Origin of the sequence: Caballeronia sp. DA-9, assembly GCF_051615025.1 — a bacterium.
GTDB lineage: Bacteria > Pseudomonadota > Gammaproteobacteria > Burkholderiales > Burkholderiaceae > Caballeronia > Caballeronia sordidicola.
Window position 1 is genome coordinate 456,411 of record NZ_CP195132.1, and the last position, 112,453, is coordinate 568,863.

Below are 112,453 nucleotides of genomic sequence, written 5' to 3' on the forward strand. Positions count from 1 at the left end.
TTTTTCAGTGTCCCGTCCGCGCTTCGTGCGCGGCCGCCGGCAACCTGATGACCCTGCGAACAAGGACCCCTGACCGACCAAAAATCCAACTCTCGCACCGGTGACTGGTGGAACGTGCGCGAAGACGCATGCAACCCGATGACACCGTTGAGCCGCAGTCGATTACGCGCCGCAACGAGCGCCGATACATAACGGAGACAGACATGGCAAACGCAGATACGCTCACGGCACCCGCCGGAGGCAGCCCCAAACGCGGGGCGCATAACAATCGATGGGCGCAGCTGGCCATCGGCATCATTTGCATGGGCCTCGTCGCGAACCTGCAATACGCGTGGACCCTTTTTGTTGTCCCCATGGACGCAAAACATCATTGGGGCCAGGCGGCGATTCAAACGGCGTTCACGGTTTTCATCGTTACGGAAACGTGGCTCGTGCCGCTCGAAGGCTGGCTCGTCGACAAGTTCGGGCCGCGTCCCGTCGTGATCGGCGGCTCGATCTGCGCGGCGATTGGCTGGATTATCGACGCCAACGCCACAAGCCTTTATCACCTGTACATTGCGGCTGTCATTGCCGGGATTGGCGCGGGTTGCGTGTACGGCACCTGCGTGGGCACGGCGCTCAAGTGGTTCCCGGACAAGCGCGGTCTTGCAGCAGGCCTCACGGCAGCCGGTTTCGGCGCGGGCGCGGCCGTCACGGTGATCCCCATCTCGAACATGATCCAGAGCTCGGGCTATGAACATGCGTTCATGTTCTTCGGCATCTTCCAGGGCGCCTGCATTTTCCTGCTCGCCTTGATGCTGGTCCGTCCGCGTCCGCCCGCACACGCTGTTCCGGCGAAGCGCGTGGTGGCGTCGAAGATCGATTACACGACGGGACAAATGGTCCGCTCGCCGCTCTTCTGGGTGCTGTACCTGATGTTCGTGTTCGTGGCCGCTGGCGGCGTGATCGCGACTGCGCAACTCGGTCCTATCGCGAAGGAATATGGCTTCGCCAAGATGCCGGTGAGTTTCCTCGGCGTGACCTTGCCGTTGCTCACGATGGCGCTTTCCATCGACAACCTCTGCAACGGTTTCACGCGTCCGCTGTGCGGGTGGATCTCGGACAAGATCGGCCGTGAGAACACGATGTTCTTCATCTTCATTGGCGAGGGAATTGCGTTGCTCGGGTTGATGGAGTTCGGCCACAACCCGTATCTCTTCATGTTCTTCGCTGCAATCACGTTCCTCTGCTGGGGCGAAATCTTCTCGATCTTCCCCGCGACCTGCGCGGACACCTTCGGCAGCAAGTACGCGGCCGCGAACGCCGGCACGCTGTACACGGCGAAAGGCACGGCTTCCATGCTGGTGCCGCTCGCGTCGGTGCTCTCGGCGATCGGTTCGTGGGATGCGGTGTTTATCACGACGGCGACCATTTCGATTGCAGCCGGCCTGTGCGCCAAGTTCGTCCTCGCGCCCATGAGGAAGCGCTGGATCGAAAACACGGTCGCTGAATCAAGCCGTCTCGATGCCGCTTCGTTTCAGACCGCCTGGTCCGAAACACCGCGTAATTCGTCGGCGCAATGAGCATGAGCAGGAATCCCGTCGCTGAGGTGGGGTTGAAGGGATCGGGCGTGTCGCTGCAGCAGTTGCGCCTGTTCGTCACCCTGGCCCAGCACCGGAGTTTTACGCAGGCGGGCAACGCGCTCGGCGTCACGCAGTCGGCGGCGAGCCGCAGCATCAGGGAACTGGAAGAACTGCTCGATCTCCGGCTCTTCGACCGCACCACGCGCCACGTCGCACTCACCGATACCGGCCGCGCGCTGCTTCCACGCATCGCGCTGCTGGTCGATGAACTCGAGGTTGCGTTGCGCTTCGGACAAGAGGTGGCGACGGCCGAGAGCGGCGCGGTATCGATTGCGTGCAGTTCGGGTGTGGTCGCCTCTGTGCTTCCGGCGCTGCTTGCGTCGTGCCGCGCGAGTTATCCGAATATTTCGCTCAAGCTGCACGACGCGCCGCAAAACCGCGTGCTCGAGCTCTTGCACGCGGGCGACGCGGACCTGGCGATCCTGATCGAACCGCAGGATAGCGACGACCTCGCCACCGAAACGCTTTTCTCCGATACATTCTGCGCAATTGTCGGCACGCGTCACCCGCTGGCGGCGAATGCAACTGTGCGATGGCGCGAGTTGAGCGGCGCCGACCTGTTTGTTCTCGATGACACCACCGGCAGCGCCGACCTGATTTCCAGTGCGCTCGCGGAACAAGGGGTGTCGAACGTCAGGCCGCAGCGCCTCACGCAGGCGGCAAGCATCGTGCAGATGGTCGCATCGGGTCTCGGAATCGGCATCCAGCCAATGCACGCGTGGCCCGCACCCGCGCATTCGATGGTTCAGGCTGTGCGCCTGTCTCCATCGGTTAGCCGGAATGTGGTGCTTGCAAAACACCGGCTGCGCACGCTCGAATCCCAGGCCGCGCGTATCTGGACACACGTGGTTTCTTCCTACGGCGAGGAACATAGGCCGCTGCAGACCGCTGACGCCTGAACGTTGATTCCATCAAAAGAAAGCGCGGCTCCGCAAGGAGCCGCGCTTTTTTCTTGGCGTTGTCCTTGCACTTTTGCTACTGCTGTCCAATACTGAAATCTAATATGTTGTATATCAGAACGATAAAGATTTCAGGAGACGACAATGAAAATTTGCATCTACGGAGCCGGTGCAATCGGCGGCTATATGGGCGCCCAGCTTGCTCGCGCGGGCGCCGACGTCAGTTTTATTGCACGCGGACCGCATCTTGCCGCGATGCAGGCCAATGGCGTGCGTCTGCAAATCGATGGCCAGGAGCACACCGTCAAGGTCCGGTGCACCAACAATCCGGCTGAACTCGGAACGCAGGACTACGTGATCGTGGCGTTAAAGGCGCACTCGGTGCCGGGTGTTGTCGACCAGATGCCGCCTTTGCTTGGACCCGATACCGCCGTCATCACCGCCGTGAACGGCTTGCCGTACTGGTATTTCCACGATCACGGCGGCGCCTTGTCTGGCACGACGCTCGAAAGCGTCGACCCGGGCGGCCGCCAGTGGCAGATCCTTGGACCCCAGCGGGCGATTGGCTGCGTGCTCAATCCCGCCGCGGTGATCGTCGAGCCGGGCGTTATCCGTCACGTTTATGGCAAGAAATTTCCCATCGGCGAGCCGAGTGGACAGATCACGCCGCGATTGCAGGCGTTCCACGACATCATGGCCGCCGCCGACATGGAAGCGCCCATGCGCGACACTATCCGCGATGAAATCTGGCTCAAGCTTTGGGGCAACGTCTGCTTCAATCCGATCAGCGCACTGACGGGCGCGACGCTCGACGTGCTCACGAGCGATCCGGCCGTGCGCGCCTTGTCGCGCAGCATGATGATGGAGGCGCAGGGAATTGCCGAGCAGATTGGCGTGAATTTTCGTGTCGATGTCGAAAAACGCATTGATGGCGCAGGCGCGGTGGGCGCGCACAAGACATCGATGCTGATGGATTGCGAAGCGCGCCGGCCGATGGAAATCGATCCGATCGTCACCGTGGTCCAAGAAATTGGCCGAAAGCTTGGCGTAAAGACACCGATGATCGATGCCGTGCTCGCGCTCATCAAGCTGCGCGAGGGCGTCAACCAGGGCACGGCGCGCCCGCGCATCAAAACAATTGAATCCTTCACACGCTCCCAGAAAGCCGCTTAAACTGCGAACAAGGAAGGGCTGTTGTTTCTGATATATCACATACGAAATATGTTGCATTGCATTGCGACGCAACATATACTGAAGGCTCTTAAGGTTAACCACTAGGAGCCGGAAATGAGCATCGCTTTGTTAGTCGTGATCGGAATCGCTTTGGTAGCGGGTGGTGTTGGTGTGACGTTTGCACTGGCGTCGGCGTTGCCGCAGGACGTGTTGCAGCGTGCGCAGGAAAATGGTCGTTATGCCGGATTGGCGGCGGATGATCAGGGCGGCAGCACGGGTACACGGGCGACGACGGGCGCGCGGAACCTTGGAAATCAAGCCATCAATGCCATCTGATACTGAAGTTGCTGCAACGTCTGCCAATATTCTTGAACCGCGGCCTGCGGGTGTGACGCTTTCGCTTGCGCCGATCAATGCGACGGTTTCATTGCGGGATCAGGCGTATGCCCGTTTGCGCCAGGCTATATCGGAGGCGGACATTTATCGTTCGCGGGAAGAGATCAGGCTGGACGAGAAGGATTTGACCGAAGCGTTGGGCGTGAGTCGTACGCCTATTCGCGAGGCCATGACGTTACTGGAGCAGGAAGGGTTTCTGCGCACGGTGCCGCGTCGTGGGATTTATATCGTGCGCAAGACCAAGCACGAGATTGTCGAGATGATCAATATGTGGGCCGCGTTGGAGAGCATGGCTGCGAGGCTTGCTACACAGCGCGCGACGGATGAGGAGATTGCGTCGCTTCGCCATATGTTTGATCATTTTCAGAATACTGCGCCGGCAGAGCACATTGATGAGTATTCGGAGGCGAATATTGCCTTTCATCAGGCGATTGTGCAGTTGGGCAAGTCGCAGATTCTCTTCGATACGATCAAGAATATTTTTGTGCATGTGAGGGCGATCCGGAAGATGACGATTTCGCAAAGCGACCGTGCGGCGAGATCGATCGAGGATCATATGAGGATTATTGAGGCGCTCGAAGCGCGGGATACCGAATTGGTCGAGAGGCTGGTGCGGCAGCACTCGTTGGATCTGGCAGCGTTTGTTGAGAAGAATTGCGATTTTCTCGATTAAGCAGGGCGGGGCGCTGGCGCTTGGGAGCGGGGTTAGTTGTTGGGTTGCTGCTTTTTAAGTCGTTGCGCGTTTTGTTCTAGCTGATTTTTTTAGCACTGTTAGCCACTGTCCGTGGCGGGACTTCATTTCTTTTTCCAACGGCGAAAAAGAAACGAAGCAAAGAAAACGCCTTTCAACCGCTAATTCTTAAGTGTCCCAAGCGTGCACGTATATCTGCTTGGGACTTCAAAAGAACGCTCAGCGTAAAACCCCGGACAGTTGAAACCCTCCCGCTCCGTCCACAGATACCCACACGCTTCGCCACCAGTGTCTGTGGCCCTCTATTGGGAACCCGCTTGGGCGCGCTTCGCGCTTTAAAATCAAACGCAATATAATTATGGGTATTATGGCGGGCAAATTGCTGTATTCAATTGATTAAGACGCGTCAATCTGCACTTCGAATCCGTGTAGTTTCAGCAATCGAACTTGCCCGAGAGCACTTATGGCGAAGCGTGTGGATGTAAGGATACGGAGGGGGAGGGTTTCAAGTACTCGTGGTTTTACGCTGAGGGTTCTTTTGAAGTACCAAGCAGCTATACGTGCACGCTTGGTCCACTTAAGAATTAGCGGTTGAAAGGCGTTTTCTTTGCTTCGTTTCTTTTTCGCCGTTGGAAAAAGAAATGAAGTCCCGCCACGGACAGTGGCTAACAGTGCTAAAAAAATCAGCTAGAACAAAACGCGCAACGACTTAAAAAGCAGCAACCCAGCATAAACCAAATGGCACATCAGGAAAACACCCTCTTGACTCCGGCCACGCTTGGAATATTGTATATCACGCCGCCAAGCCAACAGAAAGGGCTCGATCCACACGACCCCCACCCAAAAAGCAAAAAGCCCCCGACGCCAGGAGCCACCCCATGCCCAAAGCCCTCACCGGCGTCCGAATCCTGGACTTCACCCACGTCCAGTCCGGCCCGACCTGCACCCAACTCCTGGCATGGTTCGGCGCCGACGTCATCAAAGTCGAGCGCGCCGGCACCGGCGATGTCACCCGCGAACAACTCCGCGACATCCCCGACGCCGACAGCCTCTACTTCACGATGCTGAACCACAATAAACGCTCGATCACCATCGATACAAAAAAACCCGAAGGCAAGAAAGTCCTCGAATCGCTCGTGAAAACCTGCGACGTGCTGGTCGAAAACTTCGCCCCGGGCGCGCTCGACCGCATGGGCTTCACCTGGGAACACATCCAGGAACTGAATCCGAAGATGATCGTGGCATCGGTGAAAGGCTTTGGTCCCGGACCCTACCAGGACTGCAAGGTCTACGAGAACGTCGCGCAATGCGCAGGCGGTGCGGCATCGACGACAGGTTTCGATGACGGGCCGCCCGTAGTCAGCGGCGCGCAAATCGGCGATTCGGGAACAGGACTGCATCTGGCGCTCGGGATCGTCACCGCGCTCTATCAGCGCAACGCAACAGGCCGCGGCCAGAAAGTGCTCGCGGCCATGCAGGACGGCGTACTCAACCTCTGCCGCGTGAAGCTGCGCGACCAGCAGCGCCTCGAACGCACCGGCGTAATGAGGGAATATCCGCAATATCCGAACGGCGAATTTGGCGAAGCGGTGCCGCGCGCAGGCAATGCATCGGGCGGCGGTCAGCCCGGCTGGATCCTCAAATGCAAGGGCTGGGAAACCGATCCGAACGCGTACATCTACTTCATCACGCAGGCGCCCGTGTGGGGCGAGATCTGCAAGGTGATCGGCAAGCCGGAATGGATCGCTCATCCAGACTTCAGCACAGCGGCCGCCAGATTGCCTCACCTGCAGGATATTTTCGCCGAGATCGAACGGTGGACCATGACGAAGTCCAAGTTCGAAGCCATGGACATCCTGAACCAGCACGACATTCCATGCGGACCGATCCTCTCGATGAAGGAAATCGCCGAGGACGCGTCGTTGCGAAAGACCGGCACGATTGTGGAAGTGGATCATCCGGTGCGTGGCAAGTATCTGACTGTAGGCAACCCGATCAAGCTCTCCGACAGCCTGACGGAAGTCACCCGTTCACCGCTTCTGGGTGAACACACCGACGAAGTGATGACGGAACTCGGCTACACCGCAGACCAGATCGCAACGCTGCGCAGCCTGGGCGCGATCTAGGCTTGTGCGCATTTTCCGCAATGGCGCCGCGCAAGGGAATTCGATACCTTCGGCACAGCGTCATCCAACCTTTTTCTGACACGGATACATCGATGCTCGACGGAGTCTGGTGTGCGTTAGCGGTGATTGCATCGGTACAGAGTCTGCGCACGCCGGGCGCGCTTTCGCCGGCACGGCGACAGGCGTTGCGCGACGCGGCCGGCGTGGGCGGCGCCGTGATCGTGGCCTACGCCATGGCCACCGGCTTTGAATCGATGCTGGCGGCGCTTGCCGTTGCTGCGTTCGCTGTGTTGACGCCGCCATCCTGGAAGACCACGCCCGCGTCGCTGCAAAGCGCGCTTGCGTTGGCGGCGCTGGCGTCGGCATCGGCGGATCGCGCGTTTGGACTCGAAGCGGGCATGTCGCCCGGATGGACCGCGCTCGGCGGTTTGTCGGCAGTGGCGATGGTGTTTGCGCTCGGATATCTGCGTTTGCGTGCGCTTGAGGGTCTGCCTGAGCGGCTACTCAAGCGTATGGCGTGCGCCGCGCCAGCCAGCACGATGCATTTCGCGTGCGCGGCGTTGTGCACGGTCATCGCGTATACGGCGGGGTTCGAGGGCGGTGCGGTCGCGGTCGTGATCATCGGCGCGATGGTGGCGCTGATCGGCGCCTATCTCGCGATGGCGCTGGCCGATCGCGCGTATCCGGTGTTTATCGCGGCGTTGAACGGCTATGCGGCCTGCTCGATTGTCGCGGCGGGCGTAGGGCTGGCGAACGGCGCGCTGGTGGTGACCGGCGTCGCGCTTGTGCTCGGGTGCGTGGCGACATGCACGAGCGCGGCTCCGTCGAGGGTGTCGAGCAAGAAATAGGCGGCTCACAGGGACGGATGCCGCGTACCATGGCGGCGCCCCGTTTATCTTGTGCAGGAGTCACAAATGCTCGAGCCGCCCAGCCGATGATCGACGAACCCCGTAGCACCGTGACGCCAGAATTTTCCGCGTCGGCAGGTCCGCGCAACGAAGCGCGTTCAAGGCGCAATACGCTCGTGCTCGCAGCGGGTTTGTCGTTTGGCACAGCGATCGCGCTTGGCCTTACGCGATTCTCCTACGCGCTGCTTTTACCCGCCATGAAAGCCGATCTTGGCTGGAGCTTCGCGCAGGCCGGCGCGATGAACACCGCAAACGCGCTGGGTTATCTGCTCGGCGCGCTGGCGTTTCCGCTGCTGTCGCGGCGCTGGCCGGCGGGCGTCTGTTTTATCGTGGGATGCGTGCTGACGGCGTTGCTGATGATCGCAGGCGGCCTTGTCTCCGACACCCACGCGCTGCTCATTCAGCGGGTGGTGACGGGTATCACAAGCGCATCGGTATTCGTCGGCGGCAGCGTGCTCGCCGCGCGGCTGGCGTCGGCGCATCCACGCGATGCAGGGCTCGTCCTCGGGCTGTACTACGGCGGCGCGGGCCTTGGGATTATCGCGGCGGCATTGCTGATTCCCATCACGACCTTCAACGGCACGCACGGCTGGCAATGGGCGTGGTTCGCACTCGCGGCGGCGTGCGGACTTGCATCGGTGGCGGCCATCATGGCGGCACGCAGGATAGGCCTCCATGACGCCGCGCCCGTCGCCGCCCGGGAAAACAGCGGCGTTTCCGGACGTCTTCCGTGGGCGCGGCTTGGCTTCATGCTCGCCGGATATGGGCTTTTTGGCGTTGGGTATATCGGCTACATGACGTTCCTGATCGCACTGCTCAGAGCGGCGGGCATGAGTTCCACAGTGATCACGGCCTTTTATGTGCTGCTCGGCGTGGCGACTGTCGGGTCGTCGCGTATCTGGTCAGGTCTGCTTAACCGCATGCAAGGCGGTCAGGCGCTGGCCGTGTTCAACGGGGTGCTTGCGTTCGCGACCATGATGCCCGCGCTGTTCGCGCAACCGCTCGTGGCCTTCGTGTCCGGCGCGTTGTTTGGTGCGACGTTTTTATCGGCGGTGGCGTCGACCACCGCGTTCGTGCGGCATAACCTTCCCGCCGCGCAATGGACGCGCGGAATCGGCGCATTCACGATCGTGTTCGCGGTTGGGCAGATTGCCGGGCCGGTGGTGATTGGCTGGATATCGGATGGCGCGGGGCTCGCACGCGGTCATTTATTCTTCCGCGCTGCTGGCATTTGGCGCGCTTTTAGCTGCACTGCAAAAGCCCTTGAACTCGGGTTCGCCCGCTTGACGCGGACGAATGAAAAAATCGCCCAAAGCCTTCAGGCGATGAGCGATTTTCTCCGGATTACGGGCTTGGTCGTCGCTTGCTTGATGCTTAATGCCCAAAGTAAATCGAATGCTGTTGAATCGGCGATGCGGGAGCCATCGTTGCGCGTATGCCCGAGGCAGATGTGCCGCTTGTCGACGGACCATAGGATTGCGCTGCGACGCCATTGGTTGCATCGACACGTTGCTGCGCCGCTTGCAGGCCTTCCGGATAATAATTGTCGTTAGTTGCCGGGTTGTAGCCGGCTCGTTCCAGCGCGCTCAACTCGGCGCGAACTTCTGCGCGGGTGACGGGCGCGTTGTCTTGGGCAAAAGCAAAAGTCGGCGCTGCAAGGGCTGATGCAATCAGCAATGCGGGAAGAAGTGACTTGGTCATGATGAACCTCCAGAGTTCTGTTATTCGCTGCTCGCGATGATGCGCTGAGGTGGTGCATTGCGAACGCGGTTTCTGCTAACTTTGGCGTCTGCATCCGCAACTCATGAAAACCAGTCTAGGCCTCCTATTGCCCTTATGAAACGATAGTTTCGGCGAAAGATATTTGTTGTTTCGGCAACAATAAATCGCGGCAAACTCAGCATCGCTTAAGCTTCGGTGCCTTCTTTTTATGCTTTGGCAATAGCGCTTCGCTTATTGGGACGCGCGAAAATGTTCCGCCAGAAAGTCGATGAACACGCGGATTCGCGCCGGCTGATTCCGGCGGCTCGGGTAGTAGACGAACAAATCGGCAGGAGGCAGCAAGAACTCGGGCAACACCACTTTCAGGCGTCCGCTTTCAAGGTATTTGGCGAGATCCCACTCGGAGCGGATCGAGATGCCGTGTCCGTCGAGCGCCCATCCGAGCACGATGTCTCCGTCGTTGCTCGACAAGCCGCCAGGCACTTTCACCGATACCGTTTCACCGTCGCGCGTAAAGCGCCATACGCCATAAGCATCGTCGTTCTGACGATGCAGGATGGTGCGATGGCGCGCGAGGTCACTGAGCGCGCCGGGATTGCCGTACCGCTGCAGGTACGCAGGCGACGCACACAGGAAGCGCCGGTTCGACATGATGCGGCGCGCGTTGAGCCGCGTATCGGGCAGCGCGCCAAAACGGATGGCGAGATCGAATCCTTGCTCGACGATATCGATGGGTCTGTCAGTCACGTCGAGTTGCACTTCGACTTGCGGATAACGCTGCACAAAAGACGAGACCAGCGGAGCGATTGTCGTGCGGCCAAATCCCAGCGACGCGTTCACCCGCAATATGCCGCGCGGCGCTTCGCGGCTGCGCGATACCGCATCTTCCATTTCCCGCATTGCAGCAAGAATACGCGTTGCGTGACGCAGGTAGGTATCGCCTTCGTCCGTTAGGCTCGTGCTGCGCGTGGTGCGGTTCACGAGCCTCACGCCCAGGCGCTGCTCCATCAGGGCGAGGCGGCGCGTTGCGGCCGGAGGCGTGAGATCCAGTGCGCGTGCCGCCGCCGACAAACTGCCAAGACGTGCAAGCTGGACGAAAAATTCGAGGTCGGAGGTGCCGTCGTTCTTCACTTAAACTGAATAATCAAATGAGTACCGGTGAAGTGTAACGCGGCGGGGCGCGCGTAAGCTTCGTTTATCGGATGAAGCACGTGCTTGAGCGCTCATTCAGCTAACCGCACTCGTCAGCATTTCAGGAGACACGCATATGAGAATCATGGAAATTCGCGAACAGACCATCCCGATCAGTTCGTCCATTCGTAACGCGTACATCGATTTCAGCAAGATGACGCTGAGTCTGGTTGCGGTGATCACCGACGTGATCCGTGATGGCAAGCCGGTTGTCGGATACGGCTTTAATTCCAACGGACGTTATGGTCAAGGCAAGCTGATGCGCGAGCGTTTCATTCCGCGCGTGCTGGAAGCCGATCCGGATTCGCTGCTTGATGCGTCGGGCAATAACCTCGATCCGCACAAGGTCTGGGCGGCAATGTTCACCAACGAAAAACCGGGCGGCCATGGTGAGCGGTCCGTAGCAATCGGCACTATCGACATGGCGGTGTGGGATGCGGTGGCAAAGATAGAAGGCAAGCCGCTATTCCAGTTGCTGGCGGAGCGTTATGGCAACGGCACGCCGGATCGCAAGGTCTTTGTTTATGCAGCGGGCGGTTATTACTATCCCGGACAAGACTTCAGCAAGCTGAAGGACGAGATGCGCAGCTACATTGACCGGGGCTATACCGTGGTCAAGAAGAAGATTGGCGGCGGGTCGCTCGACGCGGACCTGCGTCGTATCGATGCGGTGCTTTCCGTGCTGCAGGACGGCCAGAAACTTGCCGTCGACGCAAACGGCCGTTTCGATCTCGATACCGCGATCCAATACGCCAAGGCGCTCTCGCAATACGATCTGTTCTGGTACGAAGAAGCGGGCGATCCGCTGGATTTCGAACTGCAGGCGACGCTGCGAAACTACTATGACAAGCCCATGGCCACGGGTGAAAATCTGTTCTCGATGCAGGACGCGCGCAACCTGATTCGCTATGGCGGCATGCGCGCGGATCGCGATTACCTGCAGTTCGATTGCGCACTGAGCTATGGTCTCGTGGAATACCTTCGCACGCTCGATATGCTTCATCAACATGGCTGGTCACGTTCACGTTGCGTACCGCATGGCGGACATCAGATGTCCTTGAACATTGCAGCGGGTCTCGGTCTGGGTGGCAATGAATCGTATCCGGACCTGTTCCAGCCGTTCGGTGGCTTCCCGGACGGCGTGAAAGTGGTAGACGGCTATGTCACCTTGCCCGATCTTCCCGGCATCGGCTTTGAAGGGAAGAGCGACTTGTACGCCCATATGCAGGCCTTGTCGGCCTGAGGCCCACGCGCAGCAATCATCAGGAGACTGAAATGCAAAAACCGATCGAGCTATCCGGCCGCGATATTCTTCGCGATCCCCGTCTTAACAAGGGATCCGCCTTCACCGAGGAAGAGCGCCGCAAGTATCACCTCGAAGGACTATTGCCGCCCGGGTCCAGCTCGCTCGAACTGCAGGTTGCGCGCACGCATACCGAACTCGCCGCGCTCGACAACGATCTTCAGAAATACCTGCTCCTTTCCGATCTGCAAGCCCGCAACGAGACCCTGTTTTACGCCACCGTCATGTCCGATCCGGCGACTTTCATGCCGCTGGTCTATACACCGACGGTCGGCGAGGCATGCCAGAAATTCAATCACATTTTCCGGGCCACGCGCGGCATGTACGTGCCCATCTCGGCGCGTGGCCGCGTGAAAGAACTGTTGCAGAACTGGCCCGAGAAGGAGGTCCGGTTCATTGTGGTGACCGATGGCGAACGTATTCTTGGACTCGGCGACCTGGGCGTGGGCGGAATGGGAATTCCCATCGGCAAGCTGTCGCTTTACACGGCATGCGCAGGCGTGCCGCCGCAATATTGCCTGCCCGTGATGCTCGACGTGGGCACGAATAATCGCGATCTGCTCGATGACCCGCTGTATCTCGGCTTGCGTCAGGAGCGTGTGCGGGGCGACGAATACCATGCGTTCGTGAACGAGTTCGTTGAAGCGGCGCTTGAGTTGCATCCGCAGTGCTGCGTGCAATGGGAAGACTTTGCGAACTTCAATGCCGTGCCGCTGCTCGCGCGTTACAAGGACAAGATCTGCACCTATAACGACGACATCCAGGGCACCGCAGCGGTCGCGCTGGCGGGCATCTTTGCCGCGTTGCATATCTCGAAGCAGAGGCTTGTGGATCAGCGGTTCCTGTTCCTTGGCGGCGGCTCGGCGGGAACGGGTATCGCTGAATTGATCAGCCAGGCCATGGTGCTGGAAGGACTGACCATTGAAGAGGCACGCGCGCGCAACGCACTATTCGATGTGAACGGGCTCATGGTGAAATCGCGGACCGATCTTGCTGATTTCCAGAAACCGTTCGCCGTCGATCACGCGCCGGTAGACAACTTCACCGATGCGGTAAAGGCGTTGAAACCGACGGGCATCATTGGCGTAAGCACGATGCCCAAGCTCTTCAATCAGCACGTGATCGAAGCGATGGCGGAGATCAACGAACGCCCGATCATCTTCCCGTATTCCAATCCGACTTCACGTTCTGAATGCACTGCGGAAGAAGCCTACAAATGGTCCGCGGGGCGCGCCATTTTCGCGAGCGGCAGTCCTTTCCCACCGGTGGAAATCGAGGGGCGCACGTTTGTTCCGGGACAAGGGAACAACGTCTATATTTTCCCCGCGCTCGGCATGGCCGTGTTTGCCACGCAAGCGAGCCGGGTGACCGACGAGATGTTCATCGCTGCGGCGAAGGCCGTGGCCGAGCAAGTGTCCGAAGCAAGTCTTGCAACCGGTCTGATCTATCCGCCGCAAAGCAAGATCTTCGAGGCGTCGCTGCATGTGGCGGTGCGCGTGGCCGAGTGCATTTTCGATAACAACCTTGCCCGTGTGCCGCGACCCGACGACATAGCCGCGATGATCCGCGACCGCGCGTATAAACCGGCTTATACGCTTTAGGCTGGATGTAAGTAGTGCGCCGGGGCGATCGAATTCGGCCCGGCGCTTTCCTCGGCATGACCATGGATTTCGATGGAATTTTGACGCGAGATCATGGGCATCGGCTGCTTCGAAAAGCTTGGTGCGCAAGTGCAATTTCGCGGCGTTTGGCACGCTGAAAAGCCGCCGAGCCTTGATGGACAAGGCATTCACCGCCCGGGAGGGTCTGCCGGGCGTGACCGGACGTTGCAGAAGTCGCATGGAATCACTTCCTCGATCGCCACTTTTCGCGTAGATTTGCGACCGCGAAACACATGTCACCCGGTAAAGTCAGAGGAATCCACCCATGTCCACAGCCAAGCGAATCCGCGAAGTGTCCAAGCTGAGCGGCGATTTTCTGCTCCGCTCAGGCAAGCGCAGCAACACCTACTTCGATAAATATCGCTTCGAATCCGATCCGTCATTGCTCAAGGCGATTGCTGAAGCGATGGTCCCGTTGATCCCGCCGGGCACGGAAATCCTTGGCGGTCTCGAGATGGGGGGCATTCCTATTGTGACAATGCTAAGCCAGGCCACGGGTTTGCCCGCCGCCTACATCCGTAAGGAAGCGAAAGAATACGGTACGTGCAAGTACGCGGAAGGTGCGGACCTCACGGGCAAGAAACTCGTGCTGGTCGAAGATATCGTTTCCAGCGGCGGCGCGATTGCCGATGCAACCGCCAAGCTGCGCGCGGACGGCGTGCCGGTTTCAGTGACGCTGTGCGTGATCGATCGCGAGAGCGGCGGCAAGGAAATGCTCGAGGGTATCGGCATTGAATTGAGATCGCTTTATACGTTTTCGGAAATCGAAGGCGCGTAAGTCAAATACGCCAAATCCTTCGGCATCCTGGGCATGCAGCTTCTTGATCACGTATCCATAGGCGTACCCGATATCGATGCTGCCCGGCGCTTCTATGATGCAATCATGAACGTGCTGGGGGCTGCGAAGGTGTACGACCTTGCCCATGCGCTGGGATATGGCGAGCGTTGCACTCCGCATGATGCGGCGTCGACCTATCTCGCGGTATACCTCGAGACAGGTAGTGTCGGCGGCGTGGCCAATAACAAGCGGCACTGGTGTTTCAAGGCCGGATCGCGTGAGCAGGTCGATGCGTTTCACGCTGCCGGACTCGCCGCTGGTGGCCGCTCGGATGGCGCTCCCGGACTGCGCGCTGACTATCACGCCGGATACTACGCAGCGTTTTTGCACGACCCGGCGGGCAACCGCGTTGAAGCGGTGTGTCATCTTCTCGCAAGCTCTGAAACGAGCGCTCGGCCGTAGGCATGGACTCGATATCGGCGTCGAGCTTGCCACTAAGCCGTTGCAAATAATGATTCGGTATCCAAACTTAACGCCGCGCGAATCCTTCTATGAAGAGGTATTTCCTGCGCACCGGCGAAAAAAAGCCCACCGTCAGGTGGGCCAAGCTGCAGTCGCTTACACACTACTCACAACACGTCTTTGGGAGAAGACGCGCGTCAAGTCTAGGCGAACTGAAACGCAGCTTGGTTGCAGCGGCACTTACATGCGTTACCCAGCGTGACAATAACTCAGTTCTTTACGGGTAAGTGGAACGCGTTTTGCGATAATAGCGGTGAACATGTTCTGTTCACATACGGAATATTATCATTTGCTTACACATTAAAACACGTAAGCTTACGAATGCATTCTGCCATCTACTTGCTTAACCTACGGAAAGCACCATGAAGAAAATAGCTGTGACATTTGCAATCGCGCTTTCGACGACGTTTTGCGCAATCGCTCCGGCGTATGCTGCAGATTATCATCACCACCGCGAATGCCATAAGGTGAAGGTGCATCACCATTGGGTCAATCGCTGCCACTAAATTGACACGCGCCAGGCCTAGTCAGCACGAGGCCAGTAAAAAGCCGTTCCGTTCAGGAGCGGCTTTTTTGCATTAGAGGAGCAGAATCTACAGGCACAAACTCATGGACGCTCGATCACACTGCACCAACAGCCCCGCGCGACATGACACGCCGGAAGACCCACGCTTTTCATCTCGTGAGGCGCTAATTCAGCAAGCCAAACACCGCAACGCCATTCGTGGCTCCCACAAATACCTTCCCGTTTGCGATCATCGGTGTGATGAATTTGTTGCCTGGGCCGAACTGGTCGCGCGCGCCGGCCTGATTACTGTTGTACAACTCGCGTGCAAGGTTGGCGGCGTCGTACGCATGCAGCGCGGCAACCGGGCCGTTTTCCGCTGCCCACACAATGCCGTTACTGGCGCCGTTCGCTGAAATGGCCGGCGTGGCGCCGGGATAGGGAAACCGTGTCGGGCTTTGCGAAGACGGTGTGGTGGCGAGCAGTGCATTGGTAACAGGCAGCGCTTTGAGCGCATCGGTCTGGCCTCCGTAATACACGACGTTATTGAAGTACGCAGGCGACCCCCAGATGCCGCCGGCCAACACGCCGCTCAGTTCCTGCCAGATATTGTTCGCGCTCGGGTTGAACTTGCCCATGTTGTCGCGATCTACAACGTAGATCTTGTTGTCCTTGCCCGCTCCCACAGCGAGATGCTTGACCGTTCCCGCCGACGTGGTCTGATCGGGCAGGAGCATTGCACCGCCCGAGCCGAAATCGTTATCCGCGGCAGCCTGGGCCACGACATCGGACATGGCGAAGTAGTCGGTCACGACCGGCGCGGGAGTTGCAGATAACTTGATGAACGAGTCGCCTAGATCACCGTCGGCGGGAAATCCCTGCGGATTGAGGTTGGTGCCAAAGGTACCGTTGCCGTCGATGAAATATATCGATGTCCCGTCCGATGCCATGCCCGACCCAGACATCCAGATCGAGCCCTGGCTGCCGTTCGGCGTCACGGGAAGTACGCCGGTTTGCTTCAACGTAGCGGCGCTATAAGCCATGAGCCAGCCGTTGTAGTTGCCAGACATGCAGTGTGCGGTCCAGCCCATGTAAATGGTGCCGTTGACCAGCGTCAGCGCGGCGCGCACGGTGTGCAGGGCGGGCGTGAAGGTAAGGATACCGTTCGAACCTTCTGCGCCGCTGCCTGGATAAGTCGCGGTAATTTCGGTCGGACCGCCGAGTAGTTCTGCTCCCGTCGCAAGGTCGATGGCGTGCAGGCGATGATGCACGTTCCCACCAGCGTCTGTTGTCATGGCAACGGCATACAACGCGCCATGCGGCCCGCGCGAGCGGTCGATCACCGGCGTGGACGTGATTCCGATTTCCGGTGTCAGGTCCTGGCAGCCAACGTCGGCACTGGACGTTTCGCCCGTGCCATTCAGCGATATTTGCCACAACGCGGCGCCGCTGTCTGCGTCGTAAGCATAAATGCTGTTGTGCTCCGTCACGACATAGACGACGTTATGCGTGGCTGCGCCCATCGTGAGATTCGTCACGAATAACGGCTGCCCATCGACTTTACCGTCGGCCGGCAGGAAGCGCAGCTTGCCGAACCTTGCGGAGTTGACATTGGCGAGTGTGAGAGCCGTCTCCGCGAGCATCTGGCCGGTTCTTGCGAGGTCGTTGTGATGCATGAGCACGTCAGTTGCGTAGGATTGCACAGCAACTGGCGTTGAGCCGGTATTCGTTCCACCGGAAGGCGTTGTCGCTGGCGGCGTGGGCGTCGCGGGGGCGGATGGCGTTGGCGTTGGCGTTGGGGTCGGCGTAGGAGCCGTGCCGGTTGGCGTGGTTGAGGATGGCGCGGGTGTTGCGTCAGGGCTTGCGGTCGTACCGCTTGCGCCGCTCGGGCCAGCTGTTGTAGTCGACACGGCTGGACTGTTGCTGGATCCGCCGCCGCATGATCCGAGACACACCGCGATCAGCAATCCTGCACAACTTTTCAACAAGCGGCGTTGACAGGCCGCGCAAAAAGCGAATTTGCATTGCAGCGATTTCACGGCGGTTCTCCCGGCTGATGAACCCACAACACGTGATACCGGCATCCGTGAAAAGCAAAAGTGCTCGTTGCTGATCAGCATAACGAAGCGGTATGTGGTGTCCCTCTCAGCAAGAAAAGCGCCCGGTTGAAGAAACGCGTGACATGCGCTCTTTCAACCAGAACAGAACATTTCGTACTAGCTACTAGCGTTGATTGATGAAGGTCAGAGGAATACTGATCCCGGACATCGACTCAGTTTCGGGAGGTCAATAGGACCGTGTGATGAAAAGAGCAAAGGCGACGCTTCTGCGCCGCCTCACGCTCTATTGAATTCCCGCAATAACGGCGTCGGCGAAACGCTTCAAATAGATCGGCGAAGCGTCGGTGATAGCCCAAAAAACCATCCCGTTCTGCCGCCACTTGATCAGCGAATACCCCTCGCTTGATTGAGCCGCCATCGCCGTGGGAACTGCCGTATGTCCGCCGCTATCCGGGAAAACATAAAGATCGATCGGATGTTTGAGGTAGCGATAGATCATGACCGCCACCGGCCGATGATCGACATAATCGAGCCTGCCGCCAACCAACGGAAACCCCTGCGCCTGCGGATCAACCACGGGCGGTGCGTAATCAATGCGTCCGTTGAACCATGGCTTCACCGTATGCTGATCGCTTGAAAGCACATCCATGGTTCGCGACGACATCAACGCCCGTACATGGCTTGCGACAATCTCCTGTTCAATCGCAGCCGTGCCGGCAGGACGCTGGAAAAACATCACCGAAAGAAAGATCAGCGCACATGCACACGCCCCGGTGACGCCGCCGCCTGCAAACAGCAATCCGGCGGAGCGCATCGACCAGTTCCATGAGAACCGCTGCTTCTTCTTGTGCTGTTCGTTGAGGCGGGCGCGCACCTGCGCATGCAGCGAGGACGGCGCGCGTTCGTACAGCGAGCCGTCACGCAGTTTTTCAGCGAGCGATACATCATGGTTAGTTTCCACGCTTGGACTCCTCGGCGCCGGTGGGCGGTGTTTTCACCAGACGAATGGCAGGTTGTTCCGGAGCGCCCTGCGCCGCGCGTACGGCGCTGCACAGCAAACGCCGCGCGCGCGAGAGCCGCGACATGACGGTGCCGATCGGGATGCCTGCTACCGACGCCACATCCTTGTAACTCATGTCCTCCAGTTCACGCAGCACGATCACCTCACGAAATTCCACCGGCAACATAGCCAAGGCACGATGTACAAGCTCGGTCTCATCCTGTCGAACCGCTATCTTCTCGGGATCGTCGCCGCTTTCGTCGGACCAGCCGGGAAGCTGGTCGTCGACGTGCAGCGAGTCGTCATAGGGCGTTGCATCCCCCTGATGACGGTGGCGGCGCCACTCCGTAAACCACGTATTGCGCACGATCGCCAGCAGCCACGCGCGCGGGTTGTCGCCGGTATAGCCATCGAAGAAACGAAACGCGCGCAGGAACGCTTCCTGTACCACGTCATCGGCCTCGGTCGCGCTGCCGCTTAGCCACCGGGCAAGGTTATAGGCCGCGTCCAGATGCGGCAGCATCACCTGATCGAAGCGATTCGGTGGCGACTTCCCCATCGGTGTTCTCCCTGACAACGCCGTTTGCGCGAAAGCGCGGGCACTCAATCCAACTTACCGGCGCAGTCGCCAATTTATTCCCGATCGAACCGATATGCCGAAAAAATAAACCTGGAATAAGACAGGGCGCGCCTGAGTTCGATGTGCATGGGGCAGTCAAGCCCATTCACGAGATCACAAGGAACCGGTCATGCCTGACATCATCGAAGACACACGCCAGCCCGAACCACTCAGCGGGCATGGCGCCAAACGACGAAGCGCGCTCAGTTGCATGGCATGGGCGGGCGCCGGCATGCTATGGACGTTCAATGGCGGCGTGCCTGGCTCGAAGCTATTGGGCGGCACGGCGCAAGCCGCCGAAGCGGATCGCCATGCGTTCAGCTTCGTGCAGATCAGCGACAGCCACATCGGCTTTAGCAAGGACCCGAACCTTGATCCGGCGAATACGCTCAAGGAGGCCGTCGACAAGATCCGCACGTCGAACGAGAAACCCGCGTTCATGATTCATACCGGCGACATCAGTCACTTGTCAAAGCCGGGTGAATTCGATACCGCCGCGCAGATCATCGGCAGCGCGGGGCTCGACGTTCACTACGTGCCCGGCGAACACGACGTGCTGATCGACGACGGCAATTCGTATTTCGAGCGCTTTTCAAAGCCTGCGGATAAAAAATGGTACAGCTTCGACCAGGGCGGCGTTCATTTCCTCGGCTTGACGAACGTGCTGAACCTTCGCGGCGGCGGCCTGGGTTATCTGGGCGATGAACAACTCGCGTGGCTCAAGCAGGATCTCGCCGCGCGCTCGAGCAGCACACCGCTCGTGGTGTTCGCGCACATTCCGCTGTGGTCGTTGTACCCGCAATGGGGATGGGGCACCGACGACAGCGCGCAAGCGCTGAGCCTCATGAAACGCTTTGGATCGGTGACGGTACTCAACGGACATGTGCACCAGGTGGCTCAAAAGGTCGAGGGCGAGATCAGTTTCTATTCGGCAATGTCCACGGCTTTCCCGCAGCCCGCACCCGGCACGGCCGCGGGTCCGGGTCCCATGAAAGTTCCCGCTGACACATTGCGCACCTTGCTTGGCGTGCGTTCGGTGAACTACGTGCCGGGTCAAATGGAACTCGCCATTGTCGATGCGAGGTTAAGTGCATGAGCTTCTTTTCGACTCTAAGGATGATCCGGATCGCAATGCTGCTGATAGCAACGAGCGTTGCGGCAGGCCCCGCGCTAGCCGACGTTGCACCGGCGGCCGCGACGATTGTCATCGATAACTTTTCGTTTAGTCCGGCGCAATTGTCGGTCGCAGCCGGGTCGACGGTGACATGGGAAAACCGCGACGACATTCCTCATACCATCGTCAACGACGCTACGCCGCGTGCGTTCAAATCGCCACCGGTCGATTCCGGCGAGAAGTATTCGCAGGTGTTTTCGAAGCCCGGGACTTATCGTTATTTTTGTTCGCTGCATCCGCACATGACGGGGACCATCACGGTGAAGTAAGTAAGCCATCCTACGCGCCATGCCGCACGCCTACGCGATACCACGTGACCTGCCGGTACGTTTCGCCCGGGCTCACGATCACGCTGCCGGCGTCCGGCATGTTGACCTGATTCGGGAACGCGCCCGCCTGCAGGCACAGGCCGGCGTGCTTGCCGTAGCGCCGGCCGTGCCGTCCTACAATGCCGTCGAGATGGTTGCCCGTATAGAACTGCACGCCGGGTGCGTTCGTGCCCATGGTCAGTTCGCGGCCGCTGGCGGGGTCGTAGAGGCGCACCACGGGTTTGAACGCGTCGCCGCCTTCGCCAACTACATAGCAATGGTCGAAGCCGCCTGCGCGTGACAACTGATCGTGCGGCCAGTCGAGCCGCGCACCGAGCGGCGCGCTCGCGCGGAAGTCGAATGCGTGGCCCGCCACGTCGGCGCGGCCTTCCGGGATCAGGGCAGCATCGACTTCGAAGAATGTGTCGGCGTCGATGGAGATGACGTGTCCGCGGATGTCGGCTGTGTCGTCGCCCGAGAGGTTGAAGCACGCGTGATTGGTCAGGTTGACCGGCGTGGGCGCGTCCGATACGGCTTCATACGCGAGCGTCAGCGTGCCGTCGTCGTCGAGGGAGTAGCGCAAGGTGGTCGAGACCGCGCCGGGAAATCCGGCTTCGCCTTCGGGCGATTCGTGCGTGAGTTCGATACCGCCATCGACTTCACGAGCCTCCCACAGCGCCCGGTGAAACCCGGCCGCGCCGCCATGCAGCAGATTGCCGTTCTCGTTGCGATCCAGCGAATAGGCCACGCCGCCGAGCGCAAAGCGCGCGTTTTCTATGCGGTTGGCCCAGCGCCCGATCACACCGCCAAGATAAGCGTGGCCGGCGAAATATTCGGCGGGTGTGTCGTGACCGAGCAGCACGTCGGCCACGCGTCCCGTGCGATCAGGTGCATTCCATGAAACAAGCGTTGCGCCCAGGTCGCTGATCGCCACGCGCATGCCATGCGCATTGCGCAGCGTGAACAGCCGCGCGACGTCGCCGCCGGGCAGCGTACCCCAGCGTTCGGCGCTTACGCGGACAGAGCCTGGTCGGGCGGTGGTAGGCATGGCGGCGAGATTCATGAAAGAAGGATCAACCCGGCTGGTCGCACGGCGCGACGGGCAGCCGTTCCTGATATTCGCGAGGCGTGCAGTCCAGTTCGCGGCGAAACACGGCGTACATGTATTGCAACGAAGTAAAGCCGCAGCGGATGGCGACTTCAGCGCTCGACAGATCATGGCGCGCGAGCAGTTGCTTCGCAACATCGAGTTTATGGTTCAGGATTTCCTGATGCACCGTGTGGCCGAGTTCACGCCGGAAATAATCCTCGAGCGAAGAGCGCGATACACCTACATAATCAGCGACCTGTTCGGTCTTGATCCCCTGGCATGCGTACTGCCGGATGTAGTGTCGTGCACGCATCACGTAAGGACTGGAAACCGGTTGATGACGCGTCGACTCAAGCACGTTGATGCCAACAGGCGGCACGAGAATACGGCGCCCATGAAAACGCGCGCCGCCCAGCATTTGATGAAGAAGGTGCGCGGCCGTTCGTCCCATTTCTTCGGTACCCTGAATAACCGAAGAAAGCGGTATGCGTGTGAGCGATCGGGTCAAAGGATCGTTGTCTATGCCAATGATCGCGACTTGTTCGGGAACCGGAATGCCCGAAATAAGGCACGCTTGAAGCAGGTGGCGCGCGCGTGCATCGGTCACCGCGATTACGCCGACCGGCTTGGGCAAGCTTTCGAGCCATGCGGTCAGTTGCGCGCTCGCCTGGCTCCAGACCGGCGCGCTGGTCGGCAGGCCGCGATGGATGTCCGCTTCCAGGCCATCCGCGGCAAGCAGCGCCTTGAATGCCAGTTCGCGTTCCTGCGCCCAGCGGTTCTCCGGCGATTCCGGCAGGCTGTAGAGCGCGAAACGCTGCAGGCCAGCGCCGATCAGGTGCGTATAGGCCAGCGACATGAGCTTGGCGTTGTCGGTGGCTATGTAAGGCAGGCTGGCTGGATAACGCGTGCAGTCCGCATAGGACGATCCGACCGCGACCACGGGCAAGTGCGAATCGCCAAGCGCTTGCGCGACCGCGGGATCGTCGAAGTCGGCAATGATGCCATCGCCTTCGAAGCGTTCTATGCCATTCAGGCGGCAGCGAAAATCCTCTTCCAGAAAGAGATCCCACGCCACGCGTGTAGACAGAAGATAATTGCCAATGCCCGTGATCACCTCGCGGTCATACACCTTGTTCGCATTGAACAGCAGCGCGATCCTGTGGGAAGCCTGCGCGGTCTGGGGTCGTGTCATTGAGCTCCGACGCATATCGCGCCGCATTGCAGCGAGACATCCGCCTCCTCCGTTGCGGCGCAATACGCGCCTTCGTGTTTGTCTTATTGGTAATTGCCTTGATCGTTGCTTTTAGCGTTTGCTGATTCTAGGCCTGGCGTCAGGCTTGCCGCCAGCCTGATTTCCACTTAGCTCAAGAATCACCATCCGCGCTGGCGGATTTCGCAATTGCCCGGAACCGGACCAAGCTGGCAGCATGGCGTCACACTAAAAGACGGAGACGCCCATGTCGTATTTCGAACATCTGCCGGCTGTGCGTTATGAAGGCCTGGATTCCGACAATCCCTTCGCTTTTCGGCATTATGACCGCGACAAGCTGGTGCTCGGCAAACGCATGGAGGATCATCTGCGGCTCGCTGTCTGCTACTGGCATTCGTTTGTATGGCCCGGCGTGGATATGTTCGGGCAGGGCACGTTTCACCGGCCGTGGCAGCAACCTGGCGACGCGATCGAGCGCGCGCACCTGAAGGCCGATGCCGCATTCGACTTTTTCGCGAAACTCGGTGCGCCTTTCTATACGTTTCACGACACCGACGTTGCACCCGAAGGCGACAGCATCAAGCACTACGTCAACAACTTCAAGGGCGTAACCGACTATCTCGCGGCCAAGCAAGAGCAGACGGGCATCAAGCTGCTATGGGGCACGGCCAATCTCTTCTCGCATCCGCGTTATGCGGCGGGCGCCGCGACGAGTCCCAATCCTGAAGTGTTTGCTTTCGCGGCCACCCAGGTATTCCAGGCGCTTGAAGCGACTCATCGCCTTGGTGGCGAGAACTACGTGTTGTGGGGCGGGCGCGAAGGTTACGACACGCTGCTCAACACCGACCTCAAGCGCGAGCGAGACCAGCTCGGCCGCTTCCTTAACATGGTCGTGGAGCACAAGCACAAGATGGGTTTCAAGGGCGCCTTGCTGATCGAGCCGAAGCCGCAGGAACCGACCAAGCACCAATACGACTACGATGTCGCGACCGTTCACGGTTTTCTCACGCAGTTTGGTTTGCAAAACGAAATCCAGGTGAATATAGAGGCAAATCATGCAACGCTTGCGGGGCATTCGTTCCACCATGAAATCGCCACGGCCTATGCGCTTGGCATATTCGGCAGTGTCGATGCAAACCGTGGAGACCCCCAAAATGGCTGGGACACCGATCAGTTTCCCAACAGTGTTGAAGAGCTGACGCTTGCGCTCTATGAAATCCTGAAACATGGCGGCTTCAACACGGGCGGCATGAACTTCGATGCAAAGGTGCGGCGGCAAAGCGTGGCGCCCGAGGACCTGTTCTTCGGTCATATTGGCGCAATCGATGTCATTGCGATCGCACTGGAGCGGGCGGCCGCACTGGTTGAAAACGACAAGCTGGCGGAATTCAAGAAGCGGCGCTATGAAGGCTGGGATACGGAATTTGGCCGCAAGATTCTCTCGGGCGGTTACTCTCTGGAATCGCTTGCCATCGATGCGCTGGGACGCCGCGTAAACCCGCAGCATGTCAGTGGGCAACAGGAGTATCTGGAGAATATCGTTAATCGGACGATCTACGGCTAGCGCTTTGAGTAATAACGTCCTCAAGGAAAAACGTTAAGCGGCCCGGCCGATTTCGCAATTGCACCCGATGCGGATAAAGGTCAGGCTGATCAAGAATTCAAAAGTAAAAGCTTTCGTAAAACCAACGACCGCGAACACGAATTCGCGGCGCAAGCAGTAGATTCCGCCGACGTCCCTTTCTCTCGCACATGCGCAGTCCTGACAGGCTTCGCGGGGAGACGCATCGGCTAGTCAACCATAAAAAGGAGTGAGACATGAAGTCTGCAATGCGCCGTTCAATCCTGGCGTCCCTCGCGTGCAGCGCGATGTTCGCCAGCATATCCGTGATTCCGTCGCTGGCTCATGCGAGCAAGGACAAGCCCGAAATAGGATTTTGTATCGACGACCTGCGGGTCGAGCGCTGGTCGCGGGACCGTGACTATTTTGTTGCAGCCGCGACCAAGCTCGGCGCGAAGGTTTCGGTGCAATCCGCCGACGCCAGCGAGGCACGCCAGATTTCTCAGATCGAGAATCTGATCTCGCGTGGAGTCGATGTCATCGTGATCGTGCCGTTCAACTCGAAGACGCTTGGCAATGTGGTTGCCGAAGCGCATAAAGCGGGTATCAAGGTGGTGTCCTATGACCGCCTGATTCTCGACGCGGATGTCGACGCCTATATTTCCTTCGACAATGAAAAAGTCGGCGAGATGCAGGCACAGGGTGTATTCAACGCGCAGCCCAAGGGCAATTATTTCCTGCTTGGCGGCGCGCCAACCGACAACAACGCGAAAATGCTGCGTGAAGGTCAGATGAAGATCCTGAGGCCTGCCATCGACCGCGGTGACATCAAGGTCGTTGGCCAGCAATGGGTGCCGGAATGGAGCGCCGCCACCGCGCTGCGCATTACCGAGGACGCGTTGACGGCGAACAACAACAAGATCGACGCCATTGTTGCATCCAACGACGGCACGGCCGGTGGCGCCATTCAGGCGCTTGCCGCGCAGAAGCTGGCTGGCAAGGTGCCCATCTCGGGCCAGGATGCGGACCTCGCGGCGGTCAAGCGGCTGGTGGATGGCACGCAGACCATGACGGTGTACAAGCCGCTCAAGCTGATTGCGGGCGACGCGGCAAAGCTCGCTGTCGATCTGGCAAAAGGTCAGCCGCCTGCCTATAACGCCAAATACGACAACGGCAAGAAGCAGGTCGATACCGTGTTGCTGCAACCGACGCTCCTGACGAAGTCTAATGTTGATACCGTCGTCAAGGACGGTTTCTATACGCAGTCGCAACTGGCTGGTAATTGACGCAACGCTTTGATAAGTCCGTGCGCGAGGGCTGCGAGCGGTCTTCGCGCACAATCATGTCAGGGATACACGCATGGCAAATGCGCTGCTGGAAATGCACGGCATCGTCAAGACGTTTGGCGGAGTGAAGGCGCTCGACGGGATCGACCTTGTGGTTTCGCCGGGTGAATGCGTGGGCTTGTGCGGCGAGAACGGCGCGGGCAAGTCCACCTTGATGAAGGTCCTGTCCGGCGTTTATCCGCATGGAACCTGGGACGGCGAAATCCTCTGGGAAGGCGAACCGTTACGGGCGATGAATATTCGCGAAACCGAGAACGCCGGCATTGTCATCATCCATCAGGAACTGATGCTCGTGCCGCAGTTGTCGGTGGCTGAAAACATATTCCTTGGCAATGAGATCACACTAAGCGGCGGACGGATGAACTACGCCGCAATGTACCAACGCGCCGACGAACTGCTGCGCGGCCTTAACATTAGTGGCATCAATGTGGCGCAGCCCGTGATGAATTATGGCGGTGGACATCAGCAATTGATTGAGATCGCGAAGGCCTTGAACAAGCGTGCGAAGCTGCTGATTCTGGACGAGCCGTCGTCCTCGCTTACTGCAAGCGAAATCAGCATCCTGCTCAATATAGTGCGCGATCTGAAGAAGCGCGGCGTTGCGTGTGTCTATATCTCGCACAAGCTCGATGAAGTCGAAGCCATATGCGATACCGTCACGGTGATTCGCGACGGCAAGCACGTCGCAACGCAGCCCATGAAGGGATTGAGCACTGACGCGATCATTGCGATGATGGTTGGCCGCGAAATCAAGAACCTGTTTCCGCGCGAGCCGCATGAGATTGGCGAGGTGATTTTCGAGGCGAGAAATGTAACGTGTCTCGACGTCACCAATGCCCGGCGCAAGCGGGTGGACAACGTCTCCTTCGCGCTGCGTAAGGGTGAGATTCTTGGCGTGGCGGGGCTCGTTGGCGCGGGGCGAACTGAGCTGATGCAGGCCATTTTCGGCGCTTATCCGGGCGTGAGCGAGGCGGACGTCTATTTGAACGGCAAGAAGCTCAAAATCAGGACACCTGCCGACGCTATCGACGCCGGCATAGGCATGGTGCCGGAAGACCGCAAGCGGCACGGCATCGTGCCGCAGCTTGGCGTAGGCCACAACATTACATTGGCGGTGCTTAGCCGGTTTGCGAAAGGTGGGCGTATTGATTCCGCTGCGGAACTCGATACCATCCACACCGAGATGAAACGCCTGTCAGTACGCGCGGCGACGCCTATGTTATCCATTGCGAGTCTGTCGGGCGGCAACCAACAAAAGGCAGTACTGACCAAGATGCTGCTTACCGACCCTGCCATCCTGATCCTCGACGAACCCACTCGTGGCGTTGACGTTGGCGCCAAGTTCGAAATATACAAGCTGATGTTTGCGCTGGCGCGGCGGGGTGTGTCGATCATCGTGGTGTCGTCGGAGCTTAATGAAGTGCTTGGCGTCAGTGATCGCGTGCTGGTGATAGGCGAGGGTGAATTGCGCGGCGACTTCATTAACGAGGGCCTTACGCAGGAACACATTCTGGCCGCGGCCATTGGCGCGCCATCTCAGGCAACCCCTATTCAAGCGAGTGCCGCATGACACCCGACGTCACCTCGTCTTCCAAGCGCGGCACCACTGGGGGTGCGCGTGCCAGTTCCGGTCAACGCTTCAGGCAAGTGTTCACGCGCTACAAGCTGCTTGCGTTGCTGCTTGCTGTTGCGGTCATCTGGATCTTCTTTTCGTTTCTGACGGATGGTGCCTTTGTCACGCCGCGCAACCTGTCGAACCTCCTGAGGCAGATGTCGATTACCGGCATGCTTGCATGCGGCATGGTCTTTGTGATCATTGCTGGGGAGATCGATTTATCGGTGGGTTCGCTATTGGGATTGCTCGGTGGCGTGGCCGCAATCCTCGACGTCACTCACCACTGGCCGATCCAGTTCACGGTACCTGCCGTGATGTTGCTGGGTGTTGCGATAGGGCTGTTCAACGGCTGGTGGTCGACGTATTTGCGCGTGCCGTCTTTCATTGTCGGTCTGGGTGGAATGTTGGCTTACCGTGGCGTGCTGCTGGGCGTGACGGGTGGTTCGACTATTGCGCCTGCATCGGACAACCTGGTTTTCATAGGGCAGGGATATTTGCCTCGACTGGCTGGCAATGCGCTTGCGCTGGTCTTGTTCGTGATCTTGGTAGCGTTGACTGTGCGGCAGAGGCAGAACCGGCAGCGATACAAGCTGGCGGTCGTGCCGCTGTGGCAGGAGGGTGTCAAAATAGTTGCGGCGGGTTTTGTGCTGGTGGCGTTTGTAACGACGCTCAATCGGTATGGTGGTATTCCTGTGCCGGTGTTGTTGCTGTTGGCGCTGCTTGGACTTTTTACTTATATTGCTACGCAGACCGTGTTTGGGCGGCGTATCTATGCTGTGGGGTCGAATCTCGAGGCGACGCGTTTATCGGGCGTGAATACGAATCGCGTAAAGCTGATGATTTTCGCGCTCATGGGCTTGATGTGCGCGCTTGGCGGCTTGATCAATACGGCGCGGTTAGCGGCGGGGTCGCCATCGGCGGGAACGATGGGTGAGCTGGATGCGATTGCGGCCTGTTTTATTGGTGGAACTTCGATGCGCGGTGGTTCCGGCACGGTTTATGGTGCATTGATTGGCGCGTTGGTAATGGCGAGCCTGGACAATGGCATGTCGATGCTTGATGTCGATTCATACTGGCAGATGATTGTGAAGGGCGGCATTCTGGTCCTGGCAGTTTGGATAGATGTAATTTCGGGAGACAGAAGATAGCCCTCTTATTCAAGCCGTTGCAACCATGACCGCCAAATCTTGCCCGAGAACACTGGCGGCGAAGCGTGTGGATGCAGGGATACGGAGGGGAAGGGTTTCAGCTGACGGTGATTACGACGGTAACCGTTCTTTTGAAGTCCCAAGCAGATAAAACTGCACGCTTGGTCCACTTAAGAATTGGCGGTGGAAAGGCGTTGTCTTCGTTTCTTTTTCGCCGTATGGAAAAAGAAACGAAGTCCCGCCACGGACAGTGGCTAACAGTGCTAAAAAAATCAACGAACAGGGAACGCGCTAAGACGTTAAAAACAGCCCCTCCGCCACCCGCTACCTGGTCCAATCAAGTATCACTTTCCCGCTCTGCCCTGAAAGCATTGCAGCAAACCCTTCCTGATAGTCATCCACGGCAAAGCTATGCGTTAAAACCGGAGAAAGATCTAACCCACATTGCAACATGGCGACCATCTTGTACCAGGTCTCGAACATCTCTCGCCCGTAGATGCCTTTGATCTCAAGCCCTTTGAAGATGACCTGAGTCCAGTCAATGGCCATTTCCGCCGGCGGAATCCCTAACATCGCTATCTTGCCGCCATGATTCATGGCCTCAAGCAGACCCTTAAACGCGCTCGGGACGCCCGACATTTCCAATCCCACATCGAAACCCTCTGTCATGTGAAGTTCCGCCATCACATCACGCAGTGAAGTCTGCGCCACATTCACGGCACGCGTCGCCCCCATTTTCCGTGCAAGTTCAAGCCGATAGTCGTTCACATCGGTAATCACCACATTACGCGCGCCGACATGCCTGGCAATCGCCACAGCCATGATGCCAATAGGACCCGCGCCGGTGATCAACACATCTTCACCGACGAGATTGAATGACAACGCCGTATGCGTGGCGTTACCAAACGGGTCGAAGATAGCCGCAAGGTCGTCGGAAATCTCCGCTGGAATCTTGAATGCATTAAACGCCGGAATCACCAGGAATTCCGCGAACGCGCCAGGCCGGTTTACGCCAACCCCTATTGTGTTGCGGCACAGATGCCGACGTCCCGCGCGGCAATTCCGGCAAAATCCGCACGTGATGTGTCCTTCGCCCGACACACGGTCGCCGATCGCGAACCCGCGCACTTCCTGTCCCATTTCCACGATCTCGCCGACATATTCGTGACCCACGTGCATGGGGACGGGAATGGTTTTCTGCGCCCAGTCATCCCACTTCCATATATGAATGTCAGTGCCGCAGATTGCTGTGCGCGTAATGCGGATCATCACGTCGTTATGGCCGACCTCCGGCTTCTTCACGCGTGTAAGAGTCAGCCCCGGTGCGCGTTCGAGTTTTGCCAATGCTTTCATGATCGCCTCGAGTCCTAAATGATGCCCAGTGAGCGGCCAACGTGCGCAAACGCATCGACCGCGCGATCGATTTGTTCCGGGGTATGTGCTGCGCTCATTTGCGTGCGAATGCGGGCGCGGCCCTTGGGCACGACCGGAAATGAAAAACCGATCACATAGACGCCTTCGTGCAATAGCGCATCCGCCATGCGCGATGCGACCTGCGCGTCGCCAAGCATCACGGGAATGATCGGGTGTTCGCCGGGCACGAGAGTAAAGCCAAGTGCGCTCATCGCATGGCGGAAATGCACGCCGTTCCCGCGCACACGCGAACGCAGTTGAGCACCTTCACTGCTGCGAAGGAGTTCAAGAACCTTGAGCGTGGCCGCAGCAATGCTGGGCGCAAGCGTATTGGAAAAGAGATACGGGCGCGAACGTTGCCGCAGCAACTCTACAATCTCACGTCGTGCTGCAACATAGCCGCCCGATGCACCACCAAGTGCCTTGCCGAGCGTACCGGTGATTATGTCGATGCGCGAAAGCACACCGCAATGCTCCGGTGTGCCGCGTCCGTGCTCGCCGATAAAGCCTACCGCGTGAGAGTCGTCGACCATGACAAGCGCGCCATAACGATCCGCGAGATCACAGATACCGGCGAGATTGGCGATGATGCCGTCCATCGAAAACACGCCGTCGGTGGCGATCAGCTTGAAGCGCGCGCCGGCTGCATCGGCTTCACGCAGTTTGGTTTCCAGGTCGACCAGATCATTATTCTTATAGCGATACCGTTTCGCTTTCGACAAACGCACACCGTCGATAATGCTCGCGTGATTGAGCTCGTCGCTGATGATCGCGTCGGAGTCGTCCAGCAATGTTTCGAACAAACCGCCGTTGGCGTCGAAGCAGCTGGAGTAAAGAATACAGTCGTCGGTTTGCAGGAATGCGGCCAGCGCCTGCTCGAGTTCCTTGTGAACGCTTTGCGTGCCGCAGATAAACCGCACGGACGCCATCCCGAAACCATCGCGGTCCAGGCCGGTTTTTGCAGCGTCGATCAAACGCGGATCATTGGCGAGGCCGAGATAATTATTCGCGCAGAAGTTGAGAACTTCGTCGCCCGCGGCAAGCCGGATATCGGCTGACTGAGGACTCGATATAACCCGTTCGGACTTGTAGAAACCGTCAGCGCGAATCTGGTCTAGCGTTTTGCGCACGTGTGCAATATAAGAATCATGCATGGATCAGTCTCCTGTGTAATGCGGTAATGCGAGGTCCGCTTGGCCACTCGTGATGGCTTTGCTTCCTGGACGGCTTATTGCGCTTGTGCATCAGATCTTTTCCTCACGCACATGCACTAGCTTAGCGGATTTGACCAAACTCCCGAATATCATTTCATGGCGTCACTTGACGAGGCCCTTCAGGAAGTTCGGGTCTGGGCGTAAGCTAGCATTGAATACGCGGAATGCGCGCGCTGACGCTTGACCAAACGGAGTTCATCATGCGAATCGAAACTTCATTCTTGTTCGATCTGGACGGCACGCTCGTAGACAGTGTCTATCAGCATGTACTTGCCTGGAAGGAAGCACTCGATGCTGAAGGCATTGAACTGTCGGTATGGCGAATACATCGCAAGATCGGCATGAGCGGCGGCTTATTTACCAATCAACTCTTGCGCGAGACGCACGGTGAAATTAGCGAGGAACGCGTAGAACGTTTGCGCCGGGCGCATGCGGACGCTTATCAACGCCTGCGCGCGCAGGTCTGTCCGTTGCCAGGCGCACGCGAGCTGCTCGCCGCGCTCACCGAAGCCGGTACGCGCTGGGCCATTGCAACGAGTGGACGCATGGAAACCGCTGCCGTCAATCTCGCGGCGCTGGGCGTGGATCCTGCCCGCGCCGTGGTGGTCACGCGCGACGACGTGAAATATGCAAAGCCCGATCCGGACTTGTTCATCGCGGCAGCCGAGCGGCTGAACGTGGCAATAGAACATACCGTGGTGGTGGGCGACAGCATCTGGGACATGCTCGCAGCACGCCGGTGCAGATCGCTTGGCGTCGGCTTGTTGTCGGGTGGATATGGCACAGAAGAACTGGAGCGCTCGGGCGCATTGCGCGTGTACGAAGATCCCGCGGACCTGCTCTATCACCTGGACGAAGTCGCGGCGAGGCCCTAAATGCTTGCGTGCATTTCGCGCTGATCGTCAAACTACCGCGATCATTCCTTGACCCGCGTCCTGGTCGGTCGCAACAGGTAATGCGTTGGCGCACACCTGGTTGCGCCCCGAGTTTTTGGCGCGATACAACTGTGCATCGGCGGCTCCAATCACGCTGTCCTCTGTCGCGCGTTCCGCGTCCCGTGCGCAGTCCACGACCACGACGCCGAAGCTGGCGGTAGCGCGTATCTCGCGTCCGTCCCACGCTTTCGATACCGCTAACTCGAACGCTTGCCGCATCCTTTCCGCAAGAACCGTTGCGCCCGCAATATCGGTTCGGGGAAGCAGCAAGACGAATTCTTCGCCGCCATAGCGAATGACGCTGTCTACATCATGGCGCGTGTGCGCCAGCAGCAACGCGGAAAATGTCCGAATGACCGCGTCTCCCGCGGGGTGGCCGTAGTTGTCGTTTATCTGCTTGAACAAGTCGATATCGCACAGGACCACCGCGAGTGTCGACCTGGTCTTGCGCGCCCGCTGCAGTTCGGCATTGAACAGAACGTCGGTCAGATAGCGGCGATTGAAACAGCTCGTAAGGTAGTCGCGAACGGAAAGATTTCTGAGCAATGCATGCTGGCAGAACTCGTCACGTGCGAGCCGGTTATGGCGGCGAGCGGTTACGTAACCGAGCGCGTTAGTGAATAGAAGCAGCATGGACGAGGTCAGCAATGCTGAAGGATCAAGCATGCGCGACGCCGACGAAATCGCAATAAACGCGACTGTCGCGACCACGTTGATACACAAGGCGTAGAACAACTTGTTTGGAATAAAGTTGTAAGCAACGATCAACATGATGCACATGGACATCTCGTGGACCGACATTCCGCCCAGCCGCAGCCACGTGATCAGCATGAACACCGCGAAACCGACGGCCTCCACCACGCTCGCCGCCGCACGCAAGGCGGGGATGGAATTATGATATTCACGCGCAGCGCGCAGGCAGACGGCGCAAGTTAGGGCCACTAGACAGCGCGCCAGAAATAGCACGAAGGTTGTGTGCGAGTAGCCGAGGGCGCCCGCGTCAGTAATGGCGAACGCGACGTAGAACAGGCTGCAGAAAACGAGAGTCCGCACGAGCGCGGCATGGTGCGCGACGCGCTGATAGCGCTGGAACTCGTGCTCGACTGACACGTCTTCAAACTCGGACCACACACGGTCGAGTTTAAAATTTGTCGTGGCGTCAAACCGTGAAATTTCGGTCAGTTCTGCCATCTCTCGCCATTTTTTCGATGTCGCCTTTTGGGGCAACATGATAAGTCATTTTTATCTTGACAAGTTGGCGCGCTAAGATCAGCGGTTTCTCCGTTCACCACCGACCTGCTTTGGTGCTTTTGATCCAGGTAAGCATCGTCAGCCTTCCAAGGTATCAATCCGGCATGCCGTCATGATCCCCGAGCGCTCTCGCGGGCCAGTCCACCCAGCGGTCTGCGCGCGAACGTTCATGGATTTCGTTTAGCGGATATCGGATCCGGTTGTCGTCGCGCGGACGTTCGCCGATCACCATCAGCCTCACTTCGTCCCTCGAATTATTGATGAACGTGTGGCAGATCCCGGTGCCAGCTGGAAACCCGACTGAATCGCCTTCTGCAATCGGATGAAGCACTCCGTCGATCCAGACGTCAGGTTTGCCTTCAAGTACGTACACGAACTCCTGCTCGGTACTTTCAGCGTGCGGATAAGAGGTTCGGCGGCCCGGTGGCAGCCTTACATGGTGGATCCCGATGCGGGTAATGCCGAGAGCATCGGAAAGCGGAGCGTCGAACGCCATGTGCTCGGTATCGCCGCGATAGCTATGTGCTTCGACTTCTTCCAGTTCAGTCCAGTGTTTGATGAATTCGGGCCGGCTCATATTTTCTCCTTCTCAAAGACCGCTGATCATACCGGCTGAAAAGTGAACGGCAAAAAGCGGGCGGAGTTAGCTGGGTGCCGACTCAGGAACTCAGAGGGGCTCGCTATAAAGGCCGATGCACGCAGTTCGATATCAAATAAAGCGTACACGCTATAAAGATGCCGATCCCTGACTCTCGACGCACGCCGGCGCACCCGCGAAGTTCCCAATAAATGTGCATGTGCAGCAACGGCTCACCAATGCGCGGCACGCATGCACCAAAAAACAATGCTGATTTTTCTTGGAAAAAAATAATGTGTACGCTAGAGTTAATCCCACGAACTTAGAGCACTAAGTAAAAATTTACCGGCGTGTGAAGTTGCAAGTTCCTCGAACATGCCGTCTGACGCCCGGTCGCACCTTTGCAAGGTTGATATCGACCGCTCGTGCTTTGGGGTGCATGTGACTGGTAACGGTATTCCCGGTGTACGCGGATTCTGGAAGAAAAGCCACCTAAGAATCGCGAACATCAGGCGTTGCCTGGAATTCATCGGAAATGTCGAACAGACGGCGAACGTAAGTAGTTAGGTATACAAATTAAAAGAATCCATAAAAATTCGAGATTTTTTTAGTGCAAGTTTTTGCAAAACTCAGGAGGTTGCAATGTACGACGTATTTCAAACTGACAGATTGATCGATACGTGGCTGGCGGAAGACATTGGGTACTGTGATCTGACCGCGCAGGTCATGATCGAGGCGCATGAAACAGGCGCGTTCTACATGAACGCGCGCGAAGATCTGATCGTGGCGGGAATTGACGTGGCCGCACGCGTATTCAAACGCTACGACGCCACGCTCGAGGTGACCGTGCGCGTCAGCGACGGCGACCATCTGAAAAAGGGCGCGGTGATGCTTGATGTGCGCGGTAACGCGAGAAGCGTGCTGACCGCGGAGCGCACGGCGCTCAACATCGTGCAGCGTATGTCTGGAATCGCGAACCTGACGGCCGAGTATGTGAAAGCCGTCGCGGGCACCCGCGCCCGGCTCATTGACACGCGCAAGACCACGCCCGGCCTGCGCATGCTGGAGAAGCACGCCGTAACGTGCGGCGGAGGGCTGAATCACCGGCTTGGACTCGATAACGGTGTGATGATCAAGGACAACCATATTGCCGTCTGCGGCGGCATTGCGAAGGCGGTTCAACGGGCACGTCGCCAGTTGCCCGTGTTGACGAAACTCGAGGTGGAATGCGACCGGCTCGAGCAGGTCCAGGAGGCGCTCGAAGCGGGAGTGGATGTCATCATGCTCGACAATATGTCGGTTGAGGAGATGTCGAAGGCGGTCGAACTCGTTGGCGGGCGCACGAAACTGGAAGCATCCGGAGGCATCAACCTGGCAACCATCGGCGATATTGCAAAGACGGGCGTGGACTACATTTCCACGAGCAAGATCAATCAAGCCTCCCTGTGCGTGGATATCGGTCTGGACGAAGCGGAGTAAACACGCCATGTCAGAGGGAATCTTCTTTTTTGTCGTCGGACCGAGCGGTGCCGGCAAGGACTCGCTTATTGACGCTGTGCGCCACGGCGGCCGTCCGTTCATGATTGCGCGAAGGGTCATTACCCGAGCCCACGGATCGCCTGGGGAGGACCACGAAGCGCTGGACAACGCCCAGTTTGCCGCGCTGGAGAATAAGGGAGGATTCCTGATTACATGGTCGGCGCATGGCTTGAAATACGGTCTTCGCCAGGAATTGCTCCACACCCTTTCGCAAGGTAGGCACGTCATTGCAAACGGGTCGCGCGCCGTCGTTGAAGCACTCCGCTCACGTGTTCCGCGCATGGTTGTTGTTGAAGTGAGTGCGCCTGCCTCGGTGCTCGCCGAGCGAATCCTTGCCCGGGGCAGGGAAACGCCCGAAGAAGTTCGCCAACGCGTGATGCGCCAGGTGGAACCTTTCGCAGCGGATGTCGAGGTGATCAAGGTATCCAATGACGGAACCCTTGCGCAGGGTATTGAACGTTTTGTCGCAGCGCTTGACCGCGCGATACAGCCGCCTGCGCCGAGTATTGCATCCATGAAAGCCAAGCTGGCTGGCGAAGCGCTCAATGAGACGCAATATGGTGCCGTGTTCGACGACATTCTTGCATTGCGATACTCCGATAGGGATATCAACGCGTTTCTCCTGCATGCATCGCAGCATTTGACCGACGCAGAAGTGCTTGCCGTCGCAAAAGCGCGCGCAAGGCTGTCACCCCGCATCGAATGGGACGAACGCATTGTTGTCGACAAGCATTCCATGGGCGGTATTCCCGGCAGCCGGATCACGCTGATTGTCGTCCCGATTGTCACGGCGTTCGGGCTCGTGATGCCGAAGACATCGTCACGCGCGATCACGTCGGCTGCGGGCACGGCGGACGCAATGGAGACAGTTGCATGTGTTGATCTCACCCGTGCCGACTTACAAAGATGCGTGGAGGAAGCGCGCGGTTGCATTGCATGGAACGGGCGCTTGAACCATTCGTTGATCGACGACCGGATCAATGCATTCACCCGGCCTTTGGGGCTCGACTCGAATCGCTGGTCGGTCGCATCCATTCTGTCCAAGAAGTGGTCGGCCGGATCGACCCACGTGATCATCGATTTGCCTTGTGGCCCGCGCGCCAAGCTCACGAGCGAACCGGAGGCACGAGCGCTGGGGCAACTTTTCGAGTACGTTGGTGCGGGCCTGGGCATGCATGTCAAGGCCATGGTGACCGATGGAAAAGCACCGATCGGACGTGGGGTGGGACCTGCACTCGAGGTACGTGACGTCCGGCTCGTGCTGACCAATGCCACCGACGCACCGGTGGATCTGCGTGAAAAGGCGCTGCTTTTTGCCTCGGAAATCCTCGCCTGGGCGCCGGGTGTGGAAACAGTGGAAAAGGGGCGTGAACTGGCCGAGTCCTTGCTTGTTTCTGGCCGCGCGCTGGCATCGTTTGAACGCATGATCGACGCGCAAGGGCGCCGCGCAAAGCCGGTATTACCCGGGAAATGCGTGCGTGCCGTGGCAGCGCCACGCAGCGGCATCATTACCGGTGTGGATGGTTGGGCGATTGCGGGCATAGCACGCGCGGCGGGTGCGCCGGATGACCTGAGTGCGGGCGTCGACCTGCTTGTGTCCGCGGGTCAGGCCGTGGAAGCCGGCGATGTCTTGTTCCGGATTCACGGTGATGACACTGAACGCGTGAGGGCCGCCTTCGAGTCCGCGCAGGGCATACGTACACATGAAATATCCACGGAGCGAGTCATTTCCTCCTCAGATGTATCTGCTTGATTCCCCGGACATCGAGCACGTAGTTCCAGTATCTGTCGGTTTCCTATAATCCGTGTGACCCGTTATCACCTGGAGTGATGAAATGCCAAACAAGATCGGCAAGTTGCGGTGGGGGATTGTTTCGTTGCTGGTCGCTCCCATCACCTTCGTGATGACGCTGGATCGGGCGGCCATGACTATTGCCGCGCCGACAATCCAGAAGGAGCTCGGTCTTTCGCTGGTTGAAATGTCAGTTATCCTGACTGTCTATTTCTGGGCCTACGCGCTTGGCCAGGTTCCGGCGGGGCGAATGGCCGAGCGTCATGGCTCGCGCAAGGTGCTGTTCGGAACCAGTGCTCTTTGGTCCTTCATGATGATCCTGACGCCGCTCGGCACGGGTTTTAACTGGCTCGTCGGTTGCCGGGCCCTGCTTGGCGGAGCGCAGTCAGCCGACTGGTCGAGCGGCGTGCTGGCAGTAAAGCGATGGTTTCCCAAAAATGAGCGGGCCAAGGGAAACTCGTTTCTCCTGGGCGGTTTGTATCTTGGGCCGATTGTTTCCGCGCCCCTTACCGCATGGATGATCCTGCAGTTCGGCTGGCATTCCGTCTTTTATGTGTTTGGCGCAATAGGCATGTTGCTCGGCGTAGCGTGGTGGTTTGGCTACCGCGATGTTCCCGCGAAACATCCATTGATCGGCAACGAGGAGGCGGCCTATATTGCAGCGGGGCAAACCGAAGCCGAAGTCGTGGCGAAGGGTGTGTTTTTGAAGTGCCTCAAGCATCCGCGTTTCTGGCTTTTCGGCGTTCAATACTTCCTGCTTGTATTGATCCAGAGTTTCTACACGACCTGGTTACCCACATACCTGATGCGCGCCCGTGGACTTTCGCTCAAGTCAATGGGGTTTGCGGCTTCACTTCCCTGGATTGCGGTGTTCGTGGCAGTGTTTGTCGCTGGCATTGTTTGCGACAAGATACTGAAGCGGACGCAATCGGTCTGGGCGGCGCGTGTGCCCGTTGCAATGGCAGGATTCCTTGTCAGCGCGGTGACGCTCTGTCTCGCCTCATACGCGGTCAACATCGCAGCCGTCATCGGACTCTTGTGCTTGTCATTTGCAGCGGTAGGATTCGTGCAAGTGGTCGTATGGTCCGCCACGCAGGATCTGGGCCGGAGCTTTACCGGCGTGATGTCGGGCTGGACCAATCTGTGGGGCGCCGCGTCGAACGTCGCGGGACCGATGAGCGTTGCGCTCATGGTCAGGTTGACGGGCAACTGGGCAAGCGCCCTGGTTGTGATTGCGTTGGCCGCGGCGCTAGGCACGGTGCTCTGGTTGTTCGTTCATCCGGAGAAACCGTTGTTCGATGCCAATCCGGCGGAGCATGCGAAATCGACGAATGAAGGCTCCTCGCCGGCGATCAGCGCGGAAGCTTCCGAAGAAGTTATTTCATAAGGAATACCTAAGGAATACCTATAGTTGCCGGGGTTAGATTTTCGGCCAGACGACCTCGAGTTCGAGAGCAATCGAACGGGCGAGTCCTTCCAGGTCGGGAAACAACGACGCGTTCGTAATGTTCATTCTGTAAAGCGAACGCATTCCTTCGTCACGCACGGACAAAGGAATGACGATTTTTCGCACCAGGTCGACGTCGCTTGCGTATTGATCGAAAATCTTGTCGAGCGGTTCGTGCAGCAGTCCCGGCACCATGAACGTTCCAGCCTGCGCCACCAGCCGACGGTCCATCTCGGTCGGCTCGCCAAACCAGATGATCGGGTTGGTATCCGGCAGGAAATACCTTTCGAAATTTCCTTCTCTTCGTGGATCGATCCTGTCACGCGTAAGGTCGTGTGCGGTTTTGGGAATTGCGCGGTCCATGTACAGGGCGGGAGTATTCACTGCATAGACGGCGGATTCGGCAACAGCTCGCTCCAGCGCGAAAAATGCCGCCACGTAGGGAGACTTCGTGAAATCCAGCAATCGCGTTGGGGCGCCATGATGCTGCATCAATGCAAGGCACCGGAGATCATCCAGTAGCACTCGTGCGTCTGCAATATAGGTGTGCGCCTTGCGCCGGAAGATTCGTATTGCCCGCTGTTCCTGCACACGCCAGTTCGATGCGTTGTGAACAAACGAGGACAGGTAGCGCGCAAGCGAGCTTTGCAACAACCAGTTGGCGTCCTGCTGGCCTCGGAATGCCCAACCGTCGAGCTCCAGGCTCAGATCGGTAAACTCTTGCCAGCTAGAGACCTTGATCGTTTCCACTTTTTCCATTCCTTCTGCGTTTCTTTGGAGATGTGCCGCAATAGCTATTGTAGGTGCGGAAGTTTGCTATTGTGATGACTGCGACGGCCGCGCCAATACCGCTATACGCACCTCAAAAAAAAGGCCGAAGCGAGCGCTTCGGCCGACGCCTGGTTCCAGCTAGTTACAGCGGTCTGGCACCCGGGCCTGCCACGCGGCTACGTGCGGGGACTGCATCGTTGCCCACCGCTGAGCCGCCAGCATCCTCAAACGGCGGTTGATGACGGAATCCTGCACCGCCAGAAACGATTGCGATAATTGCTCCAACAATCAGCGCGGCAAAAGAGAACCAGCTTGCGCGGGCGACGTTGCGTGCAGCGGTGTCGGCGGCTTGCCGTGCGTCCTGCTCGGCCGTGGGACTCGACGCCGCGGATGCCGCCGATGCAATAGCGGCTTGTGCTTGCTGGGTAGCCGAATTCACCATCGACTGGTCGCCGTTGCTCTGGTTCGCAGCCGTTGCGCCAACTTGCGCGCTCGTGGCGGCGATGCTGCCAGCCGTGCTGACCGCGCCCCCGATCACCGAGGCCATTCCAAAGACAATCAAAAGTGTCATGACCGCCCAGGACAGCAGTCCGTGCAGCCAGCCAAGTACGGGCGCGCAACGGCCGGCGAAATACGAACCGACAAAGACCGCGAGCACCGTTGTAACAATCACCCAGACACCCGATCCGAAGCCGAATCCGTGCAACGGGCTAGGTCGCGACAACGGCGACAGGAGCGATGCCCCGATTGCGGTGCCGAGCACGCTCATGACGAGGTATACGATAGACGAGAGGATCACGCCGGCGATCACGGAGCCCCATGAAAGGCGCGGCAAGCCATCTTGAGTAGTGAGCAGTTTCATAAGTTTTCCTGATCGAGGGAAAGAACCTAAGCCATTGAGGAGTTCATGCCTGCACGTAGCAGCGTGCCCCATCATTGAGCAAACGTCATGCCGCATCAATTCCGTGGCCAAAATGGCGCTTCGCGTGACGCGAAAATGAATTCATGAAGTGCTGACAGGCGTCAACCCGGGCTTGACGCCCGCATGATTTTTTTCGGGTTTTTATTCAGCGGCGCGATCTTTCGTTCGATCAGCACTTCGTCCAGCGAAGAGCGCAACAGATCGATAGCCTGTGTCAGCCGGCCCGGCACGGAACCATGGATGAACCATACATCGACTCCGGTGCGAAAGTCGGGGGTATCGATAATCTGCAGTGCTCGTTGATGCAAACTGCCTTCCAGCATGTCCGGCGTGACAAGCCCGATACCCAGTCCACGCGCGACCAGCGACAGTTGCAGCGCGGAGCCGAACGCTTCCACGGCGACATTCAATGGCAGGCCCGCTACCCGCAGCGCGCGCCTCAACACCGAACGCATTCCGCAACCATCCTGATTGAGCACCCATTCGTAGCGGCTCAGCTCTGCGAGCGTCATCGGCGTCTCCGGCAGACCGAGAGAACGCGCGGCGACCACTACCGTTGGCACAAACGCAAGACGGGTTGCGTGCAAGGTCTCGGGCGCCGAGAAGCCGGGAGGCATCAACACGATTGCTGCATCGAGCGACGCGCGCTCGACGGCTTGCACGAGCGCCGGCGACCACCCGGCTGTCACGCGCAACGTCAGTCGTGGAAAAACGGAACGCAGTCGATCGACGGGCTTTTCCAGCGCGACTTCGCCCAGAAAAGGGGGCATGCCGATTCGAAATTCGCCGGACGGTTCGCTATCGAGAGACGCAACCGACAACAGATCGTCCACCGCGCGCAACACGGTCCGCGCCAGCGCGTAGACCTCGGTGCCTGCAGCGGAAGGCTTGAGCGGCTTGCTCTGGCGATCGAGCAATTCCACACCCAGCATGGATTCGAGGTTTTGCACCCGCCGCGTCAATCCCGGCTGCGTGAGATGGAGTTTCTCTGCCGCGCGCACCATCGATCCGCTTTCCACGACTGCAACGAACGCCTGGAGATCTCGAGTGTTCAAAGTGAATTCGCATAATCATTATCAACATTTTTCAATTGTCGCATAATGAGCCGCTCGTTAGGATGATTCCCTGATCCAGTCCAGAGAATCCACTCGATGCTTCCATCCGCAGAAACTCCCGCTCCCGCCATCACTGCGCGAGAACCCGAACACACCCAAGGCCTGACGCTGCCGCTGACCATCTTTTTCGCGACGGCTGTCGGCCTCATGGTGATGAACCTGTTCGCCGCTCAGACGCTCACCGGCGCGATTGGCCGCAGCCTCCACCTCGCTCCCGAGTTCGCCGGCCTCGCGGCCATGCTGCCGCAGCTCGGATACGCAATTGGGCTGGTGCTGCTCGTACCGCTGTGCGACCTGCTGGAGAATCGTCGGCTCATCGTATGCACATTGGCGATGGGCGCCGTTTTCCTCGCGATCGCGATGGTCGCCGAGGCGCGTGCAGTGTTTCTGGTGGTCGTGTTGCTGGCCGGCGTTGCTTCCAGCGCAATCCAGATGCTGGTGCCAATGGCCGCTTCCATGGCCCCGGAAAGTCACCGCGGACGCGCGGTCGGCAACGTGATGAGCGGCCTGATGCTTGGCATCCTGCTGTCGCGTCCCGCCGCGAGCCTGATTGCCGGGACAATCGGCTGGCGTGCTTTCTACGGTCTTGCTGCGTTGACCGATGCATGGGTCGCGCTTGTCCTGTATCTGAAGCTGCCTGTGCGCACGCCAGCCAATCCGGCGTCTTACCCCGCGCTCCTGTATTCGCTCTGGACGTTGATGCGTACCGAGCCTGTGCTGCAACGCAATGCTGTATCGGCGGCGCTGGTCATGGGCGCATTCAGTGCGTTCTGGACGGCGATCGGCTTGCGGCTCGTGCAGCCGCCGTTTGGCTTCGGCATGAATGGCATCGCGCTGTTTGCACTCGCGGGCGCGGCCGGCGCAATCGTCACGCCGCTTGCTGGCCACGCGGGCGACCGGGGATGGAGCCGCACGATGCTGTTCGCGGGCCATCTGACGATGCTGGCGGCGCTCGTGGCGATAGGTGTGGCGGGTGCAGGCTGGGGCGGTTTCGCCGCGCAGGCACATCCGCCATTGGCGATTGCGATGCTGGTTGCAGGCGCGGCGGCGCTCGATGCGGGCGTGGTCACTGACCAGACGTTGGGCCGGCGTGCAATCAACTTGATGGACCCCGCCGCGCGCGGACGGCTGAATGGCTTGTTTGTCGGGACGTTTTTTGTAGGGGGTGCCGTGGGCGCTGCGTGTTCCGGCGCTGCGTGGGCGTTGGCAGGCTGGACTGGCGTCTGTGCAGTGGGAGGTGTGTTCACCCTCTGTGCTTTCGTTCTGCGGTTGACGGGGAGAAGAGGCGACCTGTCGTCCTCGACGGTCGCCCGCTGAACTTATGCGGCACTTCATTGCGGGGAATCTGCGTGCGCGCGCAAACCGCCGTTCTGAAACGGCCGAGTTACGGCTTGCAGGACGCTTCCAGCGTGTCGCCCAGGTCGTTCTGAGCATTCCGACGCGCGAGGCGAGCGCGCAGCGTGTCGATCTGATCGAGCAGATCGAGCGCGAGCGCCACGCCTTGCGCATTCAGTTCAAGATCGCGCGTCAGCCGCTGCGCGGTGACGGCGCGGCGAAGCGAGGCGCCGCTGAACCGCCACTCCTCGATGCGCGCCCCGCGAGGTTCGAATGCGCCCTCGTCGACCCACAGCGTCACCTGGGCCTCGGATGCGCCCGTGACGTGGCACAACTCTACCAGCGTGAACTCGACATGGTCCTCGACGATATCGCCCTGCAGATAGACCGGATCGTTTTCTCTCATGATGGGTCACCCATAAAAATTCGCACGCGGGTCGAATTCGAACGCATCGCGCAACGCGGTGTAGGCCGCTTTTTTTGCTTCTGTGTCGGCGCGGGGCAGAACAATTTCGAGCACGACATAAAGATCGCCAGGCGGGTTTCCGGGAATGCCCCGTCCCTTGAGTCTCAGGCGCCGGCCGGCGCCGGACCCGGCCGGGACGGTCATGGTCACCTGGCCGGAGGGCGTCGGCACGACGACATCGGCGCCGAGCGCGGCTTCCCATGGCGCCACAGGAAGATCCAGCGTCACGTCGCGGCCATCGACGCGATACCGCTTGTCTTCCTCAAGCGTCACTTCCAGGTACAGGTCGCCCGCGGGCGCATTTCCGCTACCAGCGCCACCCTGGCCTGCAAGCCGCAGGCGCTGGCCGTCGAGAATGCCTTTCGGTATCGACACGTCGAGTGTGCGCGTTTGATAGGTGACGCGGCCGTGCTCGTCGATTTCGGGCATTTGCAGCGTGAAAGTCCGCTGTGCGCCGTTGTAGGTGTCCTCCAGACTGACCGATACCCGCGCCTGATGGTCCTCGCCACGCCAGTCGTATGACTGGGAACGCGGCGCATGGCGGTGGCGCGCGCCGAATAGATCGCCGAATAAATCGTCGGTGTCCTGCGGGCCGCCAGCGCCGTGGTATTCGAATCCGTCGCTGACATCCGGGCGCGGACGAATCTCGTCGCCGTCTTTCAAGCCCGTGCCGAGGGCGTCGAAGGCGGCGCGCTTTTCCGGATCGCGTAGCACCTGATACGCCTCGCCCACTTCCTTGAAGCGCGACTCCGCGTTCGCGTCCTTGTTCAGATCAGGGTGGTATTTGCGCGCGAGCTTGCGATGCGCAGTCTTGATTTCCGCCTCGGTCGCCGTTCGCGGCACACCCATGACCGCGTAATAATCCTTGTATTTCATGGTTTAGCCCGTTTCGTCCATTCGTTCGTCTATCCATTAGACCCATGCTGACAAGGTGACCTGCGGCCTGGCGGCAAGCCGTCCCACAAATATACAAGCATGCGGCGAAAGCGTCGAACGCTTACAGAAAAGCGTTTAGCGCGCCGGCGGCGGTGAACAGGGCGACCGTTTGTTTCACGTGCAAACGGATGTCGCCGCGGACCACGTCAAGATCTTCTCCCATCAGGCCGCGCATGAGCATGGGCGAGACGATCGCATCGAGAAGCTGGGTTGCAAGAACGTGCGCCTGCCGCGTGCTCGCGGCTTGTGCGCGGGTATCGTGCACGCGCCCGGAATGCCGGGCGATCATGCTCGCCACCGCTTCGATTGCGCGCGAGCGGCCGGCGTCGCTCGTTAATTTTGCCAGCGATGGAAACCGCGGCGCGTCCGCGACCACCATTCTGATCAGCCCGATTACCTCGTCGCTCAACAATCGCGTGACGAGCGTTTGCGTCACGGAAACCAGCCGCTGCGAGAGTTCCGCCGATTGCGGCGCTTCATACACGAGCCGCAGGCTGCGTTCGCAGTTTCGCTTGACGACTTCGGAAAAGAGCGCCTCCTTGCCGCTGTAACGGCTGTAGAGCGTTGCCTTGCCCGCGCCCGCCGCTTCGGCAATACGTTCAAGGGACGCTCCGCCAAAACCGTGCTGCAAGAACATGGCAGTGGCGGCATCGAGAATGCGCTCTTCCACATCGCCCGCCATGGCATTCGACGGCCGGCCTTTCTTGCGGGAGAAGATCGACCTGATCGGGCAGGGATCGGCATCGGCATCGGCATTTTTCGGAATGCGGCTCACAACGGTTCCTCGGTGCATGTCATGTTTTCAGCCAGGATTATCGCAGGCTTTTTTAATGAAACGATACCGTTCCGTTCTATTGTAGAATGCATCTCAATATTGTTTTGGAGAATGCAATGGCCGGAAGTGAAAGCGAAAACAGCACGCCCTCCGGCGATCAGAAGGCGGACGGCGACGAGGCGCAGTCGAGGCCGCAAGCAAAGGGGCAGGAACAGGAAAACAGCAAGCCCATGAGTCCCCGGCGCAAGCGCATGAATGCGGTTATCGGCGGGGTGGTGTTGCTGGTTTGCGTGGCCGCGGGCGTGGCTTACTGGCTGCATAGCCGGCATTACGAAAGCACGGACGACGCGTTTATCGACAGTAATCAAAGTCAGATCGCGTCGCAGGTGAGCGGACGGGTCATCGAACTGCTTGTTGCGGATAATCAGCATGTCGAAAAGAACCAGCCGCTTTTGCGTATCGACCGGCGCGACTATGAAGTGAAGCTCGAACAGGCCGAGGCGCAAGAAGCGAACGCCATTGCGCAAGTCGCGCAGGCGCGCGCCGACCTGCTTTACCAGACGGCGAGCCTCGCACAGCAGACATCGCAAGTGCGCGTGGTGCAAGCCGACCTGACGCAGGCGCAGCAGGATCTGGCGCGATACACCGGAACAGACCCGGCTGCCATCACGCGCCAGCAACTGGAACAAAGCCAGGCAACGACCAAGAGCGCGCTCGCCCGGCTCGACAGCGCGAAGCAGGCGGTTCAGGCGGGCGAGGCGCAGGTTGCATCGCAGAAAACCAAGATCGACGCCGCACTGGCTTCCGTGCGCCAGACCCATGCCGACGTCGACAACGCGAAGCTGCAACTGAGCTACACGGAAGTGCTCGCCCCGCAAGCCGGGAAGATCACGCGCCGCACGGTGAATCTTGGCAACTACGTCACGCCGGGTCAGGCGCTGGTCGCGGTCGTGCCCGACGAGATGTGGGTCACCGCCAACTTCAAGGAAACGCAGCTCGTGCACATGAACGTGGGACAAGCGGTCGATGTCACCGTCGATGCGTATCCGGACAACGTCCTTCACGCGCACGTGGAGAGTTTGCAACGCGGGACCGGCTCCGTCTTCAGCAGCCTGCCCGCGGAAAACGCGACGGGCAACTATGTGAAGGTCGTGCAGCGCCTGCCCGTGAAGATCGTCTTCGATGGCGACGCCTGGCGCCACTTGCCGCTTGCGCCCGGCCTGTCGGTCAGCCCGCGCGTGACGGTGAGATAAGCATGGCAACCACTCACGCAGCGTTGCCAAGGTCGGCAGCGGGGCCGTTCAACCCTTGGCTGATCGCGGTCATCGTGTCGATCGCGACCTTCATGGAAGTGCTCGACACGACCATCGCGAACGTGGCGCTTCGGCATATTGCTGGTGGCTTGGGCGCGAGTCTCGACCAGAGCACGTACATCACGACCAGTTATCTGGTGAGCAACGCGATTGTCCTGCCCATCAGCGGATGGCTTGCGAACGTGATCGGCCGCAAGCGCTTTTACATGATCTGCGTGCTGCTGTTCACGCTCAGTTCGGTGGCGTGCGGGTTCGCCACGTCATTGCCGATGATGATCGTGTTCCGTGTCCTGCAAGGTCTCGGCGGCGGTGGCCTGGCGCCTGTCGAACAAAGCATCTTTGCCGACACCTTCACGCCGGAAAAACGTGCGATGGCGTTCGCGCTGTACGGCTTTACCGTTGTCACCGCGCCCGCCATCGGACCTATGCTCGGCGGCTGGATCACGGAGAACTATTCGTGGCACTGGGTGTTCCTGATCAATTTGCCCGTGGGCCTTGTGTCGCTGGTACTGACGTGGATGTTCGTAAGTGACAGCAAGCTCGTGCAGCAGGAACGGCGCGCGTTGCTCGACAAGGGATTGCGGATCGACTATCTCGGCTTCTTTTTAGTGGCTGCAGGTTTCGGCTGCCTGCAGATCGTGCTCGACAAGTTCGAGCGTGAGGACGGGTTTTCATCGAACTTCATTTGTTCGTTCGCGGCGGTCTCCGCGGCCGCGCTTGTTGCGCTCGTCATCCGCGAATTAACGGTCGCGCAGCCGATTGTGAATCTGCGGCTGTTCAAGTCGCGCGCGTTCGCGATCAGTTGCAGCGTGATGTTCGCGTTCGGTTTCATCATCAACAGCACCACGCAGATCCTGCCGCAATTCACGCAGGAATTGCTGGGCTACGACGCAACCAATGCGGGCCTGACGCTTGGCCTTGGCGGTCTCGTCACGCTGTTTTTCATGCCGATAGCCGGCGTGGTGACCGGCCGCGTGTTCCAGCCGAAATGGCTTGTCATGATGTCGCTCGCGGGAACCGGGGTTGCACTGCTTCATACCTCCGGACTCGATCTGAACATCGGGTTCTGGGATGTATCGCTGTCGCGGCTTTATCAGGTCATCTGGCTGCCGTTTCTCTTCATCCCGCTTTCGACCGTGCAGTTCATCGGCATTCCACCCGAAGAAAACAATAACGCGTCGGCGCTGATCAACATGATGCGCAATCTGGGCGGCAGTTTCGGCGTGTCGCTCGTGACCACGCAGCTTGCGTGGCGGGATCAGTTTCATCATGCAAGGCTTGCCGAGCACGTCACGCCGTATAACGGCTTTGTCAATTCGCTCGGATCGATTGCCGGAAGGCTGGAGCAGCAGGCGTCTGTCATGAGTTATCTCGACGTGTTCATCATGCTGGGCGTGATCTCGCTCGTGCTATGTCCCATTTGTTTGTTGTTGCCGAAGCTGCCGAAGGGGGCACAGGTCAATGCGCATTGATTATCGATGGATTCCGTTTATCGCTTTCCTTTCTGCCTGCACGATGGGCCCCGAGTTCCAGCGTCCCGCTTTGCAAACGCCAGCGCAATGGTCGGACACGCCGGCCTCGACCGATGCCGTCCGTTCGGTCGCGGTGCCCGAACCCATCGATCCGCTGTGGTGGAACAGTTTCGGCGATCCTGTCTTGACTGGGCTGGTCACGCGCGCGATTGAAAGCAACCTGGACATCAAGGTCGCGGCGGCGCGGGTTGCCGAGTCGCGCGCGCAACTTGGGCAAGCGAAGGCGGACGCGTTCCCAACGCTGAACGGCAACGCGTCTTACACGCGCGAGCTTCAGAGCGCCGATGGCGTTATCGGTCTGCTCGGCGGCAGCGGATCGCCTTCGGCCACCGATACAAACGGTCTGGGCGGACGGCAAGGCGGCGTGCCGACGCAATCCACAGGAAGCGCGCTGCCGCCATTCAACCTGTTCCAGTATGGTTTCGATGCATCGTGGGAACTCGATCTCTGGGGCCGCGTAAGGCGCACGGCGGAAAACGCGAGCGCGACCGTCGATGCTCAGAATGAAGCGCGGCACGATGCGATCGTGTCGACGGCAGCAGAAGTCGCTCGCGATTACCTGAACCTGCGCGGCACGCAGGAGAAGCTGCGCATTACGCGGGAGAATCTGGAGTTCGCGCAGCGCACCGTGCAACTCACTAACGAGCGCGCGAAACACGGGCTCGCCACGGATCTGGATGTTGCCAATGCGCAGAGCCAGGCCGAGTCGAATGCCGCCGATATTCCGCAGGAAGAGCAGCAGGAAGCCAGGCTGATCAACGCCATTGGCGTATTGCTCGGCGAGTATCCGCAAGCGCTCGCGGCGCAGTTGAAACCGGCGTTGAGTGTGCCCATGACGCCGCCGCGCGTGCCGATCGGGCTTTCATCCGAACTGGCGCGGCGCAGGCCGGACATCCGCGAGGCCGAAGCACAGCTTCACGCGGCGACGGCAAGTATTGGTGCGGCGAAGGCGGATTTCTTCCCAAAGATCACGTTGTCGGGCAGTGTCGCGATTCAGGCTACGCAATTTACGAATCTGGGTAGCTGGGGCGCGCGCAGTTACAGCGCGGGGCCGAGTCTTTCGATTCCCATTTTCGAGGGCGGCCGCCTGCGGGCGACGCTCGCGCTGCGTGAAGCGCAGCAGCAGGAAGCGGCGATCACGTATCGCAAGACGGTGTTATCGGCGTTTCAGGAAGTCGATGACGCGCTCACCGGCTTCGCGTCCGAACAACGCCGGCGGGACAGGCTGGACGCGAGCGTGCAGGCGTCCAGGCGCGCGCTGGATATCGCAAACAAGCGCTATGTTCGCGGGCTGTCGAATTATCTCGATGTGCTGACAGCGCAAAAAACATTACTGACGAACGAGCAGCAATGGGTCGACAGCACGGCGACGGTATCGACGAATCTTGTCTCGTTGTACAAGGCGCTGGGCGGCGGATGGGACGTGGAGCGCGCCGGGTATGCAAGCCGCGCGGCGCCGGAACTGGCCGGGCGGGAGTGAATTCGACCGGTTTCAATCGCGCACAGCCTGCAGCCGCGTTTTCCCGGAGCCGTCCAGGCCGGCCGAACGTTGATTCGCCCAGCCATTAGCGATACTCTTGGATCGTTCGTGGTCGTCGAGTGCGGGTCAACCTGGAGATGACGTTTGTGAAACGCGCATGGGCTTTCTCCTGCATCCTCACCTTGAGCGCGATCCTCGGCGGATGCGGCAAGGACGGATCGCGAAACGCTACGACTCAGGCTTCAGATGCGTCCGCGAGTCAGGCGCCGGCGCAGCCTGTTAGTGCCGTACCCGCAGCATCGGGCGTGCAAGCGCAGGGCGCGCTGGCCGTTATCGGCAAGGCGCAGCTTCCCGGCGAAGCAGCCGAGACATTGCGTCTGATCAAAGCGGGAGGCCCGTTCCCTTTCGGCGAAGACGGTGTCCTGTTTCGCAACAGCGCGTCATTGCTGGCGCAGCATCCGCGCGGATATTACCACGCGTACACCGTTCGTACGCCCGGCCTCGCGGATCGCGGGCAGCGCCGCATCGTATGCGGCGGACCACGCAAGCAGACCAGTGACTGCTACTACACTGAAGACTACTACGCCAGTTTCAAACGTATTTCGGAATAAGCTGGTCAAGCGCGCGTGCGACCGCGCAGCGCGTCCCGGCGCAATGCGGGACCCCTTGGCAGTGCTCGTGGTTCAAGTCACCAATGCGCTGCCGGCTCCGCTTGGCAGCAAGGTGTCCGAATCAAACTCGATTGGGCCGGAGCGCGCGGCCAAGATTATTTGGTAACGATCGCGCCAGTCAGGCCCGCGTTGATGGCTGGCAGGAACAGGTTCAACACGCGGTTCGCACGGACAAGGCCGCTGTTGTCGACGTAGACAACGTCCTTCGATTCCAGCGGGAACTGATTGGCGAGCAGCATGGAAACCGGCGAACGCGCATCAAGCCGATAAATCACCGGCGTGTCGCCCGCGTTCGAGCGCAGCACGAACAGTTGCTTTGGATTCGACGTTTCCTGGTTGAGCTGGCCCGCCTGCGCGAGCGCCTCGGCAAGCGTAAGCGTGCCGTCGCGCAGCGGCGGAACCGGGGACGGCTTGTTGACTTCACCCATCACGTAGACGGTGTTGTCTTCACGCGCATCCACATGCAGCATGTCGCCCGGCTGCAGCATGATGTCGGCGGGGTTTTTGCCGTTCTTCATCATCTGTGCGACGTTGACCGGATAGGCCGTGCCATTGCGCGTGATCGTCACGCGGCTTTGGTCGGCGGTCGGTGCAAAGCCACCGGCGCGGTTCACTGCTTCGGTGAGCGTCATCGGAATGTCGTTGACGGTCTGCGCGCCGGGTGCGCGCACGTCGCCATCAACATAGACCTGCGACGACCGGAAAGACGCCACGCGAACCGTGACCTGCGGCTTCACGAACACCTTGCTCAGCTCGCTGTTTATTTCGCGCTGGATTTGCTGGGCAGTCTTGCCCGATGCATGGATTGAACGGTCCACGTATGGAAACTGGATGTTCCCGTCGCTATCGACGACGAAGCCGGGCGCGGCATCCGACGGCTTGGTGTTCTGCGCCGGCTGGCCGACTGCAGCCGCGAGTTCGGGGTGGTCCCACACCGTGATCTGCAGCACGTCGCCCGGTCCCAGCTTGTAGCCAGTCGGTTTTGCGAACAAACCGAGCTGGCTCGCCTTGTCCATGTTTTTCTGTTCGGCGCGAATCTGGCGGATCAGCGTCAAATCGATCTGCTTGATCGGGATCTGGATGTCGCTCGTTGCGTCACCGTTGTCGGCGCTCGTGACAGGCAGCGCAGCCGGTTCGATCATGTGCTGGCCTGGAGCCAGCGCGCATGCGGACAGCATTGCGGCGATCGCGAGGGAGAGGGCTACACGCGTTCCCGGCATGACACTAACGTTTTTGTTTGGCGCTGTTGCATCGAATAATTGCTCGGTGTTCATCGATTGTTCCCTACCGTGATTAGCATTGGTGCGGCGCAAAACCGGAGTCTAACAAACGATGTTTCAAACTCGATCCGAATTTTAATTTCGTTACATTGTCACGGTAAGCTAAGAACGAGTCGGTAACAGGATCGTGATCGAACGGGAAGCGACAGAAATGTTGAAGAGCGAGCTTCGATTTATTGCGTAAGACATCGGTCGGCTAATTTAAATGTCCAGGCAGGCTGGCATTCCGTGTTGCCGGTTTTTTCTCTATGCGGCCAGGACTATCGTGTTGCAAGAGCTGCCATGCGAGCATGGTCGTGTACGCGTTGTAATGCGGAGAACTAATGGGAGTTGCCGAAATCGGTTGCCATTGCAAAGCACAGGGATTTATTTTATGGAAGCCGCTGTGCTCACACTCCAAATCATTCAAGAAAAGCTAAAGCAGTTGCAGGCGCAGGCCTACACAATCATCGCGAGAAAGGCGGAATCGGCGTTATACGAGGTTCGCTGTTTAATGATCAAACACCGACTGATAAACCAGGGTGTCGAGGAAAAACCGGATCTGAAGCAAAAGCAGCGGGTAACGCAATCCGTTACCGGAAAATCTTCTCCGATAACGGACCGCACTCGCTTAACGGCAACGGTGCTCCCAATGATGATGAACGCGGACTTTATGGCAATCGCGATGATGATGGTATGGCGCGGCGGACGCCGGCACGATGGTGGCCATGGTTACTGCTGCGGTGGCAAGCGCGAGTATCAGGGTTTTCATATAACACCGGTAAGAGGTCGAAGAACATATGAAGCAGGGCATGCTGATGGTCACGGCGTGACAAGCGTGATAACGGCAAACGCAGCAGGTTCTAAAGGGATCATCAAGTGAATCGCCGCCCGTTCTATTTACTATCCAGGATGCCGAAAAGCGGCCATGACACCTTGCGGTTTAGCCACGCGCGTACGGGTTTTGCAAAAAGATATTTCTTACAATTAGTCAGACGAGATAGCACAGCAAGATTCTGGCGTAGCGAACCAAGCGAATCCACGAATCCATGCAGGGTCGCCCGCAGCGGCCGGTCTCCGCAAAAAAGCTTGCAGCATCGGCTGGACGGTCCGGGAATTGCTGAGTCCCAAAGCTGGGTTTAGCACGCTTAAACATGCAAAACGGGTTACTTGCCGACCCCGTCTGGTTCCGGGCGAAATCACAGGTTCGTTTGGCGCCCGCGCCGAGGTGCACACCAGCACGGCGATCACGCCAACGCGTATGAGCGATTGTTTGGGCAACCGCTCGAACGCATCAACCGCAGCGCCAACCTACTCTGAAGGGAGCGAGCAATGCATTTCGTCATTAATGGCAACCCGCTAGAACTGGAATTCGATCCTAGGACATCGCTTCTCGATTTGCTCCGCGAACAGCGTCACCTCTTCGGCGCCAAAAAGGGATGCAATCAAGGCGCCTGCGGCGCATGCACGGTGCTTGTCAATGGAACGCGTATCAACAGTTGCCTTGCCCTGGCTATGCAGTATTCGGACTGCGAGATCACCACAATCGAAGGACTGGGCGCACCGGGCGAGCTTCATCCCCTGCAGGCAGCCTTCGTGGAACATGACGGTTTTCAATGTGGCTACTGTACCCCGGGGCAGATTTGCTCGGCTGTCGGCATGATTCACGAATTGAAGTGCGGCGTGCCCAGCCATGTCAGCGAGGACGTGGCCGCGGAAGCGTTCGAGCTGACCGATACCGAACTGCGCGAACGAATGAGCGGCAACCTGTGCCGCTGTGGCGCTTATAACGGCATTGTCGACGCGATCCAGGATACGTTCGGCGAGGAACAAACCGAGCCCAGCACGCGCGAGGCCGCCTGATGAACCCCTTTACATATGAACGGGCATCGGACCCGCAAGCAGCGCTGATGCTTGGCGCTCAAGCCAATGCCAAATATCTGGGTGGCGGCACCAACCTTGTTGACCTGATGCGCGAGACTATCGAGCATCCGTCGGTATTGGTCGACGTAACAGGTCTATCGTGTGCAATCGAAGATTCGGACGATGGCGGCCTGCGTATCGGCGCCGGCGTCAGGAACACCGCGGCAGCGGCCGACCGGCGGGTACGCGAGCGCTACCCGGTATTGTCGGAGGCTATTCTGGCGGGTGCCTCGGCCCAGATCCGCAACATGGCGACGATGGGCGGCAACCTGATGCAGCGCACTCGCTGCGGTTATTTCTATGACGATGCCGCCCACTGCAATAAACGCTCGCCGGGAACGGGCTGCGATGCCCTGGAAGGCTTCAACAGGATGCACGCCATTCTCGGCGCGTCTGACGCCTGCGTCGCCACGTATCCCTCCGATATGGCCGTCGCGCTGGCTGCCCTCGATGCAGTCGTGACGCTGACGGGACGCAACGGCGCACGCAATGTTCCGCTGGTCGATTTCCACGTGCTGCCGGGCCAGACGCCGCAGATCGAAACGGTGCTGGAACAAGGCGAGTTGATCACCGCCGTGACGTTGCCGCCCGGCGTGCGAGGCCGTTCAAGTTATCGCAAGGTGCGTGACCGCGCTTCTTATGCATTTGCCTTGATTTCGGTGGCGGCGATTCTCGAAGTGCAGGACGGCGTCGTGGCGAACGTGCGTATCGCGCTGGGCGGTGTCGCCCACAAACCGTGGCGCGCGAATGCGGCTGAGGCGGCGCTCAAAGGCGCTCCGGCGACTGAGGAGGCGTTCCGCGTGGCGGCGCAGGCGGAGCTCGCTCCCGCACGAGGCCTTCGCGACAACGCCTTCAAGATCGAACTCGCCCGGCGCGTGATCACCGACACGCTGGTCAAACTGTCGGCCCTCAAGGAGAACCGCTAATGCCTATCTTCAAAGAAGCCGTGCAAGCGGTAATGAAAAAGGCCATTGCGCTTGCCCCTGACAGCTTTATTCCCGGCGGCAAGCCAGACCCGCTGATTCTGCATAAGCATGGGCTGATCGGTGCATCGGTAAGCCGTATCGACGGGCCGTTGAAGGTCTCCGGCCGTGCGACCTTCGCCGCCGAGTTTCCGCTGGAGGGCATGACTTACGCAGCATTGAAGTATTCGTCGATTGCGTGCGGGCGGATTGCGGATATCGATACCGCCGCCGCCGAAGCTGCGCCAGGCGTCGCACTGGTGATGACCTACCGGAACGCGCCCCGCCTCAAGCCCATGCCCGCGTTCATGACCAAGCCCAAGGCGGCGGGCGGCGACAACCTGCCGATCATGCAGGACGACCAGATTCACTGGAACGGCCAGCCGGTCGCGCTGGTGCTGGCCGGGACGCAGGAGCAGGCCGACCACGCGCAGTCCCTGATCCGCGTGACCTACGAGACGGGAAGCGACGGCGTGACCTCGCTGGACGCGGCGAAGGCAAATGGTTCGGAGCCCGGAGTATTCCAGGGCGAACCGCTGAAGCTTGAAATCAAGGATGCCGAGGCTATGCTGGCTGCGGCGCCCTACAAGATCGACGTGCGCTATACGACCCCGCGTCACAACCACAATCCCATCGAACTGCATGCGGCAACGCTCGCATGGCAGGGGGACGAACTGCGCATCCACGATACCGTGCAGGCGGTCGCTCACGAAGCGTGGACCATGGCGGAGGTATTCGGTATCGACGAGAAGAACGTGCATGTCACTTCGCCCTACGTTGGCGGCGGCTTTGGGTCGAAGACCGTGTGGCAGCATCAGGTGTTGGCTGCCGCCGCCGCAAGGCTCGCGCAGCGACCCGTGCGGATCATGTTGTCCCGGGAAGGCGTGTTCCGCATTGTAGGCGGCCGTACGCTCACGGAACAACGCGTGGCGCTCGGCGCCCAGGCCGATGGCACGCTGGACGCACTGATCCACACCGGCACGGTTGCGATGACGCCGCACAACAACATGCCTGAGCCTTTCATCCTGCCGGCCAAGAGCGCCTACGCTTCGCGAAGCTTTCTGCTCGACGTGGAGACCGTCAGGATGAACATGACGGCCAACACCTTCATGCGGGCGCCGGGGGAAGCGGTCGGCACCTTTGGGCTGGAATCGGGTATCGACGAACTCGCTCACGCCATGAAGATGGATCCCATCGAATTGCGTCTCAGGAATGAACCGGAGAAAGATCCGACGACGGGGTTGCCGTTCTCGCAGCGCGGTATTGTCGATGCGTGGAAATCCGGCCGCGAACGCTTCGGCTGGGAAGCGCGCGGCGAGCCGGGAACCCGGCGCGATGGCGACTGGCTGGTCGGTCTGGGCTGTGCCACGGGGACTTATCCGTATTATCGGATGCCGGGTGGCGCGGCACGGATTACGCTGACCGACAAAGGGCGGGCCACTGTCAGCATCGCCGCGCACGAAATGGGCATGGGTACAGCGACCGCTCATAGCCAGATTGCCGCCGAGCGGCTCGGGCTCACCATGGACGACATCGACTTCGGATACGCCGACTCCAGATTGCCGGGCGTGGTGCTCGCGGGCGGCTCGCAACAGACGGCGGCCATCGGCGCTGCCGTCATTGCCGCCCATCACAAGCTTGTGAGGGAACTGCTCCGGTTCGCCGGCAACAGTTCGCCGCTTTCCGGGCTTTTGCCCGATGACGTTGGCGGCAGGGACGGCGGTTTGTGCGCGCTGGACGATGAGAGCCGGTTCGAAACCTACAGCGCCATACTGGCTCGCGCCAGGCAAAAGGAGGTCACTGTTGAGGCAGAAGCGCCGATGCCGTTCGAATTGCAACACTGGTCCATGCACAGCCACAGCGCGCTCTTCTGCGAGGTGCGGGTCAACGCCGTCACCGGCGAGGTTCGCGTGTCGCGCTTCCTTGGTTCGTTCGACTGCGGCCGGATCATCAATGCGAAGATGGCTGCGAGCCAGTTTCGCGGCGGCATCATCATGGGGCTGGGCCTTGCATTGATGGAAGAAAGCGAGTTCGACGAGAGGACCGGGCGTGTAATGAATCCATCGCTTGCGGACTATCACGTGCCTGTTCACCTTGACGTGCCGAAGATCGACATCATATGGGGCGAGGAAGCAGATCCTCACACGCCGATGGGCGCGCGCGGCGTGGGTGAGATTGGAATCACCGGCGTGGGCGCGGCGGTTGCCAATGCCGTATTCAACGCTACGGGCAGGCGCGTTCGCGATCTTCCCATCACGTTGGACAAGGTGATGGGTTAGCGCTCGAATCAATGCCCTATCGACGCTTCGTCCGCTTGTTGTTCGTGATCGCCGCCGCCTTGTGCGTCGGACCCCTTTGCGCAGAGCCGCTGCATCTACAGGACTATCTCGCAATGCACGGGCGCTCCGCCGACGAGCATGTTGCGTACGGTCCTGCTTCGTCGCAATTCGTCGAACTGTTTCGCGCGCGCGGCAGCGGTCCATTTCCGGTGGTCGTGCTGGTACACGGCGGCTGCTGGGCGCGTCAATACGGCGGCTTGCGGCAGATCGCTCCCCTCGCCAGCGCACTTGCCGATAAGGGCTGGATGGTATGGAGTATTGAATATCGAGGTATTGACGAAGAGGGTGGCGGGTTTCCCGGAACGTATCTCGATGTCGCGCAAGCGCTGCAAAGACTCTCGGGCGAAGCGTCACGCTTGAATATCGATCTTTCCCGAATAGTCGTGGTTGGGCATTCGGCGGGCGCACAGCTCGCGCTATGGGCTGCTGCGCGACACCGGATTGCGACGGGCAGTGCGCTTTATTCGGCCACTCCGATGCGTTTGCCAACTGTGATCGGACTTGGCGCGCTGCCTGACTTGAAAGATGCCGGAGACATCAGGCGGGCATGTGGCGTGAACGCCGTCGCGTTGACGGGTAAGCCGCAACCTGGCCGCGAGGAAGTATTTGCCGACACCTCGCCGCAAAGCATGTTGCCCATAGGTTCGGAAATGATCTTGATCAACGGCGAGCTCGACAGCGTAGCGCCGCCGGCAATCGCAAAACATTTCGCAAACGATGCGCGGCGCGCAGGCGACAGCATTCGTTACATCGAAGTCCCCAACGCCAGCCATTACGATGAGGTATCGATTGATTCCCCGGTTTGGCCTGTCTTGTTCAGAACAATCCAGACGTCCTTCTCCAGCCGTTGATTTCAGGCAGCCGAGCTGCTTGCACTGGACTGTGCCAACTCGAGCCGGTTACCGCCCAGCGATTTCGCACTGTATAACGCCTGGTCGGCCTCGGCCAACAAGTCGGCAAGGGTGGACGCTTCGCTTCCAAACTGTGCCAGACCAATGCTGACCGTGGCCTGTATCCCGGTTCCGTTGACGTGGTGAGAGATCGTCTCGGCGAAACGCCTAACAATGGCCTCGCCCATTTCCTTGGCGCGGACGCTGTCGTGTCCAGGCAGCAGCGCAGCAAATTCTTCTCCACCCAGGCGCGCAAGAATTGCCTTGGAACCGATCACGCTCCGGGCAACGTCGCTAAATGACTTCAGGATCTGGTCTCCCGTCCCGTGACCGTATCGATCATTGATCGCCTTGAAGCGGTCGAGGTCGAAGGCAAGAAGTGAAATGGGCCGGGATGATTGGCCGTCGCGAATGGCACGCGCGCTCTCTTCGAAGAACCATCTGCGATTGCCGAGGCCCGTTAAATAATCCGTTTGCGATTCCTGCACAAGCTGGCCATGCGCTTCCTCGCGGATGAGCGTGAGCAGGGTCATCGGCAAGATAACCGAATACAGCACGCCCTCATACATTGTGATCTTGCTGAGCAGCAATAGGAAATCATGTCCGTACAGTGTCGCCAGCCAAGGCAAAACGAGTGCCCGGGCGGCGTAGAACAGCGCATGTCCGCCCGACACCAGCATGGCGATGCTGCGCGATTGCAACCCTTTCATCCCGTCGCTTCGCAGCAGTTCGCGCGATGTCATGCCGCAAGCCAACGCAATTGGAATCGCGCTTGCGTAGTTCCAGATGGCATCCTGCCACTGCGCGCCTCCAGCGGCCCACGTCAGCGCCATTACGGCGAGCAGGCCGATCGAACTTGCGCGGTATTGCCGTGCGTTCAGCGACGCGACGCCGTGCAGAATCAACAGGTAGCCGGAAAGAATGACGAGGTTGCTGAAGGCCGAGCCTGTCGCGCCGGGAAGGTCGCGGCGCCACGTCGCCACCGCGCAGCCAACTGCAAGCGTCGCATATCCCGCTGCCAGTATCTTCAACTCCTTGTTGCGCCTTGGATTTATTCGGCGTTCCCAAAGCGTCAGCGCAGAACTGGCGAAAAGCGTTCCAATTGCAAGCAGATAAAGGGTAAGAAGATCGACATGCATTGGTGATGTAGTAGCGCACGCCGTTATATCGCGGCGGGAGTCGCATTTTATGCCGGAAATCTGGCAGCGTGATGATAGTTAAGCCAGGGCGATAGTCGGCCTCGGCATAGACGCGCATGCAAGCTGGTTCGCATCGCCGTGCTGTGAAACCTGCTGATTGAGCAGACTACTTTTCAGGCAATGCGGCTTATGATCGCGCCGTGCATCCGCGGTCGGAAGTTGCTTGCTTCGTCGGTAGAAGTGATATCGCCGGCCGTGAATAGCGCCTTGTCGCATGTACCGTATAACGGCCTCGAACTGGAAAACTTGAGCGGCAGCTTGTCTCGCCAGTTTCCAGCTTGCGTAGAACCCGGTATCAGCCTGCGCTTGCTATCGTTGGCATTGCCTTGAAGGCGGGCTTCGCGAACAGGTAGCCCTGCATCAGCGTAACGCCGTTCGCCACAAGGAAGTCGCGCTCGCCGGGTGTTTCAATACCCTCGGCAATCACACGAATCCCCAGATCCCGGCAGATCGTGAGCACGCCGCAGGTAATCCGCTGACGCACGGAATCGGTATCGATGCCACGCACCAGCGCCATATCGAGCTTGATCAGGTCCGGCTGGAAGTCAGCGAGCAGCGTGAGGCCGGAGTAGCCCGCGCCGAAATCGTCGATTGCCGTCTGAAAGCCGAACGACTTGTATGCGCGGAAAATCTGCACGAGATGCGGACGGCTAATGATGTTTTCGCCCTCGATTGTCTCGAAGATGATCCGCTCGACCGGAAACCCGTGCTTTTCAGCCGCTTCGAGCGTACTGCGGATGCATGCGGCAGGCTGATAGACCGCGTTCGGCATGAAGTTGATCGACAGGAACGTCTGCATTCGCATTTCTGTAGCTTGCGCGATCGCAGTGGTGCGGCACCGCTGATCAAAGTAATAACGGTTCGCGTCGTCCACCTGCGCCAGCACCGACGCCGCCGACTCGCCATTCGGACCGCGCACGAGGGCTTCGTGTGCATAGGCGCTGCCCGATTTCACATCGACAATGGGCTGAAACGCGAAAGCCATTTCAATGGGTGCAGTCTCGCCAGCGTTGCAGCCGCCGCAACGGCCGGGCTGTCCGGCCGGCTGTTCCGGGTCATGGATTTCGATCATGTTCGAACGCCGTCAGGAAAAATGGGTTGGCATGCCGCTGGCGCATTATTGCAGTTCCGCCTTCTATCTTATCGGGCATATGACTTTGCTACTTTAGAGGTATCTTTGTAAATACGCGTTTGCCTGTCAAAAAGCGGTTGCCCATTCACGCCTTCAAAGGGTCGCCCGCGAGCGGCAGGTTGCTCACCCGCTTGCCGGTGGCATCGGCGACAGCATTGGCCAGCGCCGCAGCGGCTGGCCCTTGTGAAGCTTCTCCCACCCCGAGGAACGGTGTGCCAGGACGGTCGATCAGGTCGACATCAATGCGTCCCGGCACCGACGAAAACCGCAGGATCGGGTAAGTGCTCCAGTCGAAGCTCGTGATGCCATGCGCCTCAAAGGTGGTCTGCTCGAAGAGTGTCCAGCTCAGTGACTGGATAACTCCCCCCTCGACCTGATTGCGTGCGCCGTCGGGATTCACGATCTGCCCGCAATCCACCGCGCACGCGACGCGTTCGACCTTTACGCCGCCGGAGTTGCGCTCCACGGTGACTTCCATGGCAATGGCGCAGTACGCCATCAAATTCTTGTACTTTGCAAAAGCGAAGCCCACGCCGTGATCCGGCTTACGCGCAACAGACCGCGCTGCTGCCCAGCCGAAACGGGTGCAGGCTTTCTGAATGACATCGCGCGCACGGGGATCGTCCAGATGGCGCAGGCGGAATTCGACTGGATCGAGCCCTGCATTGGCCGCCAGTTCATCGATAAAACTTTCTATTGCAAACACATTCATGTATGCGCCGAGCGAGCGCATGGCGGAGCCGCGGATTGGCATGTCGAGCAGGAAATGCTCGTGCACATGCAGGTTCGGCACGCGATAAATCGGCACGCTGTTCCGGTCGCCGCCACCTTCGGGCATTGGAATTTCCTTGGGCGGCGCGGGTGTCATCGGCGTGGCGAGCGACCACGCAGGCATCAGGCGGCCGGCATTCTCAATGCGCTGGTTATGCGAGTTGCTCCAGATCTCGCAAGTCCAGTCGACGATCTGACCGCCTGCATCGAGCGATGCGCTCAGGTCGGTAGTCATTGCCGGGCCGAAGGGTTCCCACATGTGTTCCTGTTCTCGCATCCATTGGACCCGGACGGGCCGGCCAGGCACCGCGCGGGCGATCAGCGCGGCGTCGGCGGCGGCATCGTCCGCGCCATTGTGGCCGTAGCATCCCGAGCCTTCCATGTGCACGCAACGGACGTTGTCCGGTGGCATCGACAGCATCTCGGCCAATCCGTTGCGCAGCGGAAACACGCCCTGAGTGTGAGTCCAGACCGTCAGGTGATCGCCGTCCATCAGCGCCACCGCGCACGATGGCCCGATCGAACCGTGCGTGAGGAACGGTTTCGTGAAGCGCCGGTGCAAGGTCTGCGCGGCAGGTGCGGCGGGGCTGGAGCGATCGGCGACGGCGATGTCCTGAGCGGGCAGGGCGCGCAAGGTCGCGTGGATGGTCGCCTGCGTGGGGAGGGGCGGACCGGCATTCCAGCGGGCCGCCGCCGATAACGCGCGCATGGCGAGGATCGCGCGCCATTCGTCGTCGGCGACAACGGCCAGATAGCTGCCGTCGCGCACGACCTTGATGACGCCGGGCATGGCCTGCACGGACGCGATATCGACCGAAGCGAGCGTTGCGCCATATGCGGGTGGGCGCACGGCGCGCGCGTGAACCATGCCTGGCAAACGCAGGTCCTGCACGTAGCTCGCGCGGCCGGTGACCTTGCCCGGAATATCGACGCGCTGTACCGGCCGGCCAATGGTCTCGTAGCTACGCGGATCCCGGCGCGGCAGTCCCGGCTGCGCCTGCTGATGCAGATTTACGCCGCTGACGGCCTCGCCGAATCCGAGGCGGCGGCCATCGGCGGCCACCACCTCGCCGTCCTTGACTGTCAGCGTTGCCGCGTCCACGCCGAGCTTGGCCGCCGCCGATTGCAGCAGCAGGCCGCGCACTTGCGCCGCAGCGTTCGCGATCGCGGTGCCACTGTCGGCGACCGAGTGGCTGCCGGCCGTGTAGCCTTCGTTCGGCGTGGTGGCGGTATCGGCGGTGAGCAGCGTAAGGGCCGATGGCGCAATGCCGAGTTCTTCCGCCGCGATCTGCATGAACGCGGTGCGGATGCCGGTGCCAAGCTCGGCTTTTCCGGTGAACGCCGTGACGTGTCCCTTCTCGTCGATACGGATCCAGGCGTCAAGCATCGGCGAAGTCTTGAGGCTGCCGGGCAGATCCGGCGCGGCGGCGGTAAACGTGCCCGCTTCGGTGGTCGAGCTTTGCGCCATGACCCGGGCGGCCGCTCCCGGCAAGAGCGAGAAGCCGACCATCACGCTGCCTGCAGTAAGGAAGCGCCGTCGCGCGGCGCTGTGTTCGGGCATCATGCGCGTCCCGCCGCTTGAGTAGAGGAGGAGGCCGCCGAAACGATTGCCGCGATGATGCGCATGTGCGTGCCGCAGCGGCACAGGTTCGGCTCCATGTGCGCGCGGATTTCATCTTCCGTGGGCGAAGGCGTGCGATCGAGCAGCGCCTGCGCGCGCATCACCATCCCCGCGATGCAGTAGCCGCACTGCGCCGCCTGTTTATCGATGAACGCGCGTTGCAGCGGGCCGGGTTTGTCGGCTGTGCCGAGTCCTTCGATGGTGATGACCCGGCGCTCGCCGATGGCCGCAACCGGCATCAGGCACGAGAATACCGGCTCGCCTTCGACTATCACCGTGCACGCGCCGCATTGCCCGAGGCCGCAACCGTACTTGGCGCCGTGCAGTTGCAACTGGTTGCGCAGCGCGTAGAGCAGAGGCGTGGATGGATCGATGTCGAGCGTATGACGCTCGCCGTTCACAGTCAGCGCGATCATGGTGTGGGCGTTTCCTTGCGGTACTTCGCGACGTCATCGGCCTGAAGCTGCCACGGCGTCCGGTTGCTGTATTGTGCGCGAAGATAGTTTGCGAGATCGGCGATCTGGGCGTCGGTCAGCATGCCGGCGAACGGCGGCATGCTGACGCTGGCCTTGCTGCCTTGCGCGGGCAGTCCGTCGAGCATCACGCGCACGAGATTGCGCGGGCTATCGCTATTCACCGATGTACTTAGCGACAGCAACGGCCTGCCGCCGACCACGTTCATCGGCGCGTGCGCGGCGTGGCAGGCCGCACACGAAGCTTCGAACAGGGTTGCGCCTGCCTGCTGCAAGCTTGCGCCGGACGCGACCCGCGCGGCGGGAGCGGCAGGGGGCGGCGTTTGTATCGACATGATGTAGGCGGCCATTGCTTCCACATCCGCTTGCGATGCGTTCGCGAGCGAGCGCGTCACCGGCAGCATGGGTCCGGCAGCCGCGCCGTGTTCGCTCGCCACGCCCGTGCGTAGATAAGTGCTCAACTGCTCGCGCGTCCATGGCGTAGACGCACCCAACAGCGTCTTGAGCGATGGCGCATCCCAGCCGTCGATCACGGCGCCATCGAATGTACGGTCTTTCTTTTCTGCGCCGAACACGTTCAGAGGCGTATGGCACGCGGCGCAGTGGCCGAGGCCATCGACCAGATAACGGCCGCGATCCAGTTGGGGATCCTGTGTGCGGGACATCGGTTCGGGGGTATCGGCGTGCAGGTACAACAGGTTCCACACTGCGAGCAGCGGCCGGAAATTCAGCGGGAAGATTAGCTTGTTCGCGGGCGCAGTTGCCTGCACTGGCGTGCGCGACATCATGAACGCATAGACCGAGGCAATGTCCGCGTCCGTCATGTGGGTGAAGTGAACGTAAGGAAAGGCGGGATAAAGCAGATGGCCGTCGCTCGATTTGCCACGCCGCATGGCTTGCACGAACGCATCGAGCGTCCAGGCGCCTATGCCCGTTTTTGTGTCCGGCGTAATGTTGGTGGAATAGAGCGTTCCGAACGGCGTGTGAATTGGCAAGCCGCCCGCGAATGGCGCGCCGCCCGAGGCCGTATGACACACGATGCAGTCGCCTACCGCTGCAAGCTGGGCGCCTCGCTGCACAAGATCAGGGTCGGCCGCCGGCGATACCCCTGGCAGCGCCGCGCCCGATGCGGCGGCGATAGTCAAAACTGCTATCCGTAGAATGGCCTTGACGTTCATCTTTTTCGCGCAGTTGGAAGCATGGATGTTACATGCAGTTCTCGATGTGCCGACGGAGACTACTTTGACACACGCCGCGGGAATCGACGCCGGGCAAGCTTAAGCCGCCCGAAAGCGGACCTTTGAATCTGGCTGCAAATGGACATTATTATTTAGCTGCTACTTAAAAAAGTGATTCTTGGCACCTAGGGCGTGGTGTTGCGAAGGTCTGTTCTTCGACTCTTCCTTTATTTATAAGGTCGAAGTTATCCACAGGCGCAGAGTATTTGTCGAAGTGCTGTTGCGCTAACGAAGAGCACCCCAGCGTTGCGCGCCCAAGCGCGTAGTGACGCAACACCCGTGGCTCATCGCCGACACGACATGCTTGGTGGTTGTTGCGTTCACGCATATTGATCCCCGGCTGCTCTGGTCCCGAGTCGCCACAGCATGTCGATGTTTTTCAGATATGTGGCGACGTCCTCGGGTGCCGCGTGGATGATTGAATGTAGCGAGCTATCAATGCTGTTCACTTCCGCCGTCCACGGATCCTCAAGGCTCGTGCAAACGCTCTCAACATCGTCACGATAACGCTGCAAAGTCGGCTCATCCCACGCGTCTATGACGGCCGGCGCCAGGAGTATCGAGAGCACACCTTTTCGTTCCCCGATGAATCGAACCGGAGCCAGCAGGCCACCAAGGTAAAGGATCAGAATCGCATCGATGATCCGCTCGTCGTGGTCCTCATCCCAGACAATAGCGAAGTCAAGAAACGTGGCGCTCTGGAGCGGATTCAACAGCTCATCGTGCCACGTCGGTACTCGCAGAACGGAGTAGTGACTTCCCCGGCCGAGATGGCCCACGGGACGAGTTTCATCATGCAGCGTCTGGAAGAACGGGCAGTAGGACATGTGACACTCCTTTCGGGAGAGGGCGGCGCCAGCCGCGAGGCTCAGCCATTTCGTGGCAAAGCGTTCGACAACCGTTAGCATACCGCTATAGCGCTAGACCAAGAACTCAGCGTCGCTTCTTCGCCGGGCCACGGGCCGGCTCGACGCGAGAGTCCGGGGACATCGCAGACACTGCCGCCTCCGGCAGCGCACCAAGCTCGGCGAGTTTGTCTCGTGCTTCCCGATACGGCTCGTAGAACTTCGCCCACGTGCTGAAGCCACCCAGTTCACCAACGGCGCGTAGCATGGCGAGGTGCGATGCCGTCAGCAACTCAACGGTCGACTCGAGCTCTGCGATCCGGATATTCTTGTCGGCTAGTGATGTTGCCGTGTCTGCGCCGGACCGTTTCGCAACGCGAGCGCGCCAGCGCCGATACTCCGCCTGACGCTGCTGATATTCAGCGAGCAACTTGCTTCGTGGCTCACTGCGCGTGATAGATGATGCGGCATTGATGGACGGGTGCAGTCGGGCGACGGCGCGTGCCGTAATGTCTGCGTCATCGGCCAGCAACGTTTCGAGGATCTCGCGCATTTCGTTGTCGTTGGACGGTGCAATCTCGTTCGGTTTAGTCATCAAGTACTCCACGTTCCCGGGGCTGTGACAGGTCCGGGCCATCAGGGAAGGGACGTTCTCCTGGTGGCGTCGTGAGGAGCTTCTGTACGCCGGCCAAGCGCTTTTCTGCGTGGTCAAGCTGGTTTTGCCAGCCGATGCTGGTTGATGGTCTAGCCTTGATCGACTCAAGGGCAAGCTTGAACTTGCCCTCGAGCCGGATCAGGTTCTGCCGGTTCTCCGGCAGGTCGGTGGCCGACAGATGGCGGCAGTCCGCGAAGCACTCGAGATGTTTGGGGCAGGGATCGACCGTAAATGAATTCAGGCAATGCCCATACGGTGTGACATGGAAACCGTCCGCTTCGGCGCGCAGGTACTCGTACGCGGCAGTGTCGCCCTCTGTTGCCTGGATGCGCCGGAACGCGTCCACGATCGGGCCATTGGCCTTGCCGCCCTTGATGAGCCTGGCAACCGTGCTGGCTTTTTCACCGAGCATGATCTCGATGTCCTGGGGGATCTCGATCTGGTCCAAATCTTCTGCGAGGCTGCGATGGTCGTACTCGTAACTCTGTGCGACGCTGCGCCGGTTGAAGCGCTTCGAGATGATGGTGTCGGCGACGCCCAGCCGGAACAGCTCGGTGTTTTGCAGATGACGCAGCATGTGCGACTCGATCTTCAAGGCACGGTCTTCGTCGGTCTGTCCGTATTTTTCGAACAGCGACGGCAGGTCCTTCGAGTCGCCGAGCGCCTGTCCGATGAACGTAGGATCAGGCCGGTTGACCGCCATGTAGCGGGTCACGTCGCAAACGCCGTCGTTGCGCTCCTCGGCGAGCGAGCGCTTGGGCTGAACGAACAGAAACTCCCACGGTTGCACCACGCCGACCGCAAGCGGCAGCGGTGTTATATCAGAGACCTTCGTCGGGGTCGCCGAACGGATATGCTCCTCAAGCTCGCCGATGTTCAGATAGCTGTCATGCCATCCCGCACGCTGTCGGTCCCCGATGGCCCTACCGTCAGCACGGCGGACGCGAAGGGTAGTGTGTCCGTCCCGCATTTTCTTTAGTAGTCTGCTTCCGAACTTGTAGACCGCCATATCAAGTCCGACCGGACCGTGCAGATACCGTTCCGTCTGGTGACGATACAACTCAATCAGCACCTCCGGATCGAATTCCTGCCGGTAGCGCTCAATGAACGGTTCCCGTTTGATGTCCAGCCAGAACGGGTTACCCATCAACCGCGTATAGATTTCGATGATGGGCACGAGGCCGTCGCTCGGGTACCACGGAAGCAGACGCCCTGTCTCGCATTGCAGCTTCAGCGTCGCGCGTAGCGGATCTGTGAGCTTCGCGATGTGGTCAAGCGTCTCAGTCAGCAGAGCCCGGAACATGTCGGGAACAGGCTGGGTGTTTTCACGCAGGAAGCGGCTGTCCGACTCGTCGTCCTGCTGCTTTTCCGCGAAGTGCCGGGCCATCAGCGACGTTGAGATTCCACCGGCTTCGCCGGCAGGCCGCCCCTTTGAGTCCAGATACGTCCGCTCGCGCTTCCAGTCGACCGGCAACAGGGCAGCTTCGCCCGCACGCATGCCAGTCACGATCATTGTCCGCACGGCGGCGAACCGCAGATCGTCCATGAACGTCCGCGGGCTCTCGGTCATCACGATCCGGGTCAGTTCCCAGAACGCCCGGCGTTCGGGTAGCCGCTCCTTGCGCTTGCGTGCCTCCAGGTCGGCGCGCAACTCGTCCTGCGACCAGGTATGTTTCGCCTTGATCACGCTTTTCGTACGCATGCGCGCACTGTCTAGCGACGGATACAACTGCCCCACATCGCAGAGGTGCTGGGCATCAAGAATCACCTTGACGATACCGGCGACCAGATCGCCAAGCTTGCCGCTGGCCTGTATCGCTGCTCCAATGCGGATCGCGATACGGAGATCATCAACGGTTAGCTGCCAAGGATCCTTTTCCACGCATGTTGCAACCACCCGGAGCGGGCGCGCGATGTGTTGCATGACATGTCCGGTGGTGTTCCGTTTGAACAGTAACTGTTCGGTAACGGATGCCTTGATCAGGTCCTGCCAGGCCGGCGAGAGAGGGCGCCGGGGCAGTGGCGCCAGGCCCTGCTCAGCGCGCTCCGCATTGATGATCGCGAGCGCCTTCGCATCAGGTCCGAGATCTCGCAGGTAATGGGTCGGTGGCGGTACGTCGCCGGCAATGACAGTAAGATTCCAGCCGACGCCGTCGCATGCGGCGCCTGTTTCGTCGAGAGGCATGTCCCATGACAGGCCTTTCTCATGGGCCAGCGCTTTGCCCAGATCGATGAACGCGGAGTAGTGTGGATTCATCGATTCTCGCCTTCCAGTTCCTCGATGACCGACTGTATTTCAGCGATCGTGCGCTGCAGTTGCAGGTAGGCTGGCGAGCTGGTGTCGCCGCGAGAACTCTGATCGAAGAACACCACTACTTCACGCATGGCGGCTAGCACGTGCTCATGCATCGCCTTATCGTGCAAGGGCATGAACTTCCTGCATCCATAGCACGACGTGACCGGGTTGTAAGGGCAGGCAGGTTGCCCCGAAGAACATCCGCCGATACCTGCAATCGGAATGCCGTGAGGCACACCAGCGATCTGTTGCTCACCTTTAAGAAGGGTGAGCTCTTCCGGGGAGATGAACCGGTCGTGTGCAATTTTCGCCACGCGTCGGTATATGTCCGATGCGCCGAGTGCACGGTTGACGCGCTCCGCGTGAGTGGCAGATGTTTCGTAGTAAACGAGCCCGGTCCGCACATTGGAATGGCCCATGAATTCGGCGAGCTCCTCGTGACTGGCACCGGCGTCAACGAGTCGTTGGGCCGCTGTATGTCGCAGGTCCATGGCCGTACCGAGATCATCAGAACCGATCAGTTTCCTCACCAGCGTGGCAATGCGCGCTCCCGCTTCGTAGTTCGATTGAACAGCAAAGAAACGAGCGGCACCAGCAGCTCCTTCAGCTTGCCGGTGACCATTAAACGCAACGATGATCGGAGCCCATTCTCGCTTGACCCGGCGCGTGAGTGGCTTTCTTTTTGAGGTACTTTTCTGCTTGGCCATATGGAAGGTCAAATGCACCGTCGGCGGACCATCCGGCGCATCCTGCCAGATACGCACATTTCTCATGCTCAGCATCGCGATCTGGATCGGACGCATGGCAAACTGATAGGCACACAGCAACATGCCGGCGTCGCAGAGGTCCTCGTGTGCTGGAGGTGCGCTCACGGACGACGTGAGAGCTGAAACCGTTTCGTCCAGATGCCTCACGATCGCTGCTTCTTCGTCGACCGATAGAAAGACATCTCCAGAATGCACTCCAGCGTGCGAATCTGTTGCAGGACCAGGCAGGGAAGAGCGTATAAATTCTTCATACGTCGGAGACCAGCCGCAAAGTCGGTGGGCACACAGCAGCCGCAGCAGTGTTTTGCCGAAGCGGTACGCATCCTGAGGCAAGTCGCGAGCGCGCATGACGGCCCATTCACGACCGATTTTGTGCGGGCCGGCGTCGACCAGCCTTTCGACTTCGGGAACCGAGAAGTGCATCGCTCCACTGGCTGCCTTGAAGGCGGAAACGACATGAAGTCCTTTGCCTAGCAGAAACAAGAAGAGCTGCTTCACCAGCATGCCATATGCGCCTGGACAACGATCGAAGTCCAGCCTGTGCAGCCGCCCATATATCAACAGTTCGAATACCACAGTGTCCGCGGGCGAAGTGATCGAGCGGGTAGCGTCATCAAATTCGTCGTAGTAGCGGATGATGGGAGGAAGCGCTGGAAGTCGCGAGACCACGTCGGCGATCAGATCTCCGGCCTTGCGAGCGACATCCGCAACGCCGATGCTGCGGGGCACTTGCATGGTCAGAGCCCTTTCGGGATGGCGCGTAGCAACGCTACCTGGTCATCGAAACTGTCATTCCACACGTCCGCTAGCCGGTCCTCGAACACAGCCCGCGCGTAGCGTGAGGGCATCAACGATTTCTTTGACCATCCGAAGAACGCTCGCATCTTCTGCAGTGCCTCATCCATCGCGTCACCGCTATCCAGCAGTTGATGTAAGCGCACGACAGCGCTTGTGTGACGCAGGTCATGCGGCATAACGGAATCCTTGCCACAGCGATCGCTCAATTCACGACGTACCGGCTCCGGCAACACATTCGAGACTTCGCGAAACGCTTTTGTCAGCGATTCAGTCGCGAGCGGGTTGCCAAGATATGAATTAAGCAGGAAGGGGTGGCTCGGGCGGCCGCGATAGTTTTCAACGTAGGTCTGGACCAGCTGAGCCGTTAGCCCACTGACAGGAATCTGTCGGACAGAATGGACTGTTTTGATGCTTGGCTTCGAGTACCGCGAGTCGATCGTCTCATCGGCTTCGCCGTCCTCATATTCGTTCTCCTGCACATTGAGCCAATAACGCGGTGTTTGCCTTTTCTTGTCAAAGCCGGACTTTACACAGTCGGCTGTAAGCAGCAGCAACTCGCCACGCCGCAGTCCTTGATGCAACATCAGCACGAAGGCGATGTAAATGCGCCAGCGGGTCTTCGCACGCGTGAACGGATTCCCACTCGACTCCGGGTCCAGCAGATCGTAAAGCGCCTCCACGACGGATGCTGGCAATGAGCGGACGGTTTCAACCTGACTGGTTTTCCGCACATGCAATTGGCTGTATAAGGTCGAAAGCCTGTGCAAGCGCGCCTCGATGGCTCGCAGGCGATCATCCGGAATTCGGCTCTTGGAACGCCATGTCACCACGTCCGTCACAAACCCGAGGCCGGCATGCCAGCGCAGCTCGTCGGCTCGGGTGGCTCGCGGCCGATTCCGGATCGAGACAAACCACGACTCAAGAACGTCGGCCAGCGCGCCATCATCGACGCCAGCAAGCGCATCGTCGAGACCGTTTGGTCCCAGAATCCGGTCCGCGTGCTGGTAAAGGTCCTCGATGTACCGAAGCTTGCCAGTTTGGGTCGATTCGGCCAGATGGCCCATCGACATGATCAGCCAGACGTTGGCCCAATATCGTGGAATTGCAGACTCACCGACCAGGGTGACGCTTCTCAGTTGGCCCGGAACCAGCGAATCCGATAACTGGAGGAAAGTCATCGATCGACGCAACGGTAAAAAGGTGCCAAATGATATGAAGCTGTTGCGTCGAATCCATGACAGCGAGGCGAAATCCGCAACACTTCTTTAGATACCACTGAAGTAGATAATTTATATTATGTCAAATTTTAAGCGTCGTAAGAAACGTCTCCAAAACACAACGCACTCCCTCCTTCTAGCCGCCTGATCGGGCGCGCTTCTCTCTCTGTTCCCAGCGTACGGCCGTATTACGTTACCTTTCGCATCCGTAATAAATTGGAGATTTCGTCAGATGTTTGATTTGTTCGGCGAGGTTGTCGTGACCCACGACGACCTTCACGCATGGGTCGAAGCCGTCGCACCGGCCTACACGTCCAGCACACGGAGCTTTGAGCACTACGTGCGCGGGTGGTCGGTGGTCGAAAAAGTACGGCGTGCAAAGCTGGACGGGACTTACGAAACCACCATCGAGAAAGCGCACGAGTCCCGCGCTAACCTTGTCCGGCGACTCGGCATGCAGGCTTTCACAACCAGCCGGGCACGTTCTTGAAAATTCAAATTAATGTATATACAATAAATCATGCAGATCGAATTTGACCCGGCTAAAGACCAGATCAACCGTGAGACGCACGGTGTTTCCCTGGCCCTCGTCGAGGAATTCGAGTGGGACAGCGCAATCGATGTGCTCGACGAGCGCCACGACTACAACGAAGAACGTTGGGTTGCACATGGCTTTATCGGCGAGCGCCTTTTCTGCGTGGTCTACACGATACGAAGATCAGCTCTGCGCGTGATTAGTCTACGCAAAGCCAACAAACGCGAGGTAAATAACTATGTCAAGCAAACGCAAGATCGTGATGCCCACTGATGCGGAAGACGCTGAAATCAATCGCGGCATCGCGGCCGATCCTGACGCGCGCGAACTGAGTGCCGATGAAATGCGCCGGATGCGGCCAGTTCGGGAAACGCTCGCCGAGCGCGTTGGAACGACGGCCGCTGACACACTGCTTAAACGACGTGGTCGACCGCCCGCAGAAGTCACTAAGGAAGCGATCAGCTTACGCTGCGACCGTGACTTGGTTGAGGCATTCCGCTCAACCGGTGACGGCTGGCAAACCCGAATAAACGAAGCGCTACGCGAGTACGCCACATCGCACCACATGCTTTAAACCGAAGCCCGCACCTTGCGGGCTTTTTCAATTTGACGGGCCGATAACAAGGAATCGCGCCACACAATCACAAATCGGCTCTACGCTGATATTCATGCCACTGCGTGGCCTTTAGCTAGGGAGATTCGCGACATGTGCTATTCGGCTCAGATCGTGGCGGATTACCGCAAATATACAAGGATGTTCGGCGCGGACATCGACATCCATGAATACGTCCGGCTGTACTGGGATCGCCAGAGCGGCAGCAAGATCAAAATTCCGAAGGCAATGGGGATGCCCTTCTCCGACCCGACCACGGACGACGAACGCCGGATCAAGACGTCAATCGACGCATTCGACGCGGACCAGATCGCGAAGTTGCAGCAAGACCTAGCCAAGCAGCAGGCGCGCTTGACCGATGCCGAACGCACACTTCAGACAAAGCCCACCAAAGCGGCGGGCGAGAGCAAGCGCATTGCCACTGACAAAATCGCGTGGACGATAAGCAAGCTTGCGGACGTTCGGCGCACGAATTTGACGCAGGGTGATTCGCGTATCTTTCCCGGCCAATACGCCCCTGTCATGGTCGTTGAAAACGGCCGGCGAATCGTCAAACCGATGCGTTACCAATGTCGACCGGCAGGAAAACCGGCGTTTTACGACGCGAAATATCCCGGCACTTATAACGCTCGCCGTGACAACCTGGAGGGTTTTTGGAAAGACCTGTTCGGCCATTCGCACGGCCTGATGATCGTCAACTCGTTCTACGAGAATGTCAGCCGACACAAGTTGGAGCAACGAGAGCTTGCAGAGGGTGAGAAAGATGAAAATGTCATCCTTCATTTCAAGCCAAAATTGAGTCAGGACCTGCTTGTCGCGTGCCTGTGGTCACGCTGGAGCGGCAAGGGAGAATCCGATTTGCTTTCTTTCGCGATCGTTACGACCGACCCGCCAGCCGAAATTGCGATCGCTGGACATGATCGCTGCATCGTTCCGATCAAGCCCGAGCACGTTGACGCTTGGCTCAATCCTGATCCAGCGAATCTCGCGGCTCAGTACGCGATCCTCGATGATCCGTCTCAGCCTTACTACGAATATCAGGTAGCTGCGTAGTTTTCCGCCCTGCTCTACGCGACATTGCGAATTCGACCTGAAGGCTCAGATATAACCTGCCGTCAATACTGATCGGGACCGCGCGCTTACGTTGTATCGCGTCTAACGGCTTGCAGATGGGTGAGCGCATCCTTCGAAGTACAAAAAGCACAAGGCCCTTGGCTGTAACGCCTGAGGGCCTTGTGCTGCGGGGCTATGTGAGGTTTCCCGCGGATCTGGTGGGTAGTACAGGGTTCGAACCTGTGACCCCTGCCGTGTGAAGGCAGTGCTCTACCACTGAGCTAACCACCCAAGTTCTTGCATTACACTGCCTTATCAAGTTGCAAAACGTCGGTACCTGTTTCCGACAGGATCAGCAACTCTACTGCGGCTCGGTCATGGAGTGCCAAAGGAGCGAAGCAGCGCTTGGAAGCTCGGTAGTATAGCGATGTTCACGGCGCTTGCAAAGCGCATTTATAGCAGTGTGTTGAAGCAACGCGGTAATATGTCTGTTAGCCGCTCCAGCAAATTTAAGTCATCTTTTCGTCCATCATTCTTAGAAAAATAGGTCCCCAATGAGTTTGGTCACAGAACTTGCAAAAGCAAAAAGTGAGGAAGACGTCAAGGATGCATACATCAAGGCTTTGGGTCTAAAGAGCACCACCAAAGGGCTCATTGACATACGGACTGATGAAATTTGGTTTGAAGCAAAAGCGGCTCACGCTCCACCAGTCCTTATGTTTGCACAACTACTCTTTTACGTGAGAGATGCGCGAAAGAAAGGTGAACGCATTCCACCTTTTCTAGCAGTCATTGATCGTGAAAAAGCGGCCATCATGGAAACGGCCAAGGCGTTGCCGATCATGACCGATAAAACAATCACGTGGCCTAAATCAGCTTCTGCGGTAGACAAGAAAGTTGCTGCGCAGGCGGCTCCGTATATTGAAACCCACTTTGTTGTTTTCAAGCTCGATAGTCACGAGAAAGAATTTATTGCCACCGTCAAGAAGGCAATCAAAGATGGGAAGCTGGTCCGTACGCCGATCACTCCAGCCAACTTGCGCCAGGTCTTTGACACGTGGGTAGAAATGATTGGAAAGGAGATCGAGGGCGTTAGCAAATCGGAGCACGCTCTTTTATTCTTTGCTGACATCATGCATGACGGCATCAAGGCCGCGATGGCAAATCTGCCAGCCCGCCTTCTGCATGAAGATGACCGCCCAGTCTTTTTGCTCAACGGCAAAACTTACGAGCTGTCTAGTGACCGGGGATATCGAAAGTTCTGGACAATGTACCACCGTCCCCCAGAAGAGGAATACCGTGGCTATCTGCTTGAGCGCCGAGACAGTTTGCTTCCTCTCGATGAACGGAGCTTCAAAGGGGCTTTCTATACCCCGCTAGTCATCGTTGATAAAGCCTATAACCTTCTTGCCGAATCTTTGGGCCAAAACTGGCAGAAGAACTATGTAGTGTGGGACATGTGTTGCGGTGTGGGCAATTTGGAAGTTAAACATTCCAACCACCGAAACATCTTCATGAGCACGTTAGACACGGCCGATATCGAAGTCATGACTGCGAGCCTAACCTGTGTTGCCGCGACAAAATTTCAATACGATTACCTCAACGATGACATCACGGATGCAGGCGAAATAGATTATTCCTTGAGCAAGAAACTGCCTGCCGCGCTACAGGAAGCTATTGCTGCCGCGAAGGAGAAAAGGAAAGGTGCAAAGAAGATTCTTGTGCTCATCAATCCCCCATATGGCGAAACCGGCTCTGGCATCGGCAAAGGGGACACGAACAAAAAAGGCATAGAAAAATCGAAAATCAATGCCCAGATGAAATTTGGCTATGCAAGCAAGGAACTATTTGTTCAGTTTCTAGCACGAATTCAGAAGGAGTTGCCTAACGCGACCCTCGCCATGTTCAGCAAACTCAAGTATGTAGTGGCACCAAATTTCGAGACGTTCAGAGCAAACTGGCAAGCCGAATATCTTGGTGGCTTTGCGGTTCATAGTAAAGCTTTCGACGGTATCAAAGGGGACTTCCCTATCGGGTTTTTGATCTGGGACACGTCCAAGAAAAAACCCATCACAACCATCACTACTCAAGCACTAACGAAAACCGGCGAGTTCGTCGGCGTCAAAGATTTCACTAATGGTTCGGCTTCGACATACCTGAATAAATGGATCACGCCTCCAGGAACCAATGACGACTTGGCACTGCCACTTTCAAATGCATTCACGATTTCGACTAATCCACGGCTAAAGAAGTCGTGCGACAGCATGATCGGCTACCTATACGCTAGCAACAACGATTTGCAGCATGCTGGTCAAGAAACGTTGATCACTTCTTCTATCTACACAGGAGGCAATGGCGGCGGATTGTATATCACCAAAGACAACCTTCTGCAGTGCGCGATAGTTTTCTCGGTTCGTCGCTTGGTCAAGCCCACGTGGCTCAATGATAGAGACCAATTCTTGCAGCCTACCAAGGCGCTTCCTGACGAGTTCAAGTCAGATTGTTTGGTTTGGATGTTGTTTAATGGCAGCAACCTTACCGCAGGGTGCGACGGTCTTGAATGGAACGATAAGAAATGGACTCTTGTGAACCATTTTGTTCCGTTCACGGAAATTGAGATGGGCGCTACCAAACGCTTGGAGTCCAGCTTCATGAGTGATTACCTTGCAAAGCTCAAGCTGTCCGGTGATGCCAAAGCCCTGTTGGGTGAGGCCAAGAAAATCTGGAAGACATTTCACGCGACGCGCTTGGAAAAGCGAATCCGCGACGAGTTCATGCTGAACCGCTCAGATGCTGGCTGGTATCAGGTCAGGCGTGCCTTGAAAGCAAACAGCGAGAACGAGGAAGTAGACTTCTCACCGTTTGAGGACGCATACGAAACTCTGACCTTAAAGCTAAGGCCTAAAGTCTTTGAACTGGGGTTTTTGCTATAGATCTGTCAAAAGGCATGTGCGTTTAGATTTCCAGCACTGTCTTTTACTTCGCCACTGCATATAGAAGTCTTTCGCGATAACTGCGGCCATTCGCAGCAAATGATAATGCGCAGGGTTTGAGCATCCGGCCCTGACGTCGAAACAGTCGTTCGGCGCTCTGGTCTTGTGTGGCCGCTTCGGCCAATTACGCGCCATTGATGCTCGGATGTCGGAAACTGGCCGCCGACTGTCGCAGCCAGTTGCATTCGCGCCCTTGCAAAGCCAAGTGCGAGCCGCTGCAAAGGACAACGAATAGTATCGGCCCCTGAGGTCACGGCATAGCGCTAGCATCGAAACACAGCATTTCGCAGGACTGCCTGCTTCTACCTCCCGCCCTTCCTGAAATGCGATCGATGCCGCTCCGTCGTCGGATCGTCGCGCACTTCTAACTCAAGGCTCGTCTCAAACCCGCCGTCAGCAATGGTATGCGTGGCCTCTTTAACCAGCCATGGTGTCGCATCAATTTCGGGTTTAAATCCGGTGACCGTCACCGGCATTTCGGGAAACAACTCAGCACGGCCGCAAGCCAGTTTGTAGCTCATCGTGGCCTGACTACGTTGAGTACGTGCAAACTCAGCTTCGGCCGCCGCTCTCGCCTCTGCTTCGCTCGCATAGTCTTCCGGCAGCACCTTCACATTCTTATTGTTTTCGCCGCCCACAATCACCGATTTTCGCTTGCCCTTCGCGTTCGAGTGCCAATGCGCGCGCACGGCTGTATAGCTCTCGCGCTGCGCGACGTGGTATCGATGGCCGTCACCGCTTGAGCGCGTGAGGTTGAGCACGGTAAGCGCCTGTCCGCTTACCGTCTTGCCGGTTCCAATCGGCATGAACAGCAGCCGCATATCCTTCACGTTCATTACCGCGTCGTAGCGCTTGGCAAGGCGTGTGAGAAACGACATGTCGCTTTCATGGGTCTGATCGATGTGATCGATCGCCACCTTGGCGAGCGTCGCAGCAACAGCAGCTTTAAGCGAATGCCGACCGGCTATCGCGCCCACGATCGCGCCAAGTGTCTGCCCGTGCCAGCTTTTTTCCCGGCGCACATGCATCTCGTTCGTCATTGACGCCGATTTCGCGCGGATCGTGATGATATCGGGTGCACCGCTCGCTTCCGCTTCATCGACCTTGAATGTGCCCTTGTCCACCAGCGATTCACCTGCCCATCCTATCGATAGCTTGATGTCAGCGCCACGCTTCGGAATGGCTAGGTCATTCTTCGAATCATCGAGCACGATGTCGAGCGTATCGGAATTTCCTCCCCTGCACTCGCGAAGTGTCAAACTGATCAGCCGCGGTGCAATGATGCTAGACAGGTCTTTTCCATTGAGCGACACCCGATAGTCAGCCTGAACAGCGCGCTTTTTGTCGACCTGGCTGTCGCTCATTGTTCGGCCTTCTGTTTGCTTTTGGCGCTCTCGACCAGAGCATCGTCAACGCGCTTGAGGCTCAGATTGAACTCAATTTTTCGCGGTACGCCTTCGGCCGTGTGATACGTCTGCGTCTCGTTAAGGCTCTCGATAATGAACGCACCATAGACCGTGCCGATACCATCGACCAGCACGTAGGCCGCGCCGATATCGGCCATGGTGGCGAGTTCATCGAGCGATGCAATCGAGCCGATCGACTCGGGCGCAACCATGCCGTTGACCGTAATCGTGTCGTCGCCTTGACCCGTAAACTGCGACGCGTCGCGCGCATTGACTCGCGAGGAGGTGCGGTGCTTCCAATTGCGCTGCCGCTGCAATTCCTTAAACGGCGCGGTCTTGAGGCTGAAAACGAACTGGTCTAGCGAAAACATCATGGTCCCTTCCCTCCACCGATTAGCTCGCGGAATCCGACAACCGTGAGCCGATGCGCGATTGCTTCTGACGCTCGATCTGTTCGATCACACTACGCACCTGCGCCGCGATTTCCTTCGGGTCGCTGCCGCTGATCTGAAAGATGTACTGCGCCGGGGCGGAAACGGCCTGCGCTGCGCTTGCGGCCGGCGTCGTACTCAGTGGCGGCCGGGTGTCGATGGCGACAGTGCTACGCACGAGCGGCACGGCGTCACGGGCCATTGCCGCACCGTTCGCGACACCGGGTGCACCGAATGATGTGGCCGCGACGGCGGCAAGGCCGATCGCGGCCTTAGCGACGCGCCCCTGTTCGCCATCCATACCGAGTGCTGCGCCCTGGCCGATGAAACCGCCCAACTCCCCGAACACGCGCGACGGGCTATGGATGCCGAGTTTTTCCTTGAACCATCCGACCGTCGAATCGGCCACATTCGTGATGGCGTCTTTCACCGCGCCGAGACCGTTCGTAATGCCGTTTACGAGGCCCGACAGGATGTTCGCACCGAACTCGGTAAATTTCGCGGGCATGTCGATGCCGAACCACGACATGACACTCGCGAACGCCTGATAGAAGAGGCCAAGCGGGGACCAATTGACGATCAACGCCGCGATGCCCGCGATCCCGCCGCTGAACGCTCCCTTGACCGATTCCCACATGCCTGACAGCTTGCCGCCAAGCCAGCCCCATGCCGCGCCGGTTGCGCCCTTCGCGGCCTCCCATGCCGCCGACACCTTGTCGCCGATCCAATCCCATGCCGCACCCGCACCGGCCTTGATTCCGGCCCACATGGCCGCGAATTTCGGCCCGAGCGTGTCCCAATTCGCCAAAATGTAGACGGCCGCCATCGCGATTAGCCCGATCACCGCGAGCAAGGGGTTTGCCATCACCAAGCGCCCGAGCATCGCGAACGCCTGCCCGACCATTTTCAGGCTACCGACAAAGCCACCGCGCAACACACCACCCAAGCCGCCGATCACGCGCGCGAGAATGCCGCCCTGCATGCCGAGGGTGGTCATGCTGAATTTAAGAATCGCCAGCGGCCCGAGAACGCCCGCCAGAGCGACCGTGAGCGTCCCGGCAACCACCAGCACCCCCGCGAGCACGGCAAGGGTCGTGATGATCACCTTGGCCGCTGTCGAGTGCTCTTGCATAAAGCCGATCACCTTGTCGGTGGCCTTGGCCGTCACCTCAAGCGCGCTGTTATAGATCGGTGATACCTTCTCACCAATTTCCAGCTTCAAGTCGCGGATTTTCGCGAGCGCCGCGAGTTCGCGGCCCTGCGTCATCTGCTGGCCCTTCGCGTTCAACTGATCGATGCCATTAGCGCCCGTGTTCAAGCGCTCGTTTTTGTGGATCTGATCTTTCTGCATGTACATGGTCGTGAACAGATTGGCCGCCGTACGATTCGTGAAAATCGTGGCGATCATGTCTTTCACTTTGTCCGGGTCGGTGATGCCCTTGGCCGCCAACTTGGGCAGCAAGACTTTTTCCAGCCATTCAAGCGGCGACGCCTTGAGCATGTCGCCCCCGGCAAGCGCGCCGGGGCGAATCTGCTTAATCATGCCGATCTTGTTGTACTCCACCTTTTTCTTATCCAGCAAGTCAAGGGCCATCATTTGCTTGGCCGCCTTGACGGTCGTTTTACCCTGATAGACGTTGCTGTATGCGGACATTAAGCCCGTGCCCACGGCGTGACCGCCCATTTCCTGAATGAGCGGTTCCATCTGGTAGTAAAACGCGTCCTTACGCATCTGCTTGGCAGCGACGCCACCGGTCTGAATGAAGTTGCGCCATTCGTCGCCACCGACGCGGCCGCCCGTCGCGGTCAGCACCTTTTGCACCATGTTTGCTTCGTCCTTGAACGTCGCTTCGTCCTTGGTGCCGCCGCGTAGCTCGATCACCTTGAGCATGTTCATGAACTTTTCTTCGTTCGCGTGCGCGTCTTCCGCACCGAACATTGATTCGTTCGCAAACTTCATCTTGGCAAGCGTGGGCATGACCATTTGCGCATGATGTTCGTCCGCGAAAATGGTCAGCGAGTCACGCATCATCGTAAGGTTATCGGTGGTGCTGGTGCCGTATTGCTTCATCGCGCGTGCGTATTTCACTGCATCGGCCGACGCGTGATCGCCAAGCCCAAGCGCCTTGATACGCATCATCTCGGCTTCGGCACTCTTTGATTGGTCGAGGGTTTCGCGCAGATCGCCGAGCACGTGCATGCCGGTACTTCTGGCCGCATAGCCGCCGATTGCCATGTTGGCGGCCACGCCCTGCATGGCCTGCATTTTAGTGCGAGCGGCCGCGACCTTTTTCTCGCGCTCGCTCAATGCTTCGAGCTTGCTGGTCTGCTCTGTCATCCTGACTGTGGTCGCGGCGATGTTCGAGCGCAAGTCGCGCTCGTGCTGCGAAAGGTTTTGCGTGTTGATTCCGGCCGTCGCAAGCTGCTCGCGCAGTTCGCGCAAGCCGTTGGTTTGCTTTTTATGCTGACCGGTGAGCGCGGCCGCTTCCTGCTTCGCCTTCAGGAAATCCCTGACCATCTGCTGCGTGGGCGGCCCGAGCGTGTGCAGCGATCCGGCAAGCTGTTTCACCCGACCACGTGCGGCGGCAAGCTGCGTGCCAGTCGCATCAAGCCCGGTACGCATCTCGCGAAACGAGGCGACGGTCTTCTGCGTCTTGCCCATGTCCGCCAGTTCGCGCCGGGTTTCCTTGAGCGAAGTTGCCAGCCCTTTATTGCCAGCGAGCATGTTTTTAAGCGGCTTGGTCATGTTGTCGATCATGTCGAACATGACCCGCAGTTTTAGTGCGTTATCCATTGCTATTCGCTTCCGCTACGTTGCCGCGCTCGCTCGCGCCATTCCATCAATTCCACAAGGCTGAAAGCGTCCATCGTGGCCGGTGTCCAACCAAACACCGTCGCGATATCGGCCATGGGGTCTTCTACACGATCAGGGATTCCAGTTTCAATTTCACGGCTGTCGGCATCAAAAAACCGGAAAAGATACCTCCCAACTGCACGAGGTCAGCCGGATCCATGCGCGCCACATCGGCGTCGGTGAGCGTGGGCGAACTGATGCGCGGCAGCACCTTTTGCAGCGCGGCCACATCGAGATTCACGAGGTCAGACAGCGACGTGCCACGCAGTTCGCCCGAACTTGGTTTACGCAAGGTCACGTGGGTGATGGACTGCTTGCCTCGCACAAGCGGGGTGTCGAGTTCGTGCGTGTTCGGGTCTTTTTCCATTTTCAGATCGGACGCGTCAGATACGTCGGTGATATCGGTCACATCGGGTTTTTGGTTGGCAGTTTTCATGGTGTTATAGGTCGGGTCGGAAGAAAACCCGCACAAGGCGGGCGAGTTCGAATACAGCGTCTAATGGTGTTCAAGCCGCTCGACTACAGACCGATTGCAGTACGCAGCGCCGAGAGCAGGTCTTTCCCGTTGATTTTCTCGATCATGTTGATGAAGTCGATTTCAATCAGGTCTTCACCGTTCACCGACAACTTGTAATAGCTGGCAACGGTGGTGACCTTGAACGCGGTGTCTTCCTTAGCCTTCGCCGTGCCGGGGTCGATTTCCATGTGCCGACCTTTAACGACGATTTCCACCGAGTCGTAATCCTCAGAGTCTTCAGCCTGATAGCCGCCCGCGAAACGCAGCAGCACACCGTCGTGCTTCGTGATGCCGTACTGCGCGAGCACTTCTTTCATGAAGCCGCCGCAGGTCCATTCAAGCTGAATGCCCTCCTGCCCGAAATCGATCTTGATTGGACCGCTCATACCGCCGCCCTGATAATCCTCCATCTTGCGGGTGAGTTTGGGCAAGGTTAATTCCGCGACCTTGCCCGTGAAGTTCGTCCCGTTATGGAACAGGTTGAACCCCTTCAGTTTGCTTGGCATACCCATGGTGTCTTAACTCCTGATGTGGGCGTTCGTGACGCGCTCGCGCGAATGGTCACACGATTGCACGTACACGGTTTAAGCCGTGACGCGCGCGGCGAAATCGGCGAGATAACGATCGGTGATGCGCTGGCGCAGCACGAGGTTTTCAAGCGGTGGCACCGGCGTGTAGTCGTAGTCGATGTAATCTTTGCCGGACTTCAATACGTCGGTTGTATTCGGCTCCGGGTCGTACCACGACGAGCCATCGATCAGATAGCCATTCGCTTTCATCTCGCGAAACTTGCCGTTGATGCTCTCAATCACGTCGCGCGGCAGCGATGGATTGAGCGGTCCATCGACCTGGGGCATTTGCGATTCTGCGATTGTGTCCGCCAACACCTGCGCCGTGCGCGTGTAGTTCTCGAAAAAGAATATGTTGTCGTCGGCGCACGTGCGCGAACCCCAAAACCGATAGCCGTCGCGATTAACCAGTGTCGTTACGCCCATCTCGTTTAAGTAGCCTGCATCAGTGGCCGGGTCCTGCAAATCCCAGAATACGTCTTGGCTGATGCCCGTTACGCCATTGACGCCGACGTTCGAAATCGTCTTATGCCAGCCAGTCACTTCATCGATTTTCGCGCGCAAGCCGAGCGCGTAGGCGACGGCCGGGACCTCGATCGCGCTATTCAATACCGAATCCCACGCGAGGAAATTCGGCCAGATCACCATGACTTCGCGCTGGCTGAATTGCTTGCGATAGACCCCGGCTTCTTCCTTCGTTTTTGCGCCATAGGCGGCTACGTACGTGAACCCGCGCAGCGACTGCGCGAGGCTGCCGAGCGCCGTGGCCACCGCCTGCGTGTCGAGGCCGGGTGCGCCGAGAATACGCGGTTTCACGCCAAGCTTCATTTGCGCGGTGAGCAAGGCTTTCATGCCGGTGTACTTACCGGTTGGCGTCACCGTGCCAATCACGTTCGTGGTCGTTTCGGCATCGGTCGCACCTTCGGCGACGCGCACGACAACCGTAAAGGGTTTCGTTTGCTTGCCAATCGCATCGAGCGTTTTGTAAAGGGTGCCACGCGTGCCTGCCTTGCCCAATGCGGAAACCACATTGGTAATCAGTACGGGCGTGTCGAGTGGGAAGGTTGTTGCATCGGCATCTTCGCCCGTGCAGATGACGCCGATAACCGCCGTCGAGATGGTACGAATCGGGCGCGATCCCTCGTTGATTTCGAGGACCCTGACGCCGTGGTGATAATCCTGAGCCATGTGTTTTTCCTAATCCGGTATGGTGAGAGAAAACGGGAGACGATCTAAGGCGGCTTTGGTTGACCGATGGCGAGCGTCAGGGGACCGGCTCGGCGACGATTTCGGCGTCGCCGAACAAGTAGCGGTTCGGGTTGCTGATGGTCGGATCAGAGCCATCAACAGGGGCTTTGGGTGCAGGCGCAGCGAGGCGCATCTCGCAGAAGGCGACCGCATCGGCTCCGACCTCGGGAATTCCTTCGATCATGACGTTTGCCATCGCGATCGATTGCAGGTTGTCCCGCACCGCCTGTTCGTCATAGAAACTGGCGATATCGACAAAAGTTGTCTCGGCTAGCCTGTCGACCGCATAGCGGCGCACGATGTGGAACTCGGCCGGTACTCCGATCGCGGCGATACGAATGGTTTTCTTCAAAGGCATGTTTTGCGCTCCTGATAGTGTCTCGAATTACTACGGTAAAAGGGGCCAATCGATGGAGGTCGGGAAGCCCGCCTGAGTCGTGATATCGCGCAGCGCTTGACGGTAGTCTGCGTATTTCGCCTTCACCGTCACGGGAACGTCCTGAGCTTGCGTCCAGTCGGTTTGGGCGAGCAACGCGTCGCGGCGTTCGCGCGCTGCATTGGCCTCGTAGGTCTCGCAATGGCATTCGTGATATCGCGCCTTCATGTGCTCGATATCCGGTGCCGTGATGTCCTTGTTCATCCAGCGAAATAGATAGGCTTCACCGCACTGAACTCCGTTCTTATCCAGCGGGTGAGCCACCAAAAAATCTATGCCGTGGGTCAACCCCAATTCCTGCTCGATAGCGTGAATGAGTTGGTCGTGACAAATCATGGTTACTGGTTCCTTAGCCAAACGATGCGCATATAAATCCGGTTATTCCCGCCGACCGTGCGCAAGCCCTGCAACACCCACGGGCCACCCGCATCCACGGTGACGTCTGCCCCGGTCACAACCCCGCCAAGTTCAGAGATACCGCTACCCCACTGCACTTGCGCGCTCTTCGAGGCGGCCCAGTTGTTGAAATTGCTGGTGGTGAGCAGCGCACCCATGTAGCTGTTATCCGCATAGATCTGGTGATTCGCGCCGTCCCAACTGATCGTCACCTTGACGTTGCTATCGCTACAGACGTAGCCGTATCCGGCGCTATTGCCGTTGCGGATCGGGGCGCGACCGTTGGCGTTGTTATTGGCGTTGTTCGCGAGGTTGACGGCATTGTTGGGATCGAAATTGCCTTCATGAAAGAGGCGATACCGAACGTTACCCATCGAGCGCCCACCGACCGCAAACTGGTTGTCCGTATCCAGCCCGAAATAGGCAGCAAACGATCCCTGTCGATGAAACTGCATCACGGCCGATGCGGACAGATTACCGTCCGTGCCAATCGTCAACGCAACGTTGTCGTTATTTCCAGATGGCGTGATCGACGCGATAGACGGGGGTGCAGCCGAATTTAAATACAGTGCCGCTGTCGACTGGTTGGCGTGATTGCGCAGGTAGTCGCCAGCGGCTTGGTAGCTGCCCGCTGGTTGATAGTTGCCGGCCGGCTGATAGGCGGCCGGATTGAAATTGCCCGTATGCCAAACGCGACTACTGTTAGGGCCGGTGTACAGCTCGGCCCCAGGCATCGAGTAGTTCGCCCCGTCGAAATAAACGTACTTATTGCCGATAGCGTTGAGAAACGCCACGCCTTGATTCGGATCGCCCCGCCATCCGCTGAGGTGCAGCCCGCCGCTATCTATCCAAAGATCCCCACTCATGTGGTCGCCGGTCCTCACGACGCGCGTAGCAGGGTCGAAATTGCCGTTGTCCCACGGGATCAAGCCACCGGCCCAATTCGGTCGCGCGCGCGGCAGCGACAGCACACCCGCCTCGCTCAGTTGCAGATTCCACGCGGTCAATCCCTGATTGATGAAGCCGACAATGCCCGTGGGATCAGCACGCAGAGATTGGGCATAACCGTTCGTTGCGGTCAACCGGACGGCCGCGCTGTTCAGCACGTTCACCTGACCCGCGATATCGCCGCCTGCTCGGTTGAACTTGGTGTCGAGCGTGGATTGCAACCCGTCGATATCAACGATTGCATGATGGTGGCCAACGTTCGATTTCGTCGCGAGCGCGGGCGTGATGGTCGACAGCAGACCTGCCGGGGTAACGGCGCGCTGCGTGTCGGTTCCAGTGACCGTTTCGGCAGCGGTGGCAAGTTCTACAACACCCTGCCGTTCGGTTGTCGCGGGCGGATTGGAGAACGTCGCGTCACCAAAGGAGAGCGCGGCCGCATTGATGCTCGCAAACTGCATGTCGCCCGCGAGCAATAACAGCGCTTCAGGTGACTTCTCCATGATTGGTGCATCCTGGCTGTACACGGCAAAGAGCACACCGTTATCAAAGTACAGCCCAAACCCATACAGTGAATATTGATCGTTCGAATCATCCTTGAGGGTGACGTGAATCGTGTCCGATGCGACGTTCTCGCCCGCGATGGTCGAGATACGCTTGCGTTCATTGGGTAGCACGATCAACGAATCATCAGCCGCATTGAACGGCGCAGTGGATACGCCGATCGTGACGATTTTGCGGGCGGCCGTGCCCGTGTTTCCCGAACCAACCAGTGCGGCCTTACCTGCTTTCGTGACGTAAATGAGTCTTCCGGCCATAACTAGATATCCGAGAATGAAAGGCGACGAAAGAGCGCCGGGCGCACCGCGACGGCCACACCCTGCGTGCTCTGCACGCCGAACCCTTGCGTAAAGGTGTAATGCGCCCGCACGGGCTTGGTGCGATCGATTTCTGCGATGATGTCGGCAATCAATGCGGCACTTGGCGCTTGACCCTCACGGGCGCTCACGGTCAGCACCACGTCAAAGGTGCCGGGCACACCGGGCGGGTCCATCTGAAACCATTCGCGCAGCGCAATGTTTCCGCCGAACGTGGCGACTACCGCGCGCACGGCCGCAGCGGTGCCGTTCTTGCGCGCAATCGAAATCGAGGATTTCACACGAGCGCGCTTGGTCCGCTCGGGCCAATAGTCTTTCCACGCGTCGACACCCATGTGCCACGCGAGCCACGGCAATTGCGCAAGCGGAATCGCGTCTGCATCCATGATTTCCGCGATCGGCGTAGCGATATCGGAAATGCGTGCGTTGACGGCCGCAAGCTTGCGTTCGGTGGCGGTGGAGTTCGGCGGCAACAAGTTACTCACGCTCCACTCCCGTTATAGACACCGCCGTCAATCAATTCAATCGACGTGCAGAACGCCGCTTGCAGTTTGGTGACAGCCACGCCACCCACGGGCGAAGCGAGCAAGACTTTTTGCACACCGGGCGCACGCATGGCCGCAAACAAACCGTCTTGAGTGACTTCCATGCCCATACGATGCATGTCCGCGACATATTGAGTCGTGCGCTTCAATGATTCCTTGAGCACAAGCGAACGGTCGGGACCGGCAAAGAAGATCAATGTGGCGCGCGTGGCGTAACGCAACACTTCAGCGCCGCGCACCGTTACTTTGTCCGTCAACGGGCGCACGTCATCGGCCTGGAGCGCGGCCGTTACTTTGTCGAGCAATTCTTGCGATGCGGTGCCATCACCCTCGCGTGACAGGATCGTGACCACGACTTCACACGGCGCGGGGCTAGTGGCCGATGCGTCCAGCACACGCCCGTCAGCATTGAGCGCATGTGAGCGATACGCGCCTTCTGGACCGGCCACCGAATAGCTTTGTGGGGCGAGTTGCACGCGCTTGCGCAAATCCGTATCGAGTTCATATACGCCCTCGATGTTGTTCGCCGGATCAGGTTCGACGATCGTCAAGCGTTCGATATCGAAATAGGCCGCCAAATGTTCAAGGGTCTTACCGGTCGCATAAGCCAGCATCACCGCGCGCGCAGCATCGTTCACGCGTTGGCGCAGGACAATTTCACGATAGGCGTTTTCCTGCAAGCTGATGTTCATCGGCTCGGATTCGAGTTCGAGCGCGGCGGCAACATCGCTTTGCTGATCAGCCGGATACAGCGACACAAGACGGGCTTTACGCTCGACAAGCAAAGTCTCGTATTCGATCGTTTCGACCACATCGGGCGAGGGCAGCAGGGAAAGATCAATCGGGGTCGCGCTCATGCCACACCGCCGTTCGTCAATTGGACTCGCGTGGCAACTAGCTCGCCCGATTCGGTGGTCGTGCCTTCAATGTCAAGCACCTGCACGCCCTCGCCCGCTTCGTCGACGTCCGTTGATAGCTGAACGCGCGAGAGCGTCAAACGTGGTTCCCACCGCATCAACGCGGTAGCCGCAGCAGCATAAAGACGCACGCGCGTCTCTCCGTTATTCGGTGCGTCCACCAGATCGGGCAGATCAGAACCGAAGGTGCGACGTGCAATGCGCGAATCAATCGGTGTCGTCAGGATTTTTTCAACCGACTGATAGAGGTGGTCGATACCGGTTGTGGCGCGGCCGGTTCTGGCGTTCATTCCTTTCATACCGGTGGACTCACGAGTTGACCATCACCCTGCTCTCGATGCTGGTGGCCCACAGCGCTCTTGCCTCCGGCGATCACGTCTTCGCTCACCGCGACGGTGCCCGCAATGACGGCGGCCGGACCGGCCTTCGAACCGCTCTTGCCGCTCATACCCGATTCGAAAACGAACGGGCCTTTCACGAGCAAACCGCCCGTGCACGTGGTCTGATCAGCATCAAGCAAGACGTTTTCAGCCTGCACAACGGCCTCTTTCGTCTTCACCGTGACGCTGCCCGGTGCGACGACTAAGACTGTCGCGCCGTCCGGCAATGTGACGGCCAATGCGTGCGAGTCATGGTCATACGCCACCACTGCGCCATCGGGATAGACGCGCACGTGCGCGCTCGCACTGGCGCTCGGCGCGGGAGCCGCATCCGAATAGATGCCACGCAGCGCGACGCCCTGCGCCGGGTCGCCCATTGGACACAAGAGCATCACTTGCTCGCCATCGGTCGGAGGCTCCCATGAACGCGTTGCCCCGGCCATGAGGTTGAACCATGGAATCCAGTTGGTTTCGAGCGTGTCCTCGCCGCTGTCGGTGTCACCGACCGACACACGACACAGCGCGTTCGCATGGTCAACCGCGAGGATTGAACCTTTGCGAACGGCGTTGCGTGATTGGCGTTGAATTTCGTTAGCGTCCATATCGGCATGTTGCCGATCGCGCGCGGGCGAGTCACCTGAACGCACCGTGCGTGCGTCCCGGTACAAAAACGCTATGGTTTACTGTGTGATGTGCTTCAAAAGAATGTCGCGGATCATCTCGCGATCGGCATTAGTGAACCCTAGCAGGACGCGCGCCGGATATTTGTAGGTCGCGCCGCGCGGTGCTACCCGATCGGTCTCGCCAAACTGGTGCACTCGTGCCACGCGCGCGACGCGCCCCACGAAACCGATGACCACGCCCTGCGGGGTCGCTTCAGTCAGGATATAGCGTGCCGTGCGCAGCTTCATGAACATGGCTGTGCGCTTGATACGCCCCTTCTTGTCGCGCAGCGGGGAAGCACTCACCGGGCGCGCCTTGCGCGCCTCATAGGCCGAGTTATCCGGGTTCTTCTGAGCGGCAATGCGGGTGCGCTGGCTGCGCCGCAATTCCCGCGCAACATCCAACATCGCCTTACGGCGCGCGGGCGCGGCAAGCTTCATCAGAAGCCCACCAGCCCACTTCTCTAGCGCGTCGAGTTCGGCCATGGGCGAGCGGTCCAATCGATTTCAAGCGAGTCGTCAATGTGCTTGATCGTGCGCTCACCGGCCGCATTCGTTTTAACGACAACGCTTTCAGTCAATTGCATTTTGATGGAAAGATCGCAAGTCGCGTTGTTCAGGATATCGGCTTCAAACGTGATGCCGCTTGCCCGTTGATCCGCGTTCGTCACGAGGTCCGGCTGATTCGTTCGTGCCCATTCGATCAACGCAATCATGACCACATCCGCATCACCCGCGAAATCGAGCACGAGGATATGCAATTGATATCGATATTCGAATGATGCCGACACCGTGCCGGTGGCCGCAATCGATCCGTTGTCAATAAAGACTGTGAGTTTTTCCGGTTCGCTCGCAAGCGCCGGATAGGCGGCGACGATCGCCACGCGCACGCTGTCGGGCTTATTCATCTGAGGTCTTAGCCTGGCAGTCGACAATCATGTCTACCTGCGCGGCGCACACGGCCCACGCAGCGCGCGCCACATCGAGCGCATCGCGCAGATCGCCATTAGTGCGCAGTGACACCGCTGGCATCGTGCACGGTGTCACCCGTTGGCATTCCTGCAAGGTAATCGCTGGTGCCGGTGAGAGCGGGGCTTGACTGCATGCGCACAACATCGTCAGGCAAAGGAGCATCGGCCCACGCGCGATAGGCTTCGTTTTCATCGTGCAGCTTCCTGTTCTCGCTTTGAATGTCAGCCAAGCGCGTGGCAATGCCGGATCGGTCCTGATCCAGCTTTTGCTGTTGACGCGCCTTGTCTTTCGCATCCTGTCTGAGCCGTGCAATCACGGCGTCACGATCGATCACGCCTTGCTTGGCATCGCTTGCTTCCTGCTGCGCGGTGGTGCGCTCGGCGCGCATCGTGCGTATGTAGAACACGAGTACGACAGCAAACCCGAACACGACGACCGCCGCAATGACCTTGCTTACGATCGCCCTCAAGCGGCCTCCTTGAGCAGTGCCGCGTACTTGGTGTACGCCTGCGCGAGCTTCACGTCGTACAGGTTGACTGCGTAATTCTTGCCGTTGTAGCCCTTGGCGAACTGTGCCCACTTGCGCCCTTTGAGCGCCGACAGCAGATTCGAGTCCGCAGACACAAACCGCACGAACGCGTCGAGCTGGTCCGTCTCGCTCGTTTCCATGCGAGACACGAATTCGTCGATACCGCTGTAGCCGAGATTCTTCCAGTGATAGCCCATGATCTGGAATAGACCCCAACTCGCGGATTCGCGTGCTGCGGCCCCATCAATGAGTTCGGCTGACGCGAGCCGCGTATATTCGCCCGCCCCGCCCGAATACCCGCCACGGGTCTCGGACAGCACATTGGGATAGCGCGGGGCAAGTGGTGCCGGGTTGACGCCGTGCATGCCGAGTTGCGTCCAGAAAACATGCCGTTCAAACAGGATCACCGGCCGCCCATCGGGCAGATAGCCATTGCCACGAGATTCAACCTCGTTCACCGCACGCACGGCCGCGACCGGCACGCCCAAGGTTTGCGCCGCCGCAATCAGATCCGCACCGCTCAGGTGTTTCGGTGCTTTGCGGCCGGTGGCAAGCGCACCCAGCGTTTTCGGTCCTGCAACGCCATCGTCAACAAGACCCATGGTGCGCTGAAACCGTCCGACGACCGCGGCTGTCGCATCGTCATACAGATGCGTGATCGGGACACCATAGCCTGCGCTCGACAAGCGCCGCTGCAACAGGCCGATATCGTCGCCGTAGTCACCCAAGCGATGCGTTTTCATTCGTCACTCCGTAACAGGCGCGCGATATTGCCCCGCGCGCCGAACACAAATATGGCAATCAATACCGCCTTACCCGCTTCAAACAATCCGGTCGAATTCGCGTGCAGGATCAATTCGATCGACGAACCACCGATCACGGCGAGCAATGCCCACGCGATCCACGAGACATGGTGACGGTGCCGCGCGCCGAGCTTGCGATAGGTCAGCACGCGCAGGATGGTCGCGATGTACGCGATCAGCGCGATCAGTGGAAACGGCGAGACAGGTACAAGATGCACGAAAGGCGTCAGCACGTCAGCCTCCTTTCCTGAAGATCGCGAAGAGGTCAACGGTTTTGACACGCTCAATGAGTTGCAACGTCACGGCAATCACGAGCGCGGCCGCGAAGAATCCCGCTACGCCCGTCGATCTGATCGGCGTGGCGTTGACGATTTCGGGCGCGGCCAGATAGCCCATAACCAGTGAAATGAGCAAGTAGGCGATCCGCTTGAGCGCGGTCACATCTTTGGATGTGACGACAACCAGCGCCGCGCCGGTAAATGCGCCCATGAGCGCGTTGCCGTCGATACCCGGCGCAAGGCTCGCAAGGCCGATCGCGGCCGATAGTGCGAGAGTGGTGGTGCTCGGCTCTGCCATGGTTGCTCCGGGTTCAGTCAATCACGTCAATCAAACAATTGCAGCATCGGCGCAGTGGTATCCACCTCCGCCAGATCGGGCAGATACACGCTCAAGCCATGGGGTAGCACCACGCCGTAATCGGCAAGCCCACCATTGGCCTCAAGCACCGCCTCGACCGTGCCATTGGTGCGCCCGTAATGACGCCAGCACAGCAAATCGACGGTATCGCCCTGTTGCGCGATCACTATCATCAGATCAACTCAACCGTCGATCGCGGGATACCGCGCAAATCATTGAGCGCCCACCGCACATTGCGACGGGCTTCACAGATCGTCATTTCGAGGTCTTCGGCCTTCTCGCCACCCGTTTTTGTCGTATCCCAATCGCGATACCGTTCGCTCAGGTCCGCATGGGTCAGATTGAAGACGGCGCGCCGGTAGCGCGCAACCTGCACGCTTTCCCCGCCAATGGTCGGGGCGGGTACGTCCTGAAGCTTCGCAATGCCGCTCGCGACATGCGCCGCACGCCAGCTAAACAACTCCGCATTGACGCTTACGATCGCGTCAATCGCGGCTTCGCGCAAACGCGCATGAGTCACGGTGCCATCAAGCCGGGTCGATTCGCGCAGCACACCAAGATCGATGTCGGGAAACCAGCCGTCATTGACGATGATGGCCGCATCCGGGGTCGGCGTCGTTGGCGTGGCCGTCGCAATAAAACTGCCCATGGATCGTGACTCGAAATAGATGGCGGTGGACCGGCGTCGGATTCGCGTAGCCGTCAGGAGTTGCGAATCATCAGCCGGTGCCGCCAAGGCCAGGGGGGGCGCGTTACGTGCGACCGGCATCGGAGCCGGCCGCACTCCTCAACTCGGCTTCGAGTCGAGTGATATCCTTTTTGACGCCGACGCGATCGTGCAGATCGACCGCTCGGCGCAACATTTCCAGCGCGGCGCTCGGGTCCGATTTTTCCAATGCGTAACCAAGCGCCTTGTGCAATTTCGCGTTGACCTGATCGTGCATGTCATACGTTCCCGTCAGCGTCACCACTTCCTGCAAATAAGCGAGCGGGAATACCTCACCCGCTCCGAAGGCACGCAAAGCGGCCTCCGCGAATTCTTCCGCCACTGCGGCCGGTAACGAGCGCTCGTATTGTTCCGGCAGCGTCATTTGGTGCGACAGCGCATAGCGTGCAATGTCCAGTGCCCCGGCATAGTCGCCCGTGTCGATGCGCCAAATCATGAGCGTGGTCAACACGTCGTCCTGCGCGCCTCGCCCGCCGTCCAGTGCGCCCGCCACATAGTCGGCATACTCGGGCAGCACTTCTCGCTTCACGTCGATTTTCCGGGCAACGGACTGAATCGCCTTCAACCGGCGTCGATCCGTGGCGAGCTTGGCAAGCATCAACTCGTAACGGTTCGCACCAGCGAGGGACCGGCCCGGTGCGACCGAGGCCGCCTCCTTGGCCGCGCTCACGCGTTCGAAATGTCTTTGGGCGAGGCTTCGCATGATTACTGTGACCGCTCGTTACGCCGGAACCGACGCGATGTTTTCCACCATGCAGCCCGAACCGAAGTCCTCGACCACATATGCATCGTTGCTCGATTCGAAGTTTTCGATACGGTCGCGCTTGGCGTTGTCGATTACCGTACGACGGCGGCCGCCCTCTTGCCAATAGACCGACAAGTGATCCAGTCGCTGAATCATGAGCGCGTTTGCCGGGAAATACGGCACGCTCACGGCCTTCAGGCCACCGACACGCTTCTGACTTACGAGCACATCGGCCGCAAGCTTTTGCGTGGCCGTGTCCGACCCATTGATGATCGGGAAATACTTGTCATGCAGCAGGCCGCGACCCAACATCACGACAATGGCCGGGTCTTCGCGATACCACGGGTCAATCATGTTGCTGATCGCGTCGTACACGAGCGCGTCGATATTCTCGTAATCACCGCCCTTGCCCACCGTCACCTTTCCGGCCGTCTTCTCTCCCTCGTGCAGCACACGGGCCGCCGCTTGCTCGCGATACTTCTGCAACCAACCCTTATTGACGTCTTGCAACAGTGGATTTTTGGTGCGGTCAGAGTCCGCCGCACGTTCAACGCCGTTAAAGCCGATGCAAATACGGTCAAGCGCTTGCCGTTGCACGATGCCGTCACGCACACGGGTCTGAAAGTCGTCGAACTTCGCCCATGCATCCAGACGTGCATAGGTGAGGTGCGTATCGAAATTGGTCTGCGTGCACAAATACCCGTTCGGGTCCAGGTCGCTCGGGTCCTTGGTGATGCGATCGTTCTTGCTCGTGTCGGTCGTGCTCGCGATCGGTGCGCCCACGCCAAGCCCTAACTTCTGGCCTGTCTGTTCGGTCACGCCGATGACGTTGATGCTCTTCAGGAACTCGCTCGATTCGGTGATCCGGGACTCAAGCGTTTGTTGCACGGACGGGTCAACCGCGAATTTCACGGCCGCGCTCGGCACGCCGTTCAATTCCGCAATCGCGCTCATGAAACCGTTGAACTTCTCGCGTGTGGTGTTACGCATGGGATTGCGTCTCCAATGACGTTAAAAATGTGCTGCTGGCGTGGTCGTACGCAGCGGTTAGCAGTCAGTCTTGGTCTCGGCTCTCGTGCCGGTCGCCGGGGGGCGCTGGTTCCATGCGCTCGTGGTCGATAGCTGCTCGTGAAGCGTCTTGAATGCCTGATCGGACGCGTTTAGCCGCTTGGTCAACTCGGTGACAACAACATCGTTCGCCGCGACCTGCTGCGCGTACGCCTCAAGCTGTGCGTTCACAGTCGCGCCGTGCGTTGCGAGCGCTTCAACGGCTTGCGTCACGTCAGCGAAGCGCGAATCGTCGGCTGCGCCCTTAGTTTTGACGAAGCCCAGCAGTTCTTTCACCTTCGTGAATACCGATACGCCCGGTTTTGGTTGCACGTCCTCGAACTCGATCTCGGTTTCCTCCGCGACAGAAAAGAGGCACGACGGCGAAAGCTTGCGACCTGCGAACACGGCCGGGTTCTGCGAAGCGAAGGTGAGCATTTCGGTGCCGAGGCTCGCGGGGCTATCGGTGACGGCGAGACCGACCAAATAGGCTTCCTTGGTGTCCGCGAATGACGGATCAATCTCGATCGACGAATAGATTTTCTGACGCGCCTTGGTGAGATTCACCAAATCATTGGTCGGGCTGATCTGCGCATAGAGTGCGAGCTTGCCTTTAAGCGGGCCGTCCTCGATTTCCTTCGCTTGCAGCGCCAGCACGTCACCGTACGCGCCGAACGGGCTTGCCGGTGCCGGTGCATAGCCGCGAATGTGTTCCATGTTCACGCGTGCACCGTACGTCGTGGTGTTGTAGCTCGCGGCCATTTGCTGAATCCATTCGCGCAGGATCGTGCGGCCGTCCGTGGTCGCGCCCTCGACCGCTACGCGAAAAAACTTGCTTTGCGTTGCAAGGTCTTGCGTGCTGGGCGTACCGGAAGCCGCAGTGGCCAGAGCTACCGATCCGATGCCGAACGCGGACATGGCGTGCGCGCTGAGGGTGGCAAGCACGTCACTGTGATTCAAAATTGAACTGACGACAATGCCCGCTGCATGGGCTTGGACGGGAACCGCGAAGGCGGCTGCCACGGCGCTTATGATTGATATTGCCACCCAAAAATTTCGCTTCATCGATTCCTCTCGCTGGTTACTGCATGTGAGATTGTGTAAGTGAATGTTGCGCTCGCGACGCGTCATCGACAATCGGCCGTCATAGTTATTCGTCGGAGTACAAATCAATTCACTGCGCGCGCGCGCGTGTGACCGTTACGCTTTCGGCATGCTAGAAAATGCCGAATCCCTTTCCCCCGACATCGAGCCGCGACGCGCGGCCCGCGACCTCTATTGGAAGGGTTGGCGCGTGTCGTCGATCGCTCGCCATATCAGCGAGCCGCGCTCGACCATCGAATCGTGGAAGCAGCGCGACGGGTGGGACAAAGCGACGATTGCCGAGAAAGTCGAGGCATCGCTCGAAACGCGCCTGATCGTGCTGATCGCCAAGGAAGTCAAAGACCCGGTTGACTTCAAAGAGATTGACCTACTTGGCCGCGAGCTTGAGCGCATGGCGCGTGTGCGCAAATACAGCGACACCGGCAAAGAGTCGGACCTAAATCCGGCAATCAAGGCGCGAAATGAAGGGCCGAAGAAAAAAGCGGTGCGCAACCAGATCACCGAGGAGCAGCAAGCAAAGCTACACAACGCGTTTCTCGAATCACAGTTCGACTATCAAAAGGTCTGGTATCAAAACGGCCACAATCGCACGCGCAACTTGCTCAAGTCGCGGCAGATCGGCGCGACCTACTATTTTTCGCATGAAGCGCTCGACGACGCGCTCGAAACCGGCCGCAATCAGATTTTCTTGTCTGCAAGCAAGGCGCAGGTGCACGTGTTCCGGCAGTACATCTGCGCGTTCGCGCGTGAAGTCGCCCAAGTGGAGTTAACCGGCGACACCATTCTCTTGCCCAATGGTGCCGAACTGATTTTTCTGAGCACCAACGCGAAGACCGCGCAGAGCTATCACGGCAACTTCTATTTCGACGAGTATTTTTGGGTTCACGGCTTCAAGACGTTGAATAAAGTCGCCTCCGGCATGGCGATGCATAAGCATTGGCGTAAGACGTATTTTTCTACGCCTTCGAGCATCACCCACGAGGCTTATACGTTCTGGACGGGCGACCACTTCAACCGTGGCCGCGCGAAGGCCGATCACATTCACCTGGACGTGACGCACGGCGCGCTCGCCAATGGCCGTGTTTGCGAGGACCGGCAATGGCGGCAGATTGTGACCGTCGAGGATGCTGTATCCGGTGGCTGCAATCTGTTCGATATGAACGAGTTGCGCCTTGAATACAGCGCCGACGAATACGCCAACCTCTTGATGTGTCAGTTCATCGACGACAGCGCGTCGATTTTCCCGCTCGCGGACCTGCAACGCTGCATGGTCGACTCGTGGGAAGAGTGGACGGACGTCGATCACCTTGGCATGCGCCCGCTCGGTTACCGCCCGGTTTGGGTCGGGTATGACCCGGCACACACGGGTGATTCGGCGGGCTGTGTCGTGATCGCTCCGCCCGCCGTGCCCGGTGGCAAGTTCCGCGTGCTCGAAAAACACCAGTGGCGCGGCATGGATTTCGAGGGACAAGCCGAGAGCATCAGGAAAATCACGCAGCGCTTTAACGTCACGTACATGGCTGTCGACACAACCGGCATCGGTCAGGGTGTCTATCAGCTTGTGCGCCAGTTTTATCCGGCCGCCGTGGCGCTGAATTACTCGCCCGAGGTCAAAGGTCGCTTGGTGCTCAAGGGCTTGTCGGTCATCGGCAAGGCGCGGCTCGAGTTCGATGCCGGTTGGACCGATTTCGCTCAGTCATTCATGGCGATTCGCAAGACCCTGACCGCGAGCGGCCGACAGGTCACCTACCAAGCGAGCCGCAGCGAGGAAACGGGGCATGCAGACCTTGCATGGGCCTGTCTGCACGCGCTCGGCAATGAACCGCTCGAAGGCGCGACCATGAACAACACCAGTTTTATGGAGATTATCTAATGAGAAAACATCGCGGTAAGAGCATGGCCGCCGTTCATCCATCCGCGTCGGCCACTCTGGCGCCACAGCACACCGAGGCGTTCACCTTCGGCGATCCGTCGCCGGTGCTATCGCGTGCCGACATTCTCGAATACGTCGAGTTGTGGTCGAACGGCCAGTATTACGAACCGCCAGTGAGCTTCACGGGCTTAGCCAAGTCACTGCGCGCCGGTACGCACCACGCGTCCGCCCTCTTCTTCAAACGCAACGTACTCGCCTCCACGTTCATTCCGCACCCGAAGTTCTCGCGCGAGTCATTTAGGCGAATGGCATTGGATTTTCTGACGTTCGGTAACGGCTATGTGGAGCGCCAGGAAAATCGACTCGGGCAAGTCATGAAATACGAGTCCGCCCCGGCGAAGTATCTGCGCCGCAAGCCCGACATGGTTTCGTACGTGATGACGGACGGCCTTCGTTTAAAGCACGAATTCGAAGCCGGGTCGGTCTTCCATCTGATCGAGCCGGATATTAATCAGGAAGTGTACGGCCTGCCTGAATACTTGGGGGCACTTCATGCAGCATGGCTCAATGAGTCTTCGACGCTCTTTCGCCGCCGTTACTATGAGAATGGCAGTCACGCGGGTTTTATCCTGTACATGACAGATCCGGCGCAACAACAGCAAGACGTAGACTCGATTCGCGACGCACTCAAGAACTCAAAGGGACCGGGAAATTTCCGTAACCTCTTCGTCTATTCGCCGCAAGGCAAAAAAGACGGCATCCAGCTCATTCCTGTGTCGGAAGTCGCCGCGAAGGACGAATTTTTTAACATCAAGAACGTCACGCGCGACGATTTGCTCGCCGCGCACCGTGTGCCGCCGCAACTGCTCGGCATCGTGCCCAGCAACACGGGTGGATTCGGCGCGGCCGACACCGCCGCTCGGGTCTTCGCACGCAACGAGATCGAACCGCTGCAGACGCAATTCCTCGCTTTCAACGATTGGGCCGGCGAAGAGATCATTCGCTTTGATCCGTACGTGATTCCTGCGGTGGAAGCTTTACAGCCCACGGCCTGAAGGTGGCCAGACAGAGAACAGGCGCGGAAGCTCAGAGAGCCTCCGCTCGTCGCACACCGCTCGGTTACACCTACGTCGTGGTGTACCTCAGAAAAGGGTCCGCGACCCCTCCAAGCCTTCCGCGTTCACGACAATATTCGACTGAATCGCCTTATGCCACGCAGAAGCGAACGACTGCCGATCAACGCCAGAGAAATCCATCAGCACTCCAAGGAAGGACTTCTCCTCCAAAGAAAGTTCGTCAAAGGACAATGGGGTTACTCGGAAGCCCTCCGATTCGAGCGAACGAGCTACTTTAAAAAGGCCGTCGTTCTTCATATGCGTTAAGACATAGTCAGCAATGATCTCCGCAGGAATCTTATCGAAGCCATCTCGTACGGCATTTATCATCGCTTGAGACACCGCGCGTCCGTTAGGTACGTATTGTTCCACAAGCGCAGCCGCAACACGCACCGTCTCGAAGCCCTGCGTTTCGTCATCGTGGCCATACCGAATGACGTTGAGAATCGCGTGGTGCCGCTCCTCCGCGGACTTGAGCGAGACTTTAGCCAACGAGGCATCGATAGCAATTGCAGCCACTGAAGCTGAGATATAGGCAAGGCGAAGACTGATGTCCGCAGCAGGGCTGTTAGGATGGCATGCAATGAGGTAGCGAGAAAATACCGCGAAGTGCTCAAGCGCTCGGTTGACAGTTCCCGCGCCGAAATCATCCAGCAGCGCAGCCTTCAAGTCGTGGTAAGCGAGCTGAAGTTCCTTGTTCCGCCGACTTTTATCAATTGCCTTGATCGACTTATCGAGCTCTTCCTCACTTAGCCGGTCCGCGAAGAGCACCTTCTCGCTTTCGGCCATTCGGCGCAAATCTGCACCGTCTAGGACCGATACGCCGAGCCGCTTTGAAATCTCCTTCAACATGGGGCGGTTATCAGTCGTAGCAACGTATGCGCCGTCAACAGCGAGTAGCTCTGATAGACCCTTGGTCCATAGCATTCGCTCTATAGCCTTAGGCTTTAACTTTGACTTTGCGTCTACAATCTGCCGCCTACGCGATGATCCAGTGGGGCGCTCGTACAACCATATATCCACATCTGTAAGGTCATCGCCTTCGAGTTGCAGGGGGACGCCGCGCACGGCGTACATGCCTGCTCGTAGAAAATACGCTCGGAGAAGTTCTTCCAATTGGAATCCTTTATCGCCGGTTTTCGCCATTGTCAGATGCCTCTCTTGCCGCGCAGCGCGCTAAGGATGTCGTGCGTGTGCTTCTTGCTCGGTGCCGATTGCTTTTTGCGCGTTTGCTCGCGAGCGAACTCTGGACCGAGGTAACCTGTCATCGGAGCCGAAGGCGGAACATTTATGGACTCCGCGTTGGCGTCACCTCGCTTTAAGACCTGCAGCGCAAGTTGCCCGACCTCTTGCTTTAGAAGCCGCATGCTGAACATCCCATTGTTTGCCGGGATCAATTTCACGACACGACTCTGTTCCAGTACGCGATAGTCAGCGCCTATGGCCGTCGCCGGCCCGATGGTTCGCCCGCTGATAAGTGCGTTCAGGATCCAATCTACACTGAGGATGCGTCCCTGCGTTGTTGGTCGAAGTTGCAGCCCATAGGACAACGCCGACACTAGTGCTTTTGCCATATCAAATGTGTCGTCGACCATCGGATTCACGAACTTGTGAAATGCGCCAGGCATTGTGACAAACGCATGGTCACCCTTCTCGTTCGAAACGGTATTGACTTCGAGAACGCCAGCGGCTTTCAGTTTGTCAAATAAAACTGCTCCCAGCTTATGCTCGCATTTTTCAGCGTACAGGCATCCGACGGCGTTTAGTTGCGAAGTGACTTCCGCTAGACGTTGCTGCTCCGCCGACGAGAGAGACGACAGGACCTTGGCGGCTTTTTCAACCGAGTCGCGCTTAAATAGATTTCCGTTGAACAGGAGAATGTTCGATGGATCGTCGCCTTCTTGATCGACAAAGCCGATCTCCGAAGAACGACGAAGGAACTCACCGACATCAGACCTCGCCATCTTAAAAGCGTCGCCGATGTATTCTTTTGCATCAGAGAGTGCAATCGGCGCAACTGACGCGAGCTCCCCGAGCGCGATGGAGGCAATTTCGTGACTTGCCGGCTCTGCGTCATCGAAGATGTCAGAAGCGTGCCCGAGTACGTTACGAGTATTCACGCCGAGTACTTGGACTTCGCCTTTTGCTCTGTCGATCAGGCGCCTCCTCTCAAGAAGATCCAAAAAGTGCGGAAGTTCGGTTCTTGGATTGAGGTTGGCCGCCTTAGCGATGGCGGTAACCTCCTCGTTCTTCAAGTTTGCTTCCTTCGTCTCTCCGAGGCGCATTAGCAGCTCTGTGGCTTTCCCTGCCTCGTCGAGCGCCGAGTATTCCGCAGGGGCAGCAGTATCCCTCGATATTTTTCGCGAATGATGAACAATCCAAGCGCCTTTGTCGGACTTGCTGATCTCGAACGCCATATATGACCCCTCATGTTGGCTTTCGCGCCACGGTGATCACCCGGGCGCAGAGCGTGCCGAGCTGGCACGCCCGCATTCTTTCATACTTTTGTCGGACATTTGGGCCACAACTAGCGCGTGAGGCGTGCCGAGGAGTTATGGGCGCAGATTGCATCACATAGCCCTCCATGGCGCGTCAATTTGCATCATTTTCTATTTGTATTTATCGGCCGGAGCGCCTTACATGGTGCGGTCCCTAACGCTCGCACCGGTGCGTCAAAAATAGGGAGACAAGGAGCAGGCAGGCGGGGAGGGGGGACCGCCGCTGGACGCTTTGGAACGACAAGTACAAAGACATCCAGGGCGAAGGGGTTTTGAACGACTGACCGCCCAGCCCGTCCATTCCGACTCGCCGGCAGCAGCCTCAGCGTGTCCCGATTGCCTAGTGCGATTTCTGAGGGCCTATCAACCGGCCACAGTTCCGAGAGACGGCAACCTCTCGCGATTAGTGGCGGCTTTGAGGGAAGTTAGTCATCCAACTGCGAAGTTGACTATAGACACCTTAAGTATCAAGTATCCTCTCACGAATCCGATAACTAAGGATGGGGTGATAGCGCTGCGCAGAAGGTGACCACAGCGCCCATCTCGTGCACAGACCATACAACATTGACGGCAATATATAATGCTCGAAAAATTAGGCCTAAAGAATTTTAAAGCGTTCGAGAATGAAAGTTTGGATATTCGACCTATAACGATATTTTTAGGGCCGAATAACTCTGGAAAATCATCCGTATTATCTGCAGCAAAAATACTTTCTCAAACGGTAACGAGTTATGATGTCAATGTTCCGCTATTATTGAATGGTGCATTAGGTGATTTTGGCACCTATAAAGATGTGGTTTTTACTAATAACAGAACGCGTCACATTGAAATTTCTTTCACGATTCGGCCTAAAGACGAATTCTTCGCCCGTGCTCCGAAGCAATGGGTTGTCGATGATCTACTTCATATCAAACTTAAATACAAATTCCGGCCAACAATACGCGAAATAATTATTAACGAATTCGAGGTTTATAAGGGTCCCCATCATGCCCTAAGTTGTAAATACCAAAGCGTCAGCGAACGATATCTCGTTGAGAAAATTGGTGGAATCAATGTTCCTCCCTCGATAAAATCTGATTTATCTGCAGACCTGCGCCTCTTCCATTTTTTACCTAGAAGTGTCTATCTACCCAAACATCGGATCGATCCGGAATCTGCGCTAGCTAATTTTCTAACTGAGGACCACACGGAAATCCTGCGTTCAGTAGGGAGGCTTTGTGACCCCGCTTTCAGATTTTTCAATTCCCTAGAATACATTGGAGCTATGCGGCAACCACCGTCCCGGACATATCTTTTTTCGGGTGAACGAAACATTAAGGTTGGTGCATCCGGACAGCACGCGGCGAGTATCATTGCCATGGATTCACTGCGAAAAGGCAAGAAAGGGAAAAATATAAAGAGCAAGATCGTCGATTGGTTAAAAAAATCTGGAATGGCATCCGACATAAAACTGGAAAATTTATCCGATAGACATTACGAGCTTCATATTCAGAACAATCATTCAAAAGAGTTTCAAAACTTCGCGGATGTGGGATATGGGATCAGTCAGGTCATTCCCGTTCTCGTCGCCGGATATAACCTTACACGTGGTCAGACTCTCATGGTTGAAGAGCCTGAGATACACCTACATCCGAGCGCTCAAGCAGAACTCGGTGACTTCTTCTTAGACCTATATAACGACGGTGTGAAGTCAATCGTTGAGAGTCACAGCGAATATCTGGTTGTGCGATTGCAACAACATGTCGCTGCCGGATTGATCAGCAAAAACGATGTCGCTTTCTACTACGTCCATGCCGGGCAAGGCGGTAAACGAGTCACTCGGCTTACCCTTGATCGAAAAGGCGTTTTCGAGCAGCCGTGGCCACAAGGTTTTTTCCCCCAGCGTTTAGAAGAAGCTAAAAAATTAGCTCAGCTCCGCGCGAGCGTCAAGGAGGAGTGACAAAATGCCAACAATTGTCGACGCAAATGTCCTACGTGAGTATTATCGCGAGCACGTATTGAACATAAAAAGTGAACTCACTCATTCAACGCTTCTTATTTTTGATCAGGCCCGAGCAATTTTCTTAGACGATGGGGGGCAAATCGAACATGAATGGGGAAATCTTGTTGACCCGTACTGGTTTAGTGTTTGGCTCGCTCATAAGTTAGAATTTTCTGAAATAAACTATATAGATGTAAGCAATTGTCCAGACCTATGCAACCACGTTTATGGTCTCGGATTTCCAAAAGGTTCACGCGATATTTGGTATCTGCGGACAGCGATGGCTTGTGTCTCGAAGTTTAAGAAATCCAGCAACGTAGTGACCGAGGACATCGATTTTTACAATCCAAAGCAGAAGGCAGCAAATGGTGCTGCCCGCATCGCGGTACTTAAGAATGCAAATGCCCCAATAAAAAAGACTATGAGAAAGGACTATGACGTGAACATATGTTGCGTAGAAGAGTACTTGACGATATAGGTCAATTTTAATCACAGGCGATCGTTGGAACATCTGTTTGTGGACCGTTAGATAAAATATCTAACGGTCCACAAACGATGGCATAGACTTAATTGTGCGAAGTTCGGTCGCATTGTTTACGGTCAGCCACGTCTCTTCCTAGGCTGATGGCAATAACGCGATGCTTTGCAGAGTCAACTTTCCGCCGCAGTAAACTTTGCTATCGCAATAGCGATCGCAGCAGCCCTGCTGATTCCGAGGCGAGCAGCGAACGCGTCAACTCGCGCCAGAAGCAACGGATCGATGCCAAGACTGATCGTTTCCTTGCGACGCTTGACTGGTTCCGCTGCTTCTCCCTTCCCAGCATCTGGCGCGCGGCCAATAAATTCGTCGATTGCGGCAGCGCTGGCCACTAATGGCCGTTTTGTGATTGTCATATCGGATTCTCATTCATTCGATATTGAATCGATATCACGTCGATATCAATTCGATTGTTAGCCAGCAAACACCGCGTCTTTCAACCGTTCGATTTCAGCGCACGCGGCGGGGTCCCGGCGCGTCATCTCTTCGACGTGCAGCCCTGCCCCGCCGGCATTCGAGAACGCCTTACGTCGGTTCAGCCGGCACGGCAATAGTTCGATCGATGAAAAATCGCGGATGGCGGCCGCTGCATCGCGGTTGTCCGCGCCTTGCGGATCGGCCGCATTCATGAACGCAAGCGGCTTCAGATCGTGAACGGCGCGCGCCTCTGCCACCAACTCGGCGATATCGTGCAGCGCCCACACGTCGAACGAGCGTGGAAGGAACGGGATGAGGACCGCGTCCGAGACGGTCAGAGCAGCGCGCAGCGCGCTCGAATCGCGCCCGCCTGCATCGATGATGATGTGATCGTAGGCATGGCGCTGTGCCTGCACCTGAGTGCGCAGCGTCGCCCCGTTCGCGTACGCCGATGCTGCGATCGGCGCTCGGCCGCTGTCGGTACGAATCGTGATTGCCGTCACGCTCGTTTCCTGGCGGTCACCATCGACTAACCAGACGCGCGCGCCGTCGAGCGACAGGCCCAACGCGAGTTGCAACGCAGTAGTCGATTTGCCGACGCCACCCTTTGAGTTTCCGACCGTGACAATCATGTGCTCCCCCGAGCGTTAAACCTGCTTGATTCGATATCGATTCAATATCGTTTTGATACTGTTTCGATGGTGTTTCGCTATTGGATCGATGGCGATTCGATAGCGGCTAAAGGTCAAACTCAAATGCCTGCGTTAAGCGACGTTCCCGCTTTGGTATCGGAACCTCTGGCGGGTACATTTCAAGCTTGGTACGGTATGTGTGGCCACAGGTCACGTCGTCGCACTGGAAGTCGATTTCCCATTCCGTCTCTGACTTCTTTTCCATCGCCCGAGCGATACCGCGAGCGCTGCAATGCGGGCACGCAATCGTGAACCTCACGGCCGGTTCTCCCGTGCAAGCGTCGTGCGGGCGTTGACCGGGCCGCGCAGCATCGGCGACGGCTTCACTTCGAGCGAGACGCCCTCGCGAGGCCGTGACGACGCCGACAGTGAGTGTAGGATTTCGAAGCCCGCTGGCGTGCGATAACCGCAGTCCTCGCAGACGAAATACATACGCCGAAGCGTCGTTGACAAACCTTCAGTGTGGCGGGCGTCAATCTCGCCACCGCAGGACGGACAATCGATCTTCATTCCTAGCATTCCGGCCTCCAATCATGGTCAAGGGAGCCGCCTCCGGCTGTTTCCTGCGACACGGCGAACGGCGCACCAGCCGCTCGCGGATCGTTTTCTCGCGCTCTGTCGTCGCCTTCCCATACCCGCGTACAGTTATTCACACGAGTCCAAGGGCCGATTTCACCGGCCTCAAAACCAAAATTCAAACCATCAAGCCCGACCGGCGCATATCCACCAAGCACCGCATCGGCGGCACTCGTACGCTCGTAGACCGGTCGCCCAATTACTGACGATCCTGAGATGGCACTTGACGCAGGACGCAGGATTTCCCATGTGAACCTCTTCGATTCGATAATCGTTGTCATGTCGCGCACGTCAGTCCAATTGCCGACCGCGTCGCGCACCTTGTATTGCTCGCGATACTCGATACCGATCACGCGAGGTGCGACTTCTTCGCCATAGCGCCCGGTCTCTTCGCTCGACACCTTCGACAACCGAATGCGGTAGTCGCGGCCAGCAAATACCCCACCCTGCGCCTCGCAGTAGTAGTTCCAAGCGACGGACGCGTTATCGCGCCCTTCGAAGATGGCGACTTTGTTCACCGCGTTGTGAGCCTTCTGAAGAAAGGCCGGTGCATCAGAGGGAACTTCGGCGACCCGGCGAAGCTCGCGCCACACGGTCACCGGGGGGCCTCCGATCTGCTGAAACTGGCGAATACGCCAACGCGTGGCCCATGCCTCAACCCGCACGCTTGCCTCGATCGCCTCATTGCCTAACAGGTCTTTTTCCAGCCGATAGCCGTCGATGTTTTTAGCCACGTATTTCGCGATGTAACCGGCCGCCGTGCCCTTGCTCGCATCCATCGGCTTGTAGTCAACGCGGTGCTTATGCGCGCCCGGTTCGTCGCCGTCGACTGCAAGCGCGTATTTAGAGATAGTCGAGCGCAACATTGCCGCTTCGCCCTTCTTATGGAACACGAGGCAATGCCAATGCGGCGTGCCGTCGTGGTTCGGCTCCGCGATCCGAAAGCCGTAAATGCGGACGCTTTGCCGCGCGAGCGACGCGCGGATGCGCGCCCATGTCGAGGACAGATATGCTTGCGCTTCGTTCGGCTTGGTGCCATCGTATTTCTTATTGCGAACGACGCGCCGACCTGCGACAGTCCGGTATGCATGCATGCGGCTCGGGCACGTGATCGTGAAGAAAAGACCCGCATGGTCTGCCGCGATGGCGACGCGCTCGAAACCGTTGATTCGCGTCATTAACTCGGCACGCCGAATTGATTTGTTCGCTGGCCCTTTCGCCGACAGTTCGGCAAGCGTAAACTCCTGCCCTAGCTCGTTACGTGCGATTGTCGCCTCAAGCATCGCCGTGTTGCGCGCGTTCTGCTGCAAGCGACCTTGCACGGATTCATCGGACACGTAGCAATCGCCCGTTTTGTTCACGTAGCCAAGCGAGATCGCCGAGCCTTCAACGCCCCACGCCTGCGCTTTGCGCAGTTGGCGACGCCACCATTGCGGGCAGATCATTCGCAGCATCGCGGGGTTGTCCTCGTACTTCTTCAGGTCCGGCGCGGAGACACCGATTACCTCGCAAATACGGGCAAGTTCCTCGCGCTGCGCTTGGACGGACAGGTGCTGCGTGGCTTCGCGTTCACGGCGGCAGTGCTCTGCATGCTTCTCGGCTGCGTTGCACACCTCCATGTCGCCCGCATCGAGCGCCAACGGCGCGTGTTCAAGCTTTGTGACTGCTTCCAGAAGACCCGCATTGGCACGCTCGCGGGCAATTCCTTCACCGTGCAGGGAAAGCGGATCAAACGACGAATGCACGCGTTGCCAGCGCTTTAACAACCGGCTGCGCCAGCGACGCGGCAGGTCTGCGACGAGCCGTTCGGCCCACGCTTGATCGCTGTCTTGAAACCTCACGTGCCTACCCTGCAATAAACGAGTTCATCGGGCGCAATGCGCATCGTGTGGCTTTCGCCGACAAGACGGCACTCGATACACACGTGGCCGTGCTCCACGCCCGTGACCTTGCCGCGCATGCCGTCTGCATGTTCTGTCTCAGGCCGCCTGGAGTTCACCATCACGTCCTGACCGGGCTTGAATGATCGCGCGCGCTTCATCCGCGCCCCCGCATGCGGGGCGCCGCTTAAACGGTGCGACGGCATCGTGATAAGCCTCGCTGTCGATTGGCTTGCTCTGCTCCCGATGTTGCGCGATCTTCGGGAGAATCCGCCTGATCGCCTCGATCTGAAGCGCGCGCGCACGATCGCTGGCGGGCGTGCGCCGGGGTGCCCATGGCACGACCAGATCACCGGCCGAACCCACCGAACCCGGCACATAGCCAAACGAAACGTCTTCGACGTTCTCTGGAATCATCGCGTCACCTCACCGTCGTGATTGATTCGTACCGTCTGAATCACAATGACAACCATCACGCACGCAATCGCCCAACCGGCCACAGCGCCCGCAGCGAACGGAACCCACACATCAGGATTCATCGACGCACCACTCTTTTGAAAGTTTGTACAGAACCGCGAACGCGGCCACGATAAGAAGCAAGGCAGCCGTCAAGAGCAGCGCCAATGCGAGTAGATCGCTCGTGACTTGCGTAGCGGCCGTAAGCAAGCCAGTTATCACGCATGCCAGAGCGAGATAGGCGCGAGTCATTTGCCACGACGCGCACTAAGCTGGTGAATGACGTCCATCAAAAGTACGCCACCAGCGAGACCGGACAGGAAGACAATGCAGAGCACGGACGTCATCACGCTCCCCTATGCGGTGAGTGCCGCGTTGCGGTGCGTTCCAACAGCACCGTCTTTCCATCGCGATAGGAGAAGTGGACCGACATATCGGCCTCGGCCCCTGCGAAGTCGATCGCAATGAAGATAGGCGCACTGGTGCCCTCTTCAGCGCATTGCGCGCTAAGGCCGATCAGTTTTGTTGGAGTAACAGGGGCGGTGTTAGCAGAAGCGCGATTCAGCGCAACATACTCAGCTTCAAAGCGGCGGGCGCTTTCGACATTTGCGACGCGGCGTGCTTGGACGTCTTTGATGGTGATGTCACGATGGCACGGTCTAAATGGAGCGTCGTCGAATGCGTCGGGATCGGCCGCGCTAGAATCACCGTCGCTCTCCCTACCTTTCGAGACTGTTCTATGCCCACGAATAAGGCAAAGCAAACGCCCGCGTCTATCCAAGATGTTCTGCAATACAGCCGCGCCATCCTCACGACGACCGGTAGCGTCATGGGCCGCGTGATCCCGCTTTTCGTCAAATTTCCGCTCGTGAGCATTGAGAACCTCGATGCACTTGTGGCCGAACTCGAAAAACTTCTGACGGAATTTGGCGACGCTGACGCCGCGTTTGCGCAGACGATCATCGATGGCGTTATTGACTCGCTCTACTTCCAGCGTGGCGTTCTCCAAGGTGATGCGGGAGACGCCGCCTAGCATCTGGCGCTCGTACCGGCTGATTCCTGAAAAACCACCCAGCGGCGAACGACGAATTTGTAACGAAATGCGATCCATAAACAGCCCCCTCCGATCCCAGTGTTTTAGTGGTGTCGGACCGCTCTAAAGGGGATCAACCTTAAAACAGCGGGGTCATGCCGTTGCTTCCGCGATCCGACCAGCGGAAATTACGTCAACATTTGCATACATGTCAACAGTCACATACGTTGTCGTTTGTTGACGCTTGCAATAAATTATGGGTGTTGCACCAACCGATGCGCTAGGGGGCGTGGAATGAAAACTACCGTTGACTATTTGGACGCAGTGAAAAAGCGGCTGAATCTGCCTTCCGATTACGCTATTGCGAAGGCTTTGCATGTCACTCGTGCAGCGGTCAGTAGCTACCGAGTCGGTCGCACTTCGTTCGACAATCTGACAGCGCTGCGTGTCGCTGAAATCCTTGATGTACAACCGTTTGAGGTGATTGCGGCCGCAAATGTCGAGCGTGCTCGGGACGACGAAACGCGCTCACTTTGGGAGCACGCATGGGGAAAAGCGGTAGGGGCTACTGCAGCGGTGACTTTGACAGCGTGCGTGGTTGGCTTGTCGGTGGCCCCTACCCCGGCTCAAGCGGCATCAGTCTCTGATGAGAGTGCAAGTGTTTATATTATGTAATATTAAGAACACGTGGGATCTGCGATCGCGCAAGAACCGCGGCGCATGCGCACGCCGCAACAAGGAACGATTTCCTGGCACGAAGAAGCAGCGCAGGCTCACCACTACTGCGGAAACGGATGTTTGCCGGTTGACTGACGGATAACCAGCTCGTTGGCAAAACACTTCAATTCGACGGCTTTGCCGGAATCGAGAATTTTTGCAAGCAGCAGATCGATCGAATAACTCACCATCTCGGCCATTGGCTGGCGCACGGTCGTCAACTCATACGCATCCCACGAAGCCAGTTCGACATCGTCGTAGCCGACGATCCACAGGTCGTCCGGCACCCGCGCCCGCGCCACCCTTGCGCCATCGAGAGCGCCGAGCGCCAGCACGTCGTTCACGCAAAATATGGCGTCTGGCGGCGTGGCAAGTTCCAGCAACCGAAGCGCCATGGCCTTGCCGCTTCCGTGCGAAAACTCGGGCGAGCGCTGATAGTGATGCGCCAGCAATTCGACTCCCGCCGCTTCGAGCGCTTCCCGAAAACCCCGCTCCCGATCCCGGATCGTGCTTGCCTGCTGCGGTCCCCCGATCAACGCAATCCGCTTGCGTCCGCTTCTGACCAGGTAGTCGGCGACCCTCCGGCCACCCCCGACGTTATCGCTGGAGACCTGGTCGCCCGGATAGCCATCGACGGTGCGGTTGATCAAGACGACCGGCGCCTGCGGGGAGCGAATCTCCTTGATGAACTCCGACTCGTTCGTGCTCGCGGCCAGAATCACGCCATCCACAATACCTTGCCTCAACGCCTGGCTCGCCTGTACGTCACCGCCATATTCGGCGTCCCAGACGATCATGCGCTGCCCGAGGCTCGCAAGCCGGGCGCCCAGGGATTCGAGCATGGCCGGGTAGATCTGGTTGGACAACCGGGCCACCACGACACCGATCGAACCCGTGTGGCTGGTGCGAAATGCGCGAGCCGATGCGTTCAGTTCGTAACCCGTTTCAGCGAGTGCGCGCATGACCCGGTCGCGCATGGCCTGACTCACGCTCGCGTCGTTTCGCAGCACGCGTGAAACGGTCGCCTGCGAGACTCCCGCGGCGCGTGCAACATCGTGGCTCGTCACGCTTGCCAGCCGCCTGGCGCGGCCGGCGACGCCCTTGCCTTCAGGCTTCACCACGGCGCACGCGCCGGGCTGGCCGTCATTGCGTCAGTCAACTGCGATGCTGTATTCACGCGACATACTCCGGACATTTGTTCCTGGCGCATTCTATCGTGCGCCCGCGTGCCCGTATGCCCGCACTCCGGTCAGACAGCGAAAGGCAGGTCGAGCGTGGTCGTCCTGCACATTTCGCGCCGATATTTCCGGTCATCGAAGGGACGCGCCCGGTGCATGGTCGCAAGGTTGTCCCAAATCACAAAGTCATCCGGTTGCCAGACGTGGGCGTGAACAAAGCGAGGCTGGGTCGCGTGCTCGATCAGATCGCGCAGCAGCAGCCGCCCCTCGGGCACCGGCATGTCGAGCACGCTTTCAGCATGCGAGGCGAGGTAGAGCGAACGCCGGCCCGTACGGACATTGGCGAGCACGAGCGGATGGTCCGCGCCCTTGAGCTTTTCGCGCTCTTCGGGCGAAAAATCGAAGCCCATCACATGTCGCGAATACGCGATCGAATGGTGTACCTGCAAACCGTCGATGGTCGCCTTCATGGCGTCGTCCAGCGCGTCGTAGGCCGCCCGCATGTCGGCGAATTCGGTGTCGGCGCGAACCGGCGGAACCACGCGGGCGGACAGCATGGAATACCGGCCGGCGGGTTCCTCGAACGATGCATCGGTATGCCAGAGACGGTTGCTCACGGTGCTCATGCGGCGGCGGTCGTCGGCGGCGAGGATATCTCCGCCCGCCCCCACGTTCGATACGTCCGTCAGGGCCTCGTTGCCGAACCGGTTTTTTCCAAGCACCGCGACGGAAGTCTTGGTATGGAGCACACCGTCGAAACGCTGCGCAAACGCGAGTTGCTCGTCATTGGTGAAAGGCTGGTTGCGAAAGACCAGGACCGCATATTCATCCATTGCCGCGCGCAAGCTTCCCAGTAATTCACGGTCCTGCGTTTCACGAAGATCGATTCCCGACACTTCAGCGACAAAGCGCGGATTGGCTTGCCCAGACGTGATTCTCATGACTTTTCCCCTATGGCCAGCGCGCGGAACGCCTGGCGTCGATGCATGATCAGATGACGCTTTTGACAAGCGACAGAATACGTAGTCTTTTATAGAGACTTACCCTTAAAGGATTAAACATCTATTTGTGACTACGTAGTCATGATATTCTGTCTTTACCCGAGAGGTAGTGTCAATGACTATCCGAACGACAAGGAGACGGCCGCCATGCTGGCTTATTTCTGCACTCGATCACACATGATCGCAGCCCTGCCCGGGCCGAAAGGCTGGAATGCGATGCTTGTTCTGGTTACGCCCGCCATGGAGAAATCGACAGACCGGGGGCGCATGCAATGAAACGCGACTCCGCTCAAGAAGGCTCACGCACTCGCTGGCTGAGGATCATGCCGGTCGTGTTCCTGCTCTACACGATCGCCTATTTCGACCGCGTCAACATAGGCATGGCGCTTCCCAGCATGTCGAAGGACCTGGGGCTGTCGCCCTCGCAAGGAGGGTTTGTCGCGGGGGTGTTCTTCTGGGGCTATCTGCTCAGCTTTCTCGCCGCAGGTTGGCTCGCCCCGCGCTTTGGCGCGCGGCGCACCGTACTCGGGGCGCTGATCGCCTGGGGAACGTTCGCAATGCTCACCGGCTTCGCCACCAATTTTGTCGAACTGGCTGTGATGCGCTTCATGCTCGGCCTGTGCGAAGGCCCGGTGTGGACTTCGCTCGCGCTGTTGCTGTCGCAATGGTTCCTGAAGTCGGAGCGAGGCCGCGCGTTCGGTTTGTGGAACCTGAGCATTCCGTTCGGCGCGCTGCTTTCAGGCCCTATCTCGGGATTTGTGCTGACCTATACCGACTGGCACGTCATGCTGGTCCTCGAAGGCATACCTGCATGGATCTGGGCGGTGGTCTGGTGGCGCGCGATTCCTGACAGCGTGGAAGCTGCCGTGTGGTTGCCCGCGGCAGAGCGACAAAGGCTGTCCGCCCGGCTCTCTGCCGAACAAGCGGAATTCGCGGCAGCACGCGCTTCCGCCGACTGGAGAGGCATGTTCCGCCAGCCCGCGGTCTGGTTGCTGCTTTGCGCGTTCTCGCTCAACAACATGGTCAATTATGGCTTCACGCTATGGTTGCCCACGGTCTTGAAGGCTGCGAGTTCCGCCAACATCGGCAACGTGGGATTGTTGAGCGCACTGCCCTATTTCGCCAGCATACTTGGCGTGATCGTGGCGGCGTATAGTTCGGACCGTTTTCAAGAGCGGCGCATGCATGCGGGCATGCCACTGCTGATGGTCGGTCTGCTGCTGTTTCTCGGCTCGCAGGCAGGGGTTCATTCGGTGCTCGTGCAGATGGCTGCGTTCACGCTCATCGGCTTCTTCATGTTCATGACCCTGCCGCTGATCTCGGCGCTGTCGACCGATTTCCTGCCGCGCCAATGGGCGATTCCATCGATCGCGTTCACGGGCGGTCTTGGTAATCTCCTGGGCGGTTTCGTCGGGCCGATCCTGGTCGGCCGGCTGAAAGAAATGACCGGAAATTTCTCGCTCGCGTTTGCGTTGCTGGGTGTGTTGGGTGTGGTCGGCGGCCTGGTCATTCTTGCCATCCGGCCGGCCCGGACGGAAACCGCCGCTGTGAGGGCGCCGGCACGCATGTGAAGGTGTGATCCGCTTGGCGTACAGGCCGGGTGCAACAGCCCTTCGCAAGGTGCCGGGAATACAGCCGGTTTTACGGCGCGCCTGCGGGCCGCAACGCAACCCGGCCCGAAGGCGCCGCGACCTGAACCGCTGCGCTGGCCGCTGGCCTATGCTTCGTGCTGGTCAACTGGCTGATACCATGGGCAAATGCCACGTTCCAGCAAGGCGATAGCGTAGAAAAGCGCGACGCCCATGATCGACAGAAGAGTCATGGCGCTGAACACAAGGTCCGTGTTCATCGTGCTCGAAGCAGTCAGGATCACGAAGCCAAGCCCTGTGTCGGAGCCCACGAACTCGCCGACAACCGCGCCAATCACAGCAAGCGTCATGGCGACTTTCATGCCGCCAAAGAGATACGGCATCGCAAACGGAAGTCTGATCTTGATGAATGTTCGAAGCATGGGCGCGCCGTAAGAGCGGCTCAACTGCAACATCTCTTCGGATACCGAA

The 112,453-nt window shown here is 58.6% G+C and carries 109 protein-coding genes, 1 tRNA gene and 2 pseudogenes (1 of these 112 running past the window's edge); 43 read left to right on the forward strand and 69 right to left on the reverse strand.

Going from position 1 to position 112,453, the window contains the following annotated elements:
- The first annotated feature begins 203 nt into the window (after positions 1-203).
- The 8 genes and pseudogenes from oxlT to ACRWA7_RS08430 all read left to right on the forward strand — a co-directional run bounded on the left by oxlT (position 204) and on the right by ACRWA7_RS08430 (position 9,102).
- Entirely contained in the window at positions 204-1,562 is a 1,359-nt protein-coding gene (gene oxlT / locus ACRWA7_RS08395) for an oxalate/formate MFS antiporter (protein WP_060818323.1), read from the forward strand.
- 2 nt (positions 1,563-1,564) lie between these two features.
- Positions 1,565-2,521, forward strand: coding sequence for a LysR substrate-binding domain-containing protein (locus tag ACRWA7_RS08400; protein WP_438392258.1), 957 nt, complete (start codon positions 1,565-1,567; stop codon positions 2,519-2,521).
- 144 nt (positions 2,522-2,665) lie between these two features.
- Positions 2,666-3,694 (forward strand): 2-dehydropantoate 2-reductase, encoded by a 1,029-nt coding sequence (locus ACRWA7_RS08405; protein WP_438392259.1) that lies wholly within the window; start codon positions 2,666-2,668, stop codon positions 3,692-3,694.
- A 114-nt stretch (positions 3,695-3,808) separates the two neighbouring features.
- Positions 3,809-4,030, forward strand: coding sequence for a hypothetical protein (locus ACRWA7_RS08410; protein ID WP_060818326.1), 222 nt, complete (start codon positions 3,809-3,811; stop codon positions 4,028-4,030).
- Entirely contained in the window at positions 4,020-4,763 is a 744-nt protein-coding gene (locus ACRWA7_RS08415; protein WP_060818327.1) for a GntR family transcriptional regulator, read from the forward strand. Before ACRWA7_RS08410 ends, ACRWA7_RS08415 begins: the two co-directional genes overlap by 11 nt.
- An 896-nt stretch (positions 4,764-5,659) precedes the next feature.
- Positions 5,660-6,907, forward strand: a complete 1,248-nt coding sequence (gene frc / locus ACRWA7_RS08420; protein ID WP_438392260.1) for a formyl-CoA transferase — start codon at positions 5,660-5,662, stop codon at positions 6,905-6,907.
- Between the two features lie 92 nt (positions 6,908-6,999).
- Entirely contained in the window at positions 7,000-7,755 is a 756-nt protein-coding gene (locus ACRWA7_RS08425; protein ID WP_060818329.1) for a hypothetical protein, read from the forward strand.
- An 86-nt stretch (positions 7,756-7,841) separates the two neighbouring features.
- Positions 7,842-9,102, forward strand: a pseudogene (locus tag ACRWA7_RS08430) (YbfB/YjiJ family MFS transporter).
- Positions 9,103-9,189: 87 nt separating this feature from the next.
- Here the strand turns inward: ACRWA7_RS08430 and ACRWA7_RS08435 are convergent.
- Together ACRWA7_RS08435 and ACRWA7_RS08440 are read right to left on the reverse strand one after the other, a co-directional pair.
- Positions 9,190-9,516 carry a DUF4148 domain-containing protein gene (locus tag ACRWA7_RS08435; RefSeq protein ID WP_438392261.1) on the reverse strand — a complete coding sequence of 109 codons (327 nt, stop codon included), beginning with the start codon at positions 9,514-9,516 and terminating at the stop codon, positions 9,190-9,192.
- A gap of 252 nt (positions 9,517-9,768) precedes the next feature.
- Entirely contained in the window at positions 9,769-10,668 is a 900-nt protein-coding gene (locus ACRWA7_RS08440; protein ID WP_438392262.1) for a LysR family transcriptional regulator, read from the reverse strand.
- 136 nt (positions 10,669-10,804) lie between these two features.
- Here ACRWA7_RS08440 and ACRWA7_RS08445 point away from each other — a divergent pair, with 136 nt between their 5' ends.
- The 4 genes from ACRWA7_RS08445 (at position 10,805) to ACRWA7_RS08460 (ending at position 14,932) form a co-directional block, all read left to right on the forward strand.
- Complete coding sequence (locus tag ACRWA7_RS08445; protein ID WP_438392263.1) at positions 10,805-11,971, forward strand: mandelate racemase/muconate lactonizing enzyme family protein; 1,167 nt, start codon at positions 10,805-10,807, stop codon at positions 11,969-11,971.
- A gap of 32 nt (positions 11,972-12,003) precedes the next feature.
- Positions 12,004-13,632, forward strand: coding sequence for an NAD-dependent malic enzyme (locus ACRWA7_RS08450; protein WP_438392264.1), 1,629 nt, complete (start codon positions 12,004-12,006; stop codon positions 13,630-13,632).
- A 325-nt stretch (positions 13,633-13,957) separates the two neighbouring features.
- On the forward strand, positions 13,958-14,470 hold the full coding sequence (gene pyrE, locus ACRWA7_RS08455) for an orotate phosphoribosyltransferase (protein ID WP_060818336.1): 513 nt from the start codon (positions 13,958-13,960) through the stop codon (positions 14,468-14,470).
- Positions 14,471-14,503: 33 nt separating this feature from the next.
- Entirely contained in the window at positions 14,504-14,932 is a 429-nt protein-coding gene (locus ACRWA7_RS08460) for a VOC family protein (RefSeq protein ID WP_438392265.1), read from the forward strand.
- Between the two features lie 750 nt (positions 14,933-15,682).
- Here ACRWA7_RS08460 and ACRWA7_RS08465 read toward each other — a convergent pair.
- The 4 genes from ACRWA7_RS08465 to ACRWA7_RS08480 form a co-directional block, all read right to left on the reverse strand.
- Positions 15,683-17,464, reverse strand: coding sequence for a pyrrolo-quinoline quinone (locus ACRWA7_RS08465; protein WP_438392725.1), 1,782 nt, complete (start codon positions 17,462-17,464; stop codon positions 15,683-15,685).
- Positions 17,352-17,594 (reverse strand): hypothetical protein, encoded by a 243-nt coding sequence (locus tag ACRWA7_RS08470; RefSeq protein ID WP_438392845.1) that lies wholly within the window; start codon positions 17,592-17,594, stop codon positions 17,352-17,354. Before ACRWA7_RS08470 ends, ACRWA7_RS08465 begins: the two co-directional genes overlap by 113 nt.
- 246 nt (positions 17,595-17,840) lie before the next feature.
- Positions 17,841-18,518: an anti-sigma factor family protein gene (locus ACRWA7_RS08475; RefSeq protein ID WP_438392266.1), complete on the reverse strand. Its 678-nt coding sequence runs from the start codon at positions 18,516-18,518 to the stop codon at positions 17,841-17,843.
- Positions 18,508-19,116 (reverse strand): RNA polymerase sigma factor, encoded by a 609-nt coding sequence (locus tag ACRWA7_RS08480; RefSeq protein ID WP_438392267.1) that lies wholly within the window; start codon positions 19,114-19,116, stop codon positions 18,508-18,510. The genes ACRWA7_RS08475 and ACRWA7_RS08480 overlap by 11 nt, the downstream gene beginning before the upstream one ends.
- Positions 19,117-19,306: 190 nt before the next feature.
- Here ACRWA7_RS08480 and ACRWA7_RS08485 point away from each other — a divergent pair, with 190 nt between their 5' ends.
- A complete protein-coding gene (locus tag ACRWA7_RS08485; RefSeq protein WP_438392268.1) occupies positions 19,307-20,272 on the forward strand; it encodes a metallophosphoesterase family protein in 966 nt (321 codons plus the stop codon).
- On the forward strand, positions 20,269-20,619 hold the full coding sequence (locus ACRWA7_RS08490) for a cupredoxin domain-containing protein (RefSeq protein ID WP_438392269.1): 351 nt from the start codon (positions 20,269-20,271) through the stop codon (positions 20,617-20,619). The genes ACRWA7_RS08485 and ACRWA7_RS08490 overlap by 4 nt, the downstream gene beginning before the upstream one ends.
- A gap of 10 nt (positions 20,620-20,629) precedes the next feature.
- Here the strand turns inward: ACRWA7_RS08490 and ACRWA7_RS08495 are convergent, their stop codons facing one another.
- Positions 20,630-21,721 carry an aldose epimerase family protein gene (locus ACRWA7_RS08495; protein WP_438392270.1) on the reverse strand — a complete coding sequence of 364 codons (1,092 nt, stop codon included), beginning with the start codon at positions 21,719-21,721 and terminating at the stop codon, positions 20,630-20,632.
- A 10-nt stretch (positions 21,722-21,731) separates the two neighbouring features.
- Positions 21,732-22,940 (reverse strand): XylR family transcriptional regulator, encoded by a 1,209-nt coding sequence (locus tag ACRWA7_RS08500; RefSeq protein ID WP_060818342.1) that lies wholly within the window; start codon positions 22,938-22,940, stop codon positions 21,732-21,734.
- Positions 22,941-23,205: 265 nt separating this feature from the next.
- Here ACRWA7_RS08500 and xylA point away from each other — a divergent pair, with 265 nt between their 5' ends.
- From xylA to ACRWA7_RS08520, 4 genes are all read left to right on the forward strand, one after another.
- The gene (gene xylA / locus ACRWA7_RS08505) at positions 23,206-24,522 is read left to right on the forward strand and encodes a xylose isomerase (protein WP_060818343.1); all 1,317 of its coding nucleotides are present in this window, start codon (positions 23,206-23,208) and stop codon (positions 24,520-24,522) included.
- 254 nt (positions 24,523-24,776) lie between these two features.
- Complete coding sequence (gene xylF, locus ACRWA7_RS08510) at positions 24,777-25,805, forward strand: D-xylose ABC transporter substrate-binding protein (RefSeq protein ID WP_438392272.1); 1,029 nt, start codon at positions 24,777-24,779, stop codon at positions 25,803-25,805.
- Between the two features lie 73 nt (positions 25,806-25,878).
- Complete coding sequence (gene xylG / locus ACRWA7_RS08515) at positions 25,879-27,435, forward strand: D-xylose ABC transporter ATP-binding protein (RefSeq protein WP_438392273.1); 1,557 nt, start codon at positions 25,879-25,881, stop codon at positions 27,433-27,435.
- Complete coding sequence (locus ACRWA7_RS08520) at positions 27,432-28,628, forward strand: sugar ABC transporter permease (RefSeq protein WP_438392274.1); 1,197 nt, start codon at positions 27,432-27,434, stop codon at positions 28,626-28,628. The genes xylG and ACRWA7_RS08520 overlap by 4 nt, the downstream gene beginning before the upstream one ends.
- Before the next feature lie 324 nt (positions 28,629-28,952).
- Here the strand turns inward: ACRWA7_RS08520 and tdh are convergent, their stop codons facing one another.
- Positions 28,953-29,981, reverse strand: a complete 1,029-nt coding sequence (gene tdh, locus ACRWA7_RS08525; protein WP_438392275.1) for an L-threonine 3-dehydrogenase — start codon at positions 29,979-29,981, stop codon at positions 28,953-28,955.
- A gap of 14 nt (positions 29,982-29,995) precedes the next feature.
- Positions 29,996-31,195: a glycine C-acetyltransferase gene (locus tag ACRWA7_RS08530; protein WP_438392276.1), complete on the reverse strand. Its 1,200-nt coding sequence runs from the start codon at positions 31,193-31,195 to the stop codon at positions 29,996-29,998.
- A 260-nt stretch (positions 31,196-31,455) separates the two neighbouring features.
- Here ACRWA7_RS08530 and ACRWA7_RS08535 point away from each other — a divergent pair, with 260 nt between their 5' ends.
- Positions 31,456-32,130: an HAD family hydrolase gene (locus tag ACRWA7_RS08535; protein ID WP_438392277.1), complete on the forward strand. Its 675-nt coding sequence runs from the start codon at positions 31,456-31,458 to the stop codon at positions 32,128-32,130.
- A gap of 27 nt (positions 32,131-32,157) precedes the next feature.
- Here the strand turns inward: ACRWA7_RS08535 and ACRWA7_RS08540 are convergent, their stop codons facing one another.
- The gene (locus ACRWA7_RS08540; protein WP_060818349.1) at positions 32,158-33,381 is read right to left on the reverse strand and encodes a GGDEF domain-containing protein; all 1,224 of its coding nucleotides are present in this window, start codon (positions 33,379-33,381) and stop codon (positions 32,158-32,160) included.
- Positions 33,382-33,535: 154 nt separating this feature from the next.
- Positions 33,536-34,018, reverse strand: a complete 483-nt coding sequence (locus ACRWA7_RS08545; protein WP_060818350.1) for a cupin domain-containing protein — start codon at positions 34,016-34,018, stop codon at positions 33,536-33,538.
- A 642-nt stretch (positions 34,019-34,660) separates the two neighbouring features.
- Between ACRWA7_RS08545 and nadC the strand changes: the two genes are divergently transcribed.
- From nadC to ACRWA7_RS08560, 3 genes are all read left to right on the forward strand, one after another.
- The gene (gene nadC, locus ACRWA7_RS08550; RefSeq protein WP_060818351.1) at positions 34,661-35,497 is read left to right on the forward strand and encodes a carboxylating nicotinate-nucleotide diphosphorylase; all 837 of its coding nucleotides are present in this window, start codon (positions 34,661-34,663) and stop codon (positions 35,495-35,497) included.
- 7 nt (positions 35,498-35,504) lie between these two features.
- Positions 35,505-37,310: a phosphonate metabolism protein/1,5-bisphosphokinase (PRPP-forming) PhnN gene (phnN, locus tag ACRWA7_RS08555; protein WP_438392278.1), complete on the forward strand. Its 1,806-nt coding sequence runs from the start codon at positions 35,505-35,507 to the stop codon at positions 37,308-37,310.
- Positions 37,311-37,392: 82 nt separating this feature from the next.
- Positions 37,393-38,736, forward strand: a complete 1,344-nt coding sequence (locus ACRWA7_RS08560) for an MFS transporter (RefSeq protein WP_438392279.1) — start codon at positions 37,393-37,395, stop codon at positions 38,734-38,736.
- A gap of 33 nt (positions 38,737-38,769) precedes the next feature.
- Here ACRWA7_RS08560 and ACRWA7_RS08565 read toward each other — a convergent pair whose 3' ends face one another.
- The 3 genes from ACRWA7_RS08565 to ACRWA7_RS08575 all read right to left on the reverse strand — a co-directional run bounded on the left by ACRWA7_RS08565 (position 38,770) and on the right by ACRWA7_RS08575 (position 41,544).
- Positions 38,770-39,555 carry an FRG domain-containing protein gene (locus ACRWA7_RS08565; RefSeq protein ID WP_438392280.1) on the reverse strand — a complete coding sequence of 262 codons (786 nt, stop codon included), beginning with the start codon at positions 39,553-39,555 and terminating at the stop codon, positions 38,770-38,772.
- 154 nt (positions 39,556-39,709) lie between these two features.
- Positions 39,710-40,429: a hypothetical protein gene (locus ACRWA7_RS08570; protein WP_438392281.1), complete on the reverse strand. Its 720-nt coding sequence runs from the start codon at positions 40,427-40,429 to the stop codon at positions 39,710-39,712.
- A gap of 161 nt (positions 40,430-40,590) precedes the next feature.
- Positions 40,591-41,544 (reverse strand): LysR family transcriptional regulator, encoded by a 954-nt coding sequence (locus ACRWA7_RS08575; RefSeq protein WP_438392282.1) that lies wholly within the window; start codon positions 41,542-41,544, stop codon positions 40,591-40,593.
- 96 nt (positions 41,545-41,640) lie between these two features.
- On the opposite strand from ACRWA7_RS08575, the gene ACRWA7_RS08580 reads away from it, so the two are divergent.
- The gene (locus tag ACRWA7_RS08580; protein WP_438392283.1) at positions 41,641-42,921 is read left to right on the forward strand and encodes an MFS transporter; all 1,281 of its coding nucleotides are present in this window, start codon (positions 41,641-41,643) and stop codon (positions 42,919-42,921) included.
- 67 nt (positions 42,922-42,988) lie between these two features.
- Here ACRWA7_RS08580 and ACRWA7_RS08585 read toward each other — a convergent pair whose 3' ends face one another.
- The 3 genes from ACRWA7_RS08585 to ACRWA7_RS08595 form a co-directional block, all read right to left on the reverse strand.
- The gene (locus ACRWA7_RS08585) at positions 42,989-43,345 is read right to left on the reverse strand and encodes a chaperone modulator CbpM (protein ID WP_438392284.1); all 357 of its coding nucleotides are present in this window, start codon (positions 43,343-43,345) and stop codon (positions 42,989-42,991) included.
- Between the two features lie 6 nt (positions 43,346-43,351).
- Positions 43,352-44,281, reverse strand: a complete 930-nt coding sequence (locus ACRWA7_RS08590) for a DnaJ C-terminal domain-containing protein (RefSeq protein ID WP_438392285.1) — start codon at positions 44,279-44,281, stop codon at positions 43,352-43,354.
- 121 nt (positions 44,282-44,402) lie between these two features.
- Entirely contained in the window at positions 44,403-45,134 is a 732-nt protein-coding gene (locus ACRWA7_RS08595; RefSeq protein ID WP_438392286.1) for a TetR/AcrR family transcriptional regulator, read from the reverse strand.
- A 98-nt stretch (positions 45,135-45,232) separates the two neighbouring features.
- Here ACRWA7_RS08595 and ACRWA7_RS08600 point away from each other — a divergent pair, with 98 nt between their 5' ends.
- The 4 genes from ACRWA7_RS08600 (at position 45,233) to ACRWA7_RS08615 (ending at position 50,052) form a co-directional block, all read left to right on the forward strand.
- On the forward strand, positions 45,233-46,369 hold the full coding sequence (locus ACRWA7_RS08600; RefSeq protein WP_438392287.1) for an HlyD family secretion protein: 1,137 nt from the start codon (positions 45,233-45,235) through the stop codon (positions 46,367-46,369).
- Positions 46,370-46,371: 2 nt separating this feature from the next.
- Complete coding sequence (locus ACRWA7_RS08605; RefSeq protein ID WP_060818364.1) at positions 46,372-47,901, forward strand: DHA2 family efflux MFS transporter permease subunit; 1,530 nt, start codon at positions 46,372-46,374, stop codon at positions 47,899-47,901.
- Entirely contained in the window at positions 47,891-49,441 is a 1,551-nt protein-coding gene (locus ACRWA7_RS08610) for an efflux transporter outer membrane subunit (RefSeq protein ID WP_438392288.1), read from the forward strand. The genes ACRWA7_RS08605 and ACRWA7_RS08610 overlap by 11 nt, the downstream gene beginning before the upstream one ends.
- Positions 49,442-49,587: 146 nt before the next feature.
- Positions 49,588-50,052, forward strand: coding sequence for a ribonuclease domain-containing protein (locus ACRWA7_RS08615; RefSeq protein WP_438392289.1), 465 nt, complete (start codon positions 49,588-49,590; stop codon positions 50,050-50,052).
- A 155-nt stretch (positions 50,053-50,207) separates the two neighbouring features.
- On the opposite strand, the gene ACRWA7_RS08620 is transcribed toward ACRWA7_RS08615, so the two are convergent.
- Entirely contained in the window at positions 50,208-51,386 is a 1,179-nt protein-coding gene (locus tag ACRWA7_RS08620; protein ID WP_438392290.1) for a polysaccharide biosynthesis/export family protein, read from the reverse strand.
- 379 nt (positions 51,387-51,765) lie between these two features.
- Here ACRWA7_RS08620 and ACRWA7_RS08625 point away from each other — a divergent pair, with 379 nt between their 5' ends.
- From ACRWA7_RS08625 to ACRWA7_RS08645, 5 genes are all read left to right on the forward strand, one after another.
- A complete protein-coding gene (locus ACRWA7_RS08625) occupies positions 51,766-52,254 on the forward strand; it encodes a hypothetical protein (protein WP_438392291.1) in 489 nt (162 codons plus the stop codon).
- Positions 52,255-52,703: 449 nt separating this feature from the next.
- Positions 52,704-53,234 carry a 2Fe-2S iron-sulfur cluster-binding protein gene (locus tag ACRWA7_RS08630; protein WP_060818368.1) on the forward strand — a complete coding sequence of 177 codons (531 nt, stop codon included), beginning with the start codon at positions 52,704-52,706 and terminating at the stop codon, positions 53,232-53,234.
- Positions 53,234-54,220: an FAD binding domain-containing protein gene (locus tag ACRWA7_RS08635; protein WP_438392292.1), complete on the forward strand. Its 987-nt coding sequence runs from the start codon at positions 53,234-53,236 to the stop codon at positions 54,218-54,220. The genes ACRWA7_RS08630 and ACRWA7_RS08635 overlap by 1 nt, the downstream gene beginning before the upstream one ends.
- Positions 54,220-56,535, forward strand: coding sequence for a xanthine dehydrogenase family protein molybdopterin-binding subunit (locus tag ACRWA7_RS08640; protein WP_438392293.1), 2,316 nt, complete (start codon positions 54,220-54,222; stop codon positions 56,533-56,535). Before ACRWA7_RS08635 ends, ACRWA7_RS08640 begins: the two co-directional genes overlap by 1 nt.
- An 11-nt stretch (positions 56,536-56,546) precedes the next feature.
- The gene (locus ACRWA7_RS08645; RefSeq protein ID WP_438392294.1) at positions 56,547-57,446 is read left to right on the forward strand and encodes an alpha/beta hydrolase family protein; all 900 of its coding nucleotides are present in this window, start codon (positions 56,547-56,549) and stop codon (positions 57,444-57,446) included.
- Between the two features lie 2 nt (positions 57,447-57,448).
- Here ACRWA7_RS08645 and ACRWA7_RS08650 read toward each other — a convergent pair whose 3' ends face one another.
- The 10 genes from ACRWA7_RS08650 to ACRWA7_RS08695 all read right to left on the reverse strand — a co-directional run bounded on the left by ACRWA7_RS08650 (position 57,449) and on the right by ACRWA7_RS08695 (position 70,458).
- The gene (locus ACRWA7_RS08650) at positions 57,449-58,624 is read right to left on the reverse strand and encodes a diguanylate cyclase domain-containing protein (RefSeq protein WP_438392295.1); all 1,176 of its coding nucleotides are present in this window, start codon (positions 58,622-58,624) and stop codon (positions 57,449-57,451) included.
- Between the two features lie 355 nt (positions 58,625-58,979).
- Complete coding sequence (locus ACRWA7_RS08655) at positions 58,980-59,756, reverse strand: EAL domain-containing protein (protein ID WP_438392296.1); 777 nt, start codon at positions 59,754-59,756, stop codon at positions 58,980-58,982.
- Between the two features lie 145 nt (positions 59,757-59,901).
- Positions 59,902-62,148, reverse strand: coding sequence for a molybdopterin cofactor-binding domain-containing protein (locus ACRWA7_RS08660; RefSeq protein WP_438392727.1), 2,247 nt, complete (start codon positions 62,146-62,148; stop codon positions 59,902-59,904).
- Positions 62,148-62,624: a (2Fe-2S)-binding protein gene (locus tag ACRWA7_RS08665; protein ID WP_060818375.1), complete on the reverse strand. Its 477-nt coding sequence runs from the start codon at positions 62,622-62,624 to the stop codon at positions 62,148-62,150. Before ACRWA7_RS08665 ends, ACRWA7_RS08660 begins: the two co-directional genes overlap by 1 nt.
- On the reverse strand, positions 62,621-63,859 hold the full coding sequence (locus ACRWA7_RS08670; protein ID WP_438392297.1) for a c-type cytochrome: 1,239 nt from the start codon (positions 63,857-63,859) through the stop codon (positions 62,621-62,623). Before ACRWA7_RS08670 ends, ACRWA7_RS08665 begins: the two co-directional genes overlap by 4 nt.
- 380 nt (positions 63,860-64,239) lie before the next feature.
- The gene (locus ACRWA7_RS08675; RefSeq protein ID WP_438392298.1) at positions 64,240-64,746 is read right to left on the reverse strand and encodes a hypothetical protein; all 507 of its coding nucleotides are present in this window, start codon (positions 64,744-64,746) and stop codon (positions 64,240-64,242) included.
- Between the two features lie 106 nt (positions 64,747-64,852).
- Complete coding sequence (locus ACRWA7_RS08680; RefSeq protein ID WP_438392299.1) at positions 64,853-65,359, reverse strand: hypothetical protein; 507 nt, start codon at positions 65,357-65,359, stop codon at positions 64,853-64,855.
- Positions 65,352-67,676: a hypothetical protein gene (locus tag ACRWA7_RS08685; RefSeq protein ID WP_438392300.1), complete on the reverse strand. Its 2,325-nt coding sequence runs from the start codon at positions 67,674-67,676 to the stop codon at positions 65,352-65,354. The genes ACRWA7_RS08680 and ACRWA7_RS08685 overlap by 8 nt, the downstream gene beginning before the upstream one ends.
- Positions 67,673-69,217 (reverse strand): site-specific integrase, encoded by a 1,545-nt coding sequence (locus tag ACRWA7_RS08690; RefSeq protein WP_438392301.1) that lies wholly within the window; start codon positions 69,215-69,217, stop codon positions 67,673-67,675. The genes ACRWA7_RS08685 and ACRWA7_RS08690 overlap by 4 nt, the downstream gene beginning before the upstream one ends.
- A gap of 2 nt (positions 69,218-69,219) precedes the next feature.
- Positions 69,220-70,458 (reverse strand): site-specific integrase, encoded by a 1,239-nt coding sequence (locus tag ACRWA7_RS08695; RefSeq protein WP_438392302.1) that lies wholly within the window; start codon positions 70,456-70,458, stop codon positions 69,220-69,222.
- 271 nt (positions 70,459-70,729) lie between these two features.
- Between ACRWA7_RS08695 and ACRWA7_RS08700 the strand changes: the two genes are divergently transcribed.
- From ACRWA7_RS08700 to ACRWA7_RS08715, 4 genes are all read left to right on the forward strand, one after another.
- Positions 70,730-70,987 (forward strand): hypothetical protein, encoded by a 258-nt coding sequence (locus ACRWA7_RS08700; protein ID WP_438392303.1) that lies wholly within the window; start codon positions 70,730-70,732, stop codon positions 70,985-70,987.
- A 30-nt stretch (positions 70,988-71,017) separates the two neighbouring features.
- Positions 71,018-71,305 carry a BrnT family toxin gene (locus tag ACRWA7_RS08705; protein WP_438392304.1) on the forward strand — a complete coding sequence of 96 codons (288 nt, stop codon included), beginning with the start codon at positions 71,018-71,020 and terminating at the stop codon, positions 71,303-71,305.
- Positions 71,271-71,606 (forward strand): BrnA antitoxin family protein, encoded by a 336-nt coding sequence (locus ACRWA7_RS08710; RefSeq protein WP_438392305.1) that lies wholly within the window; start codon positions 71,271-71,273, stop codon positions 71,604-71,606. Before ACRWA7_RS08705 ends, ACRWA7_RS08710 begins: the two co-directional genes overlap by 35 nt.
- A 132-nt stretch (positions 71,607-71,738) precedes the next feature.
- Positions 71,739-72,698: an SOS response-associated peptidase family protein gene (locus ACRWA7_RS08715; RefSeq protein ID WP_438392306.1), complete on the forward strand. Its 960-nt coding sequence runs from the start codon at positions 71,739-71,741 to the stop codon at positions 72,696-72,698.
- Positions 72,699-72,914: 216 nt separating this feature from the next.
- On the opposite strand, the gene ACRWA7_RS08720 is transcribed toward ACRWA7_RS08715, so the two are convergent.
- Positions 72,915-72,989 (reverse strand) — tRNA-Val (locus tag ACRWA7_RS08720).
- A gap of 263 nt (positions 72,990-73,252) precedes the next feature.
- Here ACRWA7_RS08720 and ACRWA7_RS08725 point away from each other — a divergent pair.
- Positions 73,253-75,631, forward strand: a complete 2,379-nt coding sequence (locus tag ACRWA7_RS08725; protein WP_438392307.1) for a hypothetical protein — start codon at positions 73,253-73,255, stop codon at positions 75,629-75,631.
- 362 nt (positions 75,632-75,993) lie between these two features.
- Here the strand turns inward: ACRWA7_RS08725 and ACRWA7_RS08730 are convergent, their stop codons facing one another.
- The 26 genes and pseudogenes from ACRWA7_RS08730 to ACRWA7_RS08855 all read right to left on the reverse strand — a co-directional run bounded on the left by ACRWA7_RS08730 (position 75,994) and on the right by ACRWA7_RS08855 (position 94,279).
- The gene (locus tag ACRWA7_RS08730) at positions 75,994-77,055 is read right to left on the reverse strand and encodes a phage late control D family protein (protein WP_438392308.1); all 1,062 of its coding nucleotides are present in this window, start codon (positions 77,053-77,055) and stop codon (positions 75,994-75,996) included.
- On the reverse strand, positions 77,052-77,471 hold the full coding sequence (locus ACRWA7_RS08735; RefSeq protein WP_438392309.1) for a phage tail protein: 420 nt from the start codon (positions 77,469-77,471) through the stop codon (positions 77,052-77,054). The genes ACRWA7_RS08730 and ACRWA7_RS08735 overlap by 4 nt, the downstream gene beginning before the upstream one ends.
- A 19-nt stretch (positions 77,472-77,490) precedes the next feature.
- Positions 77,491-80,322, reverse strand: coding sequence for a phage tail tape measure protein (locus ACRWA7_RS08740; protein ID WP_438392310.1), 2,832 nt, complete (start codon positions 80,320-80,322; stop codon positions 77,491-77,493).
- A gap of 2 nt (positions 80,323-80,324) precedes the next feature.
- The gene (locus ACRWA7_RS08745) at positions 80,325-80,438 is read right to left on the reverse strand and encodes a GpE family phage tail protein (RefSeq protein WP_438392311.1); all 114 of its coding nucleotides are present in this window, start codon (positions 80,436-80,438) and stop codon (positions 80,325-80,327) included.
- 8 nt (positions 80,439-80,446) lie between these two features.
- The gene (locus ACRWA7_RS08750) at positions 80,447-80,749 is read right to left on the reverse strand and encodes a phage tail assembly protein (protein ID WP_438392728.1); all 303 of its coding nucleotides are present in this window, start codon (positions 80,747-80,749) and stop codon (positions 80,447-80,449) included.
- A 152-nt stretch (positions 80,750-80,901) separates the two neighbouring features.
- Complete coding sequence (locus tag ACRWA7_RS08755) at positions 80,902-81,411, reverse strand: phage major tail tube protein (protein ID WP_438392312.1); 510 nt, start codon at positions 81,409-81,411, stop codon at positions 80,902-80,904.
- Positions 81,412-81,483: 72 nt separating this feature from the next.
- Positions 81,484-82,656, reverse strand: coding sequence for a phage tail sheath protein (locus tag ACRWA7_RS08760; RefSeq protein WP_438392313.1), 1,173 nt, complete (start codon positions 82,654-82,656; stop codon positions 81,484-81,486).
- 76 nt (positions 82,657-82,732) lie between these two features.
- Positions 82,733-83,074 carry a hypothetical protein gene (locus tag ACRWA7_RS08765; RefSeq protein ID WP_438392314.1) on the reverse strand — a complete coding sequence of 114 codons (342 nt, stop codon included), beginning with the start codon at positions 83,072-83,074 and terminating at the stop codon, positions 82,733-82,735.
- A 30-nt stretch (positions 83,075-83,104) separates the two neighbouring features.
- Entirely contained in the window at positions 83,105-83,509 is a 405-nt protein-coding gene (locus tag ACRWA7_RS08770; RefSeq protein WP_438392315.1) for a tail fiber assembly protein, read from the reverse strand.
- Positions 83,491-85,311, reverse strand: a complete 1,821-nt coding sequence (locus ACRWA7_RS08775; RefSeq protein ID WP_438392316.1) for a hypothetical protein — start codon at positions 85,309-85,311, stop codon at positions 83,491-83,493. The genes ACRWA7_RS08770 and ACRWA7_RS08775 overlap by 19 nt, the downstream gene beginning before the upstream one ends.
- Before the next feature lie 2 nt (positions 85,312-85,313).
- Positions 85,314-85,856: a phage tail protein I gene (locus ACRWA7_RS08780; protein ID WP_438392317.1), complete on the reverse strand. Its 543-nt coding sequence runs from the start codon at positions 85,854-85,856 to the stop codon at positions 85,314-85,316.
- A complete protein-coding gene (locus ACRWA7_RS08785) occupies positions 85,853-86,773 on the reverse strand; it encodes a baseplate J/gp47 family protein (RefSeq protein ID WP_438392318.1) in 921 nt (306 codons plus the stop codon). Before ACRWA7_RS08785 ends, ACRWA7_RS08780 begins: the two co-directional genes overlap by 4 nt.
- The gene (locus ACRWA7_RS08790) at positions 86,770-87,132 is read right to left on the reverse strand and encodes a GPW/gp25 family protein (RefSeq protein ID WP_438392319.1); all 363 of its coding nucleotides are present in this window, start codon (positions 87,130-87,132) and stop codon (positions 86,770-86,772) included. Before ACRWA7_RS08790 ends, ACRWA7_RS08785 begins: the two co-directional genes overlap by 4 nt.
- Positions 87,129-87,815: a phage baseplate assembly protein V gene (locus ACRWA7_RS08795; protein ID WP_438392320.1), complete on the reverse strand. Its 687-nt coding sequence runs from the start codon at positions 87,813-87,815 to the stop codon at positions 87,129-87,131. The genes ACRWA7_RS08790 and ACRWA7_RS08795 overlap by 4 nt, the downstream gene beginning before the upstream one ends.
- 78 nt (positions 87,816-87,893) lie before the next feature.
- Complete coding sequence (locus tag ACRWA7_RS08800; protein WP_438392321.1) at positions 87,894-88,361, reverse strand: phage virion morphogenesis protein; 468 nt, start codon at positions 88,359-88,361, stop codon at positions 87,894-87,896.
- Positions 88,340-88,783 (reverse strand): phage tail protein, encoded by a 444-nt coding sequence (locus ACRWA7_RS08805; RefSeq protein WP_438392322.1) that lies wholly within the window; start codon positions 88,781-88,783, stop codon positions 88,340-88,342. The genes ACRWA7_RS08800 and ACRWA7_RS08805 overlap by 22 nt, the downstream gene beginning before the upstream one ends.
- Positions 88,776-89,039, reverse strand: coding sequence for an Rz1-like lysis system protein LysC (lysC, locus tag ACRWA7_RS08810; RefSeq protein WP_438392323.1), 264 nt, complete (start codon positions 89,037-89,039; stop codon positions 88,776-88,778). Before lysC ends, ACRWA7_RS08805 begins: the two co-directional genes overlap by 8 nt.
- A pseudogene (locus tag ACRWA7_RS08815) lies at positions 88,963-89,235 on the reverse strand (Rz-like lysis system protein LysB); the annotation flags it as partial. The pseudogene ACRWA7_RS08815 and the gene lysC, both read right to left, overlap by 77 nt.
- A gap of 77 nt (positions 89,236-89,312) precedes the next feature.
- Positions 89,313-90,119 (reverse strand): N-acetylmuramidase domain-containing protein, encoded by an 807-nt coding sequence (locus ACRWA7_RS08820; protein WP_438392324.1) that lies wholly within the window; start codon positions 90,117-90,119, stop codon positions 89,313-89,315.
- Positions 90,116-90,412, reverse strand: a complete 297-nt coding sequence (locus ACRWA7_RS08825; RefSeq protein ID WP_438392325.1) for a phage holin family protein — start codon at positions 90,410-90,412, stop codon at positions 90,116-90,118. Before ACRWA7_RS08825 ends, ACRWA7_RS08820 begins: the two co-directional genes overlap by 4 nt.
- Position 90,413: 1 nt before the next feature.
- Positions 90,414-90,755 (reverse strand): putative holin, encoded by a 342-nt coding sequence (locus ACRWA7_RS08830; RefSeq protein ID WP_438392326.1) that lies wholly within the window; start codon positions 90,753-90,755, stop codon positions 90,414-90,416.
- Positions 90,756-90,781: 26 nt separating this feature from the next.
- Positions 90,782-90,988, reverse strand: coding sequence for a tail protein X (locus tag ACRWA7_RS08835; RefSeq protein ID WP_438392327.1), 207 nt, complete (start codon positions 90,986-90,988; stop codon positions 90,782-90,784).
- Entirely contained in the window at positions 90,988-91,464 is a 477-nt protein-coding gene (locus ACRWA7_RS08840) for a head completion/stabilization protein (protein WP_438392328.1), read from the reverse strand. The genes ACRWA7_RS08835 and ACRWA7_RS08840 overlap by 1 nt, the downstream gene beginning before the upstream one ends.
- A gap of 103 nt (positions 91,465-91,567) precedes the next feature.
- Positions 91,568-92,245: a phage terminase small subunit gene (gpM, locus tag ACRWA7_RS08845; protein ID WP_438392329.1), complete on the reverse strand. Its 678-nt coding sequence runs from the start codon at positions 92,243-92,245 to the stop codon at positions 91,568-91,570.
- An 18-nt stretch (positions 92,246-92,263) separates the two neighbouring features.
- Entirely contained in the window at positions 92,264-93,277 is a 1,014-nt protein-coding gene (locus tag ACRWA7_RS08850; protein WP_438392330.1) for a phage major capsid protein, P2 family, read from the reverse strand.
- A gap of 57 nt (positions 93,278-93,334) precedes the next feature.
- Positions 93,335-94,279, reverse strand: coding sequence for a GPO family capsid scaffolding protein (locus ACRWA7_RS08855; RefSeq protein WP_438392331.1), 945 nt, complete (start codon positions 94,277-94,279; stop codon positions 93,335-93,337).
- A gap of 268 nt (positions 94,280-94,547) precedes the next feature.
- Here ACRWA7_RS08855 and ACRWA7_RS08860 point away from each other — a divergent pair, with 268 nt between their 5' ends.
- Positions 94,548-96,311, forward strand: coding sequence for a terminase ATPase subunit family protein (locus ACRWA7_RS08860; protein ID WP_438392332.1), 1,764 nt, complete (start codon positions 94,548-94,550; stop codon positions 96,309-96,311).
- Positions 96,311-97,366: a phage portal protein gene (locus ACRWA7_RS08865; protein WP_438392333.1), complete on the forward strand. Its 1,056-nt coding sequence runs from the start codon at positions 96,311-96,313 to the stop codon at positions 97,364-97,366. The genes ACRWA7_RS08860 and ACRWA7_RS08865 overlap by 1 nt, the downstream gene beginning before the upstream one ends.
- 87 nt (positions 97,367-97,453) lie before the next feature.
- On the opposite strand, the gene ACRWA7_RS08870 is transcribed toward ACRWA7_RS08865, so the two are convergent.
- Together ACRWA7_RS08870 and ACRWA7_RS08875 are read right to left on the reverse strand one after the other, a co-directional pair.
- Positions 97,454-98,572 (reverse strand): hypothetical protein, encoded by a 1,119-nt coding sequence (locus ACRWA7_RS08870; RefSeq protein WP_438392334.1) that lies wholly within the window; start codon positions 98,570-98,572, stop codon positions 97,454-97,456.
- Between the two features lie 2 nt (positions 98,573-98,574).
- Positions 98,575-99,843 (reverse strand): hypothetical protein, encoded by a 1,269-nt coding sequence (locus tag ACRWA7_RS08875; RefSeq protein ID WP_438392335.1) that lies wholly within the window; start codon positions 99,841-99,843, stop codon positions 98,575-98,577.
- Between the two features lie 661 nt (positions 99,844-100,504).
- Between ACRWA7_RS08875 and ACRWA7_RS08880 the strand changes: the two genes are divergently transcribed.
- Together ACRWA7_RS08880 and ACRWA7_RS08885 are read left to right on the forward strand one after the other, a co-directional pair.
- Positions 100,505-101,863, forward strand: coding sequence for an AAA family ATPase (locus tag ACRWA7_RS08880; protein WP_438392336.1), 1,359 nt, complete (start codon positions 100,505-100,507; stop codon positions 101,861-101,863).
- Between the two features lie 4 nt (positions 101,864-101,867).
- Positions 101,868-102,383: a hypothetical protein gene (locus ACRWA7_RS08885; protein ID WP_438392337.1), complete on the forward strand. Its 516-nt coding sequence runs from the start codon at positions 101,868-101,870 to the stop codon at positions 102,381-102,383.
- Between the two features lie 173 nt (positions 102,384-102,556).
- Here the strand turns inward: ACRWA7_RS08885 and ACRWA7_RS08890 are convergent, their stop codons facing one another.
- The 8 genes from ACRWA7_RS08890 to ACRWA7_RS08925 all read right to left on the reverse strand — a co-directional run bounded on the left by ACRWA7_RS08890 (position 102,557) and on the right by ACRWA7_RS08925 (position 107,575).
- The gene (locus ACRWA7_RS08890) at positions 102,557-102,799 is read right to left on the reverse strand and encodes a hypothetical protein (RefSeq protein WP_438392338.1); all 243 of its coding nucleotides are present in this window, start codon (positions 102,797-102,799) and stop codon (positions 102,557-102,559) included.
- A 57-nt stretch (positions 102,800-102,856) separates the two neighbouring features.
- On the reverse strand, positions 102,857-103,492 hold the full coding sequence (locus ACRWA7_RS08895) for an AAA family ATPase (protein ID WP_438392339.1): 636 nt from the start codon (positions 103,490-103,492) through the stop codon (positions 102,857-102,859).
- A 106-nt stretch (positions 103,493-103,598) separates the two neighbouring features.
- Entirely contained in the window at positions 103,599-103,757 is a 159-nt protein-coding gene (locus ACRWA7_RS08900) for an ogr/Delta-like zinc finger family protein (RefSeq protein ID WP_438392340.1), read from the reverse strand.
- Between the two features lie 50 nt (positions 103,758-103,807).
- Positions 103,808-104,071 (reverse strand): ogr/Delta-like zinc finger family protein, encoded by a 264-nt coding sequence (locus ACRWA7_RS08905; RefSeq protein ID WP_438392341.1) that lies wholly within the window; start codon positions 104,069-104,071, stop codon positions 103,808-103,810.
- Positions 104,065-105,969, reverse strand: a complete 1,905-nt coding sequence (locus ACRWA7_RS08910; RefSeq protein ID WP_438392342.1) for a replication endonuclease — start codon at positions 105,967-105,969, stop codon at positions 104,065-104,067. The genes ACRWA7_RS08905 and ACRWA7_RS08910 overlap by 7 nt, the downstream gene beginning before the upstream one ends.
- The gene (locus ACRWA7_RS08915; protein WP_438392343.1) at positions 105,966-106,088 is read right to left on the reverse strand and encodes a hypothetical protein; all 123 of its coding nucleotides are present in this window, start codon (positions 106,086-106,088) and stop codon (positions 105,966-105,968) included. The genes ACRWA7_RS08910 and ACRWA7_RS08915 overlap by 4 nt, the downstream gene beginning before the upstream one ends.
- Positions 106,089-106,107: 19 nt before the next feature.
- Positions 106,108-106,425 carry a hypothetical protein gene (locus tag ACRWA7_RS08920; RefSeq protein WP_438392344.1) on the reverse strand — a complete coding sequence of 106 codons (318 nt, stop codon included), beginning with the start codon at positions 106,423-106,425 and terminating at the stop codon, positions 106,108-106,110.
- A 385-nt stretch (positions 106,426-106,810) separates the two neighbouring features.
- A complete protein-coding gene (locus tag ACRWA7_RS08925; protein ID WP_438392345.1) occupies positions 106,811-107,575 on the reverse strand; it encodes a hypothetical protein in 765 nt (254 codons plus the stop codon).
- A gap of 216 nt (positions 107,576-107,791) precedes the next feature.
- Between ACRWA7_RS08925 and ACRWA7_RS08930 the strand changes: the two genes are divergently transcribed.
- Positions 107,792-108,172: a Cro/Cl family transcriptional regulator gene (locus ACRWA7_RS08930; protein WP_438392346.1), complete on the forward strand. Its 381-nt coding sequence runs from the start codon at positions 107,792-107,794 to the stop codon at positions 108,170-108,172.
- A gap of 104 nt (positions 108,173-108,276) precedes the next feature.
- Here the strand turns inward: ACRWA7_RS08930 and ACRWA7_RS08935 are convergent, their stop codons facing one another.
- Positions 108,277-109,335 (reverse strand): LacI family DNA-binding transcriptional regulator, encoded by a 1,059-nt coding sequence (locus ACRWA7_RS08935; protein WP_438392347.1) that lies wholly within the window; start codon positions 109,333-109,335, stop codon positions 108,277-108,279.
- 128 nt (positions 109,336-109,463) lie between these two features.
- Positions 109,464-110,333, reverse strand: coding sequence for a TauD/TfdA dioxygenase family protein (locus ACRWA7_RS08940; protein ID WP_060858613.1), 870 nt, complete (start codon positions 110,331-110,333; stop codon positions 109,464-109,466).
- A 332-nt stretch (positions 110,334-110,665) separates the two neighbouring features.
- Here ACRWA7_RS08940 and ACRWA7_RS08945 point away from each other — a divergent pair, with 332 nt between their 5' ends.
- Positions 110,666-111,964, forward strand: coding sequence for an MFS transporter (locus ACRWA7_RS08945; RefSeq protein ID WP_438392348.1), 1,299 nt, complete (start codon positions 110,666-110,668; stop codon positions 111,962-111,964).
- A 146-nt stretch (positions 111,965-112,110) separates the two neighbouring features.
- Here the strand turns inward: ACRWA7_RS08945 and ACRWA7_RS08950 are convergent, their stop codons facing one another.
- A protein-coding gene (locus ACRWA7_RS08950; RefSeq protein ID WP_438392349.1) for an ABC transporter permease crosses the window boundary here: on the reverse strand, positions 112,111-112,453 show its 3' end. 440 nt of this gene lie beyond the right edge of the window; 343 of the gene's 783 nt are visible here — the last part of the coding sequence; its start codon lies beyond the right edge, outside the window — the gene reads right to left on this strand; the stop codon is at positions 112,111-112,113.

What these genes read in the sequence shown, in the direction of transcription:
- ACRWA7_RS08795 (WP_438392320.1), bottom strand. Translation starts at nt 87,815, where the DNA reads ATGGACGCTAACGAAATTCAACGCCAATCACGCAACGCCGTTCGCAAA.
- ACRWA7_RS08775 (WP_438392316.1), bottom strand. Translation starts at nt 85,311, where the DNA reads ATGGCCGGAAGACTCATTTACGTCACGAAAGCAGGTAAGGCCGCACTG.
- ACRWA7_RS08580 (WP_438392283.1), top strand. Translation starts at nt 41,641, where the DNA reads ATGCTTCCATCCGCAGAAACTCCCGCTCCCGCCATCACTGCGCGAGAA.
- lysC (WP_438392323.1), bottom strand. Translation starts at nt 89,039, where the DNA reads ATGAAAACGAAGCCTATCGCGCGTGGGCCGATGCTCCTTTGCCTGACG.
- ACRWA7_RS08490 (WP_438392269.1), top strand. Translation starts at nt 20,269, where the DNA reads ATGAGCTTCTTTTCGACTCTAAGGATGATCCGGATCGCAATGCTGCTG.
- ACRWA7_RS08700 (WP_438392303.1), top strand. Translation starts at nt 70,730, where the DNA reads ATGTTTGATTTGTTCGGCGAGGTTGTCGTGACCCACGACGACCTTCAC.
- ACRWA7_RS08535 (WP_438392277.1), top strand. Translation starts at nt 31,456, where the DNA reads ATGCGAATCGAAACTTCATTCTTGTTCGATCTGGACGGCACGCTCGTA.
- ACRWA7_RS08570 (WP_438392281.1), bottom strand. Translation starts at nt 40,429, where the DNA reads ATGAAACTGCTCACTACTCAAGATGGCTTGCCGCGCCTTTCATGGGGC.
- ACRWA7_RS08760 (WP_438392313.1), bottom strand. Translation starts at nt 82,656, where the DNA reads ATGGCTCAGGATTATCACCACGGCGTCAGGGTCCTCGAAATCAACGAG.
- xylF (WP_438392272.1), top strand. Translation starts at nt 24,777, where the DNA reads ATGAAGTCTGCAATGCGCCGTTCAATCCTGGCGTCCCTCGCGTGCAGC.
- ACRWA7_RS08665 (WP_060818375.1), bottom strand. Translation starts at nt 62,624, where the DNA reads ATGATCGCGCTGACTGTGAACGGCGAGCGTCATACGCTCGACATCGAT.
- ACRWA7_RS08945 (WP_438392348.1), top strand. Translation starts at nt 110,666, where the DNA reads ATGAAACGCGACTCCGCTCAAGAAGGCTCACGCACTCGCTGGCTGAGG.
- ACRWA7_RS08565 (WP_438392280.1), bottom strand. Translation starts at nt 39,555, where the DNA reads ATGGAAAAAGTGGAAACGATCAAGGTCTCTAGCTGGCAAGAGTTTACC.
- ACRWA7_RS08605 (WP_060818364.1), top strand. Translation starts at nt 46,372, where the DNA reads ATGGCAACCACTCACGCAGCGTTGCCAAGGTCGGCAGCGGGGCCGTTC.
- ACRWA7_RS08715 (WP_438392306.1), top strand. Translation starts at nt 71,739, where the DNA reads ATGTGCTATTCGGCTCAGATCGTGGCGGATTACCGCAAATATACAAGG.
- ACRWA7_RS08870 (WP_438392334.1), bottom strand. Translation starts at nt 98,572, where the DNA reads ATGGCGAAAACCGGCGATAAAGGATTCCAATTGGAAGAACTTCTCCGA.
- ACRWA7_RS08695 (WP_438392302.1), bottom strand. Translation starts at nt 70,458, where the DNA reads ATGACTTTCCTCCAGTTATCGGATTCGCTGGTTCCGGGCCAACTGAGA.
- nadC (WP_060818351.1), top strand. Translation starts at nt 34,661, where the DNA reads ATGTACGACGTATTTCAAACTGACAGATTGATCGATACGTGGCTGGCG.
- ACRWA7_RS08450 (WP_438392264.1), top strand. Translation starts at nt 12,004, where the DNA reads ATGCAAAAACCGATCGAGCTATCCGGCCGCGATATTCTTCGCGATCCC.
- ACRWA7_RS08925 (WP_438392345.1), bottom strand. Translation starts at nt 107,575, where the DNA reads ATGGATCGCATTTCGTTACAAATTCGTCGTTCGCCGCTGGGTGGTTTT.
- ACRWA7_RS08530 (WP_438392276.1), bottom strand. Translation starts at nt 31,195, where the DNA reads ATGCATGATTCTTATATTGCACACGTGCGCAAAACGCTAGACCAGATT.
- ACRWA7_RS08840 (WP_438392328.1), bottom strand. Translation starts at nt 91,464, where the DNA reads ATGGGCAGTTTTATTGCGACGGCCACGCCAACGACGCCGACCCCGGAT.
- ACRWA7_RS08725 (WP_438392307.1), top strand. Translation starts at nt 73,253, where the DNA reads ATGAGTTTGGTCACAGAACTTGCAAAAGCAAAAAGTGAGGAAGACGTC.
- ACRWA7_RS08545 (WP_060818350.1), bottom strand. Translation starts at nt 34,018, where the DNA reads ATGAGCCGGCCCGAATTCATCAAACACTGGACTGAACTGGAAGAAGTC.
- ACRWA7_RS08730 (WP_438392308.1), bottom strand. Translation starts at nt 77,055, where the DNA reads ATGAGCGACAGCCAGGTCGACAAAAAGCGCGCTGTTCAGGCTGACTAT.
- ACRWA7_RS08400 (WP_438392258.1), top strand. Translation starts at nt 1,565, where the DNA reads ATGAGCAGGAATCCCGTCGCTGAGGTGGGGTTGAAGGGATCGGGCGTG.
- ACRWA7_RS08685 (WP_438392300.1), bottom strand. Translation starts at nt 67,676, where the DNA reads ATGAATCCACACTACTCCGCGTTCATCGATCTGGGCAAAGCGCTGGCC.
- xylA (WP_060818343.1), top strand. Translation starts at nt 23,206, where the DNA reads ATGTCGTATTTCGAACATCTGCCGGCTGTGCGTTATGAAGGCCTGGAT.
- ACRWA7_RS08835 (WP_438392327.1), bottom strand. Translation starts at nt 90,988, where the DNA reads ATGATAGTGATCGCGCAACAGGGCGATACCGTCGATTTGCTGTGCTGG.
- pyrE (WP_060818336.1), top strand. Translation starts at nt 13,958, where the DNA reads ATGTCCACAGCCAAGCGAATCCGCGAAGTGTCCAAGCTGAGCGGCGAT.
- ACRWA7_RS08820 (WP_438392324.1), bottom strand. Translation starts at nt 90,119, where the DNA reads ATGAAAACGCATCGCTTGGGTGACTACGGCGACGATATCGGCCTGTTG.
- ACRWA7_RS08485 (WP_438392268.1), top strand. Translation starts at nt 19,307, where the DNA reads ATGCCTGACATCATCGAAGACACACGCCAGCCCGAACCACTCAGCGGG.
- ACRWA7_RS08900 (WP_438392340.1), bottom strand. Translation starts at nt 103,757, where the DNA reads ATGGAAAAGAAGTCAGAGACGGAATGGGAAATCGACTTCCAGTGCGAC.
- ACRWA7_RS08645 (WP_438392294.1), top strand. Translation starts at nt 56,547, where the DNA reads ATGCCCTATCGACGCTTCGTCCGCTTGTTGTTCGTGATCGCCGCCGCC.
- ACRWA7_RS08435 (WP_438392261.1), bottom strand. Translation starts at nt 9,516, where the DNA reads ATGACCAAGTCACTTCTTCCCGCATTGCTGATTGCATCAGCCCTTGCA.
- ACRWA7_RS08405 (WP_438392259.1), top strand. Translation starts at nt 2,666, where the DNA reads ATGAAAATTTGCATCTACGGAGCCGGTGCAATCGGCGGCTATATGGGC.
- ACRWA7_RS08620 (WP_438392290.1), bottom strand. Translation starts at nt 51,386, where the DNA reads ATGAACACCGAGCAATTATTCGATGCAACAGCGCCAAACAAAAACGTT.
- ACRWA7_RS08460 (WP_438392265.1), top strand. Translation starts at nt 14,504, where the DNA reads ATGCAGCTTCTTGATCACGTATCCATAGGCGTACCCGATATCGATGCT.
- ACRWA7_RS08905 (WP_438392341.1), bottom strand. Translation starts at nt 104,071, where the DNA reads ATGCTAGGAATGAAGATCGATTGTCCGTCCTGCGGTGGCGAGATTGAC.
- ACRWA7_RS08895 (WP_438392339.1), bottom strand. Translation starts at nt 103,492, where the DNA reads ATGATTGTCACGGTCGGAAACTCAAAGGGTGGCGTCGGCAAATCGACT.
- ACRWA7_RS08790 (WP_438392319.1), bottom strand. Translation starts at nt 87,132, where the DNA reads ATGAAAGGAATGAACGCCAGAACCGGCCGCGCCACAACCGGTATCGAC.
- oxlT (WP_060818323.1), top strand. Translation starts at nt 204, where the DNA reads ATGGCAAACGCAGATACGCTCACGGCACCCGCCGGAGGCAGCCCCAAA.
- ACRWA7_RS08930 (WP_438392346.1), top strand. Translation starts at nt 107,792, where the DNA reads ATGAAAACTACCGTTGACTATTTGGACGCAGTGAAAAAGCGGCTGAAT.
- ACRWA7_RS08670 (WP_438392297.1), bottom strand. Translation starts at nt 63,859, where the DNA reads ATGAACGTCAAGGCCATTCTACGGATAGCAGTTTTGACTATCGCCGCC.
- ACRWA7_RS08785 (WP_438392318.1), bottom strand. Translation starts at nt 86,773, where the DNA reads ATGAGCGCGACCCCGATTGATCTTTCCCTGCTGCCCTCGCCCGATGTG.
- ACRWA7_RS08540 (WP_060818349.1), bottom strand. Translation starts at nt 33,381, where the DNA reads ATGGCAGAACTGACCGAAATTTCACGGTTTGACGCCACGACAAATTTT.
- ACRWA7_RS08915 (WP_438392343.1), bottom strand. Translation starts at nt 106,088, where the DNA reads ATGCGCGGCAAGGTCACGGGCGTGGAGCACGGCCACGTGTGTATCGAG.
- ACRWA7_RS08805 (WP_438392322.1), bottom strand. Translation starts at nt 88,783, where the DNA reads ATGAATAAGCCCGACAGCGTGCGCGTGGCGATCGTCGCCGCCTATCCG.
- ACRWA7_RS08635 (WP_438392292.1), top strand. Translation starts at nt 53,234, where the DNA reads ATGAACCCCTTTACATATGAACGGGCATCGGACCCGCAAGCAGCGCTG.
- ACRWA7_RS08680 (WP_438392299.1), bottom strand. Translation starts at nt 65,359, where the DNA reads ATGACTAAACCGAACGAGATTGCACCGTCCAACGACAACGAAATGCGC.
- ACRWA7_RS08625 (WP_438392291.1), top strand. Translation starts at nt 51,766, where the DNA reads ATGGAAGCCGCTGTGCTCACACTCCAAATCATTCAAGAAAAGCTAAAG.
- ACRWA7_RS08750 (WP_438392728.1), bottom strand. Translation starts at nt 80,749, where the DNA reads ATGGAAAAAGACCCGAACACGCACGAACTCGACACCCCGCTTGTGCGA.
- ACRWA7_RS08850 (WP_438392330.1), bottom strand. Translation starts at nt 93,277, where the DNA reads ATGCGTAACACCACACGCGAGAAGTTCAACGGTTTCATGAGCGCGATT.
- ACRWA7_RS08660 (WP_438392727.1), bottom strand. Translation starts at nt 62,148, where the DNA reads ATGCCCGAACACAGCGCCGCGCGACGGCGCTTCCTTACTGCAGGCAGC.
- ACRWA7_RS08830 (WP_438392326.1), bottom strand. Translation starts at nt 90,755, where the DNA reads ATGGCAGAGCCGAGCACCACCACTCTCGCACTATCGGCCGCGATCGGC.
- frc (WP_438392260.1), top strand. Translation starts at nt 5,660, where the DNA reads ATGCCCAAAGCCCTCACCGGCGTCCGAATCCTGGACTTCACCCACGTC.
- ACRWA7_RS08705 (WP_438392304.1), top strand. Translation starts at nt 71,018, where the DNA reads ATGCAGATCGAATTTGACCCGGCTAAAGACCAGATCAACCGTGAGACG.
- ACRWA7_RS08600 (WP_438392287.1), top strand. Translation starts at nt 45,233, where the DNA reads ATGGCCGGAAGTGAAAGCGAAAACAGCACGCCCTCCGGCGATCAGAAG.
- ACRWA7_RS08675 (WP_438392298.1), bottom strand. Translation starts at nt 64,746, where the DNA reads ATGTCCTACTGCCCGTTCTTCCAGACGCTGCATGATGAAACTCGTCCC.
- ACRWA7_RS08880 (WP_438392336.1), top strand. Translation starts at nt 100,505, where the DNA reads ATGCTCGAAAAATTAGGCCTAAAGAATTTTAAAGCGTTCGAGAATGAA.
- ACRWA7_RS08640 (WP_438392293.1), top strand. Translation starts at nt 54,220, where the DNA reads ATGCCTATCTTCAAAGAAGCCGTGCAAGCGGTAATGAAAAAGGCCATT.
- ACRWA7_RS08940 (WP_060858613.1), bottom strand. Translation starts at nt 110,333, where the DNA reads ATGAGAATCACGTCTGGGCAAGCCAATCCGCGCTTTGTCGCTGAAGTG.
- ACRWA7_RS08860 (WP_438392332.1), top strand. Translation starts at nt 94,548, where the DNA reads ATGCTAGAAAATGCCGAATCCCTTTCCCCCGACATCGAGCCGCGACGC.
- ACRWA7_RS08585 (WP_438392284.1), bottom strand. Translation starts at nt 43,345, where the DNA reads ATGAGAGAAAACGATCCGGTCTATCTGCAGGGCGATATCGTCGAGGAC.
- tdh (WP_438392275.1), bottom strand. Translation starts at nt 29,981, where the DNA reads ATGAAAGCATTGGCAAAACTCGAACGCGCACCGGGGCTGACTCTTACA.
- ACRWA7_RS08755 (WP_438392312.1), bottom strand. Translation starts at nt 81,411, where the DNA reads ATGGGTATGCCAAGCAAACTGAAGGGGTTCAACCTGTTCCATAACGGG.
- ACRWA7_RS08495 (WP_438392270.1), bottom strand. Translation starts at nt 21,721, where the DNA reads ATGAATCTCGCCGCCATGCCTACCACCGCCCGACCAGGCTCTGTCCGC.
- ACRWA7_RS08410 (WP_060818326.1), top strand. Translation starts at nt 3,809, where the DNA reads ATGAGCATCGCTTTGTTAGTCGTGATCGGAATCGCTTTGGTAGCGGGT.
- ACRWA7_RS08655 (WP_438392296.1), bottom strand. Translation starts at nt 59,756, where the DNA reads ATGATCGAAATCCATGACCCGGAACAGCCGGCCGGACAGCCCGGCCGT.
- ACRWA7_RS08735 (WP_438392309.1), bottom strand. Translation starts at nt 77,471, where the DNA reads ATGATGTTTTCGCTAGACCAGTTCGTTTTCAGCCTCAAGACCGCGCCG.
- ACRWA7_RS08480 (WP_438392267.1), bottom strand. Translation starts at nt 19,116, where the DNA reads ATGGGGAAGTCGCCACCGAATCGCTTCGATCAGGTGATGCTGCCGCAT.
- ACRWA7_RS08875 (WP_438392335.1), bottom strand. Translation starts at nt 99,843, where the DNA reads ATGGCGTTCGAGATCAGCAAGTCCGACAAAGGCGCTTGGATTGTTCAT.
- ACRWA7_RS08590 (WP_438392285.1), bottom strand. Translation starts at nt 44,281, where the DNA reads ATGAAATACAAGGATTATTACGCGGTCATGGGTGTGCCGCGAACGGCG.
- ACRWA7_RS08920 (WP_438392344.1), bottom strand. Translation starts at nt 106,425, where the DNA reads ATGATTCCAGAGAACGTCGAAGACGTTTCGTTTGGCTATGTGCCGGGT.
- ACRWA7_RS08745 (WP_438392311.1), bottom strand. Translation starts at nt 80,438, where the DNA reads ATGGCCGATATCGCGACGGTGTTTGGTTGGACACCGGCCACGATGGAC.
- gpM (WP_438392329.1), bottom strand. Translation starts at nt 92,245, where the DNA reads ATGCGAAGCCTCGCCCAAAGACATTTCGAACGCGTGAGCGCGGCCAAG.
- ACRWA7_RS08690 (WP_438392301.1), bottom strand. Translation starts at nt 69,217, where the DNA reads ATGCAAGTGCCCCGCAGCATCGGCGTTGCGGATGTCGCTCGCAAGGCC.
- ACRWA7_RS08445 (WP_438392263.1), top strand. Translation starts at nt 10,805, where the DNA reads ATGAGAATCATGGAAATTCGCGAACAGACCATCCCGATCAGTTCGTCC.
- ACRWA7_RS08650 (WP_438392295.1), bottom strand. Translation starts at nt 58,624, where the DNA reads ATGCATGTCGATCTTCTTACCCTTTATCTGCTTGCAATTGGAACGCTT.
- ACRWA7_RS08865 (WP_438392333.1), top strand. Translation starts at nt 96,311, where the DNA reads ATGAGAAAACATCGCGGTAAGAGCATGGCCGCCGTTCATCCATCCGCG.
- ACRWA7_RS08800 (WP_438392321.1), bottom strand. Translation starts at nt 88,361, where the DNA reads ATGGCCGAACTCGACGCGCTAGAGAAGTGGGCTGGTGGGCTTCTGATG.
- ACRWA7_RS08890 (WP_438392338.1), bottom strand. Translation starts at nt 102,799, where the DNA reads ATGACAATCACAAAACGGCCATTAGTGGCCAGCGCTGCCGCAATCGAC.
- phnN (WP_438392278.1), top strand. Translation starts at nt 35,505, where the DNA reads ATGTCAGAGGGAATCTTCTTTTTTGTCGTCGGACCGAGCGGTGCCGGC.
- ACRWA7_RS08710 (WP_438392305.1), top strand. Translation starts at nt 71,271, where the DNA reads ATGTCAAGCAAACGCAAGATCGTGATGCCCACTGATGCGGAAGACGCT.
- ACRWA7_RS08610 (WP_438392288.1), top strand. Translation starts at nt 47,891, where the DNA reads ATGCGCATTGATTATCGATGGATTCCGTTTATCGCTTTCCTTTCTGCC.
- ACRWA7_RS08425 (WP_060818329.1), top strand. Translation starts at nt 7,000, where the DNA reads ATGCTCGACGGAGTCTGGTGTGCGTTAGCGGTGATTGCATCGGTACAG.
- ACRWA7_RS08415 (WP_060818327.1), top strand. Translation starts at nt 4,020, where the DNA reads ATGCCATCTGATACTGAAGTTGCTGCAACGTCTGCCAATATTCTTGAA.
- ACRWA7_RS08885 (WP_438392337.1), top strand. Translation starts at nt 101,868, where the DNA reads ATGCCAACAATTGTCGACGCAAATGTCCTACGTGAGTATTATCGCGAG.
- ACRWA7_RS08500 (WP_060818342.1), bottom strand. Translation starts at nt 22,940, where the DNA reads ATGACACGACCCCAGACCGCGCAGGCTTCCCACAGGATCGCGCTGCTG.
- ACRWA7_RS08740 (WP_438392310.1), bottom strand. Translation starts at nt 80,322, where the DNA reads ATGGATAACGCACTAAAACTGCGGGTCATGTTCGACATGATCGACAAC.
- ACRWA7_RS08560 (WP_438392279.1), top strand. Translation starts at nt 37,393, where the DNA reads ATGCCAAACAAGATCGGCAAGTTGCGGTGGGGGATTGTTTCGTTGCTG.
- ACRWA7_RS08630 (WP_060818368.1), top strand. Translation starts at nt 52,704, where the DNA reads ATGCATTTCGTCATTAATGGCAACCCGCTAGAACTGGAATTCGATCCT.
- ACRWA7_RS08595 (WP_438392286.1), bottom strand. Translation starts at nt 45,134, where the DNA reads ATGCACCGAGGAACCGTTGTGAGCCGCATTCCGAAAAATGCCGATGCC.
- ACRWA7_RS08765 (WP_438392314.1), bottom strand. Translation starts at nt 83,074, where the DNA reads ATGCCTTTGAAGAAAACCATTCGTATCGCCGCGATCGGAGTACCGGCC.
- ACRWA7_RS08520 (WP_438392274.1), top strand. Translation starts at nt 27,432, where the DNA reads ATGACACCCGACGTCACCTCGTCTTCCAAGCGCGGCACCACTGGGGGT.
- xylG (WP_438392273.1), top strand. Translation starts at nt 25,879, where the DNA reads ATGGCAAATGCGCTGCTGGAAATGCACGGCATCGTCAAGACGTTTGGC.